Below are 112,997 nucleotides of genomic sequence, written 5' to 3'. Positions count from 1 at the left end.
GGCCGGCGACCGGGGTGCCGACGGCGAAGTCCTGCTGCCCGCTGTAACGGCCCAGTTGGGCCTGGAAGGCCGCGAGCAGCACCATGAACCGGGTGGCGCGGCGGGCCCGGGCCAGCCGGTCGGCCGCTGCCACCAGGTCGGCCGGGAGGGTGAACCGGGCCACGGCGGCGGTGCCGTCGAACTCGGCGGGACGCGGCCGGTCGGTCGGCAGGTCCAGCGGCGGCAGGCCCGCCAGCCGCGAGCGCCAGTGGTCGAGGCCGCGGGCGAGCCGGGGGCCCGCCGACCGCTCGCGCTGCCGGGCCGCGAGGTCGGCGTACTGGAGGGGAAGCTCCGGCAGCCCGGCGGGGGCGCCGGTGGTCCGGGCGCGGTAGGCCGCGGCCAGGTCGCGGGTGAGGACGTTCCAGGAGGAGAAGTCGAAGGCGATGTGGTGCACCACGATCACCAGCAGGTGGTCGCCGGGCCCGAGCCGCGCCAGGGTGGCCCGCAGCGGCGGCGCCGTCGACAGGTCGACCGGCCGGCGCACCGCGCGGTCGAGGACCGCGGCGATGCCGGCCGCGTCGGCGGCGGGCGCCTCGACCGTCTCCAGCGGGACCTCGACCCGCGGGACCACGTGGGCCACCGGTTCGCCGTCGGCGGCCGTGAACCGGGTGCGCAGCACCTCGTGCCGGTCGGTCACGTCGGTCAGTGCGGCGGCGAGGGCCTCGGTGTCGAGGCCGCCGCGCAGGCGCAGCGCCAGCGGAAGCAGATGGTCCGCCGTGCCGGGCCGCAGTTGGTCGAGGAACCACAGCCGTTGCTGCGAGAAGGATGTCGTCCGGCCGTCACCGCGGTCCACCGGCTCACCTCCAAGGAAGTCGGGGTAGGTCGTCGCGCGCCTCGGGTGGCCGGGGCACGTCCGGAGCTTGCCGTCCGGGTACGGCGGCGCAGTAGGGAAGGAGCGGCAGCGCCCCGCGCGGCATTTGCTGCGTCAATGTCTCTGGTCGGCCGCGGCCGGGTCAGATCAGCCCGGTGCGGACGCCGTACGCCACCGCGTGGGCCCGGTTGCGGACGTGCAGGCGCGTCATCAGGTCGTACATGACGTTCTTCACGGTGTGCTGGGAGCAGGAGAGTTCACGGGCGATGGCCGCGTTGCCGTGCCCCTCGGCGACCAGCGCGAGCACCGTCCGCTGGCGGGCCGTCAGCGGTGAGTCCCGGCCGGGGCGCGGGTGCCCGGCAGCGCTGCCCGCCCGGTCGAGGAGGCGGACCAGGACGTCGTAGGACATCCGGCCCTCGCCGTACCGGGCGGCGTGGACGGCGGTGAGCAGGCGCTCCGGGGTGGCCTCGGCGGACTGCAGCATGGCCACCGCCCCGGCCCGCACGGCCTGCCGCACGCCCGCAGCGGTGAAGGTGTCGGCGACCAGCAGCAGGGGGCCGCCGCCGGGTTCCGGCCAGCCGTCGAGCGCCGCACCGGGTGTCCGCCCGACGGCCACCCGCACGGCCCCGTCGCAGGGTCCGGCCGCCAGCTCGATGCCGGCCCGGCGCAGACCGGCGGCCACCGTGTCGCGGGCCGCCCCGCCCGCCGGACCGAGCCGCACGCGCAGCGTGCCCGTGCCCAGCCCGGGCTCCGGCGGCGCTTCGAGGACGAGGGCGGTCACAGCAGGCCCGCCCGCAGGGCGTAGGCCACGGCGTGGGCGCGGTTGCGCAGCCGGAACCGCTGGGTGATGTCGCGGACGACGGTGGTCACCGTCCGCGGGGAGTAGCACAGTTCCTTGGCGATCTCGTCGGTCTCCCGGCCGTCGGCCACCATCCGCAGCACCGCGCGTTCCCGCTCGTCCAGACCCCAGTCCGGTCCACGCCCCCGCACCGCGGGATACGCGTCGGCCTCGGTGCCCTGGTCGAGGAGCCCGTCGATCAGGTCGGGCGGCACGGTGCAGTCGCCGCCGGCCACGGTCCGCACGGTCCGCACGAGCCGCTCGGCGTCGACCTCGTGCCGGCGCAGGAGACCGCGGGCCCCGGCGTTGATGGCCTCGGCGGCCTCGGCGGGGGACATGTCGGAGGCGATCACGACGATTGCGGGCCGGTGCGGGCCGCCGCCGGTCGCGGCCACCAGGTCGAGTTCCTGGCGGTCCACCCGGTCGAAGATCACCACGGCCACGTCGGCCCCCTCCTCCGGCCGGACCAGTGCGATGTCCGGGTTGCCGGACAGGGCGCTGACGGCGCCGGCTTCGAGCAGCGGGTCCAGGGCCACGACGCACAGCGACAGGGGATTGCCCATGTGTACTCCTCGGTCAGCGTGGGGCGAACCTCTCGGCGAGGAGTCTCGGCAACCCGGGTGCCGCGCCGCATGGGGCGCGATTACCCGCATTCCCGTACCGCGCCCGGCCGCCCCCGGGGGCCGCCCCCCGGGCCGTACACCGGCGGCCGTACCGCCCACGGCCGGGTCCCGCCGGACGGCACCTCCCCGCAGGGGCCCGCCCGCCGCCGGCACGGCGCCGTCCCGGCCGCCCGCCGCTACCACCGGGCCGCCCGGCGGTGCGCATGGGGGGGGCGGGCGATGGCTTCGATTGGGTAGTCCGCCGCGGAATGTGGGGGCACCACTCCCTGTACGGGCGGGCGGCGCCGCTGGAAAGGTGACGGACGTGACCTCAACCGACACCGCCTGTCCCACCACGGAGGCCGCGCCCGCCTGGTGGGCGCCGGCCGCGACACTCCGCGAACGGCTGTCGGCCCCGCACCCGCCCGCGGCGCCGGCCCCGGCCGCCCGGCTGCGCCCCCGCTCGCCGGTCGAGCTGGCCTGCGAGTCCGTGCGCTCCGCCCGACTGGGCGCCGACGACCGGCTGGTGGCGGCGCTCGCCGCCGAGTCCCCGGCCCGGCTGGCCGGCCGGCTCGCCAAGCCGCGGTGGGCGCTGTTCGTCGAGGACGCGCTCGCCGCGGCACCCGAGACACCCCCGGAGGTCCTCGGTGCCGCGGTGACCGCGCCCGCCGACCCGGCGGACGGAGCCGCGGTGTTCGCGCCGGTCCTGCGCCCGCTGGTGACGGCGGCCGTCGCCGAGCTGGTCGAACAGGCCGGGGCGGGCGGCGCCGAGCCCGACGACGTGGCGGTGTTCGCCCGGGCCTACCGGCACTGGCTGACCCGGCGGCTGACCAAGGCGGCGGCCCGCACCCTGGTCGTCGAGCTGGCCGCCGCGCGGACCGCGGGCGACCTGTCCGGCGCCACCGCCGCGGCCCGGTTCGCCGACTTCGCCGCCCGTACGGGCACCCGGGCCGGCCTCACCCGCCTGTTCGCCGGATACCCCGTCCTCGCCCGGCTGCTGGCCCGGACCTGCCGGCACACCGCCCGGTCCGGCGCCGAGCTGCTGGCACGGCTCGCCGCCGACCGGCGGCGGCTGACCGGCGAACTGTTCGCCGGACGGGACCCGGGCCCGCTGACCGCCGTCGAGCTGGGACTCGGGGACCTGCACCAGCGGGGCAGGTCGGTGGCGGTGCTCCGGTTCGCCGGCGGCAGCGCGGTCTACAAGCCGCGGCCGGTCGACCAGCACGCCCTGCTGGACCGGATGGCCGGCTGGCTCGACGGCAAGGTACCGGGACTCGCACCGCGCACCCCGCGCTGGGTGGCCGGCGACGGCTACGGGTGGCTGGAGTACATCGACCACCGCACCTGCCGTTCGCTGGCCGAGATCGACCGCTTCCACCGCAGGCAGGGCGCGTTGATCGCCCTGGCCTACACCCTCGAAGGGGTGGACCTGCACTACGAGAACGTCCTCGCGCACGGCGACCAGCCCGTGCTCGTCGACGTCGAGACGCTGCTGCACCCCGTCCTGCCCGAGGGCGGGACCACCCTGCCCGACCCGGCCGCCGCGGCCCACGCCTCCTCGGTGCACCGCACCTGCCTGCTGCCCCAGTTCCTGATGGGCGAACTGGGCGCGGTCGACGTCTCCGCGCTGGGCGGCGCGCCCGGCGGCCAGTCCCCCGACACCCGGATGGTCTGGGAGGACGCAGGCACCGACGAGATGCGCCTGGTACGCCGCCCGGCGCCGTTCACCGGCGCACTCAACCGGCCGTACCGCGCCGGGACCGGACCCGGCAGCGCCGACCGGCAGGCCGCCGTACTGGCGGGATTCCGCACCGGGTACGACGCCGTCGTGCGGCACCGCAACGAACTGTCCGGCCCCGCCGGACCGCTGGCCGCCGCCGCGGACGCGGTCGGCCGTCTCGTGCTCCGCCCGACGATGCTGTACGCCACCCTGCTGGAGGAGGCGACCCATCCGCAGGTACTGCGCGACGGGCTCGACCGGGACGCCATGTTCGCGGTGCTGTGGGCCGACTCGGACGGCGACCCGGCCCGCCAGGCCCTGATCGAGTACGAGATCGCCGACCTGTGGGACGGCGACGTCCCCGTCTTCTTCCACCGGCCCGGCTCGCCGCAGGTCTTCGCCTCGGACGGCAGCCCGGTCGACGGCGTCCTGAATACCTCCGGCCTCGCCTCCGCACGGGCGAAGCTCGCCGCCATGAGCACCGTCGACCGCCGCGTCCAGGAGTGGATCATCTCGGCCACCCTGGCGTCCGCGGAGCCGGACGCCGCCGGACGCCACCACCGGGTGAGCCGCCGGGGCCGCCCCGCCCCGGCCGCCCTGCCGGAACCCTCCGCGCTGCTGGCCGCCGCCTCCGGGATCGCCGACGAGATCGCCGGCCGGGCCGTCCACGGGCACGGGCGGGTCAACTGGATCGGGCTGGAGGCGGTCGACGACCGCTGGACGGTACTGCCCATGGGCGCCGGACTGGCCCAGGGGTACAGCGGGGTGGCCCTCTTCCTGGCCCAGCTCGGCGCCCTCACCGGCTCCGCCCGGCACACCGAACTGGCCCGGGCGGCGCTCGCCCCCGTACCCGAACTCGTCACCGCGATGGCCGCCGACCCGGCGCTGAGCCGTGCCGTGGGCCCCGGCGGCTTCGAGGGCCTCGGCGGGGTCTGCTACGCCCTCGCACGGGTGGCCACCCTGGTCGACGACGACCTCGCAGGGTGCCTGCCGACGGCGCTGGACGCCCTGGCGCTGGCGGCCCACGGCGACGACACCCCGCCGGGCGTGTCGGCCGGCCTGGCCGGAGCGCTCGCCGCCCTGCACGCGGTGCACAGCGAGCGCGGGCTGCCGCAGGCCGCCGACCTCGCCGACCGCATCGCCGAACGGCTGCCGGCCCACGCGCCGGCCGGCCGGCCCGGCGACGGGGCGCCGGAGGACTTCGGCTTCGCCTACGGCGAGGCGGGCATCGGCTGGGCCCTCACCCGGCACGCCCGGTTCGCCGGCGGTCCACCGGGCACGTGGGCCGAGACGGCCGGCCGGGCCAGGCTGGCCACCGCACTCGCGGCGACGGACCGGCTCGACGCCGGCTGGTGCTCCGGCACGAGCGGCGTCGTACTGGCGGCGGCCGACGCCGGACTCTGCCCGCAGCCGGCGGACGGCCCGGCCGGGGACGTGAGCCGCCGGCTCACCGAACACCCGCCGGTGGCCGACCTCAGCCTCTGCCACGGCGAGATGGGCATCGCGGAAGCGGTGGCCGCCCTCGCCGCGCGCGGCCACCCCGGGGCGCGCAGCAGCCTGACCGGCCGGATCGGCCTGGCCCTCGGACTGCTCGACGCCTGGGGGCCCCGCTGCGGGACACCCGGGCGCGTACCGACACCCGGCCTGCTCACCGGACTGTCGGGCATCGGCTACGCCCTGCTGCGGCTGGGCTTCGCCGACACCGTGCCCTCGGTCCTGCTGCTCGACCCGGCCCCGGGCGGCGGGGGCTGAACGCCCCGGCACCCCCGTCCGGGCGGCCACCACGACGACCCTTGCGGAAAGACGAACCGTCGGCAAACAAAGCGATCCACGACCGGATCGATGTCCATGGAAGGAACCCCATGTCCAGTTTCCTGCAGAACGGTACCGTCCACGCCGAGGCCACGGGCGCCGCGTCCGCGACGGACACCGACCCGGCCGGCGAGATCCGGCTGGTCCGCTGGAACGGGGCGTGCGCCCGGACCCGGGCGCTGGCTGGAATGACCCTCGGCAGCGGCGTGGTGGTCGGCCTCGGCTCCGCCACCATCACCACCGTGTCGGTCCCCTCCTGACCCATCGTCACCCACGGCCCGTCCCCGCGACTGTGTGACCTTCGTGAGCGAGTGGCTACTATCCGGAGGTATGCGTCTGCGGGCAGCTCATCTCATTGGTCGTGAGGCCGAAGTCACCGAGCTCGGCGAAACGTTGCGGGATCTGAACCGGTCACGCGGAGGCACGGCGTTCCTGGTCGGAGAGGGGGGAATCGGCAAGTCCCGGCTGGTCGCCGAGCTGATCGGCTCGGCGCTGGACGCCGGCGTGCGGGTCCTGAAGGGCCGGAGCAGCACCATCGGACCGATGGTTCCGCTCCGGCCCCTCACCGAGGCCCTGATGCCGCTCTCCCGCGGCGGGGTGACACCGGACGAGGCGAGCCTCGGACCGTACCGGCCGGTGCTGGGCCGGCTCGTCCCGGGGTGGAGCACCGGCGCCCCCGACCAGGGCTCGACGGTGGTGCTCGCCGAGGCGGTCCTGCGGGTGCTCGCCCACGCCGGCCGCGAGAGCGGCTGCCTGCTGGTCCTGGAGGACCTGCACGACGCCGACACCGAGACCCTCGCCATCGTCGAGTACCTGGTGGACAACCTCGAACAGCAGCCGCTCATGCTGGTCGCGACCCTCCGGTCCGATCCCGGTGAGGCGCTGGACCTCGCCGAGTCCGCGGGGCGCCGCGGCAGCGCGACGGTGTTCCGGCTGGCACCGCTGGACGCCGACGAGGTAGGCCGGCTGATCGCCTCCTGCCTGGACACCGACCCCGGTCTAATGCCAGCCGAGGTCCTCGTCCAGATGTGGCAGGACAGCGCGGGCATCCCGTTCCTCGTCGAGGAACTCCTCCAGGGCGCGGTCGCCGGCGGCTCGCTCGTCCGCGAGGGCGCCGTCTGGCGGGTGGTCGGCGACCTCCGCCGCAACATGCCCAGGGCGCTCCTGGAGAGCGCCACCCACCGCATCGACCAACTCGGCCCGCAGGGACGGACCCTGCTGAGCGCCGCCGCCGTACTGGGCCGGCGCTTCCCCCTGTCGGTGCTCCAGTCGATGACCGGCGTCGACGACCGGAGCCTGCTCAGCCACCTGCACGCGAGCGTGGTCGCCCGGCTGGTCGCGGCCGACGAACCCGCCCCCGACTGGTACGCCTTCCAGCACCCGCTGACCGCCGAGGCACTGCTCGCGCAGCTCACCCCGACCGCCCGGGTCGCCCTGTCCGAGCAGGCCGCCGACGCGATCGAGACCCTCAACCCCGGCCTGCCGGGCGACTGGTGCCCCCTGGCGGCGACCCTGCGCGCCGAAGCCGGCGACCCCGTCCGGGCCGGCCGGCTGTTCACCGAGGCCGGGCGCCGTGCCCTCGCCGACGGCTCGGTCGGGTCCGCGGTCGCGTTGCTCGACCGCGCCGAGCGGCTGCTGGCGGAAGGCGGCGACTGCGCCGCCCGCGCGGAAGCCCTGGAGGCGCTGCTGCCCGCGCTCGCCGAGACCGGGGACCTGACCCGGGCGCTCAGCCTCGCCGGCAGCCTGCGCGAACTCGCCGGAGCCGGCCTGGGAGCGGCCAGGCTGGCGGCCCTGCACACCCGCCTCGCACACGTGGCGTACATGGCGGGCCGCTGGACCGACGGCAACAACCAGATCGACCGTGCCCGCGCCCTGCTGGCGACGGCGCCCGACGAGGCGCACGCCGCGCTGACCGACGTGGTCGAGGCGTACCTGTGCCTCGTCACGCCGGGCCAGGACCGCACCCAGCGGGCCGAACGGCTGGCCCGTGCGGCCCTCGACACCGCCGAGCGGCAGAGCCTGCCCCTGGTCGCCTGCCAGGCGTGGGAGCTCCTCGGCGTTGTCGCCCGCGAACGCGACCTCGGGGAGGCCAGTACCTACCTGGAACAGGCGATGAACACCGCCGAGCGGCACGGCCTGTGGCTCCAGCGGATGTACGCGCTCACCCGGCTCGGCGGCATCCGGTGGCTGGACGACGGCAGCACCGCCACCCTCGACGAGGCCCGCACGGAGGCCCAGCGGCTCGGTGCGGTCACCGTCGTCTACGGCATCGACGGCATCCTCACCCTCCACGACGTGCTGAGCGGCCGGTTCACCGAGGCCCGGACGCTGGGGGAGGAGACGCTGACCATGGCGACCCGCCTGAAGCTCACGTCGGTGGCCCGCTACCTGCTGATGGCCCGCGCGGTACTGGCCGCCCACCAGGGCGACCGCCCCGCCATGGAGGAGGCCCTGACCGACTTCGGACGCTGGGGCGGGAGCCGCTCGCCCGAGGAACCGCTGGCCCTCGGCCTGGCCCGGGTCTTCTGCGCCCTGCTGGAGGAGAACCGGGACCAGGCGGCCCGGACCATGGCCGACCTGGAGGCACTGGAGGCCGAGAACCCGACCACCTTCCACCTGAGCGGACGGCACGGGCTCGGTCTGCTGCTCGACCTCCTGGACGGCCGGGCCGACCGCGGTCACCTCGACCGGCTGGCCGGCAGCGCCGCGGGCCGGATGCGGTGGAACCACCACTTCGTCCTCCTCGCCGAGGCCGTCCTGCTCGGCCGGGAGGGGCGGCCCGAGGCGGCCGGACGCGCCGCACTCCTCGCCCAGGAGACGGGCGCGCCCTACCCCACCGCCCGCCACCTCGGACAACGGCTGATCGCGGAAGAGGCCCACGCGCTCAACTGGGGCGAACCGGAACGATGGCTGCGGGAGGCCGAGCACCACTTCCGCGGGACCTCCGCCACCGCGGTGGCCGGAGCCTGCCGGACCCTGCTGCGCGCGATCGGCGCGCCGGTACGCCAGCACCGCACCGGCAGCGACCGGATTCCACCAGAGCTGCGGCTGAAGGGCATGACGGTCCGCGAGTACGAGATCTTCCGCCTGCTGGCCGACCGCCCCAGCAACAAGGACATCGCCGCCCGGCTCTACATATCGCCGCGCACCGTCGAGAAGCACGTCGCCAGCCTCATCGCCAAGACCGGCCTGCCCAACCGCTCCCAGCTCTGCGCCCTCGCGGCGGAGCAGTGCTGACCACCGTGCCCGTGGCCGACCGGCCGACCCGGGCGATCAGCGAGCCGTTTTCAGCCCGCCCGCACCGCGGTACATATGCCATATTGCGCAGTAAACCGCTATGAAGGGCGCGTCATGAAGATCGCAGTCATCGGCGGTACCGGACTGATCGGTTCGCAGGTCGTCAGGAACCTGAACGCGGCCGGACACGAGGCCGTACCGCACTCGAAGTCCACCGGAGTCGACATCATCAGCGGCCAGGGGCTGGACGAGGCGGTGGCGGGAGCCGATGCCGTCGTCAACCTGACCAATTCCCCGACCTTCGACGAAGCCTCGCTCGCGTTCTTCCGGACCTCGATGGAGAACCTCCTGGGCGCGGCCCGGAAGGGCGGCGTCGGCCACTTCGTCATCCTCTCGATCGTCGGCGTGGACCAGGTGCCGGAGCTGGACTACTACCGTGCCAAGGCGCTCCAGGAGGAGATCCTCGCGGCCGGGCCGATCCCCTACTCGATCGTGCGGGCCACGCAGTTCATGGACTTCATGGACGCGGTCCTGTCCTGGACCGCCGACGCCGACACCGTCCGGCTGCCGGCCACGCCCATCCAGCCCATCGCTTCCCACGACGTGGCCGACGCGGTGGCGGAGGTCGCTGCCGGAGCTCCGCTCAACGGCATCCGCAACATCGCCGGACCCGAGGTCTTCCCCCTGGACGAGCTGGGCCGGATCACCCTGTCCCACAAGGGCGACAGCCGCACCGTCGTCACCGACCCCACCGCCGGCATGTTCGCCGTGGTCAAGGGGGACGTCCTCACCGACAGGAACGCCCGCCTCGCCCCCACCCGCTACGTCGACTGGCTCTCCTGACATCCCCGCCCCCTGCGGGCGGTACGTGCGCAGCTCGCGGACATGGGTCGCGTCGACGCGGGAATCCGGTGATCACCCGACGATGCGAGAGGAGACGTCCGTGCACAAGGGCAAGTGGATAACAGGCAGTGCACGCAAGGAGCTGGCCGAGGCCTTCGTCAAGGAGTACCGCGAGGGGCGGTCGATCCGTGCCATAGCCGAGGCACATGGCCGGTCCTACGGATTCGTGCATCGCGTGCTCAGCGAGGCCCATGTCCCCTTCAGGGCACGCGGAGGCGATCCCCGCAGCGGCAGCGGCACCGGCACCGGCACCGCCGGCCGAGGCTCCGGGACGTCCGCGGAGGACAGGGGACAGCGGCAGCCCGCCCTCGGTCAATAGCCGGACCCCGGCCAGGAGAAGAAGTTCAGCGGCACGCCGGACGCGGCCGTCGCCCCGGTGGCGGATACCGGCGATGGGGTCCCCCTGCGCCTCAGCCCGGAGCGACACGGTGGATCGCCAGCGCGTCCCAGCGGTGCATCCGCGCGTCCGAGGGCGCGCACACCAGACGCCCGACGGTGGAGGGGGGTCCGGACAGCGGGTCCTCGCCGCGCAGCGCGGCCTCGACGAACAGGCGCAGCCGTTGGGCACACCTGCGGTAGAACCGCAACTGGGTGCGGCGGCCGAACAGGCGCCATCCGAGGAAGGTGATCCGGTCCAGCGTCGGGGCGCCCTGCGAATGGGACGAGGCCACGAACAGCACCTCGCCGGTGTCCTGCCGCTTCACGACCTCGTAGGTGACCCGGCCGCGTTCCAGGTGACCCTCCAGGGTCTCGTACGCCCATCCCCAGACGCGTTCGGTGCTGTCACGGGTCTCGTCCACCACCTGGGTGACACGCACCCCGCAGTAGAAGTGCAGGCCGTGGAACCGGGCCTCCAGCAGCATGTCACGGCCGAGCAGCGGTGCGGCCGGGTCGTAGAGCGCGCGCACGATCTCCGGCGGCGAGAACTCGTAGTCGCGGACCAGGCGGCAGGCCTGTTCCCACGAGCCTCCCGGCTCCGGCGGGCCGGGCCGCTCCGCCGGCAGCGCGGTGCGGTGGACGTCGATGTTCCAGGACGGCCGACGCACCTCGTCGATCGAGTAGTTCACGGGCGCGCCCGCGAGGTCCCGCCACACCCGGGTGGCGTCGAGCCGTCCGAAGACCCAGTCAGCCAAGGCCACTCGGGCTTTCCAGCGAGTCGCCGATCAGCCACAGCGTAGGTGGCCACAGACCCACGAAGAGCGCGCGCCGTTCGGCGTTGCCCCGTTCCTCCTGGTCGACGGTCTTCGCGCGTACCCACAACGCCACGCACAGGCCGACGGAGCCCAGCGAGGCGAGGTGCAGATGGGCACTGCGCACACCCGCACGGTGCAGGAGCCGGACCACCATCGGGGCCTCCGGGATCGCTTGGTCGTGCCGCCGTTTCCTTTTGTGTACCCCTTCGCTCGGGTATACACCTTCTAATGATGTTTCCTGCGGTTCTGTCACTCTGAGGAGTACGGATGCGGCGACCACGCTGTCCTCGGACACTGGCCGTGCTCGCGCGGTGGCTTCTGGGCACAGGGCTGGTCACGTGGCGGTATCTGTGGGAGACGACGCCTCTGTACCGAGGCGGCGAGTGCCGGGGTGACGAGACGGACCTACCACCGCGGCTGCCGCCCGAAGCGGTCGACAGCCGGGTGCAACTGGCGCAGGACGGCACCGGTCCCCTGTTCCACCGCCTTTTCCGCGTGCGCATCACCGATGCCGACGTCGCTCCGGCACGGCTCGTCGAATGGATCTGCTGCGACTTCAAGCGCTTCGTACCCTCCGAGGTGGTCGACATCCACACCGGTGAGCTCCGGGAACAGGGCCTGGACGTCGACGACGAGCTGCTGGTGGAGATGCCAGGCCCCTGGAACGGACCCGTCAAGGTCGTCCACCGCGACGACGACCGGCTGCACCTGGTGACCCTGCGCGGCCACATGGAGGCCGGTCAGGTGCAGTTCCGTGCGCGGGAGGACGACGGCCTGCTGGTGTTCGAGATCGAACTCTGGGCGTGCCCCGCCACCCGCCTGGTGCACCTGCTGTACTCGCACCTGCGCCTGGCGAAGGAGATCCAGCTCAACATGTGGGTCCGGTTCTGCCTCTCCGCCGCCGAGATGTCGGGGGGCCGGCCGCTCGACGGGGTGCACATCTCCACCCGCTGGCTCGAATCGCCGGAAGGGACACCGGTACGCCCGCTGTCCTCGGCCGGGAAGAGCGCTCCGGCCGGGGCACCGGGCCACCGGGCTCCGCCGACGGGCGGGTTCGGTGAGCCGGGTGCGAGCCGTCAGCACGGCCGGGGCAGCGGCAGGTGACGTCCGGCCCGCTCAAGGACCGGACCGTCGTGGTCACCGGAGCCGCGCGCGGGCTGGGAGCGGCACTGGCCCACGAGCTGGCCCGGCGCGGGGCCCGCCTGGCACTTCTCGGCCACGAGGGGCCCGGACTGGAGGCCCTGGCGGCATCCCTGGCCACCGCGGCGCTGGCGGTCGAGGTGGACGTCACGGACCACTCGGCGCTGGACGACGCGGCAGACGAGGTCCGCGAACGCCTCGGCCGGCCGTCGGCGGTCGTGGCGAACGCGGGAATCGCCGAGGGAGGCCCTTTCGCGACGTCGGACCCCGTCACCTGGCGCCGTGTCATCGACGTGAACGTGACGGGCAGCGCCCATACGGCCCGGGCGTTCCTGCCCGATCTGAGGGCGACGGCGGGCTACTTCCTGCAAGTGGCCTCGCTCGCGGCTCTCGGAGCCACCCCGATGATGAGCGCCTACTGCGCCTCCAAGTCGGGTGTGGAAGCCTTCGCGCACGTCCTGCAGGCCGAGGTGGCGCACGAAGGGGTCGCCGTGGGCATCGCCTACCCGGCCTGGGCGGACACCGACATGATCCGCGAGGCCGAGGGCTACGCGGCCCTGCACGAACTGCGCGTGCGCATGCCCCCCGGCGTCCGGACCATCCATCCGCCGGAGGCGGTCGCCGCCCGGCTGGCGCGGGCCGTCGAGCGCCGCAGCACCACCGTCTACTTCCCGGCGTGGCTCCGGCTCGTCCAGCCCGTGCGCTGGGCCCTGCCTCCCGTGGTACTGCGGCTGGCCCGCCACGAGCTGCCCCGCTGGGACGCCGGGCGGCCGCTGCGCGCCACGGGCAGGCTGGGCGCCGGCGGAAGGGCCGATCGTGCCGCGTCCGCACCGGACGACGGCGGACCGGGCTGATCCCCGGCCCACGGCACGGGGTCGCGCGCACCGGGCGGGGGCGCGCGCACCGGCCGGGTCGCCCGCGTCGCGGAATCGGCCGGAAGCCCCCACGCTGGAAGGACGGAAGCAGACCACCGGCTCAGGTGCCAAGGAGAGTCGCGGCATGGCGAAGAGGCGCGAGGCGAAGAAGGAACTGAAGAAGGGCGACCACGTCACCTGGCGCAGTCACGGGAGCCAGGCCGAGGGCGAGGTGGAGAAGAAGATCACCGAACGGACCGAGGCCGCGGGCCGCACGGTGGACGCCTCCCCGGACGACCCGCAGTACCAGGTACGCAGCGATAAGTCCGGCAAATCCGCGGTGCACAAGCCGTCCGCGCTGAAGAAGAAGTAGCCGACGTGGACGACGACGAGCGCCACGAGGTCGACGCGGCGTTCCGTGAGCTGGTGAACATGAAGCCGGCGGAGCTGGACGAGTGGCTCGCCTCCGACGAGTCACGCAGTGCCGGGCAGCACCTGGACGGCGGCGAGTCCACCGGACACGCCTCCGGCCGCCGGATCGTGGAGATCCTGCGGGCGAAGAAGAGCGACCTCTCGGACGACGACTACCAGCACATGCGCAAGGTCGTCGGCTACATCCACCGTCATCTGGCCCAACGACCCCAGGGGGACGTACGGGACACCAGATGGCGGCACTCCCTGATGAACTGGGGTCACGATCCACTGGCGTGACGGAGTCTCGGCCGCCGCCCCCCGCCTGAGTCCCGCCGACTCGGCCGGCCCGCGCCACACCGGATGGTCGTCGACGGTTGCTCAGCGCCGCGGTTGAAGACCGTCCCCGCGGCACAGCTACTTGGTATGGCTGACATGGTTTCCGCTGTGACCGGAATCGGGGCGGCTCTGCTGGGCACCGCGGTAGGAGCTTTCCTCACCCACTTCCTGCAGCGGCGCAATGCCTCACTGGCACGCCTGCACGAGGAGCGCATCTCGGCCTACGTCGCCTTCGCGGAGGCGGTCATGGAGCTGCGCAGGGAACTCATGGACCGCTGGTTCGCCGACCACAACGGGGTCACCCACGACTCCGCTCCGGTGTACACGGCCCGCAGCACCATGTGGACCGCGTACTACCGGGTGCTCCTCCTGGCCGGGGACGAGGACATCAGACAAGCGGCGGTGGCGGCACGGGAGAAGGTCTCCTCCATCAAGAAGGCGGGGAGCCTGGCCCTCATGAAGGAGTGCTCCGACGGCACGCGCGCGGCCGTGAGCCGCTTCGTCGACTCGGCCCGCGCCGAAGTGTCCCGTTAGCACCTTCCCGCCACCCCGTCCACATCGTTTGCCCGCTCCTCAACTCGGCTGCCACGATGGGCGGGTGACGGACAGCCACCGGCCGGCACGCCGGGCATCCCAGGCATCCCCCCTCGACGCCTACGTGGCGACCTTGCGTACGCACGGCGTCCCGCTCCCGGGAGACTTGTCGTCGGCCATGCGCAAATGCGTGCGCCCCGTCAGGCTGGACGCCGTGTCCGCGGCTCCGTCCGCCGACGCGCTCGTGCGAGCCTGGAAAGCCACCAAGGAGCATCGCGGCAGGGAAACCCGTGAGGCCGTGTGGATTCCGTTGCTGCACATGTTCCGGGAGCACTTCTCCACGGGGCGGCCCGGTCTCGAAGGAGCCCTGCGGGACGAGAACCTGCATCTGACCGGCACCCTGCGCGAGGTCACCCTCCAGTTCGGCAGCCGGTGCTTCCACCTCGGACAGACGCTCTACATGAACGGCCACAGAGAGCCGGCCCGGTTCCTGCTGAACGAGGCCGTCGACGCCCTGGAGCGGGCCGACCGGAACGGGCAGCGTACGCCGCTCGAAAGGCGCTGCGCCTGCAACGGCCAGCTCGCCGTCGCACTCGTCCTGCTCGCCAGGGAACTCGACGAGACCGACCCCGGCGCCGTCGCCCTGCTGCGGCGGGCCGAGGGCCACTCGGCGTTCGCGGAACAGCGGGACAGGACCGAGGAACACTTCGCCTACCGGGCCGAGATCCATCTCCGGCTGTTCCGCGCCGAGCGCGCTCCGGCCCACCTGGAGAAGGCGTGGACCGTCCTGCAGGCACTCAGGCGTCCGCCGACCTCCCGCAGGCTGCTGGCCACGCGCGCGGACGTCCTGGCCGGACTCGGCATGGTCCGGTTGCGCAACACCGGGCCCGGCGAAGGAATCCGGCTGCTGCGCGACGCCGAATGGGCCTACTCCAAGGCGTTGGCGACTGCCGGGCCCGCCGACACCGAGGGAACCCACACCGGGTACCTCCTGGCCAGGCGCGGGCACGTGAGGCATCAGCTCTACCGGTTCGACGTCGACACCGACGGCCGCCGCAGCACGGAACGGCTCCAGGCCGCGCTCGCCGACCTGCTCGCCCCCGAATCCACCGGCCACATGAGCCGCCTCGTCGTCGCCGCCGCCCTGCTGGACCGGTCCCGGGTCCTGATGAGGCGCCGCGACGGCGCCGGAGCGGCTGCCGACCTCGCACGTGCCCGCGGGATGCTGGACACCCTGCCCGCGGCGGACCGCCTCACCGCGAAGATACGCGTCCGGGAACTCGACGAAGCCGTGGACCGTGCCGTGGAGGCCAAGGCCACCGACGAACTGCGCCGACTGGCCGATGAGCTCGTCCGGCTGCCGTCGGATGAGCCGATTCCAGGCGCGGCCCTCTCCCGCGCCTGCAGGAGCGTGGTCGCCGCCGAGGGTGCCGACCGGTCACGCCGGCTGCTGGAGAGCGCGCTCGACCGGATCGAGATCGACGTCGCTCACCCGGAGCTGTCGCCGCCCGGCCGTCGTCACGTGGCCGGGCACGCCGCCCTCATGGCCCGCCTGCTCGCCCGGGCCGACGACGACACGGCCCCCGCCACCCTCGAACGCGCTCTGGTCCTGTACCGGACCAGCTTCGAAGCGCTGAACGACCCCGCGAGCGCCGATGCCTACGCCGATGCCGGAGCCTGCGCGCTGGCGCTGGCGAAGATCCTGGCCGGCGGCGACGAGGCCGACGGCGAGGAGGCGGCAGGGCTGCTGCGCGAAGCGGTCGACTGGCTGGAGAGGGCCCTGGTCCAGGCCCGGCGTCCCGCTTCCGTCGTACGCCCGGACTTCGATCCCGTCATCATCCACAGCCGGCTGGGCGAGGCGGCGCTGCGCTCCTATTCCTTCACCCCCACGGAACACCTGCTCGAAACGGCGATCGAGAACCTGGAGAAGTCGCTGACGCTGGAGGAATCGCTGACGCCGACGGAACCGCTGACGCCGGAGGCCGTCGGCGCGGACGTGCCGAGCCTGCGGCCGGAACGGGACCGGACCGCGATCACCGGCCACCTGGGAGACGCCTACTACCGGCGCGGCACGAGGCACCGTGACGCCGAGGACCTGCAACGGGCCATCGCACTGAAGGAGGCCACATACGGCGACGGCAACCGCGCCCGGGAGAACCGCAGTGTCGCCGCCGCTGCCGCCGAACGCCTCCACCGCATCACCCTGGACGACAGCCAGCTCACCCGCAGCGCGGGATTCGCCCTGCAGGCGGCCACCTGTGACCCCGCGTGGCCCTGGCCCGTACTGCAACTCGCCGACCTCGCCCGGCAGTGCGACATCCTCGACCCGTCCACGCTGACCGGCCTGCCGCCCGCCGCCCTGTCCGCGCCGCTCCTCGCCGGCGACCGGCGCGCGCTCCTGGGGCACGCCGCCGAACTCGCCGCGCGCAACCGCGAGTTCGCCGCGTCCGTGCTCGGCGGGCAGCGCCGGCCCGGAGAACGGGGTGTCTTCGTCCTCAACGACGGCCACCGCCTGATCGAGCAGACCATCGTCCTCAAACGGCTCGATGCCGGCGCGGCGGCCCGTGAGTGGGAGTGGACGCAGCGGTTCCGCCAGTGGCTCACCGACAGGCACGCCCCCGAGGGCTGGCTCCTGCCCGAGCCCCTCGGACTGGTCCCGCTCGAAGCACCGCACGCCGAGGACGCCGTCTACGTCATGCGGCGCATGCGGGGCCGGCTTCTCGGAGCGACCGTGGCCGACCGGCTCGCCGGGCGGGGAGACGACCCGCTTCCCCACTTCGTCGAGGTCCTGCGGTACCTTGCCGCCTTCCAGGCCTGGCGCGCACTGGACGACCCCGGCACACCGCGCACCGCGACCCCTCGGCACGCCGAGGACTGGGCCGCCCAGGTGACCAAGGCGTGCGACAAGTTCGAGACGTCCCCCGGCATCCGGGAGGCGCTGCACGCCCTGGTGCGCCCCCTCGCGGCGCCGGGCAGTCCCGTGGTGGCGAAGAAGGACCCCCATCCCGGGAACTGGATCCTCACCGGACACGGCCGCCTCGTCCTCATCGACGTGGAATCCGCTACGACTCTTCCGCTGCTGCAGGAAGCCGTCACGGTCATCGACGACCTTCCGCTGGTGCCGCTGGACGAGGCGGGCTGGGCGCTGCGCCGGGAGCTGTACGACGGTTACCTGGCCGCCCTGACCGAGTTCGGTCTGCCCGCGCCCCGCGCGCAGGACGTCCCCGCGGGCGGCGTTGAAGCCCTCACCGTCTTCCACGCGGTGAAGGGCATCGGCCGTATCCGGCGGTGGAGCGACGACGTCTCGTCGTTCACGCTGTCCTTGCGCAGCGTGCAGTACGAGCACTACTGGAGCATCGTGGAACACCTCGCCGCCCACGCGCGCGCGGCGGACGCCCGCGCCTTCTGCCGGCTGTTCCTCTCGGAGTACCAGGACGACCGCAGGGAGATCGCGAGCGGCAGACCGTGACCGGCGGGTGCAGCCCGCTCGGCTCGTCCGCGTCATGCCGGATCAGTCGGAGGCCGTCACGATGCCGTAGGTCACGAGCCCGTACAGCAGGTGGGGCAGCACGTCCGATGTCCAGTCCTTCACGGACCAGCTCGTCGGATCGCTCACTCCCAGCCGCGCCATGGGCACATCGGTCGCCGCCATGGCCAGGGCGCCGGTGACGACGCCGCCGAGCCACCAGGGCATCCGGACGCCCGCCCGCCGTAGCAGGGAGACGGCGGCCCCGGTCCCACAGCCGACGGCGATGCCCGAGAGAGCGCCCAGGCCGGAGAGCCGGTTGGCGCGGGTGTCGCCGGACCCGGGGACCGGATGTCCCACGTCCTGGCTGATCTTGTCGACCACCTGGGCGGGTGCCTCGCTCGACGGTCTGCCCCGCACGGCCATGTCCGCGTACGTCACAGCGTTCAGGACGGTTGTCCCGGCGGCGCCTGCCGCGCCACCGCGCACGATGCTCTGGAACATGTCGGGCCGAGTTCCCCCCTCGGATGGTCCGAAGCGTCCGCTCCTACCGGCCCGTCCGCTGGAGCAGCGCCAGCTGGTCCTTGACCCAGGGGTCGAACACCGCGAGCCGCTGCTTGGACGACGGGTAGTAGGTCGCCAGCTGGTCCTCGATCCACGGGTCCGTGGGCTGCCGGGCGGCGGGGTCGCGGGCCGTGAGGTGCTGACTGCCGCCCGGAACGGCGACGACCGGGTGGTGCTCGGGCGCCTGGGCCGCGGCCGCCGTCGCGGGACCACTGCCGATCGCCATGGCGCCCGCGGCGAGGACCGTGGAAGCGCCGAAGATCGCGATCCGTCGGGTCATCTGCATGATCTTCTCCTTCTTGCCGACCAGACGGCGCGCCTACCCGGCTTCATGCCCCGCACACTCCGCGGACAATGCGGAAATCCGGGTCATGTCCCCGTCCTCGACCAGGCGTATCGCCTGTTCACTCTGCGTAGGACTCAGCGTCCGGGGACGGGGAGGTCGCCCTCGACGTACTGCGCGCGTCCGTCGGCGAAGGACCAGTCCTCGGGGCCGTTCTCGCAGTAGCTGACGAACAGGTCCTTGCCGTCGACCCCGGCCTCGGCGAGCCGCTCGGCGAGCGTGCGGTACACGAGCTGCTTGCTCTCGCTGCTGCGGCCCCGCTGGGTGAAGATCTGGACGATGACCGTGCCGGAGGTGCGGGAGAAGCCCAGTCCGTAGTCCAGGGCGATGAGCTCGTCGGGGTCGTGCTGGGTCACGATCTGGAAGCGGTCCCGCTCGGGGATCTCGAGGACGTCGACGAGCGACTGCTGGACGGCGTCGGTGATGGCCCGCACGTTCTCGGGGCTGCGGCCGCGGATCATGTCGATGCGTACGAGGGGCACGGCGGTCTCCGTCAGGTGGTGGTCGGGCAGGGCTTGCCGGGAGGGGCGGGGGACGCCCCCGTTCCTCGCGGTCGACCGTAGGCAGACGGCGGATCAAGCGGAAATGCCGGTCGGGCGGCGGCTATGCCTCACCTGCATGAGTGCAGGTCACGGCCGCTTCGAGTGCCGCGTCCAGGAAGCGGCGCAGCAGCGCGGACCCGGTGCCCGTCTCCGTGCGGTAGACGAGGCGGACCGGGCTGGGCGGTGCGCCGGTCAGCGGCCGGAAACGCAGCGCGGGGTGGTGGATGCGGCGTTCGGCGACATCGGGGACCACACCGAGGCCGCGTCCCGCGGCCACCGATTCCAGCCACTCGTCGAAGTTCGCGGTCTCCACGTACCGGTGCGGGCCGTCCCCGTCCGGCCAGCACCAGGGGCCGGTGGTGCCGCTCGCGGTGTTGACGACCAGGGTCCACTCCGGGGCGTCCTGCCAGCGCACGACGTCGGGCACCGCCTGCGGGGGAGTGCCGCGGGAGCCCTCCCGTCCACCGCCCGCCGGTTCCCGGGCGTGGACGGCGACGCGCCGCTCGTCGTAGAGGTGCACGGTACGGACGGCGCCCCCGACCGGTTTGCCGCCCCGCACCAGGGCCACGTCGACACCCTGCCGGTCGAGGGCGACCAGCGGGTCGTCGCAGCGCACCAGTTCCAGCCGCGCCCCGGTGTCACGCTCGAAGCGGGCGATGGACTGCTGGGCCCAGGGATCGGGCAGCAGCCAGCTGAAACCGAGCCTGAGGGCCGACTCGTGACGGGCCGCGGCAAGGGCCGCGTCGAACGCGGCCAGGGTCCGCTCCGCGTGTACGAGGAACTCGGCACCGGTGTCGGTGAGCGCGGCGCCCCGCGACGAGCGGTCCAGCAGCCGCACCCCCAGGGCCGCCTCCAGCTGGGCGACGGTACGACTCAGGGCCGGCTGCGTGATCAGCAGCTCCTGGGCGGCCTGGGTGAACGAGCGGCGCCGGGCCACCGCGGCGAACGCCCGCAGGTGCCGTAACTCGATGCCGGACGTACCGGCGGGGCCAGGCGCGGTCACCGCCGCCCCGCGCCATGCCTGGGGAACATGGATGCAGCGTAACCGGCCTCTCCGCCCGCCTGCACCCGTGACTTGGCGTCGGCCGCGATGCCCCGCGCCCGGAGGAGACCGAGGGGGCGAGTGCCGGTCACCGCCCCGCGGAAGGGTGCGCCCGGGTTCCAGCCGACGTGACGGGCCGGCGTCGGCTACCCGGCCGCGCCGGTACCGGCGTGGCGCCGCCTCGCGTCGGTGTCGGCGGGGCCGATGACCGGCGCCCGGGCGAGGTCCTCGACCGTGTGGTCGGCGAGCCGGCACAGGGCGGGCGTCCTGGCGGCCCGGCCCACGGCGATACAGCGGGCGCCCGCGCGCCGGCCCGCCTGGAGGCCCGCTGCGGAGTCCTCGAAGACCACCGCTTCGCCGGGTGCGACGCCCAGCCGCCGGCAGGCGAGGAGATAGCCCTCGGGGTGCGGTTTGCCGTGGGTGACGTCCTCCGCGGTCACCACCGTGGTGAAGTGGCCGGCGATGCCGCACCGCGTCAGGTGGTCGTCGGCGTAGGAACGGCCACCGGACGTGACGACGGCCAGCGCCACTCCGCTTCGGCGCAGGCGCTCCAGGAGCCGGTCGGCGCCGGGGACCAGCCGGACGGGAGGCAGGTCCGGCTCGCCGTTCAGCGCGGTGAGCTCCTCTCTCACCTGGTCCGCCGTGGCGTGCCTGCCGAACCGTACGAGGTGTTCCTCGATCACCTCCCTGCTGCGCCGCCCGCTGAAGCCGTCGAGCATGTCCTCCCCGCAGTCGATGCCGTGGCCGGCGAAGAGGCGTCGCCACAGTGCCCGGCTCCTGGGTTCGGAGTCGATCAGTGTGCCGTCGAGGTCGAAGAGGGCGGCTCTCGCCGTGCCGGCTGTGCCGGCGTCACCGTGGGCGGACATGGGGCTCCCTGGGCCTTCTTCGGCTCCGGGGAGGGTTCCCGGGGCCGGGTGCGAACTCGGTGTCGTGTCTGGTCCGGTACTGGCTGTGTACCTGGTCCTGTGTTCCCGCTTCCCGCGTGGAGAAGCGGGGCGGGTCAGGGGGCCGGGGCGGGCGCGCGGTGGAGGACCGTCTCCTCCAGCGCCTGCACCGCTTCCGTCGCCCCGCCGTGGCGGCGGAGGAGATCCCCGAGACGGGCCGCGCGCCGAGCGGCCTTCCCGTCGAGCAGGGCCTGCGCCGCCTGGACCAGGTCGTCCGCGGTGGGCTCGTCGAGGAGCGTGCGGGCCGCGCCGTGCGCTTCGAGCGTCCCGAGGTTGTAGATGGGCTCCGGGCTGCGGCCCGGCGTGCCGATGACCGGTACGCCGGCCAGCAGCGCGGCCATCAGCGCGTTCTGGCCGCCCCTGGTGATCAGCAGGTCGGTGTCGCTCAGCAGGCGGGTCATCCCGGGCGTCGGCGCGACGACGATGTTGTCCTGCCGGAACGGGACCGTCCGTCCGGCGACGCTCGGCTCGCGCGCGGCGACGACGACACTGAACTCCGGTCCGGGGAAGGCCTTGCCGACCACCGGCAGGAACTCGGCGAGCTTGACCGCGCCGAAGCTCAGGTAGACCAGGACCCGCGTGCTGCCGGCCGGGTAGGCGGGCGCGGGCGCCAGCTCCAGGGAGGGGAGCAGCACGGGCCCGACGAAACGGGTGCGCGGTACCGCGCCCAGCGCCGGTTCCAGGACCTCCGCGGTCGGCGCGATGTTGAGGGCGGCCCGGTGGTGCAGCAGTTCCTCCAGCGGCGCCGGGGGCACGCCGTGGCGTTCGCACAGGCTCGTGTAGGTCGCCTCGACCTCCTCCAGCCGGCCGGGAGAGCGCGGGGTCGCGGTGAACAGGGACAGGTTGGGGCTGGAGATGGTGCACGCGAAGGGTATGCCGGTCAGGTGCGCGGCGATGGGCACGGTGGGCTGCATCTCGGTGACCACGATGTCGGGGGCGAACGTGCGGTAGGCGTCCAGCTCCGCGGCGATCGCCCGCTCCGCGTAGTCCGGCTGGGCCATGCCCCGGATGAGGACGGCCTCGGTGAAGCCGTCTGCCTCCCCGGTGCCCACCAGCTCGGGGGGCCGTACGGGCGCCGGAGCCGGGAACCGCGGACCGAGCGCCAGTTCGTCCACCAGCGGGTAGCCGTCCGGGGCGAGGAAGGCCACCCGATGGCCGCGCATGACGGCGGCCTGGGCCATGGCGAGGCACCGGGTGATGGCTCCGATGCCGAGGGCGCCGCCGAGGGGTTCGAAGAGGATCTTCACGAGTGGCCTTTCTCCGAGGAGTCCGAAGGGGTGTCCGATGGGACGGTGTCGGGCGGGGCGCCGGCGGGGCCGGAGGGAGCGTTCCGGGCCGGAACGGGTGCCGGGCGGTCGCCCCGGGTACGGCGGCTGGTCAGCAGGAGACGGCCCACCGCCGCGGCGGCCACCTGACAGGCGGCGGTGCCCAGCACCAGCGGAGCGGCTCCCAGGCCGCTGAGCGCGCCGGCCGCGGCGGCCCCGGCCGCGGCGAACGTGCTCTTGAGCCCGGCGCCGAGAGTGAAGACCTGGGTGCGGGCGGCCGCGGGCGCGTACCGTTCGCGGCTGGCCAGCAGCGCGCTGAACAGCGGGCCGGTACAGAACCCGGCGGCGGCGAACAGCACCGTGGCCACCAGGACATGGCCCGACCAGGGCACGGCCGCGAGGGGGACGGCCGTACCCAGAAGGCCCCACAGGACCACCCGCTCCGGCCGTTCCGCACCCACGGGGCGGTAGGCGTAGCCCAGTGAGCCGGCCAGGGCGCCCATGGCGAACGCGGTCATCAGGCCGCCCGTCGCCCAGGGAGCGTCGTACCGGCGGGCGAGCAGCACGCTCACGACGGGCAGCGCCCCGACACCGAGCTGCCCCACGCTGCTCGCCCAGGTGACCGACCGGAGCGGGCGGTCACGGACGAGTACGGCCGCCCCGCTCAGCAGGTCGGCGGGCCGCGGCCGGCCCCCGCGCGCCCGCGTCCCGGACCTGGGGCGCAGCCGCAGCGAGAACAGCAGCAGGCCGCCCGCCGTCGCGCCGGCTCCCAGTACGGCCAGGGCGAGGCCGGCACCCGTCGCCGTACCCAGCGCGGCGGCGGCAGCGGGCCCGCAGATGCCGGCCAGGTTGTAGGAGACGGCATCCGCGCTGAACGCCCGGGTGAGCCGGTCCTTGGGCAGCAACTCCCCGAGCAGGCTGGTCAGTCCACCGGTGAGCAGGGGGGCGACGCATCCCGCGGCGGCGGCCAGCACGAGCACCACGAGGTCGCCGGTCCTGCCCACCAGGGCGGCGAGCGCGGCGAGCGCGATGCCGTACAGGGCGACCCCGCCGCCGTGGAAGAGGCGGCGCCGTCGCACCGAGTCGGCCAGGGCCCCGGCCACCGGCGCCGCCGCGACGTGCGGCACCATCAGCGCGGCCACCAGCGCGCCGCCCAGCGCCGGGCTGTCGGCACGCTGTGCGGCCAGCATGACGAGCGCGACCCGGGCTCCCTCGTCGGCCGTGCGGGCCAGGGCGGCGGCCGTGAGGTAGACGGGCAGTGCCGGGGGGCCGCCGGTGCGCGGTGCGCAGTCGGTGGCGCCGGTCATGGGCGCAGGACGTGCTGCCGGTGGCGGTACAGCACGGTGGGCTCGGTGTCCTCGGTGCGCAGCCAGGTCACGGTGCCGGCCACGATCGTGTGGTCGAGGAGGGGAACCGCCTCGCTGACCTCGCACACCGCGGTCAGGGCGGACCGGGTCAGTACGGGGGCTCCGTGGGCGAGGGACCAGGTGACGCCCTCGAAGCGTTCGTGCGGTGCGGCGGTGGCGAAGCGCTGGGCCAGGTGCCGGTCGGGCCACGCCAGCACGTTGACGGCGAAGGTCCCCGCCTCCGTGACCGCGGCGAGGGTACGGCTGCCGGTGGTCAGGGACACGAGCAGGCTCGGGGGATCCAGCGACAGCGACATGACGGCGTTCGCCGTGCAGCCGGCCGGAGCACCCGACCGCACGGCCGTGACGACCGAGACGCCCGTGGGCAGGAGCGAGATGGCGTCCCGGTAGTCGTCGGACGCGACGGGCCCGGTGCCGGCCGGCCCGGGACCGGGCGCCGGCCGCACGGTGGGGTGGACCGGTGCGGGCGGGGCCGGGTGAGTGGTGCGGATGGTCATCGGCGGCTCGCCTCCTGGTGGGGCCGTGCGGTGAGGCGGGAGGTGACCGCCCGTCGGTCGATCTTGCCGTTGGCGTTGAGCGGCAGCTCGTCCCAGAGCGTGACGCCGCGGGGGACCATGTAGGCGGGCAGTTCCGCGTGCAGGGCGCGCACGAGGTCGTCGGGGGACGCGGTGCCCGTGCACACCGCTTCGATCACGAGGTCGCCGCCCGGCCCCTCCACGGTGACCGCGACGGCGTCGTGGACCCCGGGCTGCCCGCGCAGCGCGGCTTCCACCTCGCCGAGTTCCACCCGGTAACCGCGCACCTTGACCTGCTGGTCCAGCCGGCCGAGGTGCACGAGGTTCCCCCCGGTCAGCGTCACCCGGTCGCCCGTGCGGTACCAGTGCTCCTCGCCGGGCCGCTCCGCGGCGGCCAGGGGGACGGCGCGGTCACCGGTGAAGGAGGCGAAGCGGCCGGTGTCGTCGGCGGGGTCCAGGTAACCGGGGAAGCGCTGAGGGCCCCGTACGAGCAGTTCGCCGGTCGTGGCCGGCCGGCCGGACTCGTCCACCACCAGGTGTTCGAGGGCGGGGTGGACGGTGCCGATCGGCACGGTGCCGTTGGCGGTGGCCGGCCGGGCCGCCGGGTCGCGCGGGTGGACGTAGGCCGCGCAGCTGATGGTCAGTTCGGTGGGCCCGTACAGGTTGGCCACGGTGCTGCCGGGGGCGGCGGTGGCCCACGCCTCGGCCTGCTGGAGGGTGAGCGGCTCCCCGCAGAACAGGCTCCAGCGCAGGTCGGGCAGGGCCCCGGGGCGCAGACTGCGCATGCGCTTGGCGTAGGAGACCAGGGACGGCACCGAGAACCAGTGGGTGAGCCGGCGGTCGGCCGCCCAGCGGACGGGCGCGAACAGGTCCTGCTGGGTGGGGACGACCAGGGTGGCGCCGCCGGCCCAGGCGGCGAACATGTCGAACACCGACAGGTCGAAGGTGAGGTCGAACGTCTGCGACAGCCGGCTGCCCGGTTGCGGGGCGTACTGCTCCAGTACGTGGGCGAGGTAGGCGCTCACGTTGCGGTGGGTGATGGGGACGCCCTTGGGGACCCCCGTCGAGCCGGACGTGAACAGGACGTAGGCGGTGTCCCACGGGTGCGGGTCGCCGCGGGGCGGTTCGGCCGGGCCCGCGGCGGGGCCCACCCGGTCCAGCGGGAAGGACGGGACGTCGCCGGCCCGCACCGAGGGGTCGTTGGTGAGCAGGACGTCGAGGCCCGCGGCCGCGGCGATACGGGTGTTGCGCTCACGCGGCGCGGCGGGCGCGAGCGGTACGACCGCCGTGCCGAGCCGCTGCAGCGCGAGGTAGGCGGCATAGCAGCGGACACTCCGGGTCGCCGCGAGCCCGGCGGTACGGGGTACGGAGCCCTGCGCGGCGACGAGGGAGCCGGCGATCCGCCCGGCGAGGTCCCGCAGTTCCCGGTAGGTCAGGCGGTCGCCGCCCACCTCCAGCGCGGGGTGGTCGCCGTAGCGGGCCGCACTCGCCTCGAACCAGTCGTACAGCGTTGCGTGCACGGTCATCCTTTCGGTACGTGGGGGGCGCCGGCCGACGGCGGGCCGGGGGAGAGCGGGGCGGGTGGCGTCGTGCCGGGGGCGACCGGGTCCAAGAACGCACAGCTGAGAGGCGTGTCCGACTGACCGCGGAAGCTGACCCACCGGTATTCGCGCCATCGGCCCCGGGTGCGGCCGGCTGGCACGTCGATGGTCCAGGGCCGGCCGGCCAGACCGCTGCCGGCGGCCTTCACGCAGGCTTCCTGCGCGCTCCACACCCAGGCCAGTTCGCGGGCCCGCTGTGCGGGCCGCAGCCGGTCCAGGGCGGGCGCGTGCCGGCCCAGGCAGCGGCGCACCATGCCGGGGGCCGCCGAACGGGGGGCGTGCTGCACGTCCACGCCCACCGGTCCGTGCAGGGCGAGCGCCGCGGCGACCGTCCCGGCGTCGTGGGAGACGCTGATGCCCGCCTCCGGGTGGCCGGCCAGCCAGGGCTTGCCGCGCGGGTCGGTGACGACGGGGGCGTCGGCGAGTTCCGGCCGCGCGAGGCGCAGCAGTTCCCGCAGGGCCGCCCGGCCGGCCAGCCGTTCCGCGGCCCGCGCCGGCGGCAGCCCGTCCGCCGCCGCGTGGTCCGCCGGTGCCGGTCGCAGGCCGGTCCAGCGCTGCCGGGGGCCGACGAGGACCCAGACGTCCGGGGCGGGGCTGAGTACCGTCACGGGACCGGCCGGAGGTCGTCGAGCAGCACGTCCGCCGCGTCGGCGACGTGTGCCAGCATCAGTTCGGTGGCCCCGCCGCCCAGGCCCAGGACGGCTGCCTCCGCCCGGACGTGGTGCGCGCCGCCGGCGGTCATCCCGTCCGCGCCCTGCAACTGGGCGCAGCGGCCGAGGACGTCGTCGGCGGTCTGGCCCACGGCCGCCTTCAGCAGCGCGGCGGCGCTCATGCCGGGTGTGCCGCCGGCTGTCCGGACGGTCGTCTCCACCAGGGCGCGCAGCTGTTCCGTCCGTACCAGGCAGGCGGCGAAGTCCTGCCGGATCGCGGCGTTGTCCCACAGCGTTCCCTCCCCGGCCGGACGGGCCGTCAGGTGCCGGCGGGTGGCGGTCAGGGTGCGCCGCAGCAGGGCCACCGCCCACTGGGCGCCGGCGAGCCGTTCGGTGGCCATGTGCCGGGCGAAGGAGGCCATCGCCCGGCCCGGCCGGCCGATCAGGTGGTCCACGTCGAGCCGGACGTCGTCGAGACGGACGTGCCCGAGGGCAGCGGAGGCCAGCAGCCCTCCGGTGTCGACGGGCTCGATCCGCACCCCGGCGGCCGCGGCCGGTACGAGGACCCACGTGAAGCTCGTGAAGTGCCGTCCGGGCCGGTGCCGGGCCAGCACCAGGAAGTGGTCGGCCGAACCCGCTCCGGAGACCCACCGTTTGCCCCCGTTCAGGTGCAGTGTCCGTTCGTCCCACCGCACCTCGGTGCCCAGCGCGGTGAGTTCGGAACCCGGGGCGGCGGAGTCGGTCGCGGCCAGCGCCAGGGTCACCCGCCCGTCCAGCACCCGCTCGCGCAGCCCGGCGCAGGCGTCGGTGGTGCCGGCGGTCAGCAGCGGCAGGGCGCTGGCCGCCTGGACGAGCACGGTCAGCGTGACACCGTTGTCCGCCCGCTCGTCCACGGCGTGCAGCAGCGCGCCGAGCCGGGCCGGGTCGGCGGTCGCGCCGCCCGTGTCCGCGTGCCGGTACAGGCCGCGCAGCACGCCGTGGTCGCCGAGGGCCCGCCACACCGCGCGGGCGTCACCGTCGGCGGGGACCTCGCCGAGGGCCCGGGCCAGGGCGGCACGGAATCCGTCGTCCCCGGGATCGCGGCGCGTGTGGTGCCGGCCGGGCGGGCGGAGGACGGCCTGCTCAGGCAAAGGTCACCTCCGGGTCCAGGAGGGCGAGTTTGCCGTCGGCCAGGTGCAGTCGGTCGTTGTGGTAGTTCAGGGACGCCGAGCGCAGGTCCCGCAGGGCCTGTTCGAGCCGCGTGGGGGAGTTCTTCAGGTAGCCGTGGCGCATACCGACCGCTTCGACCAGGTCGTCCACGGCCCGGCGGCACTCCTCCGAGGCGGTGATCTTCAGGGCGTTCAGCTGCAACTGCACCGCGGGCCGACTGAGGTCCTCGGCCTGCTCGACCGTCGTCCGCGTCTGGGTCAGCAGCGCGTGCACCTGGTCCAGCCGGCGGCGGGCCTGGGACAGCCTGCCGAGCAGCAGTTCCGACCGCAGGTCCGTCCGGGCCCGGCCGGCCGGTGAGCGCAGCAGGTGCAGCACCCGGGACAGGGCACCGGCGGCGGTGCCGAGCCAGGCCGCGGACCAGCCGAGGTGGGCCATCGGGGCGAAGGTCGAGGTCATGACCGTCCTGAAGTCACCCGCCTCGCCGATGACCCGGTCCTCGGGCACCCGGCCCGTCAGCCGCAGCGGCAGGCTGTGGCTGGCACGCATGCCCAGGGCCTGCCAGTCGCCCTGCACGGCGACGTCCAGCTCCTCGCGGTCGGCGTAGACGAGGCTGACCTGCGCCGGGGAAGCCGCGTCGGGGGCGAGCATGGTGATCAGGAAGCCGTCGGCGTGGGCACCGCCGGTGACGATCGGGGCGAAGCGGTCGACTTCGAGCACGCCGTCCGAGGCCGCCAGCGGGGACTGGGCGCTCAGCAGGTGGCCGCCGGTCGCCGCCTCGGTGGTCACCGACGCCAGGTAGCGCCGGCCGGCGGCGATCTCCGGCAGCAGCCGGTCGCGCAGGGCCGGGCGGGCGTACCGCACGATCGCGGCCACCTGCTGGCAGTGCATGGCGAAGATCATGGCGACGGACATGTCGGCGCGGCCGAGGTCCGTACTCACCTGCACCATGTCGGCGATGTCGCCGCCGAGCCCGCCGTGGGCGGCGGGCACCATCAGCCCGAGCAGCCCGGTGCGGCGCAGCTCGGCCAGTGCCTCCGAGGGGAAGGCGGACTCCGCGTCGGCCCGTGCCGCGTGTTCGGCGGCGACGGCCGCGACGCGTGCGGCGGGCTCGGCGAAGCGGTGCCGGCGCCGGGCGCGCGCGGACACGGTGTCCGTGCCGGTCTCGGCGTCGGGCCCGGCGCCGGGGCCCGTGAGCAGCGAGGTGGTCATGCGGCGCTCACCGAGACCTCGCCGGGGCCGTTGTCCTGGGCGGTGAGCGCCGCCTGCACTTCCTTCCAGAGGTTCCCGGCCGTCGCGAAGGTCGTGTCGTTCATCGCGTCGTCCGGCAGGGCCACCCCGAAGGCGTCCTCGATGGCGAACAGCACCTCGATGGCCTGCATGGAGTCGAGGCCCAGGGCCCGCAGGTCGGATTCGGGGCCGATCGGCTCGCCGTTGTGGAACCTGAGGTAGGGGGTGAGTACGTCGATGAAACGCTGGTCCATGCTGTGCTCCTCAGTCGGCGGTGCGGGTCAGGGTCAGGTGGCTGATGTGCGGCGCCTGCCGGGGCCGTTCGCTGTCGTGGACGACCTCCGCCGGCAGCGGATGCCCGAGGAAGGCGACGAGGCTGGCGTACAGGCCGTACGCCCCGGTGTTGGGGACGGCGACCCGGTCTCCGGGCCGGAGCGCGGGCAGGTCGGCGCTGCGGGACCACACGTCCAGCGGGGTGCACAGCGGCCCGGTGACCAGGGCGCTGAGCGAGCCGCCGCGGTCGGTCGCCGGGTCGGCGACGAGGTGCGGCTGCAACGGCGGCAGCCGGCGCAGTCCCGACATCCCGCCCAGGTGGTTGATCCCGGACTCCAGGACGACGACGTCCCGGCCGTGCGAGCGCTTGACGTCGAGCACCGAGGTGACGAGGGTTCCGGCGGTACCGACGAGATAGCGGCCGGACTCGAACACCACCTCCGTCGCACCGGTGCGCCGGCCCGGCACCTCCGCGTCGAGCAGGGCCGTCAGCCGCGGCCGCAGCGCCGACAGGTCCACGGTGTCGCCGGCCGAGGCGAACGGGGCGCCGAAACCGCCGCCCAGGTCCAGGACGTCGAGCCGCATGCCGTGCGGTGCCAGGGCCTCGGTGAGGCGGCGGGCCGTGCGCACCGACCGGGTGAACTGCCCCAGCAGGTCGTCGGCGTGCGTCAGGTTCGTCCCCATGTACAGGTGCAGTCCCACCACCTCGGTGTGGGCGCGCCGGCCGAAGCGTTCCGGCTCGGCGAGGATCCAGGTGGTGTCCGCGCCGAACTGGGACGGCACACCGGTCATCGCCAGTCCCTGCCCGGGAACGGGCTGGTCGTCGTTGACCCGCAGCAACGCCCGTGCCCACACCCCCCGTTCCCCCGCGAGACGGTCCAACTGGTCCAGCGCGTGCGGGGTGTCCGCCGAGAAGAGGAGGACTCCCCGGTCGAGGGCCTCGGCCAGTTCCGCGTCGCGTTTGCCGGGTCCGGTGTAGAGGATCTCCCCGGCCGGCCAGCCCGCATCGAGGGCGGCGCGCAGCTCACCGGTGGAGCAGACCTCGGCGCGGGCACCGCACCGGCGCAGCTCCGCCAGGAGCAGGGGGTGCGGGTTGGCCTTGAGCGAGTAGTACAGACCGCTCTCCGGTGGCAACGCGTCCCGCAGCAGGGCGTGGTTGCGGCGGACGGCCGCCAGGTCGTAGACGTAGGCCGGGGCGGGCGCCGCGGTCAGCACCTGTTCCGGCAGCACGGGGGCGGGGGCCTCAACCGGCATGGGCGTGCCCCTCCGTGCGGAGGGCCGCGGCCAACCCGTCGCGGTCGACCTTGCCGTTGCCGGTCAGGGGCAGCGCGTCCAGGGCGACGCACCGTGGGGGGATCTTGAAGTCCTCGATCTCCTCCCGCAGGGCGAGGAGGACGTCCTCGGGCCGTACGGCTCCGGTGACGAAGAGCGTGGCCGGCCGGTCCTCCGCGGGCGGCAGCACCGCCGCGCTCTCCACCCCGGCCGTCCGCCGCGCCGCCGCCTCCACCTCGCCGGCGCTGACCCGGAAGCCGTTCGCCTTGTACAGGTCGTCGCGGCGGCCGGTGAAGTACAGGTAGCCCTCGTCGTCGAGCCAGCCGTAGTCACCGGTGCGCAGCTGCGGGAACAGCCCGTCCACGCGGAAGAAACGCTGCGCGGTCGCCTCCGGCCGGCGCCAGTAGCCGCTCATCACGTGCGGGCCGCGTACGACGATCTCGCCGGTCTCGCCAGGAGGACAGCGCCGCCCTTCCTCGTCGATGACGAAGACCTCGGTCCCGGGCAGGGCCCTGCCGCTGGAGCCGGGCCGTGCCAGATCCCCGTCGGCGGGCATGATGGTGGCGCGTTTGCACTCCGTCAGCCCGAACATCAGGTGCACCCGCAGCCGCGGCAGGGCCGCCCTCAGGTCGGTCAGTGTCTGCTGGGGCATCGCCGCGCCGGTGTTGGTGAGCATCCGCAGCGTCTGCGGGGCGCGGCCCGGGCGGCGCCGCAGCAGCGCCGCCAGGCCCTCGGCCAGGGACGGTACGGCAGGCAGGACGGTGGCACCGCAGCCGGCCAGCCGGGTCAGCAGCGCCGGTCCGGCGTCGCCCGGCGTGGCCAGGTGCAGATGCGATCCGCCCAGGGCGCTCAGGAAGACCTGGTACAGCCCGTAGTCGAAGGACAGCGGGAGGGGGCTGTAGACGACGTCGTCATCGCCGTAGCGCAGCACCTGCTGAATGGCCTGGGCCGCGAACACCATCTGCTGGTGGGTGCTGACCACCGCCTTCGGCAGCGAGGTGGTGCCGGAGGTGTAGATCATGCAGACCGGGTCGACCGCGAGGGGCGCGGTGACCGGCTCCGGTTCCACGCCGTGCCGGGAGTCGAGCAGGGCGGAGACGTCGGGGCTGCTGACGGTGCGTACGCCCTTGCGTGCGGCGATGTCCAGGGACTGCGGCGCGTCGGAGAAGAAGAGGGCCGGTTCGCTGTCGTCCAGGATGTGCTCCAACTGCACCCCGCGCACCTGCTCGTGGATCAGGGAGAACACCGCGCCGATCCGTGCGGCGGCGAACACCAGCACGGGAAGCAGGGGGTTCAGCCGGGCGTCCAGCAGGAAGCGGTCACCGCGGTCCAGGCCCGCCGAGCGGAGCCACTGTGCCGCGTGCCTGCTCGCGCGGGCCAGCTCCGCGTAGCCGAGCGTGCGCTCCGCGACGGTGAACGCGGGATCGTCGGGCCGGCGTGCGGCCGCGTGGTCGAGGAGGTCGTGGAGCAGTGCGGGGGGCGGTGACTGGGGGCTCATCGTGTCCTCTCCGCTTGTGCGGTGGCCAGGGTGGGGGAGGCCGGGGTGAAGTCGGCCGGGGTTCCGGAGGTCCGGGTCCTCCCGGGGGCCGGGGTGGGGGCGGCCGGGGTCGCCGAGGCCGGGATCGGGCCGGCCGGCGTTGCCCGTTCGACGGCCCGGTGGAGGTCCTCGACGCGGTGCAGGTTCTCCGGGACCAGGTCGTCGGGACGGAACTCGATGCCGAATCGTTCCTCCAGCCGCTCGACCAGCTCCACGATCCGGAAGGAGTTGAACTCCGGAAGCTCGCCCAGCGACGCGCCGGCGAGCAGGGCCGCCGGATCCGCGCCCAGCGTCTCCGCGGCCACCGCGGCGATGACGGAGGCGACGCCGGCACGCGGGTCACCGGCCCCGTGCCCGGGCACCTCACGCCGGGTTCCCGCCGGCGCGTCGTCCGGCCGTGCCGCCGGTACGACATCGCTGTCAGGGCGGGCGAACACGCCCGGGTCGGCGAGCAGCAGCTCCCGCAGCCGCCCCAGCGGCCCGACGGGCTCCGCACGGCCCCGCTCGACCCGGCGGTAGGCCAGGTACACCTGCTCGGCCAGCGTCTTCCACGCCGTCACGTGGTCGCGCACCCGGTCCGTGACCCCGCCGGCCGCGTACCGCGCCAGGTAGGCCGCGTGCAGTTCCCGGCCCCGGCAGAGCAGCCAGGTCTCCAGGGTCAGCCGCCGCAGTGCCTCGGTCCGGTCGGGGTGCTGCTCGTAGGCCGTGACGTACTCGTCGGTCTCCTCCGCGCAGGCCAGGTCCAGCAGGGGCGGTGGGAGCGGGGAGGGGTCGGCCGGGGTGAGGCCGACGCTCAGCTTGACCATCCCCAGGTCCGCGAGGGCGGCCCGGTCGAACCGCCACTCCCCGGGACGCGCGCTGCCCCAAGGGGTGTCGTTGAGGTAGCCGTCCCGCACACGCACCGCCCCGCCCCCGCCCTCGCCGGGCAGCAACAGGAAACTGTGGTCCATGTGCTGCCGCCGGTGGTACGGCACCCAGGGCAGGAAGAAGGCGTCGGCCACCACGTAACGGCCTTCACCGGGCGGGACGGCGTCGAACGGACGATCGTGGTCGACGCTGCGGACGGCGAGGCCGAGATACCGCCGGGCGTCGTCGAGCTGCTGCACGACGGTGCGTTCGACGGTGGGCAGCCCCGATGCGTCGGCGGACGGCACCGCGGCAGTCGCGACCGCGGGGGCCGGGGCAGCGGGGGCCGGGCGGAATCGGAGGACCGCGCCCAGACGCAGTGCGGTACCGGGGCCGTGCCAGTGGTCGGCCCGTTCGGCCAGGTTCACTTGCAGGCAGTCGAAGAGGTGAGCGGGGAACGCGTACCCGGCGGAGGCGGTCATCCGCACTCTCCCGTACGCGCACTGTCGGGCTGCCGTGTCATAGGTACTCCTCGGACTGGTGGGTCATCCGTGCCTCCCGGCGACGGCGGACAACCGGCTCTCACCGGACGGCCGGCTCGCACGGGACGGTTCGCTGAGGAAGTCGTTCAAGTGATGTGTCATCAGGCGGTGGTGTCCCGGCTGGAACACGTCGAAGTGGCCGCACGGCAGCTCGCGCGTGGCCAGGCGTGGCGCCCTGCGCGCCCAGGCGGCCACCTGCGCCTCCCGCTCGCCGCCGGCACAGGGCATCAGGAGCACCGGGCCGTCGTAGTGGGGGGAGGCGTGGTGCTCGGCGGAGGCCTTCAGATGTGCGGTCGCGGTGCGTTCCAGCCGTTCCCTGGCCCCGGGTTCCGGCGACGAGGACTGGGAGAGGATGCGGCCCAGCAATTGTCCCGGGCTCGTGTGACAGGCCGACCAGGGCTCGGCGAAGCTGTCCACCATGACCACGGCGGGGCGGTGTCCGGTGGCGGCCAGTGCTACGGCCAGCTCCCAGGCCAGCACGCCGCCGAGTGACCATCCCAGCAGCAGGTCGGGCGGCCCGGGAAGGGTGCGCACCAGGGGCAGGTACCGCTGGAGCATGGCCTCGACGCTGTCGTCGGGCGTCTCGTCCGGCTGGAGACCGGCCGCCCGGATCCCGTGCACGGGTCCGCGACGGCTCAGGTGGGAGATCACGGCCATGTACTGGCCCAGCCCACCACCCGACGGGTGCAGGAGCAGGGTTCTGAGGGGGCCGGGGCGGCGGCCGAAAGCGGACATGAGAGAGGTGGATGCGCGCAGGGGGCGGCACGTTGTTTCCGTCACCATTCACTCCTGACGGCTCGCCGGTTGCGGAGGGCTGACGAATCGGGGGACTTTCCATTCGTGAGAGAAAAATGGATGAGCCGTCACGGGCCTCGTCCCCGATTTTCAATGACCGGGCGCGGCAGGCGAGCCCGTTGATGTCATTTCAACGGCCACCTTGTCTTCCTGTCAATCAACCTCATGCACAGACCAACGGTCCCGATTTCCCCTCCTCGGGCAAGCCAAGCTCGACTCTCGAAGAGTGGCTTGATCTCGGCAACAAGCCGCCGAGCCCTCTCGCGACGGCACGCCATCCGGCCGGCATCGCCCCTTGAGGGAAACGACCCGCGCAGCTCAACCGCACCGCTTCCCCCGCTCCACCATTCAGGCCAAGTGACGTGCGTCACATGCCATCAGGGAGCAGAATTGGCCACCCCGCTCGAGGCCGGTGCCCGACAATCAAAGGATCCGGTAAAGAAAGCCTATCCCGATGGTCAATTAAATAACCAACCTTCTTTAAGTTGTGATTCCCCCGGGCGGCTCGGCGTGGCGGCATTCATGGCGTATTCCTGGGCGCGGCGTCGGAGATATGCCGGGGCCAGTCGGGCGCGGGGTCCTCAGCGAGCAGTGGCCGGAGCGCGCCGAGCACCGCGCCGATGCAGACGTCACGCAGTTGGGTGCGGGTGCAGGTCTCGTGGGTGAGCCAGTCGACGCAGAGGACCTGGACGAAGACCAGCCAGCTCTTCAGGACGGCCGACACGGTCTCGCGGGCGTTCTCGTCGGCGAGCGGGAGTACGGCCAGCAGCCTGGCGCGGAGCGCGTCCAGCTCGTTCGTCATGATCGTCTGGATCACCGGGTCGCCCGCGAGGACCCGGTTGGCGGCGAGTACGGCGTTGCGGTTCGCGACGAAGTAGTCGAGGTGGACCTCCAGCCCCTGAACGAGCTGTTCCACCAGGGAGTCGGCGGGGTCGAACCGGGTCTCGGCGAGGAGCTGGTCCGCCGCCTGCTGGTACACGGCCGCGAAGAGGGCCTGCTTGCTGGGGAAGTGGCGGTAGAGCAGCGCCCGGGAGACACCGGCCGCTTCGGCGACGTCCTCCATCAGTACATCGGAGTAAGGGTGGGTGGCGAAGAGCCGTGCGCCGACGGAGAGGAGCTGGGCGCGGCGGTCGGCGGGGGCAAGTCGCTGGCGAGGAGGCACGGCTAAAGTCTAGTTGACATGCGTCTACTAGAGCCTCCAAGGTAGTAGACACATGTCGAATAAGGTCCGCACGACGACTTTGGGGGGACCATGGCCAGGGCTCTGCGCGTACTCACGCAGCTGATGGGCTGGGCCTGCGTGGCGATCGGCCTGTTCCATGTGGCGCTCGGCAACGCGGCGATTCCCGGAGCCGGTTCCGCCGGCACCACGATCGACAGCTGGGGCCGGTTCATGGGAGCCGGCTTCGTCGGCTACGGGCTGGCCTGGCTGTGGGCCGCGCAGCAACGTCCGATCCCGGCCCGGGCGGTGCGGTGGCTGGCCGCCGTATTCCTCCTGGGCGGCGTGGGCCGGCTGCTCTCGCTCGCCGTACACGGTTGGCCCCATTCGTTCCAGGTCGCGCTGGCAGTGATCGAGCTCGCCCTTCCGCCGGTCTGCTTCTGGCTGGCCGACGCGGAGGAGCGGGCCGTGCGCAGCGACGTGGGGGCCGCCCAAACGGCAGCCGTTGGAGAATGAGCTGACGCACCATCTGTCATCGTGGTGGGGAATCGGGCGGTGGTCGGCCGGCGGACGGCGTCGTCTGGGACGGGGGCGGAGTATGCCGAAGGAGTACGCGGACATCTGCAACCCCGACGGGAGCGACAGCGCCCGTACGGCGCGAGCGCCACGCTCGCCGCAGGCACCGGCGCGCGCCGTACTTCCCGCGGTGCCCCGGCAATCGGCCGTCCGGGGCAGGTTCCTCACCATCGGCGCCTGGCCGACCGGCGCCGTCGGCGCCGCCATGGCACTCCTGGCCGTGAACCACTGGCAGGAGACGAGACTGCCGGAAGGAGCCTCCCTCACCGACACACACCGGGGGTGGTGGTACCTGGTGGCGGCCCTGGCCGGCGCGGTCGCCGCGGGAGCGGTGCTGGTCGTCGTCCACCGGGCCCTCGTGCTGCGCCGACCCCCGACCGGGAAGGCTTTCGTCCCCGTGCGGCTGTTCCTGGCGATCGCCGCTTTCAACGCGGTCAACCGGAGCTGGGGAGACGGCCTTTCGGTGCCCTGGTGGGATGTCGACCTCCTGATCCCCCTGACCTCCGCGTCCGGGTACACACTGCTCTCCGGCGCCCGGCAACTCGCCGTGCACGGGCGACGGCACCTCTCCGAGGTCATCCGGTCAGCCGAGGACCTGCAAAGCGGTTCCTACTCCCTCTACTTGAGGTCCTTCGAGGACGACCTCCCGCGTACCACGCTGGAGCAGACCGAGCACCGGGCTCCCGGACCGGGCGCCGTGCTGCCGGACTTCCACCTGTCCGGCCTCACGGAGGAAGAGCAACTCGCCGAGGCGCTCAAGCCCGTGGCCCCGATGGTGGCCGTGGGCCGCCCTGGAGAGAGGCTCCCCCTGGTGGGAGCCCGGCGGTTGTACCTGCCGATCGACGACTGGCAGGACACGGTGCGCGACCTGATGCTGCGGGCCCGACTGGTGGTCATCGCGGTCGGTCCCGGGGCCGGACTGCAGTGGGAGTTCTCGGAGGCGGTGCGGCTGCTGCCCGCACGACGGCTCCTGCTGCTCGTCCCGGGCCGGGAGACCTACGAGCAGTTCCGCGCCGCGGCCGGCACCGCCCTGTCCGAGCCGGTCGGGAGCCTCGCCGGCGATGGCGTCCGCGCCCCGTGGCCACCCCCGGCGCTGCCGCCCTATCCGGAAGCAGAACCGGCCGACAGCCTCTCGCTGAAGGGCGCGGTCCATTTCGACGACGGCGGGCGCCCGCACTTCCTCTTCTTCGGGAGCGACAAGATCCAGGGAACCAGGCACCGAGACCGGGTACTGGGCCCGGTACGCGGGAAACTCGGCCCGGTGCTCGAACGACTCCCGCTGTGGGAGGCCTGGGACCGGACGGAGGAGTCGTCCCCCGGTCGACGGGGTCACGGAGTCTGAGCGGCACACGTTTGGCGGAATCGATCCGGCCGCGAAGGGCGCTCGGTCATCATGAACGCATGGCCGGCATCGACGACAAACTCTGGAACGAGGGCGTCAGCCCGTCGGACTTCGGCGACGGCACAGCCGAGTACCAGGCGGCGATACTGGAGCAGTACAAGCTGTGCGTCGAGATGGCCGACCGGGTCAGTTCCCGGCGCAACCTCACCAACACCTTCTTCCTCACGCTGAACACCGCCGTCGTCGGCGCCCTCGCCGCCGGGTCCGGCGCGGGGTGGCCGCGCTCCTCCGCGTGGGTCCTGGTGGCCGGGTTGCTGATCGTCCTCGCCCAGTGCCTGGCCTGGTACGTGATGGTGCGCTCGTACCGGCAGCTCAACGCGGCCAAGTACGCGGTGATCGGTGCCTTCGAAGCGAAGCTGCCCGCCTACGCCTACTCGCGGGCGGAGTGGGTCGCGCTCGGCGAGGGCCGCGACTGGCGCAGGTACATGCCGCTGACGCACGTGGAGCAGTGGGTGCCGGTCGTCTTCGCGCTGTCGTACCTCGTGGCGTTCGGGGCCGTGGTGACGAGGTGACAGGGTGACGTCGTGATGGGGTGAGCGTGCCGTCCGGTGGCACGGACGGTGCCCGGGCCCGCGGTGGATAGGATCCCCCCTGACTAGATGAAGGGGACGGTCCATGACAACCATCGCGGTGACCGGACACATGGATCTGGCCGCGGAGGGCGTCCCCGCGATCCGTGCCGCCCTGGACGCACTGCTCCGGCGGTACGCCCGCGACGGCTCACTCGTCGGCGTGTCGTGCATCGCCGAGGGCTCCGACTCGGTGTTCGCCCAGTCCGTGCTGGCCAACGGCGGACGGCTGATCGCGATCATCCCCTCCCGCGACTACCGCCGCACCGTGGTCGACCCCCGCCACGCGCCCCTCTTCGACCACCTCGTCGAAGCCGCCGACGAGGTCGTGGTGATGCCGCACGAGACGGCGGACCGCGCCGCCTACGACGCCGCCAACGCAGCTCTCCTGGAACACGCCGACCGACTCGTGGCCGTCTGGAACGGGGAGCCGCCCAGCGGAAAGGGCGGAGGCACGGCGGACGTGGTCCTGCGGGCACGGGCACAGGGAATACCCGTGGACGTGGTGTGGCCCGAAGCAGCCCGCCGGACCGGCTGACCGGCCGACCGCGGGGCCCCGAGCCAGCGGTCGTCAGGCAGACATGGGCGAACGGCCGCCCCGCCTCCCGCCGTTGGGGAGCATCGCGGGGAGGACAGGACGCGACGACGCGTCACCGCCGCCGGCCCGAGGGTAGGCCTCACGGCTGGAGCCCCGCAGTGGTAGCCCGGGACCCTGAAGTGTTCATCCCCGTGCTCGACCCCGCCGGCTGTCCCGCGCCCGTTTCCACATGCCGCGTCCAGTCCTACAATCGGCGTTCCACGGCACGGGTCACCCCGCGCTGGGTAGGCTCGTGCGGGACCTCGCCGGGCCGGATCCGGTGCAGTCGCCGCGTCCCGTCGGGGGAGGGGATGACCCCATGTCCGGAACGAAGCCACGCGGTCCTCAAAGGGAAACCGGAACATGGGCTGTCGGTCTGCGGCTGTGGCGCAACATCGGCTGCTTCGGGCTCTTCAATGTCGCGCTGCTGCTGTTCCTCGGTGTGCTGGTCGCCGACGGCGGCCCCGTGGTCCTGCCGTTACTGGTGCTGACCCTCTTCACCGTCGGCGTGTTCCGGATGGTGTGGCTGGTGCGCTTCACCCTGCGCATCCGCATCAAGGAGATCGGTGACGTCGCACCGGACCTGGTCGCCTCCGGGGCGCGGTACTGCCTGATCCTGCGCCCCTTCGGGTCCGCCGGACACATCATCGTCCGCAGCGGAAGGGGACGGCGTTCGCTGGCCCTGGGCGGGATGAAGGTCACCTCGACCATGGAACAGGTGGTCTCCAGAGCCTGGTCCGACACGTTCGCCTCCGAGGCGTACGCGGTGGTCGACCCCGGTCTCGCCCTGGCCCCCGGCGGCCTCGTCTACATGCGGGCCGAGCACACCGCGTGGAAGGAGCCGGTCGCCCGCCTCGTCGAGGCCGCACACTCGATCGTCCTGATCCTCCCGCCGTACCAGGAGATCCGTACGTCCACGTGGTGGGAGGTCCGCAAGATCGTGGAACTGCAGCGACTGGAGCGGCTCACGGTGGTCCTGCCCCCGTACGACGTGAAGGGAAGCGGGCACGCAGAGGCGAAAAGAGAGCTGTGCAAGCTCCTTGCCGTGGTGGAGGACCCCCTGTGCCTCGTCCACCTGGCCGAGGGCAGCGATCCCGTCATCAACACCGCACGTGTCGACTACTACGCGCGGGAACTGCTGCCGGAGAAGACCCTGGGCGTGCACTTCTTCAGGAACCAGGGCGGTGTCTTCCAGCACCGGGACGACGCGCCCCTGATGTTCGGGTTCAGCACGGGGGTCGACACCAAGTCCCTGATCCTGCGCAGGAAGAGCAAGGTCAGCGAATCCACCTATCGGCCCCTGCTGCTCGCGGCCTACCGGTCGGACGCGGAAGAAACACCCCTGAAGAGGTATGGGGCGACGAAACGCCGTACGACCGCGGATTGACGGCGAGCGGCTCGTCAGTGGTGCAGCGCCTGCTCGCGAAGGGCCTGGACGAACATCGCGACGAGTGGCTGGTCGCCGCGCCGGCGGATCGTGGCAACGCCTATGTGCCGGCTCGGAGTCGGCGGCTCGACCGGGACGGTGTGCACCCCCGGTACCGCCGGGACGAGCGTGATGGAAGGGATGAGCGAGATGCCCACACCCGCGGCGACGAGTGAGCGCGCGAAAAAGTAGTCGGTGGTGGTGCCGCGCACTTCCGGTTCGAAGCCCATGCGCTCGGCGTAGCGGCGCAGGTACGCCTCGGTCTTGAGGCATCCGAGTACCCAGGGCTCGGCTGCCAGTTCGGCGAGGTCGAGCGACTCCCGGCCGGCGAGCCGATGCCCCTCCGGCAGGACGACGTGCAAAGGATCCTCCTGGAGGGAGACCCACTGCAGGCCGGAGCTCGGGCCAGGTCCCAAGGGCAGCGGGCCGTCGAAGTGGTAGGCGAGAGCGAGGTCGACGGCGCCCTGGCGGACCAGGGGCAGAGTGTGCTCGGGTTCGCCCTCCCTGACGTGGAGCAGGGTGCCGGGACGGGCCGCCATGAACCGCGGGATCGCGCCGGGCAGCAGGTGCCGCCCACCGCTGCTGAAGGTGGCGACGGTGAGCTGTGCACGGCCCGTACTGAGCTGCTCGACCTGCTGTTTCGCCTGTGCCAGCTCCGCCGCGACGGACTCGGCGGCTCCGACCATGATCTGGCCGGCCGGAGTGAGGGCGACCCCGCGCGTGCTGCGCGCCACGACCTGGGCCCCCAGGCTGCGTTCCAGCACCGCTATGTGCTGGGAGACGGCGGAGGGGGTGAGGTGGAGAGCCGTAGCCGCCTTGCTGAAGCTGCCGTGGTCCGCCACCGCCCGCAGGACGCGAAGCCGCTGCACATCGATCAACAGTTTTCCTTAACGCGCTTCCAGTAAGCCGCCACTTCTGCTGAAGACAGTAGGCCTCCAGGGTGGAGGCATGCAAAGGATCTGCGTCATCGGCGGAAGCCGGTACTTCGGAAAGCTCCTCGTCGAACGCCTGCACGCCGCCGGCCACCAGGTCACCGTCCTCAACCGCGGCTCCACCCGGCCGCCCGCCGGTGTCGAGCACCTGGTCGCCGACCGCGACGACGAGGCATCTCTCGTCGCCGCGCTCGGCTCCCGCACCTTCGACACGGTGGTCGACCAGATCTGCTACACACCCGTGCAGGCCGCGATCGCCGCACGCGCCTTCGCCGGCCGCACCAGGCGCTACGTCATGACCTCCACGATCGAGGTCTACGACCCGGCGACCGCCGCGCTCCCGGCCGTGCCGGCCAGCACCCCGGTACCGGAGGAGAACGTGGACCCGGCCTCCTGGTCGGTGGCGACGGACCTGCCGTGGCACGACGAGGCATACCTGGAGGCGCACTACGCCGAGGGCAAACGCCAGGCCGAGGCCGTCTTCACCCAGGCCGGTGGCTTCACGTTCGCCTCGGTACGCAGCGCGCACGTGCTCGGCGGCGGCACGCGGGAGTTCACCGGCCGACTGGCGCACTACACCGAGCGCATCCGCAGGGGAGAACAGATCGCCGTGCACGCGGAGGCCCTGCCCACGGTGTTCATCCACTGGGCGGAACTGGCCGGTCTACTCCTGTGGGCATCCACCGGGACCGAATTCGGCGGCCCGGTCAACGCCTGCTCCGACGGCCTGCTCGACGTACGCGACCTCGCCACGATCGTCGCCGCACAAGCCGGCCGTACGCCCGCCTACCGAGTGGTCAGCGCGGGTGAGCCGGCATCGCCGTTCTCCTTCGACCGCCACTACGCCATGAACAACACCCGTGCGAAAGAACTGGGTTTCACGTTCTCCCGCGTCGAGGACTGGCTGCCCGGCGCCGTCGCCGAAGCCCTCACCGCATCCACCACCCCGGCTCAGTAAGGAACACGACCCCCATGCAGCACCGCACCGTCGGAGACACGACCGTCAGCGCCATCGGTCTGGGCGCCATGCCACTGTCCATCGAGCACCGGCCGGACGAGGGGCGCGCCATCGCCACCCTCCACGCCGCCCTCGACGCCGGCGTCACGCTCATCGACACCGCCGACAGCTACCACTGGCACGCCGGCGAGGCAGGCCACAACGAGCTGCTGATCGCCCGCGCGCTGGCCCGGTACGGCGGCGACACCTCCGGTGTGCTGATCGCCACCAAGGGCGGCCGCGGCAGGCCCGGCGACGGCAGCTGGACCGTCACCGGCACACCGGAACACCTCAAGCGCGCCGCCGAAGCCTCCGCCAAGCGGCTGGGCGTCGACGCGATCGGCCTGTACCAACTGCACAAGCCGGACCCCACCGTGCCCTGGTCGGAGTCCGTCGGCGCCCTGCGCGAACTCCTCGACGCCGGCACGATCCGCGCCGCCGGCATCTCCAACGTCACCGTCACCCAGATCCACGAGGCGCACTCGATCCTGGGCGACGGACTCGTCTCCGTACAGAACCAGTACTCACCCGCCGTCCGGGACAGCGAACCCCAGCTGCACCTGAGTACCGAACTCGGCCTGGCCTTCCTGCCCTGGAGCCCCCTGGGTGGCCTCTCGCGCAGTTCCCTCGACGGCCCCTCCGGCCCGGCCTCGGCGGGCACCGCCTACCACCGCATCGCAGCCGAGCGCGGGGTCAGCCCACAACAGGTCGCCTTGGCCTGGCTGCTCACCCGCTCCCCAGCGGTCATCCCCGTGCCGGGAGCAAGCCGTCCCGCCTCCATCACCGACTCGGCCCGAGCCGCGCGACTGGAACTGAGCGAGGCGGAGCTGACACAGCTCGACCAGCAACTGCCGCGCTGAATCAGGTCGGAACCTCGTTCCGGGGTTCCACGGACCGCCGTGCGGCGGCCGGTCGCAGCGAGGTGAGGCGTGCCAGCTCCTCCTCCGTGAGCCGCAACGCCCCGGCGGCCACATTCTGTTCGAGGTGGTCCGGGTCGCCGGTCCCCGGAATCGCCAGCACGTGCGGTCCTTGCTGCAAGGTCCAGGCCAGCCGCACCTGGGCGGGGGACACGCCGTGCGCGCGGGCGACGGCGCACACCTCCGCGCTGTCGCCGGGAGCCGGACCGGCCTCGCGGCCGGGACCTGCGATGGCGAAGAACGGGACGTGAGCGAGGCCGAGTTCACCGCAGAGCCGGAGGAGCGCCCGGTCCTCGCTCGCCGCGCCGATCCCGTACGAGTTCTGCACGCAGACGACCGGTGCGATGGCGAGGGCCTCGGTCAGCTGCCCGGACGTCACGTTGGAGATGCCGAGGTGGCGGATCAGCCCGGCGTCGCGCAGCTCGGCCAAGGCACCGAAGTGCTCGCTGATCGATCCGTCCTGTCGGCTCGGTGGCACGCGCAGGTTCACCACGTCCAGGTGCTCGCGGCCGAGTTGGCGGAGGTTTTCCTCGACCTGTCCGCGCAACTGGTCCGGAGCGGCCCACCACCACGCGCCCGAAGGATCCCGGCCCGGCCACACCTTGGTGGCGATGACCAGGTCCTCCGGGTAGGGCGCCAGCGCCCGGTTGATCAGCTCGTTGGCGGAGCACGTCGCCGAGAAGTAGTACGAGGCGGTGTCGATGTGGTTCACGCCGAGTTCGACCGCCCGCCGGAGCACGCCGACCGACTGCTCGCGGTCACGCGGCACGCCACGGCCGAAGGGCGCGGTACCCGTCAGGCGCATCGCGCCGAACCCGACGCGGTTGACCATCAGATCACCCAGTTGCCACGTTCCGGCTGCTGCTGCTGTGGTCTGCTGTGAGCTCATGGCAGGGCTCTCCTCCTGAGGGCTGGGGGACAAGGCACCGGGGGGGCCTCGGGGCCTCGGACATGAAAAAAGCCTCCCCAGGGCGGATCGGAATCCGCGCCGAGGAGGCTCGCTTGCTGCCCACAGTCTAGCAAGGCGCGTGACCGGGCCGGACCTCACAGCTGGATCGGGAGGTGACGGGGGCCCCGGAGCATGGCGTTCTGCCGGTACGGGGGCGGGTCCTCGACCAGGCGTGCCGTACCGAGGTACGGGAGCAGCGCACCGAGTGCGGCCTGTGCCTCCAGGCGGGCGAGGGGGCCGCCGTAGCAGAGATGGATGCCACTGCCGAAGCCGAGGTGCTGGTTGTCGGGGCGGGTGGGGTCGAACCGGTCGGGATCGTGGAACCGCTTGGGGTCGCGGTTGCCGGACGCCAGCGCCAGGATGACGGACGCTCCTCGGGGGACGGGGGTGCCGGCGATGTCCATGTCGGTGTGGGGGATGCGTTCGCGCATGTGGACCGGGGGTTCGTAGCGGAGCAGTTCCTCCACCGCTCTGGGCAGCACATCGGGTTCGCGGCGCAGGTGGTCCAGATGTTCGGGCTGGCGCAGGAGCGTGAGCACCCCGTTGGTGATCAGGTTGACCGTGGTCTCGTGACCCGCGATGAGCAGGAGCACGGCCGTCTCCGCGAGTTCCTGGTCGGTGAGCCGCAGGCCAGGATCCGGCTCGTTGACGAACGCGGAGAGCATGTCGTCGCTCGGGTTGCCGCGGCGCTCTTCGGCGAGGCTCAGCAGGTATCCGCCCATCTCCGCCTGGGCTTGGCGCCCGGCCGTGTCCGTCTCGGTGATGTCCGCGTCGGGCCGGACGTCGGCGGCGGCGACGAGGGCGTCGGACCAGGCCCGGAACCGCGGTTCGTCCTCGCGCGGCACACCGAGCAGCCGGCAGATGACGGTGACGGGCAGCGGGTAGGCGAAGTCGTCGACGAGATCGATCCGCTCGCCCGCCTGGAAGGCGGCCAGCAGCTCCTTGGTGATCTGGTCGATCTCGTCACGCATGCCGTCGACGCGGTGTGGGCTGTGGGGCGGGCCGAAGGGCCGCATGGCCAGGGTGCGCTGCCGGTGGTGTTCGGGATCGTCGAGCCGCAGGAACGGCAGCTGCCGCGCTTCGGCACCGCCGGTACGGGGATCGACACTCATCCGCGGGTCGTGGAGCAGGGCGGCGATCTCGTGGTAGGTGCCGATCAGGTAGCTGCCGTCAGTCTGCTGGACCACGGGGCCGGCCTCGCGGAGCTCCGCGTACAGCGGGTACGGGTTGGGACGGCTGGCGTAGTCGGTGATCCGTGCCAGCAAGGTCTCGGAGGCCATGGTGGCTCCTCGCAGTCGGGCGGTACGTGGTCTACACCACGGTCAGCCGGCGGTCGGGAAGGTAACCGGTGAGGGCGACGGTCGGGCCGTGGGACAGCACCGACGGGTCCGGTACGTCGGACGGGATCGCGACGTCGGCCGCGATCGCCCGGTCGGCCGCACCGGGCGGCGGTGGGAACGGGGCAGCCGTCTCGATCAGGTGCCGGTAGTACTCCAGCGACTTGGCCATGTCGACGGTGACCGCGGCGGTGACCCGGCCCTTGTAGCCGTACACCATCGCGAGCCGGCGCGCCTCCAGCGAGCCCTGGGCGATGACCACGTGGTCGGAGTAGGTGGGCACACCCACCGACTTGATGTTGAGGCCGAACTGGGTCGACCAGAACACGGGGACGGCCAGGTGCGGGCGCCGCAGCGGCCCGGGATGGACCATGTTGTGGGCCGCCACCTCGGCCTGCTCGACGGCGTTGCCCCAGTGTTCCAGAGAGAGCAGCTGGTAGCCGAAGAGCGGGTGGGGGAAGCGGGAGACGTCGCCGGCGACGAAGACGTCGTCGGTGACGATTCCGTACATGTTGAACGCGCGGCATCCGGCGTCGCAGGCGATCCCGCGCGGGCCCGCCGCCAGCCCGGAGTCGGCCAGCCACTCGACGTTGCGGACGGCGCCCAGTGCCACGACGCACACGTCCGCCTCGACGCGGCCACCGTCGGACAGCTGCGCACCGGTGAAGGCGCCGTTGCCGTTCAGGGCGGTGACCGTCACTCCGGTGCGCAGATCCACGCCGTGGTTGCGCTGCATGACCGCCGCGAGCTTCGACAGGGTTCCGCCCAGAGCGCCCACGAGAGGCGCGGGGCCGCGTTCCGCGACCGTGACCTGCAGCCCCAGCTCCCGGCAGGCGGAAGCGATCTCCGAGCCGGTGAAGCCGCCGCCGATCACCAGCACCCGCTCCGGCCCGGCGGCCAGCCGCTCGGCCAGCCCTGCGCCGTCCTCGCGGGTCCGCAGGGTGAACACCCCGTCCAGAGCGGCCTCGTCGGCGTTGGGCCACGGACGCGCCCGGGTGCCGGTGGCGATCAGCAGCCGGTCGTACGGAAGCGAGTCCCCGTCGGCCAGCAGCACTCGTTTCTCCAGCAGATCGACGCCGGTGGCGCGTACGCCCAGCCGCCACTCGGCGTCCGGATCGCGGCGCATCGGCAGCTCGGTGGTGTCCGCCGTCGCCTGGCCGAGCAACACCTGCTTGGACAACGGTGGCCGGTCGTAGGGTGCGCAGGGTTCGTCCCCGACCACGGTCAGTGAACCGTGGAAGCCCTCCTCGCGCAGCGTCTCCGCCGCCCGCAGCCCCGCCAGCGACGCGCCGACGATGACGATCCGGCCGTCCTTCAGGTCAGCGGACACCGATGCTCACCTCTTCCCCGAGCAGGATCGCCTGCACCGGACACGCCGCCGCGGCCTGGCGCACGCGTTCCACCTGGTCGTCCGGCACGGCCGTGGTGTACAGCAGTCCCTCCTCGCCGTGCAGCTCGAACATGTCCGGTGCGAGGAACACGCACTGTGCGTAGCCCTGGCAGCGCGTGAGGTCGACAACGGTCCGCATCATCACCACTTCCTCCGCCGTCACAGCCCCCTCACTCCAGCATGGGCAAAGACCCGGTCGCTCGCACGGTGACCGCCCGGGGGACGCCCCCGGTGACTGGCCGGCCCGGGGCGCGGTCGTGGTCGCACGCGGCGCCGATGAGAGCACGGTGGGTGAACACCTGGGGCGCGTTGCCCAGTTGTTCGCCCGTGTGGCCGATCTCCTCCGCGTACAGGCCGACATGGGCGGTCCAGGTGCGAGCTTCGGCAGAGACCGCTGCGGAAGCCGTGTGGCGCCGCTCCCCGCACTCGCTCGGACGACCCGCTCTGCCAGGTGGCCCGAACGGCCCTGTCGGGTACCCGGTGCCCCGGTGGAAGGTGGGCCGTACCGCGGCCGCCACGCACGGCACGGTGAACGCTGCCCCGGCAGGGAAGGAATCTCGATGGCCCTCGACACGCAGCAGGCGTCCGCTCGGCTGGACGAGGAAGAGCTGAGGTCACTGGACGCCCACTGGCGCGCCGCGAACTATCTGGCCGTCGGCCAGATCTACCTCACGGCCAACCCCTTGCTGACCGAACCCCTGCGGCCCGAGCACGTCAAGCCGCGGCTGCTCGGGCACTGGGGCACCTCCCCGGGCCTCAACCTGGTGCACACCCACCTCAACCGCGTCATCAAGGCCCGCGGCCTGGACGCGCTGTGCATCTGGGGCCCCGGCCACGGCGGACCCGCGGTCCTCGCCAACTCCTGGCTGGAGGGCTCGTACACCGAGACGTACCCGGACGTCACTCGGGACGCGGCCGGCATGGCCCGGCTCTTCAAGCAGTTCTCCTACCCCGGCGGGGTGCCCAGCCACGTCGCCCCCGAGACGCCGGGCTCGATCCACGAGGGCGGCGAACTCGGCTACTCCCTCTCCCACGCCTACGGCGCCGCCTTCGACAACCCCGGCCTGGTCGTCGCCTGTGTGATCGGTGACGGCGAGGCGGAGACGGGACCGCTGGCCGCGTCCTGGCACTCGAACAAGTTCCTGGACCCGGTCCGCGACGGCGCCGTCCTGCCGATCCTGCACCTGAACGGCTACAAGATCGCCAACCCCACCGTGCTGGCCCGGCTCCCCGAGACGGAACTGGACGAGCTGCTGCGCGGCTACGGCCACGACCCGATCCACGTGACCGGTGACGACCCCTCGGCCGTCCACCGCGCGATGGCCGGCGCGATGGACAGCGCGCTGGACCGCATCGCGGCGATCCAGCGCGCGGCCCGCGAGGACGACGTCACGGACCGGCCCCGCTGGCCGGTGATCGTACTGCGCACACCGAAGGGCTGGACCGGTCCCGCGGAGGTCGACGGCCTGCCGGTGGAGGGCACCTGGCGGGCCCACCAGGTGCCTCTGGCCGCGGTCCGGGACAACCCCGAGCACCTGCGGCAGTTGGAGCAGTGGCTGCGCTCCTACCGGCCCGGGGAACTCTTCGACGAGCACGGCGCCCCGCGCCCGGACGTGCTCGCGTGCATCCCGCGGGGCAGCCACCGGCTCGGCGCCACGCCGCACGCCAACGGCGGTCTCCTGCTGCGCCAACTGCCGCTGCCGCCACTGGACAAGCACGCCGTCGAGGTCGACAAGCCCGGCGCCACCCTGCACGAACCGACCCGCGTCCTCGGCGACATGCTCCGGGACGTCATGGCCGCCACCGCCACCCGGCGCGACTTCCGGCTCGTCGGCCCCGACGAGACGGCCTCCAACCGGCTGCAGGCCGTCTACGCGGCCAGCGGCAAGGCATGGCAGGCCGAGACCCTGCCGGTGGACGAACACCTCGACCCGCACGGCCGGGTCATGGAGATCCTCTCCGAGCACACCTGCCAGGGCTGGCTGGAGGGCTACCTGCTCACCGGCCGGCACGGGCTGTTCTCCTGCTACGAGGCGTTCGTCCACATCGTCGACTCCATGGTCAACCAGCACATCAAATGGCTGCGCACCACCCGCCGGCTGTCCTGGCGCGCCCCCATCGCCTCCCTCAACTACCTGCTGACCTCGCACGTGTGGCGCCAGGACCACAACGGCTTCTCCCACCAGGACCCCGGCTTCGTCGACCACATCCTCAACAAGAGTCCCGAAGCCGTGCGGGTGTACTTCCCGCCGGACGCCAACACCCTCCTGTCCGTCGCCGACCACGTCCTGCGCAGCCGGGACTACGTCAACGTCGTCGTGGCCGGCAAGCAGCCCTGCTTCGACTGGCTGTCGATGGAGGAAGCGAAGGTCCACTGCGCGCGCGGCGCCGGCATCTGGGAGTGGGCCGGCACCGAGGACGGCACCCGGGAACCGGACGTGGTGCTCGCCTGCGCGGGCGACGTACCCACCCAGGAGGTCCTCGCCGCCGCCCAGTTGCTCCGCCGCCACCTGCCCGACCTGGCCGTGCGCGTGATCAACGTCGTCGACATCGCCCGGTTGCTGCCGGGCGACGAGCACCCGCACGGTATGAGCGACTTCGAGTACGACGGTCTGTTCACCGCGGACAAGCCGGTGATCTTCGCCTACCACGGCTACCCGTGGCTCATCCACCGCCTGGCCTACCGCCGCACCGGACACCCGAACCTGCACGTACGCGGGTACAAGGAGATCGGCACCACGACCACCCCGTTCGACATGGTGGTCCGCAACGACCTCGACCGCTACCGCCTCGTCATGGACGTCATCGACCGCGTCCCCGGTCTCGCGGTCCGCGCGGCGGCCGTACGCCAGCGGATGGAGGACGTCCGGCAGCGCCACCACGGGTGGATCCGCGAGCACGGCGTGGACCTGCCCGAGGTCGCCGACTGGACCTGGGACGGCTGAGCCGCCTCCGCCCACCCCGCCTGCGACACGTTCCGTCGGTCACCTGCGCCCTGGAAGCCCCCGGCGCGGTCGCCGGTGCCCTCGGGGACTTCCCCCGGACCCTCCGACACCGGCCGCATCGCGGCCCGGGCATGCGGGAGGACGGCTGTCACGTCGGGCGTCGGCTCCGGCAGGCGTCGCTCGGACGGTCAGACGGTCTTTCCTGCCGTATTCGGTGTCGGCCCGGCGGGGATGGAGAAGCCGAGGACGAGACCGTCGTCGGCGGCCTGCGCCGAAGTGAGCGCGACTCCGTGGGGGAGTGCGCCGACGGGCACGGTACGGGGTGTGAGCTCCTCCCGGAGTGCGGAGGCGCCCGGCAGCCCGGCGAGGTCGGTGACGGCCACGCTGCGGCCGAGGATGCTCACGGTGGTGGGCGTGATGGTGAGGGCGTGCGGGGTCGTGGACAGGGTCGCCCGCACGGTGACCGGCAGACCCAGGCGGCCGGCGCTCCCGGTGAGGATGAGGTCGCCGGCCCGGCCGCCGGCCCTCAGGCCATTGCCGGACGTGCCCAGGCGCCGGGTCACCTGGTCGTATCCCACGACGGCGGTTGCGGTGCCGCCGGCGCTGTCGCCGTCGGTCGTCACGTCGTCCAGCCGGACGGTCACATCCATGGAGGCGTGCTGGCGGTGCACACCTTCCGCGCTCACCTCGACGTCCCCGACCTCCCCTCCCAGGGTGCGCAGGCCCGCGAACGGGGTGGTGAGGTCGGCGTGCACCGGGCCGTCCGGCCGCAGCCCGCGCGTGGCCCGGGCGACGATCCGCTCCTCGGCGCGGTGCTCGGCCAGGAGGTCGGTCGCGCTGGTGAGCAGGGCCGTGACCGCGGCGGTGACGGCGAGGACGAGGAGGGTCTTTCGGCGGAGGGTCATTCCGCGAAGGGTCTTTCGGCGGGGGTTCGGTCCCACGGGTCACGGCTCCGGATCGGTCGGCGTTCGGGCGTCGGGGCGTTCGGTCGGTCAGGCGTGCAGGTGCGGGAGGACCCGGCCGAGCCGGCGGGGCAGCCACCAGTTCGCCCGCCCCAGGAGGAACATGGCGGACGGCACCAGGATCAGGCGGACCACCGTGGCGTCGACGACCACGCTGATCGCCAGCCCCAGCGCGAGCATCTTCACGACCACGGTCGGCGAGGCGGTGAAGGAGAGGAACACGGCGGTCATGATGAACGCGGCAGCGGAGATCACGCGCGCCGTCGCGGACAGCCCCTCTCCCACGGCGAGGCGGTTGTCGCCGGTGCGGTGCCAGGCCTCGGCGATCCGGGACAGCAAAAAGATCTCGTAGTCCATGGACAGCCCGAAGACGATCGCGAACATCATCATCGGTACGTACGACTCGATGGGCACCGGCTCCGAGAGCCCCAGCAGCGAGTCCCCCCACCCCCACTGGAAGACCGCGACGAGCACGCCGTAGGACGCGGCCGTGGTGCACAGGTTGAGCACGACGGCCTTCAGCGGGATCACCAGGCTGCGGAAGACCGTCATGAGCAGCAGGAAGGCGAGGACCAGGACGATCCCGATGACGACGGGCAGCCGTGCGCCGATCGTGTCGCGGAAGTCGGCCTGGCCGGCCACGGTACCGGTGAGGTAGGCGTGGGCGCCCGTGCCGTGCAGGGCCTTCGGCAGCGTCTCGCCGCGAAGGGCGGCGAGCAGGTCGCCGGTGGCGGCGTCCTGCGGGCCGGTGGCCGGAGTGACCGTGGTGACGAGGATCCGCCCGTCGGCGCTCGCCTGCACGGGGGTGAAGGCGGCCACGCCGTGGGTGGTTCTCAGGGCCGTGGTCACCTCACCCGTGATCCGGTCGACGGACGACTTCGCGCCGCGCACGTCGACGACGGTGACGATCGGGCCGTTCGCCCCCGCTCCGAAGCCCTGCCCGTCGGCGTGCGCGATCCAGTCGTAGGCGGTACGGGTGCTGCTGCCGGGCCGGTCGGCACCGGCGTCGACGTGGCCGAGACGCATCGACAACAGGGGCAGCGAGCACACACCGAGGACGGCGACGCCGACGGCGAGGAACGTCCAGGGGCGCCGGGCGACGAGGTCCGCGTACCGGTTGCGGCCGTCACCGGCCGCCGTGCCCTCGGCGACCGGGCGGCGCAGACGGAACCGGTCGATGCGCCTGCCCACCAGTCCCAGGGCCGCCGGTACGAGGGTGAGCGCGGCAGCGGCGGTGACGACGACGGCGAGGGTGGCCGCGAGGCCGATCTTGCCGATGAAGGTCAGTCCGCAGGCGTAGAGGCTGAGCATGGCCACGGCCACGGTCAGAGCGGCGACCAGGACAGCGCGTCCGCTGGTGTGCGCGGTGCGGGCCGCGGCGTCGGCCGGGTCGCGTCCGTCGATGAGGTCCTGGCGGAAGCGTGTCGTCAGGAAGAGGGCGTAGTCGATGCCGACGCCCAGGCCGATCATGCCGGCCAGGGTGGTGGCCGAGGTCGCGAAGGAGAGGGTGGCGGCGACGATGCCCACGATGCCGAGGCCGACCCCGACACCGATCAGCGCGGTGACCAGCGGCAGCAGCGCGGCGAGGACGCTGCCGAAGGCCAGCAGCAGGATGACGAGGGCGGCCACGACGCCTACGCCCTCGCTCAGCTTGTCGTCGGCCGGTGCCCGCACCACCTGGTCCAGATCGCCGCCGTAGGCGACGCCGAGCCCCGCGGCCCGGGCGGGGCCGGTCGCCTCGTCAAGTCGCCCGGTGTAGTCGTGGCCGAGGTTCTTCAGCTGCTCGTCGAAGGAGACCGCGGTGTACGCGGTGCGTCCGTCGGCACTGGTGACGGGCGCGGAGACGGCGGTGACGTGCGGCAGCCCGCGCAGCTCGGACAGGCTCCGATCGAGGGCCGGCCGCTGGTCGGCCACGCTGCCGGAGCCGCTGTGGAACACGACCTTGCCGCCCGGCCTGCCCGCTTCGGGCATCGAGGTGGCAAGAAGATCGGCGCCGGTGTGGGAGGCGGTGCCGGGCAGGCTGACCTGGTCGCTGAAGGTCGGCGCGGCGAAATGCCGTCCCGCGAGAGCGCAGCCGAGAACCAGCAGCCAGGCGGCGATCACCATGACCGGATGCCGGGCGCAGCACCCGCCGAGGCGACCGAGTCCGCTAGGCGCTGCGTCGAGGCCGGTCGCCGGACCGGCGGCGGTGTGCGTTCCGATGGGCGCGGCGAGGTGTTGGGGAGGGCGGGCCACCTGGTCTCCTAGGAAAAGTGTCACGAGTGACACGAACTCTAGGAGCAAGTGTCATGAATGACAATTGTCATGAGTGACATTTGCTGCTGCGACGAAAGTGGGAAGGCGCATCCCGGAGCACGGCGAGCGTGACGCGGGCACGGGCGCGGCCCTGGGTGGCGGCACGTGTGCCGATTGACAGTCGCGACAGCATGACGGGAGGCTTCTGACCATGCCCAACGAGATCGCCCCCGCCGGACTGCGCGAACGCAAGAAGGAGGAGACGCGGCACCGCCTGCTGGAAGGGGCCGCGCGCCTGTTCAAAGAACGTGGTTTCGAGGCCACCACCGTCGCGGACATCGCCGCATACGCGAACGTCTCGGCGCGCACCTTCTTCCGCTACTTCGAGAGCAAGGAGGCGCTGCTGCTCCCGGACGGCGTCGAGATCTTCGCCTATGTCGAGGACGCCCTGGCCCGGCGCCCGGCGGACGAGGAGCCCCTGGACGCGGTGTGCAACGCCCTGCTGGAGGCGGCCGAACCGTTCGCCGCCTCCACGCTGACCGCCCTCAGCCATCCGATCCAGGGCATCGAGAACGTCGTCACGACCCGGCTCGTCCAGGCCTTCTCCGACTTCGAGGAGCGGCTCACCGTCCTGGTCCAGCACAGGCTGCCGCCGGACACCCCGGACGCCGACCTCACGGCCGCGGTGATCGCGTGCGCCGCCCTGTCCGCGGTCCGCGCCGTACTGCGTACCCGCAGGGCACGGCGGGCCTCCGGCCTCACGGACACGGGCCCGGCCCCCCTGCTGCGCGCGTTCGGGATACTGCGCGGCATCGGTTCACCCGGACAGCGCTGACAGGAGGAGGGAGCAGGGGGAGAGCCGACAGCTCCCGAGGCGCTGGCCGGCTGGCAGATGCACACCCCTCCCGAAATTCCTGCGGTCAGGCAGAGGTGATTCGCGGGATCAGGGAACCCGGCGGGGGTGAGCAAGACTGCACTGCTGGTCATCGACATGATCAATACGTACGACCACAAGGACGCCGACCTGCTGCTTCCCTCGGCCCGGACGGTCGTGCCGGTCGTGGCCGACCTCCTGGGACGCGCGCGAGACCTCTCGATACCGGTGATCTATGCGAACGACAACTTCGGCGAGTGGCGATCGCACCACGGCGAGCTGCTGGAGCAGGCCCTGAGCGGACCGCACGGCAGCCTGGTGAAGCCCTTGCAGCCGAACAGCGATTCCCTCTTCGTGATGAAGGCCCGCCACTCCGTCTTCTTCGAGACCCCCCTGGAGTACCTCCTCCGGCAACAGGGCATCGACCAGCTGGTACTCACCGGTCAGGTGACCGAGCAGTGCGTGCTCTACTCGGCCCTCGACGCCCACATCCGTCACTTCGAGGTGACCGTTCCCGAGAATGCCGTGGCGCACATCCACGAAGACCTCGCTCAGGCCGCCCTGAAGATGATGGAGCGGAACATGGGGGCGTACGTGTGCACGAGCGACGACCTGTGGAGTTGAAACCGATACGTCCGGGGGTCGGCCAAGTGACGTCGGCGCCGGCCGGGCACACGCTCCCGCAGCCGTCTCACCTCACCGCGGTGCCGCCCGGCACCAGGCGTGCGTGCTGTCCCCGGGGGCAGTGCAGGAGTCGCTCCTCGAGCCCCAGCCTGCGCGCCTCGGTCAGGAAGTCGTGCAGCGGGGACCGGAACACGGTGTAGTCGTCATAGTGGACCGGCAGGATGCGCCGGTAGTCGAGGCGCCGGGCGAGTTCGGCTCCCTGCGCGCCGTCCATGGTCACCACGAATCCCCCGGGCAGCCGAGTGCCTCCGAGGTGGAGCACGGCCAGGTCGGCGGCGGGGAAACGCCGGGCGATCTCTTCCAGGCCGTCGAACAGCAGGGTGTCGCCGGAGACGTACAGCCGCAGACGCGGTGGCCCGTCGACGGGGCCGAATTCCAGCATGCTTCCCATGACGGGAGGCAGCATGCCGCGCAGCACGGGCCGCAGCGCGTGCCGGCCGGGCAGCGAGGTGACGCGGACCTGCGCCGCGCCGCGCGTGAGCGTGCAACTCTCCCACGTACGCAGTCCGCCCGCCCTGTGGAACCCCTGCCAGGTACGCAGATGGCGCGCCGCGTGCCGGGTCGTGACGATCGGTACCGAGCGGTCCAGGTGACGCCTGGCCCGGCGGTCCCAGTGATCACCGTGCAGGTGCGAGAGGACGACGCCGTCCAGGCGGGGCAGGTCCGCCGCGTCGAGGGCCGGCTCGGTGAGCCGGCGGCTGACCAGTCCGTAGCCCAGATGTGCTCGCTCGTCCCGGTGGAGGAAGTTGGGGTCCGTCAGCAGGGTCAGTTCGCCGAACCGCAGCAGGACCGTCGCGTTGCCGATGAAGTGGAGGTCGAGCGCGTCGTCAAAGGTAGTCATCACGGTCCTTGCCCGACGGCTGGCACCGTCTGAGGTCGTCGCGATCCGTTCCGGAATGCCGGGTTCCCCTCACCGGGGTCTCCCTAAGCCGTGTGCGCGATACCCGATCCCCGTTTTGATCCCGTTTCCCATGTCGCGGCCCCCCGGGAGACCGTCCCTGAGCACACCGGATCCCCGCTCGCGGGGAACACCCCCTCAGCTTGTCCTCCAATCTCGCGCCGCGTCGGACGGTCGCGCGGTGGGGAAAATTCGGGTGCGTGTCGGGGGCAGAGTGGTCAGACTCGCGGCATGACAGCGAGGATCAGCCGTCTCAACCCCGATCAGTTGCATGAGACGCCGGGCTACCACCACATCACCGTGGTGGAGACCGGCCGAACGGCTTATCTGGCGGGGCAGTGTCCCCTCGACCGTGGCGGCTCTCTCGTCGGCGCGGGCTCCCTCGCCGTGCAGGTCGATCAGGTCGTCGTGAATGCACTCGCGGCCCTCGCGGCGGTGGATGCCCAGCCGGAGCACGTGGTGCGTTCGGTGATCTACGTGCGGAGCGATGACAGGGAGGATCTGGGTCTCGTCTGGCACCGGCTTACCGCTTCCGCTCTCGGTCCGGCCTTCACGTCCGCCAGCACGCTTTTGGGGGTTGCGCAGCTGGGCTTCGCAGGGCAGCTGGTCGAGGTGGACCTCATCGTCGCGCTGCCCGGCTGAGCGGTCCCCACGCCTCGAACCGCATGCACCCGGCTCCGGCTCGCCCGCCCGCCGGCCCGCCACCTGCGGCACCCCTGGGAGAAGCCGGCCGTACCGAGCCGACTCACGCGTGCCCGGGTCCGCCGGACTTCGGAACCTCCGCCGCCACATGCCCTGTCCCGCCGAGCTCAGCGGGCGTCATCGGGAGGTTCGTCGTGGGGTTCGTCGTGCCGCGGATCGGGCGGCGGCTCGTAGTGCACCCGGATCTTCTGGAAGCCTTTGAACGCTTCGGTCGCCGCGTACGATCGGTAGGCCCGGCGGTCCGCCGGGCTGAGGTGCACCCGGTCCGTGAACGGCGTCAGCAGGCTCCGCGGCCACAGCCGCATGACCCGTACGGCCCCCACCTCGGCGGCTGTGACGAAGATCAGCGCCCCGGCGTAGAGCCAGGCGAACAGTCCGAGGACGATGCCGAACATGCCGTAGGTGGCCGTGGCACCGCGCAGGACGTGGCTCACGTAGTAGGAGCCCACCCACTGCAGTGCCTGCCAGGCGAGGCCGGCGCCCAGCGCCACCCCGAGGAGCCGGCGCAGTGGCAGCGCCCGGTGCGTCAGCAGCCGGTAGCTCGCCAGCAGCAGTGCGGTGCTGAGACACACGGACCCCGCGGTGGCGGCCAGCCACGACGCGCCTCTCAGCCGTGCGCCGAGGACGTAGGCGGTCGAGCCCTCCACCGACAGCAGGGTGAAGGCACACAACCCGAGTGCCAGGACGAGCAGGAAGACCAGGCCCTTCAGGCGGGACCGCAACGGGTCGGGCCGGGCGTGCCTCGGGACGGCCCAGATCTTGTTGAGTGCGTACTGCGCGGCCTGGGCGACGCCCAGCGAACCGTAGAGGCTGCCGACGATGCCGGCGGCCAGTGCCGCACCGTTGCCGTGGAAGGAGCGGATGTTCTCCCCGATCTGGTCGCCGATGACCGGGAACTCGCCGAGGGCGGAGTCCAGCACATGCTGCCGCAGGGCCGGATCGTCACTGAGGAAGGTGCTCAGGACGACGACGAGGATCAGCAGCAGGGGGAACAGCGAGAGGAAACCGTAGTAGGTGAGGAGGGCGGCGAGGTACAGCGCCTGGTCGTCGTAGAACTTGTACAGGACGGCGAGCGGCAGGCCCACCCAGCGGTGCCGTCTCTGATACGCGTCCAGGCGCGCGAGCACGTGCATGACTCATCCCCGGTGAACGGCCGTGGCGGATGCGAGCGTCCTCCGGGTGAGCGGGGACTGCCTGTCCGGCCCCATGGTCACTGCCGCCTCGTCCTGCTTCCGTTCCCTCTTCGGCATCGCATTTCGCCGCCCCTGTGGTCGGGAGGCCTGTCCGAGCACGCACTGGGCCGTACGGCGAGCAAGCGCCGGATCACCGGTGCCGCCGGCGGTGGCACCACCTGCCATCAGAAGTCTCCACCCACCCCCTTCCGAAACGGATGGATTGGTTCCGCGAGGGTGCCGGACGCGTGAGCGTGGCACCGGTGGGTACTCGCGAGCGCTGCGACCGAAGCGAGGAGGGATCAGCGAGGAGGGATCATGAGCACGCTGACGAAGTCCGCCGTGCAGCTGCCGCCGATGTCGCTGCGCGTCGGCAAGGCCACCGCCAAGACCGCGAAGGCCGCCCCCGCCTGGTCACTGAGGCTCGCACGCTCCCTGGGCGCCGAGAACGCCGTCGACCTGCTCGTCCACCAGCACCGGCAGATCAAGCTGGGCTTCCTCAAGGCCGCGCTGCCCGGTCCGTGGCGTAGCCGCAACTTCCACCGGCTGATGCGGCTGCTCGCCGTACACGAAGCTGCCGAGGAAGCGCATGTCCATCCGGTCGCGCGGCGGGCGCTGCGGCACGGTCGTGAGGTGGCCGCCCGACGCCGTCACGAGGAGAAGGCGGCCAAGGAGCTGCTGATCTCGCTCTGGCGCACCGGTCCGGACGGCCCTGGCTATCTGCGCCGGCTGAACGAGGCCCGGCGAGTGATCACCCGGCACGCCGCACGCGAGGAGCGCGAGGAATTCATGGCGCTCCGGCAGGCGGTCAGCGCGCCCCGGCTGCGGATGCTCGGCGCCGAGGTCAGGCTGACCCAGGCGTACGCGCCGACCCGGCCGCACCGCTGGGTCAACAACGAGGCCACGAACAAGCTGGCCGCCCCGGTCCTCGGCCCTCTCGACCGGGCACTCGACGCCGTTCGGCACCGCGGGGGTACGTGATCCGGGGGATGAGGGGCCGGGGCGGGGCGATGTGGGCCACGACATGTCGGGCCTGAGACGGTCCGCTGACCTGCTCCACCGGGGGAGGACCTTCCGGCGGTGGAGCGCCTCCGCCGAGCCGTGTGCGGGAAGGAGTGGGCCCCCGGGACGATGACGACTGGCCCGTGGCTGGTACGGCTCACCAGCCGGTGCGCCCAGTCCGGAGGGCTGAGGGCGTCGTGCTCGCCCACCGCGACGGTGACCGGGCACCGCACCGAGGGGAGCAGTTGCTCGGGTGCGTCCGACTGTGCCGAGCGGACGCACTCGTGGAGCGCCGTGCGCGCGAAGGCGCGGACCAGTGGACCCGCTCCTCGCAGGCCGGGCGGGAACGTGGGCGCGAGCAGCACGAGCGCCCCCACCCGGTCGGGCCTGCGAACGGCCGCGTGCAACGCCACCTGGGCGCCGGTGGAGTGCCCGGCCGGCACCACGGGGACCGGCGCGACGTCCGCCGGTCACCGCGACACCGTGTCGGCGAGCGGTCCCAGCGTCGCGTCGCACGCCTGACCCAGCGGATCCCCGAAGCCGGGGAGGTCCAGCACACGCACCGGCCCCGACCGGGCGCAGCGGCCGGCTGCCGGCAGCAGGTACCCGGGCACCCCGAGGTCCGGGACGAGCACGATCGGATGCCGTCGCCCTCGGAGGCGAAGCGTCCCGAAGCTGCGCACATCCACCGGCCCGGCCCGGTCGTGGCGGACGCCCGCGACAGGCCGACGAGGTGCGGACCGGGGCAGGCGCACAGCAGGTCCTTCCTGATCGACGGCCCGCTCGGCCCACCGGACGCGTGCCCCGGAACGAGTGGGCCTCGTGCATCTCCTCCTATGCTCGGCGGGCCGCCCCCGGGAGGCGCGGTCCCTCCTCCTGCCGTACCCACGCCTCCCGGCGAGGCACCCGAGGCCCGGCAGGGGTGGGCCGACGGGGGTCTGCGCGTGCGGTGGTGCATCCAGGGCCGGTCCGCCGGGAAGCCGAGGTGCAGGACCGGGAGGTGGCTGTGCTGGGTGGTGAGGGCTTGGGCCTGGACGAGATCCTGCGGGCGGCGGAGGATGCCGCGCCGGTGGAGTCGGTGGACGTGGTGGCCCGGAATCTGGAGAAGCGGTTCTCTGCGAGCGAGGTGTCGTTCTGGCTGGTGGACATGATCGGGCAGGAAGCCGTCCGGCTGCCCAGAGCCGGTACGGCCGCGCAGACGCGGGGCGAGAGACATAGCCGCGGGCTGGCGGGCAGCGTGTACGACCAGGTGCTGCGTTCCCAGCGCCTCCACCAGGAGCCGGACGAAGAGGACGGCTACCGGCTGGTGGCTCCGGTGACGAACCGCGGCGACTGCATCGGCGTCCTGGACCTCGTCGTACCCGAAGTGGACGATGCGGTACGGGACTCGGTGGTGCAGGCCGCGCACGCGCTGGCGTACATCGTGGTCACCGACCGTCGCTTCACCGACTTCTACCACTGGGGCCGGCGCACCACCACGATGAGTCTGGCCGCGGAGATCCAGCACCAGTTGCTGCCCTCGGCCGCCTGCTGTGAGGCCGCGCAGTTCACCCTGGTCGGCGGTCTGGTCCCGGCCGACGACATCGGTGGCGACACCTACGACTACGCCCTCGACCAGGACGCCCTCCACCTGTCGATCACCGATGCGATGGGGCACGACACGGCCTCCGCGCTGCTGGCCACGCTGACCGTGAACGCCCTGCGCGGCGCCCGCCGTGCCGGGGGCGGCATCCTCGACCAGGCCTACGCCGCCCACCAGGCGATCGCCCGACACGGTCGCGGCATGACCACCGGCCAGCTACTGCGCGTCCACCTGGAGACCGGTACCTGCGAGCTGGTCAACGCCGGCCACCCTTGGCCGCTGCGCCTGCGCGGCGACAGCGTGGAGGAGCTGGCCATCCGGGTGAACATGCCGTTCGGAGTGCCCGCCCCGGTCACCTATCAGGTCCAGCGGCTTCTCCTGGAACCCGGCGACCGCCTGGTCCTGATCACCGACGGCATGCGGGAACGCGCCGCCTCCACGGTCGACCTTCCCGCCCTCATCCACGCCACCCGCGACGAACACCCCCGTGAAGTGGTCCGGGCGCTGACCTCGGCGGTCCACGAGGCATGCCGGGGATCCCTCCCCGACGACGCCACCACGATGGTCCTCGACTGGCACGGCAGCCGTACGGGACAGCGCCACACCAACGGCGGCTCCAACGACACCTGATCCGCGCCGGCCGGTGAGCGTACCTCGTGCACATGACGGAACGCGGCGGGCGGGTAGGGCCCTGGTGGCCTGGTATCGGCGGCCCTTGTAGCTGACCGAGTGCGGCGGGGTTGGTCTTGTTCGGCACGTCCGGACGCGGAGCTTGGCGACGTCGAAGCGCATGAAACTGCGGTGCCTGGTGAGCCTGTTCGTTCTGCCCGTCATGTCGGTCGGCCGGGTGTGAGAAGGTGCGGTACGGCTCGGCAGAGGGGGAAGAATGGGGCTGACCTACGGCTACGACATCTACGTGCGCCCCCGGAACATCGCCAGGGCGCTGACCGAACTGGCCGGGTTGGCGCCACCGGACCGTGACGTGCCGCCGCTTGAGGTGACACTGCCCCGGGGTGAGCGGCTCCTCCTCCCGTTCACGTCGGGCTTTGAAAGCGAGCCGGTCGACTGCTCCGGGAGCAGCACGCTCGACCTCGACACGTCCCTCGTGTTCGGTGTCGACGACGCGGTGCGCGAGTACATGGAGAAACACAGGCATGGAACCGAGACGAACGGGCGAGTCCGGCTCGGTTACGTCTACCTGACGGTCCGGTTCGAGTCCTTGCTGCACCCGCGTTACGCATCGATGGAGTTCTGGGCGGCGACCTCGGCGATGAGCCGCCTGTTCGCGCGGTCGGCCGGCGTCAGGGAGCTGTTCACCGGCCTGACCGCCGCCGCCGGGGGAGTGTGCTGCCTGTTCGACACCGGTGACGGCGGTCCCGAGGAAGTGTGCTGGCTCAACGGTGAGACGACCCAGGAGATGGTCCGCGGACCCCGCTTTCCGGACCTGCGCACTCTGGTGGCGACGTGGCCCGACCCCGACGAGTGAGCACTGCACGGCCACGACCGCTGCGGCCCGACCGAGTTCATGAGCCCCTGAGGCCAGGACCTGACGAGGACTGCCGCCGATTGTCCGGTTGGAACCGTGGGACAGCGCCTTCGACGGGGTAGCCGCTGCTGTGATTGACACAGGGCGATGACGGCTTCGGCTTCGGCTTCGCTGTCGGCTTCGGGGAAAAGGAGAAAGGCACATGGCTACCGGCGCGGATGCGGCGAGGATCACCGCGAACGTCCAAGGCAGGGCCATCACGTTGAACGGCCCGCTGACGAAGGACGAGATCCGGAGCAGGATCTGGTGGTGGCAGAGTGCCGAATCCGGCACGTCCAAGGAACGGGAAGACGTCCAGCACGAGCACGATGACTCCCACAGGGACGTGATCACAACCCTGGGCGGGTACTACGAGGTGTCCCCCGATCCCCATGCACCCGAGGCGGAGGAGTTGGTGGACCTGGTGTACGACGAGCTCAACCCCGACGAGTGACAGTAGGCACGCCGGTGGCAAGCCGGTGGCCGGTCGTCGGCCGGCGGTGCGCCGACACAGGTCAGCGCACAGCCGGGGGTGGCGCGGGCAAGGGGCTGATCGGGGGACCTTCACGCCCCCTTCCCGCACCACCCCATGGTCCGGGCGTCGCTCGAACCGGGCGGCTCGCTACCTTCCGTACCCGGCTGCGGCGATGTCGGCCTGCACGGCGTTCTCCGTGGTGTCCGAGGGGTAGCCGGACGTCATGACGCCTTCGTAGAAGGTGCCGGCGGCGCCGTGGCTGTTGTCGCCGCCGATCCCGAGGATGATGGCCCCTTCCTTCCGCATCGGGTTGTAGCCCGCCACGTTGGGACGCGTACCGTTGTAGAAGGTCGACAGGCCGCCCGACTGGGCGTTGCCGCCACGGATGGCCCAGCGGTTGGGGCCGCCCTTGACGACGGCGGTCAGGTAACGGTGGCTGACGGAGGGGTCGTTCGCGTTGTAGCGCTGGTTGACGCCGGAGAAGAGGCCGTTCTCCAGGTCCGCCATGATCCAGGGGCCGTTGCCGGACCCGTACCCCCAGACCTTGTTGTTGCCGAAGTAGATGGCCTCCATGGTGCCGTTGCCGTTGTCCCGGCTGTTGGTCTCGGCGTTGCCGTAGTCGAAGCAGCAACCGCCGTTGTAGTGCGTTCCGTCGAGGACGGCGTACATGCCCTCCGGCTGGTCCCCCTTCGCCACACCGTTGGTGGTGTTGTTGCGGTAACCGGTGCCCGGGGCCACGTAGACGCCGTACGCCTTGTGACCGCCGACCGTGATCGGTGCCGCGGTCGCGTCGGCCAGTTTGTCGTACCCGCCCGCGGCCGGTCCGGAGAACCCTCCGGGGGGCGCCTGGGTGAGGCGGTTGTTCCGGCCGGACTGGTCGTAGACGACGGTGATGAGACAGGTGGTGCCGGCGCAGAAGGAGTCCTGGGCAGAGGCGTTGGCGACCCCTCCCGGACTCAGGACGCCGATGTCCCGGGTGGCGTTGTCCGAGGCACGGCGTACCTGGTAGAGCGGGCCGTTGTAGGAGGTGTACAGGGCACGGGTCGTGCTGTGCGCGGCCACGCACGGCGTGCCGCCCGCGGCGTAGAGGTCGCACGGCGCCGAGCCGGCTGCGGCTCCTGCGGCTCCGGCCGGCGCGGTGCCGGTGAGCACGCCGACGCCGAGCGCGGCGGTCGCGCCCGTTGCCAGCAGCGCGCGCTGCACGGGGCGCAACCCTGAGCGGATGGGCATGAGTGAGCTCCTTCGCTGGTGGGGGGTGCTGTCTCACCCGGTGCGGGACGAGCCTCAGAACTGTGAGAAGAACTTCCAGATCTCACCGGGCACCCAGGTCCTGGAGCCGCTGTCACCACCGGCCCCGTCCTGGGGTGCCGCGATGTGACCCTCGTCGAACGCGGCCCACTCCACGGGGTGTCCGGCCGAGCATCCGGAGTAGCTGGTGACGCGGTGGGTCCGGCTGCCCTGCGCGGGCTCGGGCGGGTTCTGGGCGGTGCAGCCGTTGTTGCGGACGAACCGGTCGCGCAGGGACCGTCCGCCGGAGACGGGCAGGACGTTGTCGCGGATGCCGTGGACACCGAGGTAGGCGACGGGCTGGGTGCCGCCGGCGCAGCCGCTGAGCTGTCCGCCGGACTGGACGGCGACGGCACGGAAGACCGTGGCCCGGGAACACGCGAGCGCGTAGGTCATGGCGGCGCCGTAGCTGAAGCCGACGGAGAAGAGCCGGGTGGTGTCGACGCACAGCGCGCCCTCCACCTGGCTGATCAGGGCATCGGTGAACGCCAGGTCCTCACCACCGGAGTTGGCCCAGCCGTTGTCGAGGCCCTGGGGCGCGACGAAGACGGCGCTGTTGTTCGCCAGCCGCTGGAGACCGTAGTAGGCCCAGGTGCCGTTCTCGACGGTGCGACCGGTGGCCACGTCGGTGGCGGTGCCGCCCAGCCAGTGGAAGCCGAAGACCAGCCGGTAGGCGTGGTTCCTGTCGTAGTTGTCCGGCACCTTCAGGATGTAGCTGCGGCTCTTGCCGTTGATCTGCAGGGTGTGGGTGCCGCTCGTGAGCGCGGGAGCCTTGCCGCAGCCGGCGGTCGCCGTGGCGGAGTGGGCGGCCGTGAGCGAGGTGTGCCGCCCGCCGGTGTCGCCGCGCAGCGCCGTGCCACCGGAGGCCATGACCAGGGCGAGCAGCGCCGCGACCATGGCGGCCCATAACGTCGGTTTGGGCATTGTTCACTCCTTCGTCCGTGCAACAGGGGTGTGGAAAGGGGTGGTTCGTCGGTTCTCGCTCACCGGTAACCGGCGGCTGCGATGTCGGCCTGTACGGCGTCGTCCGTGGCGTCGGAGGGATAGCCGGCGACGATGGCTCCCTCGTAGAACGTCCCGACGCTGAGGTTGGTGTTGCCGTTGCAGCAGTCCCCGCCGCTGCCGAGGACGATGGCGCCCTGCTTCCTCATGGGGCTGTACCCGCGGGGGAGGGAGCCCGCGTACAGCGTGGTCAGGCCGCCCGACTGGGCGTTGCCTCCCTTGATCGCGAACCGTGAACCACCGTTGTTCTTCAGTGTGGCCGTGACGAACTTGCCGGTGAACGCGCGCTGGTTGGGGTTCCAGGAGGTGCTGCCGCCGGGAAAGAGGCCGTACTCCAGGTCCGCCTGGACCCAGGGCCCGGAGCCGGAACAGCCGCCGAACCAGCAGGACGTGCTGAAGTTGATCGCGTCCATCGCGCCTGGACCGTCCGCCTTGCGGGTGGTCTCGCTGTTGCCGTAGTCGAAGCAGCAGCCACCGTTGACATGTGTGCCGCTGGTGACCATGTACATCCCCTCGGGAGCGCTGCCGGTGGGCACTCCCGTCAGATGGCCGTCACGCCAGTAACTGTTCCGGGCGTTGATGTAGAGGGAGTACGCCTTGTCGCCCCCGACCGTCAGCGACTCGCCGGTGGCCTTCGCCGCGGTGTCGGATCCGCCGACACCGCCCGGGCCCTGGTAGCCGAGGGCGTTGCCGTGGCCCGACTGGTCGTACACCCAGGTGATGACACAGGTCGTGCCCGCGCAGAAGGAGTCCTGGGCGGCGGCGTTCGCCACACCGCCGGCGGCCACGACCCCGATCTCCCGGGTCGCGTTGTCCGAGGCGCGCCTGACCTGGTAGAGCGGGCCGTTGTACGAGGCGTACAGGGCGCGCACAGTGCTGTGCGCCGCGACGCAGGGCGTCCCGCCGGCAGCGTAGAGGTCACAGGGGCGCCCGCCGGCCGCCGACGCCCGGACCGGTGAGATCAGCGCGGCCAGCAGCACGACCAGCAGCGCGGCCACGGATACGGCTGGCTTCGCCGCTGCGCGCCGTGCACCGCCTGTGTCACTCGGTGGGGGGACGGGGGAGAGGAGCCGGAACGAGCGGTGGGGGGCTGGTGGCATACCGAAGTCCAAGGGTTGGTGAACGGCTTTGCCTCCGCGCCAGGAGACGCTGGTCGTGCTCGCCGGCGGGAAGCAATGGGCCGTACCGGTACGGACGGTGCTGTGCAGTGGGGGAGCCGTCGCGCGTGTGTTGCCGTAGGGATCCGGATGGGTGGGGTGGCCGGGCCGGGGTTGCGGCTCACTCCTGTGTTCGAGAAATCGAACATAGCTCGATTTCTCGGACTCTCAGGATGATAGGCATCCCATCGCAGCCGTCAACGCCTGACGCTCGATTCCGTACAGGCACGGTGGGCGACAGGAGCCACGAAGGAACTCGTCAGGGAGTCCTGATCGTCGTCGACCGCGACGTCCACACCGACGGGCCCCGCCTGCGCCCCGTGCGCGTCGCTGGACGGCTCCGCGCACGGCCGCACGGTGCACCCACGGAGCCGGTGCTCACCCGGGGGCGATCATTCGTGTGAGCGGCCTGAGCGCGGCGCTGACACTCGGCAGTCAGTCGCCTGGAGGCACTGGCCGGCATCCTCGGCGGCCCGCACGATGCGCAGGCCCGGTGCTGCTGCTCATGAAGTCTGCGAGGAACAGGTGGCGTCGATGACATGGTCCACGACGTCGTAGAGGCTGGAACGTTGGCGATAGGCGGCGCGCTGCCGCTCGGCCCCGCTTCCCTGGGCACGCAGGCGATCCCAGTGGGCGCGTACGAGGTCGAGATCACCGTTGCGGCGCAGGGCGGGGGCAAGGATGCGCAACATGTGCTCGATCTGCGCGGTTTGGGGGACCAGTCGGCGGGTGAACGGGTCGAGGGCGTGTCCGGTCAGGCCGTCACGTGCTGCCCGCCAGCAGGCCGCGCGCAGTATCTCGGGAGCAGGGCGGGGCGCCGGTTCGCCGGCACGGATGGCATCGAGGGCGGTGGCGACCAGCGCACGGACGACGGCGGCGAGCAGGACGGTGTCCTCGGGGGTGAGAGCCGCGTCGGCGACGCGTACCTCGATGGTGGGCAGGTGGTGGGAGGGGCGGATGTCCCAGTAGAGGCCGCCGTGGTCCATGACGGCTCGCGTGAGGATGAGTTCTTCGACCAGGTCCTGGAAATGGGCGGGGGACTCGAAGAAGGGCGGCGGGCCGGCCACCGGCCAACGCCCCCAGGTGGTGGTGCGCCAGCTGGCATAGCCGGTGTCGCGGCCATCCCAGTACGGTGAGTTCGCGGCCAGCGCGGTCAGCGTCGGCAACCAGGGCCGCAGGTGGTTGCTCACTTGCACCGCTTCATGCGCATCGGCCACACCGACGTGCACGTGACACGCACACGCACTCTGCTCGTCGTCCAGCGCCCGGAAGAGGGACAGGCTCTCCGCGTACCGCGGGCCCGGGGTGAGGGGCACGGGGGCGACCAGGCCGATGATCGGGGATCCGCTGGATGCGATGCGCAGGCCGCGGCCGGCGGCCGCGCGTGCCAGGGCTGCCCGCGTGGCGCGGAGTTCCTCGGCTGCCTCGCCCAAGCAGGTGTGCGGGTCGGTACGGCCTTCGACCTGGTAGCGGGTCAGTTCGGTGCCGACGCGGTGGCCGAGCTCACCGGCGGCAGCGGCGGCCACTTGCGGACCCTGCGGGCTGACGGCCCTGCTGACGGGGTCGACGAGGAGGAACTCCTCCTCCACCCCCACCGTCAGCGGAGCGGACACGCCCCCACGGGTGCCGGCACGGATGGCCGGGACGTCGTCCGGCGGTGATTGCTGCTGCGGCTGACCGGTCATGGTGTGTGCACTGTGACAGAGGACGCCGCAATACGGGTGGTGAAACGACGTACTTGTCCGGTTTCCGACCGAGCCGGGACGGGAACCGGACCGGCGGCGGAGCTGACCGCGGGTGGCACACCTTCCCTGCGCGGGGCGCAAGCGGGGAGAGGGAATCCTGGTAGACGGCGAAGCGGGAGTCCAGCGGTCGGCCCCCGATGTGCGGGCCTCGCTCGGACGGCCGAGGGAGGGCCGGGATCGGCGCCGATGCCGACCCGCGGACTACGTCCCCAGCACGACCGGCCCGCGGGAACAGGGCAGGCGCGTACGACTGGCGCGAGTGCCGACCTGCACAACGCCCGCATAGGATCGGCCGCATGGCACTGCGTCCGGTGATGGTGAACATGAAGGCCCTCGACTCCTCGGCGGTCGGCCGGTTCTGGGCGGAGGCGCTCGGCTGGAGCGCTTACAGCCCCGGCGTGACCACCTACGTCGGCCCTGCCGGCGGCCTCGTCTGGCCGGACCCGGTCGCCGTCTGCGTCGACATCGTTCCCGTCCCGGATCCCAAGACAACCACGAAGAACCGCGTGCACCTCGACCTCGCCACCACCTCCACGACCCACCAGGCCGAGCTGGTCGCGCGACTGAAGACTCTCGGTGCGACGCCCGTCGACGTGGGCCAGGGCGACGCGCCGTGGACGGTCCTCGCCGATCCGGAGGGCAACGAGTTCTGCGTGCTGGAGCCCCGGGAGACCTACCGTGACACCGGGCCGATCGCCCGGGTGGTGGTCGACTGCACGGATCCACGGGCCATGGCCCGGTTCTGGGGTGAGGCGATGGACTGGACCCTGCACGAGGTGACCGACGACCGCGCGGTGCTGCGCTCCGCCAAGGACGTCGGCTCATACCTGGAGTTCCTCCGCACGCCCGGAGCGAAGACCGTGCCGGATCGCGTCCATCTGGACCTGCTGCCGTACCCCGGTGACGACGAAGCAGCGGAGGTGGCCCGGCTGCGCGCCCTCGGCGCCACCGACCTCGACGTCGGCCAGGGCGACGTCTCGTGGACGTGCCTGTCCGACCCGGAGGGCCACGAGTTCTGCGTCCTGGCTCCGTCCTGACGCGCAGCCCTGACGGCACCTTGTGCAGGCGGGGTCGACCGGGGTCCGCGAACGACTGCGGTCGCGCCGGCCGGAGTGGCAGGAGATCGCCGGCTTCGAGAATGGAGGGGGAGCGAGCAGCGCCCCCCGCCACGGCGGCACCGATCTCCGAGTCGCCCCAAGCTGCGCAGCGGCGCTGTCCACCTTCTCGACCCGGCCCCTCCCGGCCGCGTCTCCCAGCCGGGTCCGGCCGGCGCCGGCCGCCGCCCGGCTCGCCCGTTCACCCGAACGACCCCTCACGCGAGGTCGCACGGCGGAGGGCGGACGTAGCGTGGTCTCGTGGACGACGAACGCGCGGCTGCCCCCGGTCCGCCGCCGAGCCGCCGGCAGCCCGGAGGAGGGACGCCGACGGTCGGAGTGGAGGAGGAGCTCTTCCTCGTGCGCCCTGACACGGGCGCCGTGGTGGGCGCCGGTCCGCTGGTAGCCGCCCGGGCCGCCCTGGAACTCGGGGACCTGGTCGCGGGTGAGTTCACCGACCTGCAGATCGAGGTGCGCACCCCGCCGTGCACGCACACGGACGAGCTGCACACCCAGCTCGTACGGCTACGCGCGGCGGTCGCGGCCGGCGCGGCCGAGGAGGGCCTGCGGATCTGCCCGTCCGGGACTCCGGTGATCGGCGGCACCAGGCCACCGGTGGGGGACCACCCCCGCTACCGGGCCGGTGTGGAGCTGTACCGCTCGCTGATGGACGACTTCGCGCTCTGCGCCCTGCACGTCCACGTGTTCCTCCCGGACCGCGACGTGGCAGCCCAGGTCGGCAACCACCTCCGCCCCTGGCTGCCGCTCCTGATAGAGATGACCGCGAACTCCCCCTACTACGACGGACGCGACACCGGGTACGCGAGTTGGCGTTCCGTGCTCCGCCTGCGCATCCCGAGCCTGGGACCACCACCGTATGCCGAGTCCTTCGAGGACTACCGGCGTATCGCCGCGGCGATGGCCGAAGCAGGCGCGATGTCCTTCGCCGACCTGCCGTTCTGGGACATCCGCCCGCATCCACGGCTGCCGACCTTGGAGGTGCGGTGCATGGATGTGCCCCCCGATCCAGCCGACTCCGCGGCGGTGGCGGCCGTCGTGCGAGCCCTGGTCGTGACGTCCGCCCGGCTGGTGGAGCGAGGCGACCCCGGCCCTCGGTCCATCAGCGAGCTGCTGCGCGGTGTCTACTGGTACAGCACCCGCGACGGCTGGTCGGGGCGCGGTCTCGACGTGTTGTCCGGGAAGATGCTGTCCGCGTCCGAACGCGCGAACCGGCTACTGCACCACATCCAGGAAGCTCTGGACGAACTCGGCGACACCGCCCGGGTCATCGCCTTCTTCGACCGACTCGCCACCCGCGGCTCAGGCGCCCACCGTCAGCGCGCCGCGTACCGTGCCGGCGGCCTCCAGCACGTAGTGCACGACCTGATCACCTCTCCCTCCGGCCCAGAGGCTTGCCGCACCGACCGGAAAGGGGAACAGGGAGGGGAACAGAAAGGGGGACAACCCAACCTCCACTCCCCAGGTCGGTTCGGTCCCGCCTCACGCCACGACCGCGCACCCCGCACGACATGAGCGCAGCCAGCGCGCCGTGAACGCGCCCTACACCGGAGAGTCCATCCGCCACCGCAGCGGCAGAGGCCCCTGGATGCTCGCCCGTCGACAGCCCTGCGGCGGCCCTGGCTCAGGGCCGGTCACGACGGCGGTACGGAGGCAGCCGACGGGACGAGGCGGAACCGGTACACAGCACACCGACCCGACCGGGCTACGACGTCTGGAGGACCCAGTGGACCGCACCCCCCACCCGCTCACCGCAACGGACGCGACCAGCCCCGCATCCCCGCACCCCGCCCCGGGCTGCGAGTCCGCCGGCAGCCGCCTCGGCGTCGCCGAGGTCACCGGCACCGGGAAACTGCGCCGTGACGGCTACGCCCGCTTGGGGGCCACGGACCTCGGCATCGACGCGGACGAGCTGGCGGGAGACCTTGCGGAACTCGCCCGCGCCTTCGAACACCTGCCCAGGGATCCGCATGCGCCGGAGTCCAACCGGTTTCGTCGTTACTCGCACGCCGTCTACCTCTCGTGGACCGACGAGTTGTCCTTCATCCCCGGCACGCCCGACGACGAGTACGGCACCGTCTCGGAGTTCTGGCAGGACGAGCACAACCCCGAGTTCCCCGACGCCCGCCGGAAGCTGCCGGACCTCACACCGGACCTGCGGGACAACCGGCTGGTACGGGCGATCATCCGCGCTGATCTGGCCGAGGCACTCTGGCTGGAGCAGCTGCGGACGGCACCCGTCTACCTCGCTGTCCACATGATCAGACTGGCAGTCCGAGACCGGACGCAGGTGGCCGTATCGTCACCCAACTGCCTGCACCAGGACGGTGGTTCGCCAGCGCTGTGCACGTTCGCCCATCTTGTCGACCGGCGCAACATCACCGGCGGGGAGAACGTCATCGCCGTCCCCGGCTGTGCCGGCCGGCAACCAGACGACCTGGCCCCGGAGGAGATCCACGCCCGCTTCGTCCTGAGCGAACCGCTGGACGGATACGGCGTGCACGATCACAGTGTCAGCCACTACGTCGCCCCGGTCCACCTCGCGGACCATGCCGACAGCGGCCACCGCGACATCTTCATCGTGGGCATCGCCCCCTTCACTCCGGGCCTGTGAGGGAGGCGACGGCCGCACCGAGTCCGTACACGCCTGCAACCGCCTTTCCCCGGGGCTCCTTACCGCTCTCGGGAATACGGATCCGCGCTTGATCTTTGAACGCGGTGGCACGGTCCGCGCCGGCCCCCTCGCGCGCGGCCGGCCGAGCCTTGTCCGGACGGGAAAGTGCGGTGATCGCGAATGCAGGCGGTGCGGTTTCACGAGTACGGCGGGATAGATGTGCTGCGGGTGGAGGAAGTGGAGCGGCCGGTGCCCGGTCCTGGGCAGGTGCTGGTCGAGGTCCGCGCGGCCGGGATCCAGCCCGGGGAGGCGCACATCCGAACGGGCGCGCTGCACGAACGCTGGCCGGCGGTGTTCCCCTCCGGGCAGGGCAGTGATCTGGCCGGCGTAGTGGTGGAGACCGGCCCGCACGTCCGGGGCTTCTCGGTGGGCGATGAGGTACTGGGCTTCACTCACCGGCGGGCCAGCCATGCGCAGTTCGTCGTGGTCGACGACGTGAATCTGGTCGTTCGTCCGGCGGGGCTGGCCTGGGAGGTGGCCGGGGCGCTGTACGTGGCCGGCACGACCGCCTACGCCACCGTGTTCGCGGTGGACCCGGGCCCGGAGGACACGGTCGTCGTGTCCGGTGCGGCGGGCGGCGTCGGGTCGATCGCGGTGCAGCTCGCGCGGCGGTGCGGCGCCACGGTGATCGGGTTGGCGGGCAAGCGGAACCACGCTTGGCTGAAGGATCACGGTGTTCTCCCGGTCGAGTACGGACCGGGTGTGGCCGAGCGGATCCGTCAGGCGTCCGGCGGCAAGGTCGACGCGTTCATCGACACTTTCGGCGACGGCTATGTGGCCCTGGCAGTGGAGCTGGGCGTGCGACCCGAGCGGATCAACACGATCCGCGACTGGCGGGCCGCGGCCGAGGTCGGCGCGCGGACCTACGGAGAAGGCGCGGCGGCGTGCGCGGTCGTACTCGGTGAGCTGGCCCGACTTGCCGCCCGCGGGCAGCTGGAGGTGCCGATCGCCCGGACCTACCCGCTGGAACAGGTGCAGGACGCCTTCCGCGAGCTGGAACAGCAGCACACCCACGGCAAGATCGTGCTCCGGCCCTAGCGGCGACTGCCCGAGGCAACGCATCTCCGCACATCACCTCTCCGCATATCACCGCAGCGTCCCATCGGGCCCGTTGGCGGCTCATCAGGTGGCCGTCAACGGGGAACGGCAACCAGCGGCCGACAGGTGTACCTGCTCGGCGAGCGATCTCGGCCGACAGCGATGCCAGTTCGTTCGGCCGGGAGCACCTCGGCTCCCCGACGTGGACGTCTGCACACACGCGGGACGCCGAAGCGGTCGCCCCGGCGACAGCGGTCGGCAGCCACGCGGACGAACCGGAGTGGTGGAGCGACAGCACCGGCGCCCGACCGGCGTCCCGTCAGCAACAGCCCCGCGGAACCCCGCCGGCTGCGCTGCGAGAGCGGTGGTGTGCCGCCCCGGCTACAGCTCGAACTGGAGGTGTTCGAGGTCGGTGAATTCCACCTCCAGGCCGTGGGCGCGGCGGCCGTTGTCGCGGAAGTAGACCTCGCCGAGGGCTTCGGCGGCGATCTCGCGGAGCCGGTCCTCGGTGGCACCGGCCTCTTGGGCCTGGAAGAGACGGGCCGCGTGGTGGGGTGGCAGGGCGAGGGTGAGGTGGCGCAGGCGGGCGTCGTCGGTGCTGCCCGGGGCCGCGGTGAAACCGAACCGGGCCCGGGTGTCGATCATGATGCCGGTGGTGGTGGCCGCGGCCTGCCTGGCCCTGGCCCTGACCTGCGGCTGCCAGCGGGCGCGGACCTCGCGTTCGAGTCGCTCGGCGAGTTCCGGTCGGGGCTTTTTGATCTGGTTCTTGAGATACCGCTCGACCGTGCGCTGGCTGATGCCGAGCAGCTCGGCCACGCGCCGGGTGCTGCGCTGGTGCTGCCTGACCAGGTAGCGCATCTGCGCCCCGGCGGACTTCGGGGCAGGGCGCGTGAACGCGCCCTGGACCGCCTTGTCGAGCCCTTCGCCGATCGTGGTCATCGCCGTGACTCTCCTATTCTCCGGTGTCCTTGGCGGTGACCTCGCCGGTCTTGATGTAGCGGGCGAGGTTGGCCACCTGGCCGTCGCCGGCGAGCCGTTCGAGGACGTTGGCGCCCCACAGCACACTCTGGGTGCCCTCGTGCTTGACCATGCCCGGACTCACGCCGAGCCGGAAACTGCCGGCCACGGTCTTGCCGTCGGGCCCGTAGGGCAGGACGTCCAGCGGGCCGGGCCCGTCGGCGGCGTACACGGCACAGTCGGAGAGAACCGCGACCGGGTAGCGGCCGGTGGCCGCGGCGAGGGCGACCATCTTGCGGTGCATGTTGGTGCGGGCCCGGGAGATCACGGTGGCGCGGATGTCGGGGCGCCACGTCGGGCGGGCGAGGGCGGGCCAGGGCTGTCCCGGCTTCCAGCCGCCGCCGCGCGCCTTCTCCTGCAGCTTGCCGATGCCGCCCTTGACGGTCATCTTGACGGCGCCGAGGACGATCGCCAACTCCGGATCCCGGCCGCGGTAGCCGTCCATCGCCTTGAGGAACTCGGCCGGGGACAGCTTCTCCGCAACACCCAGATCCGCCATGGTGGCGACGTAGGCGTCACGCAGCCGCTTGTACCAGCCGTCCAGGAAACGGCCGGCCTCCGGGCGTACCCACGCTTCCAGGGGGGCGACGTCGTAGCCGAGCTCCACGGCGTACGCCACGGTCGGGGTGGCGTACCAGGCCGGACCGTCGGGGCGCTTGCCGGTCGGCGTGAACGGGCTGGGCAGCAGCTCACCGTCGAGGTCGCGCCACTGCTTGCCGACCTTCACCCGGGACATGTCGACGTGGGAGAGGTCGACCAGCCAGGAGCCGGGCAGCGCCGCATCGAAGGAGGGGCGGGTGACGTGCTCCGGCGGACCGGACAGGCCGACGACGGCGCCGTTCGCGGCCGCACCGAAGGCGAGGTTCACATCGATGCCGACCAGGTAGCGCCGCATGCACTCCTCATCGGTCAGATCCCGCGCCCAGTCGTAGGCCTCCTCGAAAAGTTTCTCGCTGGGGCCGCGCACGTGGAACCGCGGCAGGTGAGCCAGGACGGGGTGTCCGTCGGTCGCCTCGCACGGTGCCGGGTCGATGGGCTCGGTGCCCAGCGAGCCCGGCCGGTGCTCGCGGTGCCGCCTGCCCTCCTCGTCCGGCTCGCTCGCGCGCGTCGGCGGGTTCAGCGCGGTCATCAGCTGCAGGCCGGTCACGGCCGTAGAGCCGACCGGTGTCGTCACCCGTGTCGCGTAGACGCCCAGCACCCGGGCCAGCGAGGCGGGCTCCAGGTGGGCCGCGTGGCCCCAGGCGCGGTCGTCGAGGGCGCGCCAGGAGGGAATGCACAGCTGCACGCAACGCCTACGGCTGCCCTGCGCGGGGCGGTAGATCCGCGCCCACGGCCCGAAACCACGCTTGGTGAGCTGCCAGTCGGCACGCTTCAGCTGCTTGACGACCTTGTGCTCGTCCGGAAGCCGCCCGGCGAGCCGCTCGGCCTCGGTCAACTCCACAGGGAGGCCGTACCGCTCGCACGCCGCCTCGGTGAGCACCAGCAGCGGGTCGGCGTCCTTCCCCGAACCGTGCAGTTTCTCCGCCCCGAGCTGCGCCTCCTTGAGGGTCCACTCCACCAGCGCGGGCAGGGACTTTGCGGGCACGTCCACGATCAGGCCGCCGATGCCGTAGCCGGTGACATTCCGGTCGGCGTCGGCGTCGAGGACGAGCAGTGGACCGTGCGCGTACGGGCCGGACGCGGGCGTGTTCGCCGGCGCGGTCCTTTCCGTGCCCGGGCGGCGCGAGGCCGTCCCGGGTCGGGTGGCAGGTGACGGACGTGAGCCGACAGACGGACGTGCGCTCGCGGCCTGGACGGGCGCGGAGACGGCGGGTGTGGCCGGGACGGCGTCCTCGGGCACCCTAGCCGCATCCTCGGGTACCGAGCCGGTGGCCGCAGACGGCGCCTCAGGGGCGGTGCCCGGGGGCGTCTGCGGCGCAGCGGTGTCCAGCTCCGGTGCGCCGGCGCTTTCGGTGGCGGGGTAGAGCTGCGCGAGCTGCTTGAGCAGCCGTGCGTACGCCTCTCGCACCGGCGCACGGGGCTCGGTCTTGCCCGACTCCCAGTCGCTGACGGTCGCCCGCCGCACCTGGAGGGCACTGGCCACCTCGTCGAGGGTCAGCGCGTGTGCCTGGCGCAGGCGCTTGCGCTCCGCCGGCGGCGGCAGCGGGGACCGGGACGCGACAAGGGCGTCCACCGCGTCAAACAGCTCGGACAAGAGACACCTCCACGACCGCCACTCTACGCCCCGGTCCGAACGAATGGCGTACACAACCCGACCGGATCGGCGTACAAAAGGCGTTCTTGCCACAGATTGTTGCACGGTCGGAGGGCCCAGCCGCTCCGTTGCCCGCGAGCGGGCGGTCCCCGGCAAGCCCGGGTGCGTCAGAAGAGCGTGTCCTGGTCCGGCTCCGTCGGCAGCAGCGGGCCGACGTCCTCCCCCCTCCACCTCGCCGCGAGGTGCTTGCGCCAGCCCGACGGTGGAGGCCATGGCACTCCCCACTCCGCGAGCTGCTTCTTCGTCCAGCCGCCTTCGGGAGTCCGTGCGGCGGTTACTTCGTCGGGCGAGGGTATGTAGTCGGCCATGGGGCGATGCTGCCCGGCGGAAGCGTGGATCGAACGCCAGGTCACCCGTCGCTGTCCTTCAGGTACGGGCTCCACGACGTGCGGGCGGACGCGACCAGGACCAGACGTTCGCGCGGTGGTTCCGGTCCGACCGGACGCCAGACCAGGTCCGGATCACCGTGCGAACTGCTCAGCGTCCGCAGCGCGACCAGGTCGTCCCCTGCGATGAGCAGGTGACGGAACAGCGTGTGACTGCTGTTGTCGTCCGGGACCGTCTCCGGAGCCCAGCCCCGCTCACGCAGGTGTGCGAGAACGGTGGCCGCGTAACCGGGCGCCCGTTCCGACGGAAACCACAACAACCGCTGTCCGGTCAGGTCGGACCAGGTCAGCCGTGGCTTACGGGCGAGCGGGTGGCGGCCGTGCAGCACGAGGCCCAAGGGCTCGTCGTTGACGGTGCGCAGCTCCAGACCGGTGGTGTCCACCGGGGCACGCAGAATGCCGAAGGCCAGCCCGCCGGCCCGGAGCAGATCGCCCTGGGCTTCGGAGTCGACCTGTCGGTAGGAGAGCTTGAGCCGGCCACCCCCAGCGAGGATCCGTTCCACACGGGCCAGGACCGGCTGCGCCACCCCCCGGCGCACGCCCACCGTGACCACCGGAACCGCGGCGCGAGCCGCGGCGACGGACGAACTCAGCTCACCCAGCGCGCGGTTGACGCCGTCCAGCAGCACCTGTCCTCCTTCGGTCAGCTCCATGCCCTGGGGCAGGCGCCGGAACAGCGGTGTGCCGATGCGTCGTTCCAACAGCCGGATCTGCTGACTCAGACTGGGCTGGGCGATCCGCAGACGTCTGGCCGCCTCGGTGACGGTGCCGGCCTCGGCGACGGCGACGAAGTACCGAAGATGACGCAGCTCCACGCCAGGGATGTCTTCCACGCCCGGTTCACCGTCTCTCGTCTGCGGTCATAGGTGCCAGCCTATGGCGACGGCAAGGAACCGGTCTTGGCGCTCCCGGCCCCGCCCGCCCTTGACTGAAGGCATGTTCGTCATCGTGTTCAGGTATTGCGCGCCGCTGGAGACCATCGACGCGCTCAAGGAAGCCCACTACTCCAACCCGCAGGGCGTGTTCGCCACCGGGATGGCGCGCCTCGCGGGCCCGCTGGAACCACGCACCGGTGGATTGGTCGTGGCGGAGGGTGAACGGTCGGCGATCGAGGCCGCCGTCGCCACCGATCCGTTCGTCACGAGCGGTGCGGCGACCGCCGAGATCCTCCGGTTCCGGCCGACCTGGCCGCCGGGCCCCGAACAGCCGTGAGCAGGGAGCGGGGCGACGGGAGGCGGGGAAGCGACGGGAGGGCGGCAACCATGCCCTCGGTGAGCATCGGCGACCCGTTGTCAGTGCCGTGCGCTTCGCTGTCTGTCATGGAGCTCACGCAAGCGACCTTCGAAGGAGTGGTGTGTCATGCCCTTCCCCGAACTTCCCCGGCCCGCGCCCGGCGAGGTGCTGCTCGTCTGTGCGTGCTACGAAGAGGGCAGGGCACTGTGGGGCGGACTGCCGGACGAGATCGGGGCCCGCAGGCAGGGTGATGTGCTCGTCCTCGAAGGCGGCGGCGTGCGGCTCCGCCCGGTGGCAGCCCGCGCGTGGGATCACCTGCACGGCGGCGACGTACCGGCGCTCGCCCCGGATCACGGCGCCGGGACGCAGGTCGTCGTCCTCGTGGACGTCAACGTGGTCTACGGCGGGGACGGGCCTTTGCTGGTGGACCTGGCGGCGAACCCCGGGCGGGGTGTCCGGGTGCCGCCGGCCCGGCTCGGCGAGATTCTGGACGCGTTGCTGGGCGGCACGCTCGCGTTCGACGACCTGGTGCGGGACATGGACGAGTACGGGATGTACCAGGGGGACGGTGGCCGGCCCGCCTTCCCCACACCGGCGGTACTGCCGCGCCGGTCCTTCCCGGTGCTGCCCGCCTGCGCCGCGGCCCTGCTGGTCCGCACGTGCTTCGACGACGAGGAGGGCTGGCGTGCCCTGCTCGAGGAACTGGGCGGGACGGACGAGGACGGCTGGGTCGGGACAGGGCCGGATCCCGACGAGATCGACGTGGAGGACTGTCCGCTGACGGCGCTGGTCGTCGACGACCGTGCCTTCGAGGGCCTTGGGCCGGGCCACGTACCGGCGTTGGTCCCGCCGGAGGAGCACACCCCCCTGGTCGTACTCGCCGACGCGAGGACCTGCACCGAGCCCGGCCGCCCGCTGACCGTCGTCGCCCTGTACGACACGCCGGGACAGTCCACCGTCCTTCCGTGCCGCGAGGTCGGATCGATGGCGTGCAACCTGGAGATCAGCAACATGGACTTCCACGAGTTCGTCGCGGTCGAGGCCGTGGAACCGTGAGGGGAGAGACGACCGGCGGAGTCGCCGAGCCACCCCACGGCAACAGGCACCCCGCCGCCCAGAAATGCGGGAGTCACTCCGGGACTTCCGCGTTCACTCCGAAGTGCGCGTCAGCGCTGTCCGTGCCCAGGCTCGCGAGCAGGCGCAGCCCGTCCTCGGCGGGGCTGCCGGGAGCCGCGGACAGCACCAGCAGTTCCATACCCGATTCATCCGGTAGGGCGAAGTTCTCCTGGTGCAGTTCCAGCAGTCCGACGAGCGGGTGCCGGTACGCTTTGCGCCCATGGGTGCGGGCGCGCACGTCCGCGCGGGCCCACAGGCGGCGGAAGCGCTCGCTGCCCATCGCCAGTTCGCCGATGAGCGAGGCCAGGCCCGGATCCTCGGGGTATTTACCGGCGGCCAGGCGCAGGTGGCCGACCACGTCGACGGTGCATGTCTCCCAGTCGGCGTACAGACCGCGCTCGGCCTCCTCCAGGAAGACGTGCCGGGCGGTGTTCAAGCCCGGTAGCGGCCGGCCGAAGAGAAGCTCGGTGAGGCGGTTCCCGGCGAGCACGTCCAGGCGGTGGTTCGTGATCAGCGCGGGGGCGTCGGAGACCAGGGCGAGGACCCGCAGCAACTCCGGCCGGATGCGCCCGCCCGGCGCCTTCGCCCGGCGGCGGTGCTGCCGGGCGAGCCGGTCAAGGTGCCCGCGTTCGGTCTCGTCGAGGCCGAGGACACGGGCGAGCGCGTCCAGGACCTGTTCGGAGGGCTGGGTCGCGCGGCCCTGCTCCAGCCGCACGTAGTAGTCGACGCTGACGCCGGACAGGTGCGCGACCTCTTCCCGGCGCAGCCCTTCTACCCGGCGGCGGCTGTCGGTGGGGATCCCGACGGCTGCCGGGTCGACCCGGGAACGCCGAGTCCGCAGGAAGCCCGCAAGATCGTCCATGCCCACAGTATGGCCCCGGTGGCGCCCGCGAAGGTGGCCCTGCCGATACCAGGAAGTCCCGTCCGGTGGAAGAGGCGTCCCTGAACGCAGGGTGCCGCAGCGTCCAGGATCGAAGGCATCCGATCCGAAGGAGTCCCCATGAAGACGCTGATCGTCTACGCCCACCCGGAACCGAAGTCGCTCAACGGATCGCTGAAGGACCTGGCTGTGTCCATGTTGGAGAGCGCCGGGCACGAGGTACGGGTGAGCGATCTGTACGCGATGAACTGGAAGGCGGTCGTGAACGCCGAGGACTACGGCCCCAACGCCTCAAGGCCGCTGAAAGTCGCCCTGGACTCGGGTCGGGCCTTCGACGCCGGGACGCTCACCCCGGACGTCTGCGCCGAGCAGGAGAAGCTGCTGTGGGCCGACACGATTGTCTTCCAGTTCCCGCTGTGGTGGTACTCGATGCCCGCGATCCTCAAGGGCTGGGTGGACCGCGTGTTCACCTACCACTTCGCATACGGCGTCGGGGAGCACAGCGACACCAAGTACGGCGAGCGCTTCGGCGAAGGCACGCTCGCGGGCAGAAGGGCTCTGCTGTCGGTGACCGCCGGCGGCCCGGAGTCGCACTACGCCGCTCGTGGGATCAACGGCCCCATCGACGACCTGCTGTTCCCGATCCACCACGGCATCCTCTACTACCCGGGCATCGAGGTGCTGCCCCCGTTCGTGCTGTACGGCACCGACCGGATGACCGAACAGGACTACGCGGACGCCGCCAAGGCCTGGGAGCAGCGCCTGCTCACCCTGGAGTCGACCGAGCCGATCCCGTTCCGGCGGCAGAACTTCGGCGACTACGAGATCCCCTCGCTGCACCTGAAGGAGGGACTGGAGCCCGCGGGCCGCACGGGATTCGGGCTGCACCTGCGCGGCTGACCACCGGCGAAGAACACGACGAGCGGGGCGTGAACCCGCGGAGCGGGCGGTGAGGGGCACGAAGACCACCACGATGAAGACTCCGTACGGCGACAGACCGAAGGCCGTGGGGAACCCACCCTCTAGGCTGGCGCGGTGACTGATGAGCAGGAGCGGGTGCAGCCGTCGGGAGTGTGGGCCACGGCGGTGGGAGTGGCCAGGGTGCGGGCGCTGGAGAGCGAGCGGGCGGACGCGCTGTTCCGCGACCCGCTGGCACGGGCCTTCGCCATCGCCGGCGGCCTGTGGCCCTCCTCGCCGGCGCCCGGTGACGAGGCCGCGCGACGGCGCCGGCAGGCCGTGTCCTTCTCCATCGTCATCAGGACGAAGTTCCTCGACGACCTGTTGCGGCAGGCCTCCGCGTCCGGGGTCCGGCAAGTCGTGCTGCTCGGCGCCGGCATGGACAGCCGGGCCTTCCGGATGGACTGGCCCGAGGGCACCCGGCTGTTCGAGGTCGACACCGCCGCGCCACTGGACTTCAAGGAATCGGTGCTGCGCCAGGAGGGAGCCGCCGCACGTTGCGAGCGCACCACCGTCGCGGTGGATCTGCGGGAGGACTGGCCCGGCGCGCTGGCCGCCGCGGGGCACGACCCGGCCGTGCCGACCGCGTGGATCGCCGAGGGGCTGCTGATCTACCTGCCCGCGGACGCGGTGGAGCTGCTGACGGCCCGGATCGGCGCGCAGTCGGCGACAGGCAGCCGGATGGGGCTGACCCTGGGCTCGCGCGGCGTGATCGAGCGCTTCGGCGCGGACGCCGCGCCGGGATCGGCGGCGTCCATGTGGGTTTCCGAGATGCCCGACGACCCGGTGGGCTGGCTGGCCGGGCACGGCTGGGAGGCGGACAGCCGCACCCTCCGCGAGTGCGCTGCCGCCTACGGCCGCCCGCTCAACACACCGCCGCGGCGCGAGGAGCGGCCCGGCGGGCTGATCTCGGCGGTCCGCCGGTAGAACCACTTCGGAAGACGGAACCTTGAGCCCCAGCCTTCGAACATTCACGAGCCGCGGCAGCACTGACTGTCGCTCAGTGACGGTACGCGGCTGCCGCGATCCCGATGAAGGATCGGATCAACGGACTGGTGTCACCCTCGTTCCATACCGCCACCACTCGGCTCGGCGGCATGTCGATCAGTGGCACCACGGCCAGCTCCGCGGGCAGGTCGTGTCCGAGCGGGGCCAGGCCGACCGTGCCGTTCCACAGCACGGCCTGCAGGCATTCCTGGACGGTGTGCACCACTGGGCCCTCGCGCGGCCTGCCGCCGTTCCAGTAGGACTGCCAGAGGGGGTCGGTGCCCTGCGGGAACTGGAACCAGCGGCGGTCGCTCAGCTCGGCCAGCCGCAGGCTGTCGCGGCGGGCCAGCGGATCGTCGGCGCGCAGCACCACGCCGACCGGATCGGCCCGCAGCGCACGCACCGTCAGCGCGGTCTCGTCGAACGGCGACCGCGTCAGCGCGACGTCGACCAGCCCGGCGCGCAGCCCGCAGGTGGGGTCGGTCAGATCGGTGTCGCGGATACGGATCTCGATGCCGGGGTGGCTCCGGCGGTAGGCGGCGGCCAGCCTGGCGACTCCCGGGTCGGTGCCGTCGCCCAGGATGCCGATGGTGATGGCCGCGACGCCGGCCGCCGCGCTCACGCGCGCCCGGACGCGGGCGGCGTGGTCGAGTAGGGCCCGCGCCTCTTCGAGCAGCACCGCGCCCACCGGGGTGAGCGTGACTCCTGTGGGCGAGCGGGTGAAGAGCGGGGCCCCGACATCGGCCTCCAGCTGCTTGATCGCCCGGCTCAGTGGTGGCTGACTCATGTGCAGCCGGGTCGCGGCCCGGCCGAAGTGGAGTTCCTCGGCGACCGCCACGAAGTAGCGCAAGATCCGTAGCTCCACGCTGCAACGATACCCACGAGGTATCGGCGCCGCGGAAGGGGTCTTGGACACCGGCGGGTACCCGGCGGTGCACTCGTGAGCATGACCGAAGAAGCGAAGACCAGCGAGCCGCAGACCGACCCCGCTGTGGTGGTGGTGGGTCCCGGCGACGGCGAGACGATCGTTCTGGGCACCACGCACATGCGCATCCTGGAGGACGGCAGCCACACCGGGCACCGCCTGGCGATTGCGGAGTCCGTGCTCGCCCCGCACACCCAGGGCCCGCCGCAGCACCGCCATGCCCGGCACGACGAGGGCTTCTACGTCCTCTCCGGCACCGTGCGGTTCACCGTCGGGGACGAGGACCACGACGTCACCACGGGCACGCTCGTGATGGTTCCGCCCGGCACCCCGCACACCTTCGCCAACCTGACCGACCAACCCGCCGTCGTGCTCAGCACCTTCACCCCCGACCTCTACGTGCAGTACTTCCGAGACCTCCAGGAGGTCCTCGTCAGCGGCCGTCCGCTGACGCCACAGGCCAACGTCGACACGATGAGCCGCTACGCGACCGAGCCCGCCACCGACCTCGCCTGAAGCCGACGGCACGCCACGGCCCGGCCACCCTTGCTTGAACCGGCAGGGGAGTGACGCTGCCGCTTTTCGGTGCCCGGCTCCCTCTGGGCGACGGACTGGGCCTTGAGGGCTGTTCCGGCAAGCGACGCAATCGACGGACCGCCGTGAACCGGTGGCCCACGAACGGGAATCATGAACCTCGCCTATTGGATCGTCGCGGGCCTGCTCGCGCTCTTCTACTTCTACGCGGGCACGCTGAAGGTGTTCCGCAGCCGCGATCAACTCCGACCGATGATGGCCTGGGTCGACCGCATACCCTTGCCTGCCCTCAGGGCGCTGGGAGCGGTCGAGATACTCGGCGCGACCGGCCTGATCCTGCCTCCGCTCACCGGCATCGCCCCCTCGCTGGCGCCGGCCGCGGCCACCGGCTTCGTACTGCTGCAGAGCGGCGCGATCGCCGTCCACCTGGTCGGCGAGGACCGCCGGATCGCACTCAACGCCGGGCTCCTCGTCACCGCTGCGGTGACCATCCGCCTGGCCACCACGCTGTGATCGAGCGAAGGCCCCTCGACCGGTGGATGCGAACTGATTCACCTGATCAGCCGCTTATGGGCCGTCCGGAACGAGCCGGGCTCCTCTGGGAGGTCCCGCCAGGGCGAGTTGGTGCGGTACTTCCACGCGATGGCCTGGAGCGTGCCCGCGGTGATCGGCCCAGCGCCGTCCCCGGACCGGATCGGCCGGCATGAGTGGCTCGATCCGGGGATTTTCCCCATTTTTCAGGCGCAGGCGGTGGTGCTCGGGGATCCTGTCGAGGTACCTCTGAAAACCACTGCAAGGAGACCGCCAGTGCGCCGCCCGACCCGGAACGCCTTCGCCGCCCTCATCGCCGCAGCCGGCCTCACCCTCCCCCTCCTCACCCCCACACCCGCCTCGGCTGCTACCGCCACCAGCCGCTTCGCGAACTACCGCTACGGTGACTGCCTGCGTGAGACCTCCGAAACCGGCCTCAAGGGCGACCGCTGCACCACCGGACGCGGCAGCCTCCTGTGGCAGTGGAACGGCCGCCTCAACACCAGCACCACTCTCAAGAACAACTTCTGGGGCCGCTGCCTCGACAGCAATGACCGGGGCGACGTCTACCCCCTGCGCTGTAACGGCGGCTCATACCAGAAGTGGCGCACCGTCCAGCCCGCCGCGCGCAGCGCCATCATGCTCCAAAGCGTCGGAACGGGCCGTTGCCTCTACCAGCAGGACAACGGCTACTACCGCACTGCCCGCTGCGACCGAGGCGCCCAGAACCAGCGCTTCACCGTCGGCTGAACGGAGCTCTCGACCGCTTCAAGATGCCGCCGGGCGAGCAGCTCTTCTTCTACGCGAGGGCGGAAGGCGGTCCGTTGGCCGCGGTGGTGATGACCTTGAACGGGGTGTTCTTCCCGTCGCAGATCAGATGGTGTTTACTGCCCGTCTTCGCGCGGTCGACCGGTGACGGGCCGGTCGCCTCGCGCCCTCTTGTCGCGCGGATGTGGGAGGCATCCACGCAGGCCCGGGTTCAGTCCAGGGCGTCGGCCGCGTACAACTCGGCGAGCAGGATGCCGTGTCCACGGCCGACCAACGGCTCGCCCCACGGCCGCGCGTGTCCCCGCAGCGGGCCGTGTGTCAGAGCACGGCGAGCCGGTCCACCAGTAGTTCCACCCTCTGCCCGGTGTACTCCGGCGGCAGCCGTCCCGCCCGGGTCAGGGTCGCGATCCCGTGCAGGGACGCCCAGAACACCTCGGTGAACAGCCCCGGATCGACGCCCTCCCCGGCGACCTCGCCGAGGCACTCCAGCAAGGCGGCGAAGGCGTCCTTGAGGGGTTGCGGGGTGTCCTCCCGTGCGTACGCCAGGCCGCCGTCGAGCTGGAACAGGGCGTCGTAGACCGCCGGGTTGCCTGCGGCGAAGTCGAGGTAGCCGCGGGCGAGGGCGGTGACCCGGGCACGCCGACCGTCCGCGGTGGCGGTGGCGGCTCGCAGCGCGACGGCCAGTTCGGCGGCGCCCTGTAGGGCGACGGCGCCGATGATCTCGCGTTTGCCGCGGAAGTGGCTGTAGAGGACGGGCTGGCTGTATTCGATGCGCTCGGCGAGCCGGCGGGTGGTGACCGCGTCCCAGCCCTGCTGCTCCGCGAGTTCGCGGGCCGCCGCCACGATGAGGCGCTCACGGCCCGCCCGCTCGCGCTCCTTGCGTTCCTTGACCGACATGACTCGATCCTAGCACTGCTAGACAATCGAGCGGCAGCAGCGCTAGCGTTGCTTCATCAGCTAGCAGCGCTAGATCTGGACTCGGAGGGGCCGTCATGCTCAGCGCATTTCAGGTGTTCACCATCGTGGTCGTCGGCGTGATGGTGGGGGTGGAGTTCTCCGTCGCCTTCGTCATGAACCCGATACTCAACGCACTCCCCGGCGACGCCGGCCAGCTCGGACACGCCCACGGGGGACGGATGCTCGGCGCCGTCATGCCGGTCTGGTACATCGGCTCGGTCGCCCTCGTCGCGATCTGGGCCGTCGCCGGATGGCACCGCCAAGGCACCGGGCTCGTCCTCGCAGCCGCCGCGCTGCTGGTCCTCAGCGTGATCATGTCGCTACTGCTGCTCGTCCCGATCAACAACCGAGGCAAGACGTGGACCCCCGAGAACCGGCCCGCGGACTGGAAGGAGCAGCTGAACCGCTGGAAGCGCTGGCACTACGTCCGCGTCGCCGTCATCATCGGCGCCTTCACCCTGCTGGCCGCCGCCCTCACCTGACAGCAAAACCGTCCCGGCACGCGCCTGTTCGCCCCCGTGGCGCAGGTTCCACGAAGCTCACCAAGCCGACGAAGACTCGCGAGGAGAAGAACGATGTCGCTGAAGAAGATCAACACCGTCCTGGCCACCGCCTTAGTCCTCTTCATCCTCTGGTTCGGGACGGAGTTCATCCTGAGCCCGGAGACGACGGCGCCGGGCTTCGGCCTGCCGAGCTGGCCCTCCGGCGACGGCGACGGCTTCCTGATCGTCAAGGGAATCCGTGACGTCGTCCTGGCCCTGGTCCTCGGCATCCTGCTGGTGACGGGCCACCGCCGGGCGCTGGGCTGGGTGCTGCTGGTGGAGGCCCTCGCCGCGTACGGCGACATGGCCACGGTGCTGGCCCACCACGGCTCCGTGGCCACCGCGCTCGGCGTCCACTGCCTGACCGCGACGTTGATGGTGGCCAACGGGCTGCTGATCATGCGGGAGACCCGCAAGGTGGCGGCCGCTCCGGCCACCCCCGCCCCGCAGCCCGCCTGACGCCACCTTGGCGCTCACTGGCACGCGTTCGACGCCACCCTGGCGCGCACCGGCACGCGTTCGGCGCGCGGATCCGGTGCCCGTTGCGGTCAGCCCTGCTCGCGCAGGCCCCAAGGAGAGCCGTATTCGGTGAGCAGGTCCAGGAAGGGGCGGGGCGGGAAGGCCTCGGGGCCGAGGACACCCCTGCCCGTCCATACGCCGGTGGCGATCAGTTCGAGGGCGACGACGGGGTTGACGGCGGTCTGCCAGACCACTGCCTGGGAGCCGTACTCGCGCATGGACCACTGGTTGTCGACCACGTGGTAGAGGTACACCTCGCGCGGAGCGCCGTCCTTCGTGCCCTTCACCCAGGTGCCCGCACAGGTCTTCCCCGTCATCCGCTCGCCGAGGCCGGCCGGGTCGGGCAGGCACGCGGCGACGACATCGCGCGGGGACACCTTGACAGGCCCGTCCTCGCCAGGGACGGACACCTTGGCGGTGGAGTCGAGACCCAACTCGTGCAGGGTCTTCAGCTTGGCGATGAAGTCGTCGCCCAGACCGTACTTGAAGGTCACCCGCCGGGCGTCCACCCAGCGAGGGATCAGCAGCACCTCCTCGTGTTCCACGTTCACGCACTCGACCGGGCCGATGCCCTCCGGGAAGTCGAAGACTTCGGGCTCGCTGAACGGCGCGGTGGTGAACCAGCCGCGGTCCTTCTCGTAGACCACCGGGGGATTCAGACACTCCTCGATGGTGGTCCAGATACTGAAGGAGGGGGCGAAGCCGTACCCCTCCACGGTCAGGTCGGCTCCGTCACGCACACCTATCTCCTCGATCTCGTCGAAGAGTTCGTCCGCGGCGTACCGGGCGAAGACGTCGGACAGGCCGGGTTCCACTCCCATCCCGACCAGGGCCAGACGACCGGCGTCCGCCCACCGTTCGGCCAGCTCGAACTGGCCGTCGCCGAGCTTGACTCCGCACTCCTCGTACGGGCGCTCGGCGTGCGGGGCGGACAGGGACATCGCCATGTCCAGGTAGTGCGCGCCCGCCGCGAGTGCCGCGCGGAACAGGTGCATCACGAACCGGGGGTCGGTCGCGTTGAGCAGAACGTCGCAGCGCTCCTCGACGAGCAGCCGGCGTACGCCCTCCTCGTCGGAGGCGTCCAACTGCCGGGCGCTGAACCGGTCACCGTGCTCCTCCAGTGCGGCGACGGCCCCCTCGGCCCGGTGCGGGTCGTAGTCGGCCACGATCATGTGGGTCAGGAAGCCGCGACGGGCCGCGATCCGGGTGACGGCCGTGCCGACACCGCCCGCGCCGACCAGGAGTACACGCATGTCAGACACCTTTCCTGTGGAGGGCGCAAGCCCTGGGATGCCCTGATGCAACGGGATGGCGCGATGTAAGGTCAACCGTGTTGGCATAAGGGCCGCTGTCGCGGGCGGCGGCGGAGAAGGCGTGGACCGCATGGCGAAGCAGGTGGTGCCGGAGTCGGCGCGGCGCAGGCGCCGGCCGACCCGCCAGGGCACGGTGCTGTCGGAGAAGCTGATCGTGGAGACCGCGCTTCGGGTGCTGCGCGAGCACGGCGCCGCCGGCCTCACCGCCCGTCGCCTGGGCACCGCCCTCGGCGCCGACCCCAGCACCCTCTACCGGTACTTCTCGGGCATGGACGACCTGATCCGCGCCATCGGCGAGGAGCTGATGGGACGGGCTCGGGACAACTGGTCCGCCACCGGTGACTGGCGGGCCGACCTGCGCTCTCTCGGGCTGGCCATCCACGCCTCCTACCTCGCCCACCCGCAGGCCGCTGCGCTGACCGCGAGCCGGGTCACCGGCCGGCCGCGGGAGATCGCGGTCGACGAGACGATCCTCGGCATCCTCCGCTCGGCCGGCTTCCCGGACACCGCCGCCGTCCGCCTCTACCACGCCTTCATCGACCTGAGCCTGGCCTTCGCCGCCCTCGACGCCGGAGCACTCGTCCTGACGGAAGCGGCCCGGACGAGGGACGAGGAGATGTGGACCTCCACGTACGCCCGGCTGCCCGCCGAGTCCTACCCGAACATCTCCGCGACCGCCCCTCTCCTGGCCGCGCGCATGCCCCACAGCGCCTACCCAGTGGTCCTGGACACCCTGCTGGAGAACGCCACCGCCCAGCTGGCCGCCGGCGCGGGCTGCGGGCAATAGGCGGGACGGAGGACGGCCCGCGCTCGGGCGGCGGGCGTCCGCCCCGCTAGCGTCATGGCATGGGTGACGGAGTGAACGACGCCGCAACCCTGACCGGTGCCGACCTGGGCATCGCCATGGGCAGCGGCATGGGCAGCGGCACCGACGTGGCCATCGGGCCCGCCGACGTGACGCCGGTACACGAGGACGTCGAGACGCTGGCGGACGCCGTCCGGCTCGCCCGGCGCACGCTGGGCACGATCCGCGTCAACCTCGTCTGGGCCTTCGGCTACGACGTCGTGACCGTGCCCCTCGCCATGGTCGGCGTGCTCAGCCCGATGCGCGCCGCGGCGGCGATGCCGGTGAGTTCACTGCTGGTCGTGGGCAACAGCCTGCGGCTGCGCGCCCGGCAACCGGGTGCCGGCGCCGGACGGAACACGGCACCGGCACCCTCGTCTCCGGAACACCGGGAACGGTTCGCCTGAGCCGGATCGCCGACTGCCAGGACCTTGCGGAGCCTTAGCTCCGACTCCTCGCGCGTCCGCTCACCGGCCTCACTGAGCCACGCGGTCGGCCTTGGGCTCTCACCAGCGACGTAGGAGGCCTCATAGGCCGTGACTTCGACGATCCGGCTGGCCTGCCTCACGGCGACGCGATCGGCGATGCGCTCTACGGCCGCCCGGGTGGTGCGTGATCGTCAGCAGGCACGACAAGGCCCTGGCCACCTGCTACGACGAACGCACCGGTGACTGAGAGCCTTGGTCACTATGTCCTGCCCGCGGCGTAGTCGGCGAGCGAGGACTTGAGCAGGCCGAAGGCGCTGTCCGCCTCCGCGATGACGGTGGCGGAGATGCGGGCGTTGTCCTGGCCGGTGAGGGTGAGTTCCTGGATGCGCTGGAACAAGGTGCGGTGCACAGCGCCGAGCAAGGCGGCGGCGGTGCGGGGGGTGACGTCGCCGCGGGGTGTGCCGGTGGCGTCCGCCAAGGCGTCTGCCAGGGCGTGCTCTCGCAGGTCTTGCAGGTCGCGCAGGCGGGCCGAGAGGGTGGGGCTGTCGGCGATCATGCGGGCGAAGTCGGGGCCGGAGAAGCCGGCGACCGGATCGGCTCGGGCGGCTGCGTCGGCGAAGGCGCGGTGCAGGGCCGACAGGGCGGACTCGCTGGCCTGACGGCCGGTCACCGTCTCGGCCAAGGAGGCGACGAAGGCGTCTTGGTGGTCCAGGGCCAGGTCCTCCTTGCGCGGGAAGTAGTTGGTCACTGTCTTCTTCGCGACCCGCGCGGCAGCGGCGATCTCGGCGATGGTGGTCTGCTCGAAACCCTGGGCGAGGAACAGCCGGGTGGCGACGTCGGAGATGAGCTGCCGGGTCTCTTGCTTCTTAACTTCCCGGAGCCCCACAGGGGGCGCGGACGAGGGGGCGTCAGCCGTCATGGGATCAATCTTACCCTCGTCGCATTTTTATGTTGACACCCCGGGTAGGTGCGATCTAAATTTACGTCCAATGTAAGTTTGCACCAGGGCGAGGAAGCGGTGTGGCGATGCCCCGGACCCGCCCGCCCCGGAAGTACGGAACCCTTTGAGGAGAAGCACTTTGCAGATCACCGCGTCCACCGTCTCGCTCACCGTCGACGACGTCGCCGCGTCTCAGCAGTTCTTCACCACTCACCTCGGCTACGTCGAGCAGGCCGCCGCCGAGGGATTCGCCTCCCTGACGCGCGACGACGCGGCGGTGGACGTAGTCCTGCTCGCCCGCGGCACCGAGGTTCTGCCGGCCGAGCAGCGTGACCTGCACGCCTCCGGTCTGATCCTCGCCTTCACCACCACCGGCATCGAGCACGAGGAGAAGAGGCTGCGCGCCGAGGGCGTCGAGATCACCATGCCGCTGCGTGAGGAACCCTGGGGCGAACGCCTCTTCCAGGTCGCCGACCCCAACGGCGTGATCATCCAGTTCGTGGAGTGGGCCGCCCCCTCCGGCTCCGAGCACGCCTGACAACCCACCACATCAGGCCACACGCCGGACCCGGCCTCGACAGCACCAGGCCCGGACCGGGCGATCTCGGCCGCCTCGGTGGCCTCGGTGGCCAACCTGCCTGTCCCACCGGGCAGATCACCGAGCCCATCGCGTACGCCCACCGCCGCGCAGATCGGCGCGGCGGTGGCACGGCGTAGCGCCCGCCCCTCGACTCGCGCAATCCCGCGTCCGCGCTCGCGCGGGAACAGCTGCTGAAGGACGTCGAGTCCCTTCGCCCCACTCCCTCCCGCCGCTCGCCCGCCTTGATGGAGCCGTGGACGAGACCGTCCAGCTCCACCACGTGCGGCCAGCTGTGCCCGCTGTCATGGAGGTAGGACACCTGCACGCCCCGCAGGTCCACGGCGCCGGACGGTGGCCGGGCGAGGGTGAAGTCGAGCGTCGAGGCCACAGCGTTGTCCAGGGTGAGCGCCACCCCGCGCCGGCCTGGGCACTCCAGTAGTGAGCCCCGCATGTGCAGTCCGCCCGGCAGCTGTGCCCGCATGAGACGGACTTCGCCGTGCGCGACGAATCCGCGAACCGTGCGCCCGGGGCCCCACTCCCCACCCTCGGCGACACAGCCGGCATGAGCCAGGAGCGCTTCCGCTCCCGGCTACGGTGAAGGGCACAGTGGCTGAGACGATGTCTTGGTGAACCACTTCTCGTACTTCAGCCTCGATCCGGGTCATGACCGGCAGCATGCGCCGGAGTCCAGGCCGGCCGAGCCCGGCCAGTGGCCGAAGCTGGAGGCCGCACTCGCTGAGGTCAATCGGGACCTGATGGCGACCCTGCCGGGTCAAGGCCCGCTGATACTGATGGCTACCCCGGCCTGGCAGCCCTTGCCCCCGAGCGGGACCGACCGGGACCAGATCTATGTGGCGATGCCCGACGGCCGTTGGCACGGCAATCCAGTGAATGTGTGTGACCTGGATGAGGGCGACCCGCCGGAGCCGGACGATACGACCACGGTCCTGACCGTCGTCGCGGAAGCGGCGCAGACGACGATCACCGAGCTGCTCTGGCAGGTCTGGCCCGTCTGCCGGGAGCACAAGATCGGAATGCACCCTCGTCCCGCAGGGACCGCTGAGGACTGGTACGAGGGCGAAACGGACGCTGCTGGCCCACCTGTGTGGTGGTGCCGGGGCAGCCGGGACGGTGATTGTCACGACGTCTCCCAGGTGGGTGACCTGGCCGCCACCCTGCCGGGAAAGCAGCGTCGCGCCCTGCGTCGCAGCGAACGGAAACGGAACAGTCGTCGCTAGCAGCAGAGCCGGACCATTGCGTGCGCCGTCGCACCGAACAGATCGTCGACTCCGAGTGCCGGAGCCGACTGCCTCGCCGCCGCGAGCCGCGCCATGGTGTCGACGTCGTCCAGGACCTCGCCCGGGGCGCATGCCTTCGCAGCGAGGACGCGGTCCGGTACCTCGCCGCAGCCGTGTGTCCATACCAGGGGCCGGTCCACTGGCAGCGCCCCGTCGTGCTTCACCCGGCAGCGCGCCCTGTGGACCCGCACGCCCGCACCGCTGCGACCGCTGGAGGCGCCCCGCGGCCGGGCCACCGCCGGGGATACGTTCTGGCCTTTGCGGTGGGACCTGACCCCGGTGCGCCAGATCAGCCGCGAGTTGGTCTGCGTGCCGACTGCCTCCGTAGGCGCATGAGCGAGGAGCGTATTTCTACTCCAGCATCTTTTTCCTGGTGCAGTGACTTTGATCGGGGAACGCCTGCCGTCTCGGGCACGGCTTGCCGTGGAGTACGGGGTCGGACGCAACGTCATATAAAGGGCCATGGACCGCTTTACACCGACGGGCTCCTCGAAGGCCGTGCCGGCTCGGGCACCTACGTCCGCACCGCGGGAGCGCCTCCGGCTGGTCCGCTCGCAGCAGCGCGAACGCCGGGAGGGCTCTACCCCCTGGCAGGACAGGAGGGAGCGGGGCAGGGCCGACGCCTGGGATGCACACAGTCAGGTACGCGTCCCCGCCCCCGAGCGAATTGCCGAGCGGCTTGCCCTCAGTCCCGGGGACCTCTGCGTCCGTACGCATCACGAGTTCCTCGCCGACGGGCAACCTGTCCAGCTTTCGCTTCCTGGGGTGGCATTCCTCTCGGTGGCATTTTGGGCGGAGCCTCGGGCTCTGTGTTCGCAGCGGCAGGCACTTTGTGGGTTGGTGCAGCGGGTATGACGCTGAGTGTCCTTCCCAACTTCCTGTCACCGCTTCGGACGATGCGTACGGTGCCCGCGGAGAAGGCCCCCGAGTTCGCGCGCTGAGGTGTCGCTGATAGCTGACGGACAAGCGCGTACGACATGTAGGGCCAAGGGATCTTCACCTGGAAATGAAGCGGGTGCGGTCGAGGGAGACGGGTTCACGGACGATGTTCCGCACGGTCTCCTCCGGCTCACCTGACCTGCTTCGTACGGCGGCGGTCCATGAGGCGGCCACCACACCGATGCCCTGCTGAGGCGGTCCGCCCTCCCGTGACCGCGGTGTGATCCCCACGCCCGCTGCCGCAGGCCCGGTGTCGCTCAGGAGGACGAGGATCGGCGGCGGTGCCAGGCGGCGACGGCCCCCAGGACCACGCCGACCGCGATGACGATCAGCCCGCGCATCCAGACGCCGGCCTCGATCTGCGTGGCGAGTGCCACGCAGGAGGCCGCCCCGAGGACGGGGACGGCGGTGTACGCCCGGAAGTGCGGGCGGTCCGTGCGGTCGCGGCGCTGGACGAGCACCGCGGTGTTGACGATGAAGAACACCACGAGGAGCAGCAGCACGAGGGTGGAGGCGAGACTCGCCACGTCACCGGTGAGCGCCAGCAGGAAGGACAGCACGGTCGTGGCAGCGATCGAGGCCCATGGCGTACGGCGGCCCGGGAGCACCCGGGTCAGGAAGCGGGGGAGGAGGCCGTCCCGCGCCATCCCGTAGGCCAGGCGGGAACTCATGATGCCGGTGAGCAGCGCGCCGTTGGCCACGGCGACGAGGGCGATGGCGCCGAACACCTTCGGCGGTACCCCGCCCGCCTCCTTCACCACTTCCAGCAGCGGCCCGCTGGAGCGGGCCAGCGTCGCGGTGGGGACGGCGGCCGAGGCGACGACACCGACCAGCACGTATACGGCTCCCGCCGTCAGCAGGGCGCCGAAGAGGGCGCGTGGGTAGGAGCGACGCGGGTCGCGGGTCTCCTCGGCGACGTTGACGGAGGTCTCGAAGCCGACGAAGGAGTAGTACGCGAGTACCGTTGCGCCCAGCACGCCGGCGGTGGCTCCCTTGTGGGCGGTGCCGAGGTGGACGAGCCTGCCGGCGTCGCCGTCGCCGCGCAGGAACAGCCAGATCCCGAGCCCGACGACGAGCAGGAGACCGCCGACCTCGACGACCGTCGCCGCCACGTTGGCGCGGGTGGACTCGCTGATGCCACGGGCGTTCAGCAGGGCCAGGGTGCACAGGAAGACGGCCGCCACCAGCACGACCGGAAGGCTGACGAAGACGGCCAGGTAGTCGCCGGCGAAGCCCCGGGCCAGGGCGGCGACGGAGACGATGCCCGCGGCGAGCATGCAGAACCCGGCGAGGAAGCCGGTGAACGGTCCGTAGGCGAGGGTCGCGTAGTGGGAGGCGCCGCCCGCCCTCGGGTATTTCGTGGCGAGTTCGGCGTACGAAGCGGCCGTCAGGAGCGACAGCAGCAGTGCCAGGAGCAGGGGCAGCCACACGGCGCCGCCCGACTCCGAGGCGATCTGGCCGACCAGCACGTAGACGCCGGCGCCCAGCACGTCGCCGAGGATGAAGAAGTACAGCAGGGGGGTCGTCAGCGCCTTCCTGAGCGCGGGCGCCCCGCCCTGCGGCGAGCCGTCCTTCGCAGGCGTGGAAGGAGTGGAAGGAGGTGTCACCACGCACGCCTACCCCCTGAGGTCCGCCGCAGACGGGAACGGGGGCGTGAGGTGCGCGGACGGACGAGATGCACGACATCGTCACCCACAACCTGTCCGTCATGGTCGCCCTGGCCGGTTCCGCTCCCTACGCCCGGTCGGCCGACACGTCATCAGCCGCACTGCGCCAGATCTCCGGGACCGGCCGACGGGCGCTGACCGACCTGCGCCGCTCCCTTGACCTGCTGAGGACCGACGAGCCGGACGCGCAGCGACACCCGCTGCCCGGCATGGCCGAGTTGGCGGCCTTCGACGAGCAGATGCGCCATGCCGGCCTGCCGACGCGCCTGAAGACCAGGGGCGACCCGGCCCCCGCTCCCGTCGCCGCCCAACTGACCGTCTACCGCCTGGTGATACGCCGGGCCATGGGCGACGGCACCGCCTTCCACGCACCCGACGACCTCGATCGTGTCCTCCGTGGAGCATCACGCAACCTGACCGCGTCAGGACTGGGTGATGCTCACTGCGTCGATGACCCAGTACCAGTTGTTCCCGCCGGTGTAACGGAAGCTCACGCGGGCCGAGGTTGCGCCGGAGGGGACCTGGAGGGCGACGGTCTCGGTGCGTGAGGGGGTGTCGGTGGTGTAGGTGCGGACGGAGACGGGGGTGGCGCCGTCGTAGGAGACGAGGACCTCGCCCTTCTGCGGGGATTGCTGCCGGTAGTAAGTGGTGTACGTGAGCGTGGCGGTACGGCCCCCCGGTGACAGGACAGGCGGGGCTGACGAGGGTGGAGTCGAAGGTGCCCGTGAGGGCCTTGTCGTTCCATTCGTCGCCGTCGGCCACCGCGAACACGTTGCGGGCGCGGACGTTGCACTCGCGGTTCTCGTCGCGTTGGGCCTGTGTCCAGAACTCGTCGGTGGTGAAGGACCAGCCGCGCCACTCGGTGATGGCGAGCGCGCGGGCGATGGCGACGCGCTGCTGCTGGCCGCCGGACAGTTCGCGCGGATGGCGGCGGGCGTGGGCGGCCATGCCGGTCATCTCCAGGGCCTCGGCGACCCGGGTGCGGATCTCGGCCTTGGGGACCTTGCGGGCCTTGAGGCCGAAGGCGACGTTCTCCTCGACGCGCATGTGCGGGAAGAGGGCGTAGCTCTGCACGACCATGCCGATGCCCCGGCGGTGCGGGGGCAGGTCGGTGACGTCGAGGTCGCCGAGGAAGACCCGCCCGGCGGCGGGCCGCACGAACCCGGCGACCGCCCGCAACGCGGTGGTCTTTCCGGATCCGGACGGCCCGAGCAGAGCCATGACCTCGCCCGCGGCGACGGTGAGGTCGAAGGCGTCCAGGACCACGTTGCCGTCGTAGGCGACGGTGACGCCGTCGAAGCGGATGCCCATCAGCCCGCTCCTCGCAGCAGCTCGGGCAGGGAGGCGACCGAGTCCAGGACGTGCGTGGCGCCGGCCTCACGGAAGGCGTCGTCACCGTGCGCCCCGGTGCGGACCCCCGCGACCAGGCCGGCGCCGGCGCGCAGGCCGCTGAGCACGTCGTAGGAGGTGTCGCCGACGACGGCCACCTGGGCCACGCTCTGTGCGGCCTTCGTGCGCAGGAACGCCTCCAGCACCATGTCCGGGTACGGCCGTCCGCGCCCGCCTGCGTCGGCGGGGCACAGGGTGAGCGGCACCAGGTCGCGCCAGCCGAGGGCGTCCAGGATGGCGTCCTGGGTGACGCGGGCGAAGCCGGTGGTCAAGGTGACGGTCCGGCCGTCGGCTGCGAGCGCCTCGATGGCCTCGCGGGCGCCGGGGACGGGGGCGATCAGTCCGCCGTCGACGAGTTCGCCGTACGCCTTCTCGAAGGCGGCGTTGGCGCGCCGGGCGCTGTCCTCGTCGCCGAACAGGTGCCGGAAGACGGAGATCTTGGACTCGCCCATGGTGGCGCGGACGTAGGCGAGCTTTTCGGCGTGGTCGGGGGTGCCGGGCTCGACGCCGAGTTCGCGGGCGGCGGTGTCGAAGGCGCGCTCGACCAGGCCGCCGTCGGCGACGGTGGTGCCGGCCATGTCGAGGACGACGAGGCGGATGTCGGGGGAGGGGGGTGTCATGGTGTTCACCAACCCAGTTCGTTCGCGGTGGTCTCGGCTATCGCGGGCGAGCAGGTCATGCCGCGCCCGCCGGGCCCGGTGACGAGCCAGACGTTCTCGCGCACCCGCTGCCGGTGCACCACGCGGGTGGTGTCGGTGCACTGCGCGTACACCCCCGCCCAGCGGCGGCGGATCGCCGGCAGCGGACGGCCGAGGAGGGACTCGACGACACCGGTCAGGTGCTCGTAGGGCTCTTCGAGGGTGTCGAAGGCGAAGGGGTGCTCGTACTCGTGGGTGTCGCCGATGGTCAGGCCGCCGTCGGCGCGCTGGACCATCAGCAGTTGCATTCGGTGGTCCGCGGCCGTGGCGGGCTGCGGCTGCCGGGCGTTCAGTTCGTCCAGGGCGGGCGAGGCGTACGCCGGGTAGTAGCGGAAGCTGTCGGCGTCGGCGACCGAGGTGGTCAGGGCCTCACCGAGCGGGGCCGTCTGCATCATCTGCAGGCGCACCCTGCGCACCGGCAGGTCGGGGCCGGCGAGTTCGCGGACCAGACCGCCGAGCCAGGCGCCGGTGCACAGGATCACGGCGTCGCCGGCGTGGGTGTCGCCGCGGTCGTCCCGGACGGTGTGCTCGCCGACGACCTCGCGGACCTCGCGGCCGGGCAGGAAGGTGTAACGCGGGGATTTCAGCAGCTCGGCACGCAGAGCCAGCTGGGCGGTGCGTGGCTCGACGGCCGCATCCCGCTCGCAGTACAGGGCGGCGTCGAACTGCCCGCGCAGCGCCGGGTTCACGGCCCGGGCCTCGTCGGGAGCGAGCAGCTTGTAACCGCGGGCGGCGGCGTCCGGGCGGGCGACCGCGGCCTCGGCTACGGCCAGCTCCAGGTCACCACGGACGGGGGTCAGCGAGCCGTTGGGGCGGAAGCCCAGCGCGGGGACGCGGGCGCCGATCTCCTCCCACAGCTCCCGGGCGCGCAGGGCGGTGTCCAATTCCTCACCGCCCGCGCGGCCGCTCACCCAGATCTGCCCGAAATTGCGCAGTGAGGCGCCCCGGGCTTCGGCCTCCCGCTCGATCTGTACGACCTCGTGGCCGCGTTCCACTGCCTGCCAGGCGTGCATGGTGCCCACCACGCCGGCTCCTACGACTGTCACTCTCACGGCCGTCACGCTCCTCGCCTTGGGGGAACCCGAGGAATCCCGTCTTCAACGAGAGCGTGAACCGCCCATCACGATTGGGCTAGACCCGTTATCAGTCCGTGACCGTAGTGCCGCCCCGAAATTGCCCCAAAAGAGACAGCTTCAGCCGCTCAGTCGCTCAGCCGTCAGCCGTTCAGCCGGGCCGTGAAGGAGAACCGGTCGCCGCGGTACAGCGTCCGCACCCGCTCCAGCGGGCCGCCCTCGACGTCCCGGGAGACGCGGTGGATGAGCAGCATCGGCAGGGCCGGCGGAGTGCCGATGAGGAGAGCCTCACGCGGGGTGGCGAGCACGGTCTCGATGCGCTCGTCGGCGGAGCCGAATCCGATGCCCTGCCGGGCCAGGTAGGCGTAGAACGACGAGTCCGGCTCGAACTCGCTGTCCAGACGCGGCACGCGGGCCACCGCCACGTACGTGCTCTCCAGGCCGACCCGTTCGTCGTCGGCCAGCAGCACACGCTCCAGGTGCCAGACGGGCTCGCCGCGCGTCAGGCCGGTCTCGGTGGCCAGCGCCGCGGGGCAGGGGAACCGGTCGAGGCCGACCAGGGTCCGGCCGGGGGTACGGCCCTGGCGGCGCACCCCCTCGGTGTAGCTAGCCAGGGACAGCGGCTGCTCCAGCTTGGGGCCGGCGACCACCGTGCCCCGGCCCTGCCGGCGCAGCTTGCCCTCCAGCACCAGTTCGCGCAGCGCCTGCCGGACGGTCTCGCGGGCGACCTCGTACCGCTCGGAGAGGTCCCGTTCGGTCGGGATCGGAGCGCCCTCGCCCAACTCCTCCACGAGACGGTCGATCTGTGCCTTCACGGCGTAGTACTTGGGCACACGGCCGTGCTCCGGGATGCCGGAGCGGACGGGGGCGCCGGGGGCCTGGTCGTTCGGGTAGTCCACGTCTGGGATGGTCCCAGACGTGGACGTGAACGGTGTCTGCGGGCTCGGCAGGACGACGGCGGCGACCAGTGCCGCATCAAGCGACGTTCGCCCGGTGACCGCCTGGGGTGGCAGCTCGTGTGCGGTCTCGTTCGGTCGGCACCCTCACCGCCTTCCATGAGCCACAGGCGGCCACACGAACTGATCACCGACGTGATAAACCAGTTCGTCTGTCCCTGCACCGCCCTGTCCGCAGCCAGCCACTCGCAGAAAGCGAACTTCACCGTGTTCCAGGAAACCCCCATTTTCAGCCGCCTTGTCGCCGAACGCGGCGACGTTCCTGCCCAGGTACGCGGTGAAGCCGACCGTATACACCGCGACCTGGCCCGGGTCATGGCCTGGGTGCCGACAACCCACCTGCCCGCCGGCACGACGCCGCAGAGGACGACGTGGTGACTGTGCGGGAGGCTCCAGGATTCAGCCCGTCCGGACCGCGTCGCCGCCGTGATTGAGAAGGCGGCGGTGCCGGCCTGCAAGTCGGCGCAGCCCCCGAGAAGCCATAGCCGTCGGCAAGGACTCGCAGCCGTGCAGGCGCATCCAGCCCGATCAGGGCGGCGGCACGACCGTCGCCGAAGGACATGACCGGCGCCCTTGGCCAACGTGGAAGAAGCCCGGGCGAGGTGGCCAGGCGTCACTTCGGGCAGCCGGCCGACCGTTGTCGCGTTTGGTCCGAACGGAGTAGGCCAGGGTGGGCGGCCGGCCCCTCCTGCCCCACCCGGGCCGCACCGGTGCCGTGTCGGACACACCGGTCCCGTAACTGCTCGAAGGCCGGCCGACCTTACAGCGTCGCGGTCGCCCATTCCATTGCGACCGCCCCCTGCACGCCAGCCTCCCCGCAGGGTATGCGGGAAATGGCGTCTGCGATGCGGCGAAAAGCGGAAAGCCTGCTTTTCCTGACATCTCAGGCGAACCATTGGCCAGGCTCACGCAACATCAGGAGGTCAGTATGGGAATCGGCCGCAGGATCGAGAACGTCGAAGACGGCACTCGCGGTCATCCGTGGGGCAACCTGATCGCAGCGTTTTTCGCCGTTTACCTGCTGATAGGCGTCGTAATGACCGTGGCCGGTGCGTCGCTCGGACAAGCATGGCTGGCTCCGCTGCCTGCACTGCTCGTGGTGGGAGCCGGCATCGGCGTCATCCGAGCCCGCCGCCGGTGATGCGCTCCGCTTCAGCGCGGAAACTCCGGACATGGACGTCGGGGAGGGGCAACTGGCGGCTCGCGCGCCCGACGGTCGGTTCGTCCGCCCGCCGGCTTGTCACCGGCTCCGCATCAGCGACCGGATCGAGTTCGACAAGCTGCGGCGGCTCCGCCGGTTCGGCTGCCCCGGGAAATAGCAGCGGCTCGGCCGTAGTTGCAGCGTGCATGACGACGAATGTGCCCCGGCCCGAGGTGTTGCGATACACCGCCTTCTCCAGCGTCCCCGACGGCGGAAACCCCGCCGGCGTTGTTCTGGACGCCACAGCGCTGGACGACAGCGAGATGCTGGCCATCGCCGCCGACCTCGGATACTCGGAGTCCGCGTTTCTGACCGCGCCACCGGAGGGTCTCGGCGGCCAGGAGGGGCGGGCGTACAGCATCCGCTACTTCAGCCCCAAGGCGGAGGTGTCCTTCTGCGGGCACGCCACCATCGCGACCGCCATCGCGCTCGCCGAGCGGGCGGGCCCGGGGAAGCTGGTGTTCGCGACGCGCGCCGGCACCGTGCCGGTGGAGGTGGCCGAGGAGGGCGGGACGGCCCGGGCCACCCTCACCAGTGTCGAGCCGCACATCGAGGAGATCGCCGACGCCGACCTCACGGAGGCGCTCGCCGCGCTCGGCTGGCCGGCCGCCGATCTCGACCCGGCTTTCCCGCCCCGGGTGGCGTTCGCCGGTGCCCGCCATCTCGTTCTCGCGGCTGCGACGCGCGAGCGCCTCGCCGATCTCGCGTACGACTTCGCACGCCTCGAAGCCCTGATGCACCGCCTGGACCTGACCACGCTCCAGTTGGTGTGGCGGGAGTCGGCCACCGTCTTCCACGTTCGGAACCCGTTCCCCGTCGGCGGCGTCGTCGAGGACCCGGCGACGGGGGCCGCGGCCGCCGCGTTCGGGGCGTACGCCCGTGAGTTCGGTCTGGTCCCCGGGGATGCCGTCCTCACCCTGCACCAGGGCGAGGACCTGGGCAGTCCCGGCGAACTCACGGTCACCCTGCGTAAGGATGACCCACGGGTCCGTGTCAGCGGCACAGGAACGCGCATCGACGGAGAGCCGGCGTAGCCTCCACGGCCTCAGCGCGCTGATCAGCAATCTGCAGGCGACCTACGGGGCCGGCGGCGCTCTCCGCCTCGCCGACGGCCCCGATGGCCCCGACGGCCCCGATGGCCCCGACCGCCCCGACTGGGACGCACATCCGCGGAGGGCTCGCGAGGTCAGTACTCGGGGTACGGCCAACCAGTCGACCGGCCGGCCCTCTGGTGGGGTACGCGGCGAGCCCTCCCGAGATGTCGGCCGTCAGAATGACCTGGCGGCATCTCACCCGTCGACGGACGGCGGCGAGCACCACCGTGCTCACCCCAGTACAGGACGCCGCCGGCGGCCAGCGCGAAGCCGATTCCCGCGCCCACCAGAGCTCCGAAAGCACCCCCCGAGGCGAAGCCAAGCACGGCTCCGGTCAGCAACCCCAGCAGCGAGAAACGAATGCAGTACCTGCGAATCCTCTCGTCCACAAAATCACCGCCTTTCACAGAGCCCTCTGCCCCGCCCTGCAGCGACTAACCGGCGACTCGTCACATAGGGTGAATGACGGTCTTCGTGAGCGTACGGGGAACGGCTGGCCGGTACCCAGGTAGCTCCGCTGCGGAAAAGCCTGGTCACGGGGGGAGCCTTCGCAGTCCCGGGTGCGACTGGGCACCTCAGGCGGCGCCTCAGCCTCGCATGTGCACCCCCCTGATGGCGGCACCTTCAGCCAAGTCGGGAGGATTCTCAACGGAGCTGTCAGAAATTGCCGTTGGCCAGGATCTCGCCATCAGCGTCGTACACGGTCACCAGGCCGCTGCCCGTTCCCGGCATCCACGTCTGGTATGCGGAGACAACAAGCTTGCCGTCCGGGTTGTGACCGCCGAACATGCCGCCCGTCCAGTCGGTGTAGACGTCGACCATGCCATTGCCGCCGAATGCTCCGTGCACACGGGTGACGTGAGCGACGGCGGCCTTGTCGGCTGGGCTGCCGTTGGCCTTTGCCCACCGCTTGAAGATGTCCGCCTCCGACGACCAAGTGGGCGACGGCTTGGGTGCATCCGCCTTCGTCCTCACCTTCTGCGCCTTCTGCGCCTTGGTGTCGGTGCTTTCGTGGACCGAACAGAAGGTGTCCTTCACGGCAGAGACGATTCGCTCGGTCTGCGCGTCGGACAGGTGGGGGACGTTACCGCCCTCGAACCGGTACTTGGCGTTGGCCTTCACCGTGTGGGAGTCCTTGCCGCCCTTGATGTCCGAGCAGACGTTGGTCGACCGGCGCACGGCGCGGTCCTCGTTCGCGACCAGGCCGGCGTCGATGCTTTTCAGAGCGACCAGCAACTCCGCCCGCTGGTGAGCGTTCGGGGAGGGAACCGAGGGCGACTGGACGGACGCTGATGCGGTGGCGGTCGGCCTGACAGGCTTCGGTTTGTCCGCCTTCGAGTCATCGCTACCGCCGCAGCTGCCAGCGGCACCGATGACGAACAGGGCGACGACGCCGCCCGCGATCCACTTGCCCTTACCCATGATGTGCCTGTCTCCATACTGAAGTTGTGCTGCGCCAGGTACGCGATCCAGTACGGCGGCGCTCTACGCATCCGGTCTTCTCTTGGGTATGCCAAAGAATCCGGCCGTCATGGCGCGGAACCAGGCAGACAGAGATCAGATGCGGTCACATATTAAACATTTTTTTACGCCTTCTTCACTCCGCCCACACGCCCTCTCGCCACTCGGCGACGTGAAACGTGCAACTCCTTTGCTGCGCAGAAGACTTACCGACAGGCGAGGTCGTCGGTCGGAAGCGCGTGACCGCCGGCGGGGCCCTATCGGCCCCACCGCCCGGACCGTCCGGAGGCGCCGTCGGCGTACCGGAGGGCGACGGACCCGGAGGACTCTTCCGCCCCTGCCGTTGCCGATCTGGTGTAGCCGGCCGCATCCGGGATTCCCGCCATGTGCAGTAGAAGATGTTGTCGGGGATGCTGTCGAGGTACGCACGTGCCGCAGCCCGGTACAGCAGGCCGACACGCCGTTCAGTACCGTGCCCTCGGCGGCCGGCGAGGTGGGCTGGCTCAGTGAGAGGGCCCGTCCGGCGGCGATCAGGCCGTACCGCATCTTGCGGTCGGCGATCCGGTAGCGCAGCGTGGGCGTGAAGCCGGCCCGGCGGCAGACGGCGGCCATGCCCTCCGCGGTGTCGACGTGCAGGTAGAAGGTCAGACTCGCCTTGCAGCCCGCGGGGATCGTCACCGACTGGGACAGCGTGTCGGTGTGCGCGGAGCCCCAACCGTTGAGCCAGGCCGTGCAGGAGCCGCCGTGGGCCGCCTGACGGCTGTCATTGGTGATGACACCGCTGTTGGACCAGCCCGTGTTGCCCGACTCGAAGCCCGGGTTGGCGAACTCGCCGGCCTGGCAGGCGAGACCTGGCTGACGGTCGAACGCCAACGCGGCCACCGGCTACACCCATAAGACCTTCGGCCTGTCCTCGCCGGCGGGCCAGACGGTCACCCCGAAGTTCACCGGCGTCGAGGACGCCTACCTGGCCACCGACTTCGTCGTGGACGACACCGCCCTCACGACCAGCTGAGCGCGATCACGTACCAGCTGCACGGTCCCGCTCCCGGTTCCCCGGGTGCCGGACCGTGCCACGTCGGTTCAGCCCCTGCGCGGCCGCGCCCCCGGAATGGCTGCCGAGGCGCCTCCGGGCCCGGGCTGCCGGAGCAGCGGTGGCGCTGGGCCGACCGAATGGGGGGTATGGTCCGGGCGTCTTCAGGCTCCACGTCGACGAAACCGCGCGCGCCGGCCTCGTCCGGCAGGGCCGCCGGGGCCTCCGGGACCGCGCACCCCGGGAGGCGGACGGGGTCAGGGCAGGATCGAGTCCACGTAGCCGCCGTCGACCCGCAGCGCGCCCCCCGTGGTGGCGGAGGCCTGGGGCGAGCTGAGGTAGACGACCATGTTGGCGATCTCCTCGGGCTCGATGAGCCGCTGGATCAGGGACTGCGGCCGGTACTTGACCATGAACTCGCGCTGCGCCTCGTCCCAGCTCAGCTCGTCTCCGACGAGTTGCCGGACGAACTCCTCGACGCCGCCGGTGTGCGTGGGCCCGGCGATCACGGAGTTGACGGTGACGCCGCTGCCGGCGGCCTCCTTGGCGAAGCCGCGGCTGACCGCCAGCAGGGACGTCTTTGTCATGCCGTAGTGGATCATCTCGGCCGGGATCACCACGGCGGAGTCGCTCGCGATGTTCAGGATGCGGCCCCAGCCCCGCTCCCGCATGCCGGGCAGGCAGGCACGGATCAGCCGGACCGCGGACAGCACGTTGACCTCGAAATAGCGGACCCACTCGGCGTCCTCGATCTCCAGCGGCGCGGCGGTGCCGAAGATCCCGAGGTTGTTGACGAGGATGTCGACCGCGGGGACGGCGTCGAGAACGGCCCGGGCGCCGTCCGCCGTCGCCAGATCTCCGGCGGCGCCCACGACCTCGGTCGCGCCGGCCTCGGCGCGGACCTCCTGCACGGCCTTCTCGACCGTCTCGCTGCGACGGCCGTTGACGACCACCCGCGCGCCGGCGCGGGCGAGGCCGACGGCGATGGCCTGGCCGATGCCCTGGGTGGAGCCGGTGACCAACGCGGTCCGGCCGGTCAGGTCGATCTGCACGGGAATCCTCCTCGAACGGGTACGGGACGGGGTGGTACGGCGCTCAGTCGAGCGTGCCGGGGTCCGGGCCGGTACGCAGGGCCCGGACCAGGGTGGCCCGGGCCGCGCAGGTCCTCGTCGGTCGGCTCGAAGCCGTAGACGTCCCGATTCTGGCAAATGCGCTCGGGCGTCACCGACCTCAGGATCACGATGTCACCGATCAGGTGCCGGTGCGGGACGACCTGCGCGGACTCACGCCGTACTTCTCGGCAAGTTCCCACCACCGGCTGGTCACCGAGGACCGCCCCCCGGGCGAGCGGGCTCCACGCCACCGTGGCGATGGGGTGCCGCTCGCGTAAGACGCGCGGTCGCTCCTGCTGGAGGCCGGACAGCCGGCCCACCGACGGCCGCGGCCACGGTCACGAACCGGCCCACCTGCGGGTCGGCCGGGCATCCAGGGGGCTGACCCGCCATCCCGTCGCTGGGAGCGTCATCGCCGCGACAGGGCCGGCCCCCGGTGCAGGCGCCGGTCGGCGCGCAGACGAGTGCCCACGCGTCCGGCGGGGGTCTTACGGGACCATGTCCGCCACAGAGGGCCTCCCGCGAGGAGGTGTGTCGCCCGAGCGGGGTGAGGGAGCGGCGTCGGGAGCCAGGGACCTGCCCCGGACAGGTCCCTGCTCCTAGGACGAGGCTCGGGGTGGGCGGGGAGGGGCGGGACGGCCCAGCGGGAGGAGGTACTGCACCGGCTCGTCCAGGCCGTCGAGGCCCAGGAGTTCATGGGCCAGGTCGTCGTGGAGGCCGCCCAGCGGGAGGGTGGACAGGCCGAACGCCGCCGCGGTGAGCAGCAGTGTCTGTGTGAGGTGGCCGGCCTCCAGCAGACCCAGCCGCAGTGCCCGCAGACCGTAGCGGCGGCGCAGCAGTCCGAGGTCGAGGTGGACCGTGAGCACCGCCGGGACCTCGTCGATGCCCACCGCGTCCGGGTCGTCCGCCGGCCGGGAGAAGTACGAGGACAGCGCCTTGAGGTCGGCGACCGCCGGCGCCGGACCGATGGGGAGCAGGGCGTGGCGCTCCGGTACGCAGTGGTACGTGCCCGCGGCCAGCCCCGCGACGTCCAGCGCCAGCAGACGCACGCGCACACTGTAGAGGGCACCGGCGCTCGGGTACGGGCGGTGCCGCAGGGTGCGTACGGTGCCGTCGGAGAGCGGCCGGTGCGTCGTGTGGCTCTCGGCGTACGCGGACCACAGCACCCCGCCCAGGGTCCGGGCGTCCAGCGGCCCGTACAGCGGCCCGCGCACGGAGCTGCGCCGGCGGAGTGTCTCGGCGAAGGACAGGTCCGGCAGCGGAGCGGCGGGCAGCGGGAGTTCGGCCGCCGGCCGGGCCGCCGGGGCCGCCGGCGGGGGCAGGTCGCGCAGCGCGGTGTCCTCGGGCCGTCCGATCCGGAACTTGCTGCGCTCCAGGTACTGGTAGTCGGCCGCGCGGTGCCCGGTGGGGAAGAACCCCGGGTCGTCCTCGGTCTCCAGCAGGGTGCGGGCCGCGAGGTGGCACACGGCGCGTTCCTCGTCGGGGGTGACGCCGAGCCGGTTGAACAGCATGTGCAGCTGGGAGGCCCACACCCAGGGCAGGCGGTGGGCGGCCTGCTCGGCGGGCAGTGTGTCCCGCAACCGGGCGTCCGCGGCGCGGACCCGGCGTACCCACTCCGTCAGCCACGGGGCGGCGCTGTTCGTGTCGAGGGCGGTGCGCAGGGCCCCGGCCCGGCGCACCAGTCCCGGCCGCTGGAGGGCGAACACCCCGTTCACCCGGGAGTGGACGGCGGCCCCGGGCAGCGGCTCCACCTCGGTGATCCAGCGCCAGGAGGCGGCGTGCCGGCGCAGCCAGCCCGCGGCCTGGAGTTCGTCCAGGCCGAGCGCCTGGGCGGTGGCGTGGGCGAGGTCGAGGGCGAGCGGGAGCCGGGCGGCACGGTCCGGGGCCGCGCGCAGGGCTTCGACGACCACTCGGGTGGAATGGGTGAACACCTCCTCGGCGAGGGGAAGCGCGGCAGGGCCGCCGTAGCGCTCGGTCTCGGGGACGTAGGGGACCTCGCGCACCTCGCCGTGCCGCAGTGGCCAGGGGCCGGTGAACTCCGCCGGCCGGGCCGCCGCCAACCCGGTCAGCGCGGCGGCCAGTCCGGCCACCGCATCTGCCGGCAGCGGTCCCCGGAAGCGGATGCGCAGATGAGGGCCGCCCTCGCCGTAGCGGATGAAGAACCAGGCGGTGCGCGGGTCGGCGGTCAGCCCGGCCATCAGCCCGTCCATCAGCGGGGCGAGGTCGTCGGTGACGAACGCGTCGGTCTCCGCGCCACCGGTGTGCAGGGCGAGGTGGAGGCTGTGCCAGGGGAGTGCGGGGTCCTCGGACGCGGCCCCGGAGGGGACCGGGCGGGGGTGGGCGGTCGTCATCGCGTCCTCACGGGAAGGGATGGGGGTGGAGGGGCAGTTCGTCATGGTGCGGCGACCGGGTGGTACGGCCCAGCCGGCGGGGTACCTCCAGCAGCCGGTCCAGTCCCGCGGTGCGGCGGTTGACGTGCCCGAAGGTCATCGGCAGCGTGCCGGGGACGATCACCTTGGCGCAGCGCAGGCCCAGCCTTTCGCGTACGCCCGGCTCGTCCTGTGTGACCGCGATGACCTCCAGTCCCCCGGCGGCCAGTCGTTCGACGGTGCGGTCCAGCAGCCGGGTCAGGTCGGTCACCGGCTCGGGCGCCCCCGGCCACCTTTCGTGCCAGGCCGTCTCCGCGGTGTCGGTGAACAGGAAGTCCAGTCGGGGCTGTGCCTCGGGCAGCGTGTTGAGGCCGACGTGGTCGTCGAGGTCAAGCACCAGCTCGGGGCGGTCCAGCATCGGCCGCAGCCGCTCCGGGTCCCGGGGACCTCTCGGGCCCGAACGACGGGCGGCCTCCTGAACGTTGGTGACCACCTCGGCCACCGCCGAGCGGATCGCCACCCGGGGATCGTGGTGAGCACCGGCGGCCAGGAACGCACGGGGCGCGTCGGGATGCGCGCCCTCGTAACGGCAGAGCGAGATCACCGCGGGTATGCCCAGGTCGTTGGTGGCGTCCAGCAGCGTCAGCCGGTAGCGCAGCAGCGCGGCGCGGTCGGCCAGATGGGCGACCTCCGGGTCGTCCGTGGGTACGGCGACCCGGGGCAGCGGAGTGCGCGCGTACCAGGCCATCAGGAAGGCGTCGCGTTCGGCGACCTCGAACAGCCCGTACAGCGCGGCCTCCTGGGGGCTGTTGCCCAGTCCGCAGCCGTTCGAGGACTCGTACACCACCCGCGGCCGGTCCGGGCCCGGTACGTCCCAGTACGCCACGTGCTCGGGCACCGCCACCGCGCGGCGCTCGGTGAGCGACCAGCCGTACACCCAGTCGAGCGCGAGATCCGGGGAGTACGGCACGGTCCGCCGGGCGGGGTGGCCGTCGAACTCGGGGTCCGGCAGGCCGAGCCGGACGGGGTCGAGTACGGCGTGCCCGCCCGCCGCGACGAGGCCGGCGTACGAGGCGCGTAGCACCGTACGGCGGCCGGTGGGCCGCATTCCGGCGAACCGCTCCACGCTCTCGAACAGGGCGACCCGTTCACTGGACTCGAAGTCGCCCGACCGGCCGTAACCGCCGTCATCGAGCGGGCGGCCGTCCGTCACCCAGGCGGTGGTCAGCGCGAACGCGGAATCCTCGGTCCGGAAGAGCCGGCGCACCGGTCCGAACCGCTCGTCGTGCAATGCCTCCCGCAACCGGTCGGGTGTCGTCCGGGCGTTGGCGCCGCGCAGCACCGACGGATCGGGCAACGGCCGGGGATCGGCCGGCAACCGGGCGGCGGCGGGGGAGTCGTCCGGCAGCGGCCGGCACACGGGGCAGCCGCCGACCGGCCGGACCCGGTGGCTGGACCAGGTGTACCGGTCGCCGTGGAGGACGTGGACGACGGCCCCGTCCTCGACCGGGCCCGGGGCGCCGGGCCCGGATCCCGGCGGGCCGGCTGCGCTTCGGCCGCGCAGGGCGGCGGCGGGCGGCTGCGGTCCGAGCGGGTCGGCCGTCAGCAGGTCCGCCGCGAGTCGCAGCGCCGCTTCGGCCAGCGGCGGGGTCCCGGTGCCGCCGAGCGCCAGCCGCGGGCTGTGCCACGGCACCCGGCCGCCCGCGGTGGCCAGCCGCTGGGACTCCGCGCAGCCGGCGCAGGCCCGCGCCCCGGGATGGAGCACGGGTCCGATCACGGTCAGCGCCCCGTCCTCGCGCACCGGCACGAACCGCACCGGGTGGGCCAGGGCGTGCCGGCTGAGCCGCTCGGCCAGGGCGAGGTCCCACGCGGTCAGCCGTACGACGGCGGCTCCCCGGACGGTCACCAGTGCCGCCTCCGGATCCAGGAGCGGGACGGGCAGGGCGTACGAATCCGCGGTGTTCATCGTGTACCTCCAGGCCCGGCCAGGACCGTGAACCCGGATGCGCGCAGAGCCTGGGTGAGAGCGGGCCGGCCGGTGCCCCGCCAAGGGGTGGGACGCAGGCCGGTCAGACGGCGCAGAGCGACGTGCAGGGCCGGTTCCCGGGCGGCGATCCCGGCCAGCCAGGCGTCGGTCCAGCCCTCGTCCGCCCAGCCGGCCGGCTCGGCACCGGCCGCGGCGAGCGGGGCCACCGCACCGTTGAGCGCGGTGTGCCGTGCCGGGCCCGGCACGTGCTCCGCCGCCATCGCGCGGGTGACCGCGTCGAGGGCGGCGAGGGCCACGGCGTCGGCCGCGGTGGCCTCGACGGCCCGGCTCACGGTGCCGGGGCCGGCACCGGTGCCGCCGGAGGCCGGGCGGACCCGGATGACGGCCACGTGGACCCCTCCGGAACCGAGTCGCCGGACCGACAGCTCGGCCGTACGGCCCATGCGTTCGGTCAGCACGGTCCACCAGTGGCGGGCCTGGGAGTGCGTGCGCCAGGCGTCGTCACCGACGCCGCCCGCGCGGGCGTCCGCGGCGGCGGGATCCCGCTCCGCGGCCAGGACGGTTCCCCGCTCGATGCCGTCGATGCCGTCGAGGGCGGCGCGGCGCAGGGCCCGGCCGAGGGCGTGGTCGGGGCCGGCCCCGACGACCGGTGCCGACGAGCCGTCGCCCAGGGCGAGTTCGGCGGCCCGGCAGGCCGCTTCCAGCCGGGCGAGGTCCGCCCGTACCGCTCCGGCGACCAGAGGTCCCGCCGGGGTCCGGCAGGACACGAGCGACGCGGGGAGTTGCGGCAGGTTCGCGGGCAGCGGTGCGTCGAGCACTCCCAGACGCGGGTCTCCCAGGTCAGTGACCCGGCGCAGGGCCTCCCCGAGGTCCGGCGCGGGCGGGGCGTCCGGCCGGCGGCGGCCGGCGCGCGGGGCCGCGGCCCACGGGTGGTACGTCGCTGCCGGCGGATCGGCCCGGGCGATCAGTACCGCCGGGTGTCGGCTCGCTTCCATGTGGGAGGCGTCCTCTGGTGCGGCCGGGTCGGGAAGGCCGGCGACGACCGCGAGCAGCCGTCCGGCCGCGGCACCGGCGAGCAACGCGGCGTGCGTGCGGGACGGTCCGCCGGCGGCAGCCGTCCGCTGCGGCGCCCTGGCACCGGCGGGAGTCCCGGACGGTGTGGGGGCAGGCGCCGCCGACCGCGACCGCGTGGCCGCGGGACCGCTCGGCGTCCTCGGTGGCCTGCCGGTGGTGGTGTCGTCGTCGGTGCCGAGGCGGCCGGCGATGGCGGCGGCGTCGGAGCGGGCGAGGTGTGGGGGTCCGGGCTCGGTGACGAAGCCGCCGTCGGCGGTGCAGGACACGGCCACTGCCACGGCTCCGGACGGCGCGTCGGCCGTGATCACGGCCTGGTCCGGGGGCAATCGGACGTCGGTGGCGACCCGAGGCGCCGCGCCCGAGCGGGACAGCGCCGCTACGAGACCGACGGCGAGCGGACCCCGGGGATCCGCTGTGGCGACGACCGGTCGCGCGGTCCGGATCGCTTCGACGGCCTGCGCCGGGTGGGCGGCCGACGAACCGGGCCAGGGCCGGAGTTCGGCACCGTCGGGGTGCTCGACCAGAAGGTCGTGCTCACGCAGTCGGGCCGTGAGCGTGTTCAGCGCGGCCTCCACCCGGGGGTCGGCCTGGTCGTTCGCGGCGCCCTCGCTCCGGAGGCCGACTCCCGCTGCGCCGCCGGCCCGGAGCCGGCTGACGGCCCCGGCCCCGGTGTCCGCCCGCGCGCCGCCGTCAACGGGCACCGCGCGCTCCACGGCAGCATGCGGGTCCCCAGTGTGCGGATCCGCAGTGTGCGGGTCCGCGCCGAGCCGGTCCGACAGCAGACGCCACAGGACCGGCAGCGCGCGGCTGCCCTCCAGGGTGACCCCGACGCCACGGCCGCGCAGGTGCAGGCCCGCGAGCAGCGGGGTGACGGCCACGCCGGGACGCAGCCGGAGCCGCCGTACCGACGTCGGCACGGACGGGAGCGGGGCCTCCGGTGCCGGATGAACGGGCTCCGCGCCCGCAACGCGGTTCTCCGGCGGCCCCGATGCGGCGGAAGCGGTGGTCATGAGGAACCCTCCACCGGCGAGAGGCCCTTCACCGGCGAGGAGCCCTTAACCGACGAGGAACCCTCCACCGACGCGATCACCTCGTCGACGCGGGCCTGCCAGGTGTGCCCGGTGAGCTTCGGCACCGTGCGTACGAGCAGGTGCGCGGCGAGGTAACGCTCCACGGGCCGTACGTCACAGATCGCGAACAGCCGGTAGAGCGCGTTCGTACAGGCCCGGTAGATCTGGTAGTCGGGCCGGCTCCACATCGTCCCCTGCGGGTCCGAGCGGCGCAGCCGGCGGTGGAACTCGCTGAAGCGGGTGCGTCCGTCCTGATCCCAGCGCTCGGCCACCGTCCGGTCGCCGAGCGCCGCCGCGCGGTTCCGGTACTCCAAGGGGTCCCCGGTGAAGTCCGCGCCCGAGGCGAACCGCTTCTCCGCGATGCGCCACGCCTCGGCGGACCAGTCGGCCCAGGCACGTTCCCAGCCCGCCGCCCCGCCGCCCGTGATCCGCTCGACCAGCGCGGTGACGGCCGGTTCTGTGGCCTGCCACCGGCGTTCGAAAGCCGCTCGCAGCCGTCCTCCCTCGTCCTCGTACACCAGGAAGTCCTCCAGGTGCGAGACGAACGAGTAGTGACCGCCGATCAGCCCCTCCGGGTGAGCCGCGGCGTGCGCGGCCAGCGCCGCGACCACGAGCTGCACCCGGGCGGCGGGCGCGGCGCCGTGCCCGCCCAGGAACGCGCACCCGGTCTCCAGCGCCGGCAGGCCCAGCGCCAGCAGGTCGTCACGGAGCCGGGCCCCGTCGGTCCCGATCAGGGCGCGCAGGGACGACTCGTCGACCGGCTCGACGCGGACCGTGCCGTCCGGGACGAGCGGACCGTACGGCGGGGCGATCAGCTCCGCGCGGCCGGCGACCGCGGCCCGGGTGAGCAGTTCCTCCTCGGTGACGCGGGCGCCCGAGGGGTGGCCGGCGGTCCAGCTGCTCAGGGTGGCCGCGGTGCGGTCGGCGGCCGCGGCCACCGCGCCGGATGGTCCGCGCAGCCGGATCCGCACGTGCGGGCCGTACAGCCAGTGCCGCTCGACATGCGCGGCCAGTCCCTCGGCGGCGGCCCGGCGGGCCAGCGGCAGTACCACCTCGCGCAGCATCGGGGCTTTGTCTTCGCGGTAGTCGTACAGCACCACGTCGAGGGCCAGGGCGGTACCGGGCGTGGCCGGGGACTCGGGTGCGGCGGCGCGGGCGGGGCCGGCCGGGGCGTTCATCGGGTGCCTCCTCGACGGGCTGCGGGCGGGGCGGTGGGCCGAAGTGCGGCAGGGGCGGCCGTACGGTGGCGTGCCGGGCGGTACGTTTCGACGACGGACTCGACGGCACGGGCGGGCCGGTCCCGGCCGCCGAAGACGGGCAGGGCCTCCTCCAGGACGACGCCCCGGGGATGACGTGTCAGCCAATTGCCCAGGCAGCGCAGGTGCAGGGCGTTGCCCAGGTCGAGCGCCTGCGGTTTGGGCGCCCGCAGCCGCGCGACGAAGTCGTCGACGGCGCGCCCGGCCGGGGGCTGCGGAACCGGGTGCACGAACACCTGCTCCGGCAGGTCCAGCAGGGCCCGCCAGCGGGCCACCGCAGCGGCCGGCACCTCCCGCTCCTCCGCGGCGAGGTCGGCGCGCAGCGCGTCGAGCGCGGCCGGCCCGAAGTGCCAACGGCGCCGGGCCAGCACCAGGTGGCGGTGGCGCAGCCGTGGTGTACGGACCACCTGTCCGCCCGGCGCGGCCATGACGTGCCGGGGCAGCAGCGGGCGGAAGTCCACCACTCCCGCCGGATGGTCGCAGAGGTACGGCGCGAGCCGCTGCGGCAGCATGACCGGGGCGAGGAAACCCAGGTAGAGCACGTCCAGCAGGTCACCGGTCGCCCGTACCCGGAACCGCAGCCGGTCGGTGGCCGTGTCGTGGACGAGATCCACGTCGGCCTCGGAGAGGGACGTCCGGCCGCGGTCGGGCCCGACCTCCTCGGTGAGCAGCAACGGGTGGAGGTTGGCGTTGAACCCGCCCACCGGCCGGATCTGGGCCGCCCGAGCGTCCCCGAGGCCCCGCCGCACGCGCTCGCCGACCGCGGCCGCCGCGCTCGCCGGCAGGGCGTCGAGGAAACGGCTGGTGAACCGGCCCCAGCCGCCGTAGACGTGGTTGACGCACAACAGGTCTGCTTCTTGAGCCAGTTGGGCGACGTCGGCCCGTTGGACGAAGAGGGAGTAGCTGACGGGCCGGGCGGCCGTCCAGTCGGGCAGGCGGGCGGCGAGGGCACGAACGGGACCGGCCGGCAGGAGGATCTCGGCGGCCGTCTCCCCGGCCGGTCCTGCCGCATCCCGTGCCAGCTGGGTGAACTCCTCACGCAGCCGGGTGAGTTCGGCCAGTCCGGCCGGCAGTCCGGGATCGTCGGACGGCCGGGCCATGTGGCTGCCGGATTCGTCCCAGGCGGCGGCGGTGTCGGCGCCGAAGTCCCATGGGTCGCGGCAGACGCCGCCTTCCCCGTAGCGGGCGACGAAGCGGTCCCGGGCGACCCGGCTCATCACATGCCCCAGGTCGAACAGCTCGGCCACCGAGGCGAGTTCGGTGAGCGCGGCGTGATCGGCGGAGGTGAACGGATCGTACCCGGCAGGACGGTCCTCGTACGGCGCTCCCGTCGTGTCCGCACCCGTATCCGGCGTATCCGGTGCGGTCGTCGGGCGGCGCGGGGACAGGGGAACGGGGAAGACGACATCCTCCGTGAGGACCGTCAGCGGGGCCGCGTCGGCCGCGACGGGCCGCCCGGTGTCGGCGAGCAGCTCGTGCCAGCGGCCGGTCAGGGAGGCGAGCAGGGCGGGGCGTTCGGTGGCGGGGGTGGTCGAGAACCGGGCCGTGTCGTGGGCGAGTCGGGAGATCCGGTCGGCCAGCAAGGCGTCCGCGGGCCATTGGCTCAGCCAGTCGGCGAGTGCCAGGAGGGGAGCGGGGCGCTGCGGGTCGACCGGCTCGGCGGCCACGAGGAGTCCCGAATCGGCGAGCCGGTCCACGAAGCGCGTGACGGCGGAGTCGTCGGCCGTGCGCCCCAGGCCGGCCGCGAGCCGGGCAGTCAGCGTGCCGAGGGTGAGCGGGCCGTCGGCGAGGGCGGCGGCCAGCGTGTCCAGCGCGGGGCGGGCGGCCACCTCCGCCGTGTCCTCCCTGCTGACCAGGTACCGGCCACCGGCGAACAGCGCTTCCGCGCGGGCGAAGCGGGCCCGCCCGTCGGCCACCCGAGCTGTGCTCGTCAT

The 112,997-nt window shown here is 72.3% G+C and carries 103 protein-coding genes and 6 pseudogenes (2 of these 109 running past the window's edge); 47 read left to right on the top strand and 62 right to left on the bottom strand.

What is annotated here, in order from left to right; all coding sequences use genetic code 11:
- From IG05_RS0117765 to IG05_RS0117755, 3 genes are all read right to left on the bottom strand, one after another.
- Positions 1-832 carry the 5' portion of a non-ribosomal peptide synthetase gene (locus IG05_RS0117765; RefSeq protein ID WP_030343643.1) on the bottom strand. The gene continues 2,366 nt to the left of window position 1, outside the view, so the window shows 832 of its 3,198 coding nt (coding positions 1-832); it begins with the start codon at positions 830-832; the stop codon falls past the left edge of the window.
- 160 nt (positions 833-992) lie between these two features.
- Positions 993-1,631: a helix-turn-helix transcriptional regulator gene (locus IG05_RS0117760; RefSeq protein ID WP_234335897.1), complete on the bottom strand. Its 639-nt coding sequence runs from the start codon at positions 1,629-1,631 to the stop codon at positions 993-995.
- The gene (locus IG05_RS0117755) at positions 1,628-2,251 is read right to left on the bottom strand and encodes a response regulator transcription factor (RefSeq protein WP_030343639.1); all 624 of its coding nucleotides are present in this window, start codon (positions 2,249-2,251) and stop codon (positions 1,628-1,630) included. Before IG05_RS0117755 ends, IG05_RS0117760 begins: the two co-directional genes overlap by 4 nt.
- A 364-nt stretch (positions 2,252-2,615) precedes the next feature.
- Here IG05_RS0117755 and IG05_RS0117750 point away from each other — a divergent pair, with 364 nt between their 5' ends.
- The 5 genes from IG05_RS0117750 to IG05_RS49355 all read left to right on the top strand — a co-directional run bounded on the left by IG05_RS0117750 (position 2,616) and on the right by IG05_RS49355 (position 10,281).
- Positions 2,616-5,762 carry a type 2 lanthipeptide synthetase LanM family protein gene (locus IG05_RS0117750; protein WP_158838952.1) on the top strand — a complete coding sequence of 1,049 codons (3,147 nt, stop codon included), beginning with the start codon at positions 2,616-2,618 and terminating at the stop codon, positions 5,760-5,762.
- Between the two features lie 110 nt (positions 5,763-5,872).
- Positions 5,873-6,082: a hypothetical protein gene (locus IG05_RS0117745; protein WP_030343636.1), complete on the top strand. Its 210-nt coding sequence runs from the start codon at positions 5,873-5,875 to the stop codon at positions 6,080-6,082.
- Positions 6,083-6,152: 70 nt separating this feature from the next.
- A complete protein-coding gene (locus tag IG05_RS0117740) occupies positions 6,153-9,059 on the top strand; it encodes a helix-turn-helix transcriptional regulator (RefSeq protein ID WP_030343634.1) in 2,907 nt (968 codons plus the stop codon).
- Between the two features lie 114 nt (positions 9,060-9,173).
- Entirely contained in the window at positions 9,174-9,902 is a 729-nt protein-coding gene (locus IG05_RS0117735; protein ID WP_030343632.1) for an SDR family oxidoreductase, read from the top strand.
- 100 nt (positions 9,903-10,002) lie between these two features.
- A complete protein-coding gene (locus IG05_RS49355; RefSeq protein WP_267883317.1) occupies positions 10,003-10,281 on the top strand; it encodes a helix-turn-helix domain-containing protein in 279 nt (92 codons plus the stop codon).
- A 91-nt stretch (positions 10,282-10,372) separates the two neighbouring features.
- Here IG05_RS49355 and IG05_RS0117725 read toward each other — a convergent pair whose 3' ends face one another.
- Both IG05_RS0117725 and IG05_RS0117720 read right to left on the bottom strand, forming a co-directional pair.
- Positions 10,373-11,101, bottom strand: a complete 729-nt coding sequence (locus tag IG05_RS0117725) for a DUF1990 family protein (RefSeq protein ID WP_037813964.1) — start codon at positions 11,099-11,101, stop codon at positions 10,373-10,375.
- A complete protein-coding gene (locus IG05_RS0117720; protein WP_234335893.1) occupies positions 11,088-11,279 on the bottom strand; it encodes a hypothetical protein in 192 nt (63 codons plus the stop codon). The genes IG05_RS0117725 and IG05_RS0117720 overlap by 14 nt, the downstream gene beginning before the upstream one ends.
- A gap of 371 nt (positions 11,280-11,650) precedes the next feature.
- Here IG05_RS0117720 and IG05_RS0117715 point away from each other — a divergent pair, with 371 nt between their 5' ends.
- The 6 genes from IG05_RS0117715 to IG05_RS0117690 all read left to right on the top strand — a co-directional run bounded on the left by IG05_RS0117715 (position 11,651) and on the right by IG05_RS0117690 (position 17,902).
- Positions 11,651-12,259, top strand: coding sequence for a DUF1990 domain-containing protein (locus IG05_RS0117715; RefSeq protein WP_234335890.1), 609 nt, complete (start codon positions 11,651-11,653; stop codon positions 12,257-12,259).
- Positions 12,256-13,149 carry an SDR family oxidoreductase gene (locus IG05_RS0117710; protein ID WP_030343624.1) on the top strand — a complete coding sequence of 298 codons (894 nt, stop codon included), beginning with the start codon at positions 12,256-12,258 and terminating at the stop codon, positions 13,147-13,149. Before IG05_RS0117715 ends, IG05_RS0117710 begins: the two co-directional genes overlap by 4 nt.
- A 145-nt stretch (positions 13,150-13,294) precedes the next feature.
- Positions 13,295-13,522 (top strand): DUF2945 domain-containing protein, encoded by a 228-nt coding sequence (locus IG05_RS0117705; protein ID WP_030343622.1) that lies wholly within the window; start codon positions 13,295-13,297, stop codon positions 13,520-13,522.
- Between the two features lie 5 nt (positions 13,523-13,527).
- A complete protein-coding gene (locus IG05_RS0117700; RefSeq protein WP_030343620.1) occupies positions 13,528-13,860 on the top strand; it encodes a DUF3140 domain-containing protein in 333 nt (110 codons plus the stop codon).
- A gap of 147 nt (positions 13,861-14,007) precedes the next feature.
- On the top strand, positions 14,008-14,433 hold the full coding sequence (locus IG05_RS43755; RefSeq protein ID WP_030343619.1) for a hypothetical protein: 426 nt from the start codon (positions 14,008-14,010) through the stop codon (positions 14,431-14,433).
- A gap of 298 nt (positions 14,434-14,731) precedes the next feature.
- Positions 14,732-17,902, top strand: a complete 3,171-nt coding sequence (locus IG05_RS0117690) for a hypothetical protein (protein ID WP_158838950.1) — start codon at positions 14,732-14,734, stop codon at positions 17,900-17,902.
- Positions 17,903-17,944: 42 nt separating this feature from the next.
- Here IG05_RS0117690 and IG05_RS0117685 read toward each other — a convergent pair whose 3' ends face one another.
- From IG05_RS0117685 to IG05_RS0117600, 18 genes are all read right to left on the bottom strand, one after another.
- Entirely contained in the window at positions 17,945-18,403 is a 459-nt protein-coding gene (locus IG05_RS0117685) for a hypothetical protein (protein ID WP_030343615.1), read from the bottom strand.
- Between the two features lie 43 nt (positions 18,404-18,446).
- Positions 18,447-18,749, bottom strand: a complete 303-nt coding sequence (locus IG05_RS0117680) for a hypothetical protein (RefSeq protein WP_051790006.1) — start codon at positions 18,747-18,749, stop codon at positions 18,447-18,449.
- A 134-nt stretch (positions 18,750-18,883) separates the two neighbouring features.
- Positions 18,884-19,288 (bottom strand): tautomerase family protein, encoded by a 405-nt coding sequence (locus IG05_RS0117675; protein ID WP_030343612.1) that lies wholly within the window; start codon positions 19,286-19,288, stop codon positions 18,884-18,886.
- A 121-nt stretch (positions 19,289-19,409) separates the two neighbouring features.
- On the bottom strand, positions 19,410-20,351 hold the full coding sequence (locus tag IG05_RS0117670) for a LysR family transcriptional regulator (protein WP_030343610.1): 942 nt from the start codon (positions 20,349-20,351) through the stop codon (positions 19,410-19,412).
- 185 nt (positions 20,352-20,536) lie between these two features.
- Entirely contained in the window at positions 20,537-21,256 is a 720-nt protein-coding gene (locus IG05_RS0117665) for an HAD family hydrolase (protein WP_051790004.1), read from the bottom strand.
- Positions 21,257-21,390: 134 nt separating this feature from the next.
- Positions 21,391-22,581 (bottom strand): glycosyltransferase, encoded by a 1,191-nt coding sequence (locus IG05_RS0117660; protein ID WP_030343607.1) that lies wholly within the window; start codon positions 22,579-22,581, stop codon positions 21,391-21,393.
- Positions 22,578-23,906 (bottom strand): MFS transporter, encoded by a 1,329-nt coding sequence (locus tag IG05_RS0117655; protein WP_030343606.1) that lies wholly within the window; start codon positions 23,904-23,906, stop codon positions 22,578-22,580. Before IG05_RS0117655 ends, IG05_RS0117660 begins: the two co-directional genes overlap by 4 nt.
- Entirely contained in the window at positions 23,903-24,463 is a 561-nt protein-coding gene (locus tag IG05_RS42360; RefSeq protein WP_078894296.1) for a flavin reductase family protein, read from the bottom strand. Before IG05_RS42360 ends, IG05_RS0117655 begins: the two co-directional genes overlap by 4 nt.
- Positions 24,460-26,007, bottom strand: a complete 1,548-nt coding sequence (locus tag IG05_RS0117645) for an AMP-binding protein (RefSeq protein ID WP_030343602.1) — start codon at positions 26,005-26,007, stop codon at positions 24,460-24,462. The genes IG05_RS42360 and IG05_RS0117645 overlap by 4 nt, the downstream gene beginning before the upstream one ends.
- The gene (locus IG05_RS0117640) at positions 26,004-26,690 is read right to left on the bottom strand and encodes a 4'-phosphopantetheinyl transferase family protein (RefSeq protein ID WP_199808331.1); all 687 of its coding nucleotides are present in this window, start codon (positions 26,688-26,690) and stop codon (positions 26,004-26,006) included. Before IG05_RS0117640 ends, IG05_RS0117645 begins: the two co-directional genes overlap by 4 nt.
- Positions 26,687-27,862, bottom strand: a complete 1,176-nt coding sequence (locus tag IG05_RS0117635) for an acyl-CoA dehydrogenase family protein (RefSeq protein ID WP_199808330.1) — start codon at positions 27,860-27,862, stop codon at positions 26,687-26,689. The genes IG05_RS0117640 and IG05_RS0117635 overlap by 4 nt, the downstream gene beginning before the upstream one ends.
- The gene (locus IG05_RS0117630; RefSeq protein ID WP_078894294.1) at positions 27,855-29,090 is read right to left on the bottom strand and encodes an acyl-CoA dehydrogenase family protein; all 1,236 of its coding nucleotides are present in this window, start codon (positions 29,088-29,090) and stop codon (positions 27,855-27,857) included. The genes IG05_RS0117635 and IG05_RS0117630 overlap by 8 nt, the downstream gene beginning before the upstream one ends.
- Positions 29,087-29,362, bottom strand: coding sequence for an acyl carrier protein (locus tag IG05_RS0117625; RefSeq protein WP_030343595.1), 276 nt, complete (start codon positions 29,360-29,362; stop codon positions 29,087-29,089). The genes IG05_RS0117630 and IG05_RS0117625 overlap by 4 nt, the downstream gene beginning before the upstream one ends.
- A gap of 10 nt (positions 29,363-29,372) precedes the next feature.
- A complete protein-coding gene (locus IG05_RS0117620; protein ID WP_051790001.1) occupies positions 29,373-30,635 on the bottom strand; it encodes a decarboxylase in 1,263 nt (420 codons plus the stop codon).
- Positions 30,625-32,151 (bottom strand): class I adenylate-forming enzyme family protein, encoded by a 1,527-nt coding sequence (locus IG05_RS0117615; protein ID WP_030343593.1) that lies wholly within the window; start codon positions 32,149-32,151, stop codon positions 30,625-30,627. Before IG05_RS0117615 ends, IG05_RS0117620 begins: the two co-directional genes overlap by 11 nt.
- Positions 32,148-33,518: an acyl carrier protein gene (locus tag IG05_RS0117610; RefSeq protein ID WP_051789999.1), complete on the bottom strand. Its 1,371-nt coding sequence runs from the start codon at positions 33,516-33,518 to the stop codon at positions 32,148-32,150. Before IG05_RS0117610 ends, IG05_RS0117615 begins: the two co-directional genes overlap by 4 nt.
- 63 nt (positions 33,519-33,581) lie before the next feature.
- Positions 33,582-34,313, bottom strand: coding sequence for an alpha/beta fold hydrolase (locus IG05_RS0117605; RefSeq protein WP_051789997.1), 732 nt, complete (start codon positions 34,311-34,313; stop codon positions 33,582-33,584).
- A 580-nt stretch (positions 34,314-34,893) separates the two neighbouring features.
- Positions 34,894-35,535: a TetR/AcrR family transcriptional regulator gene (locus tag IG05_RS0117600; RefSeq protein ID WP_030343588.1), complete on the bottom strand. Its 642-nt coding sequence runs from the start codon at positions 35,533-35,535 to the stop codon at positions 34,894-34,896.
- Between the two features lie 90 nt (positions 35,536-35,625).
- Between IG05_RS0117600 and IG05_RS0117595 the strand changes: the two genes are divergently transcribed.
- The 5 genes from IG05_RS0117595 (at position 35,626) to IG05_RS0117575 (ending at position 40,043) form a co-directional block, all read left to right on the top strand.
- Positions 35,626-36,048, top strand: coding sequence for a DUF4345 domain-containing protein (locus IG05_RS0117595; protein ID WP_030343586.1), 423 nt, complete (start codon positions 35,626-35,628; stop codon positions 36,046-36,048).
- A gap of 82 nt (positions 36,049-36,130) precedes the next feature.
- Positions 36,131-37,450: a hypothetical protein gene (locus tag IG05_RS43750; protein WP_051789995.1), complete on the top strand. Its 1,320-nt coding sequence runs from the start codon at positions 36,131-36,133 to the stop codon at positions 37,448-37,450.
- A gap of 59 nt (positions 37,451-37,509) precedes the next feature.
- Positions 37,510-38,022: a RipA family octameric membrane protein gene (locus IG05_RS0117585; protein WP_030343582.1), complete on the top strand. Its 513-nt coding sequence runs from the start codon at positions 37,510-37,512 to the stop codon at positions 38,020-38,022.
- Between the two features lie 103 nt (positions 38,023-38,125).
- A complete protein-coding gene (locus IG05_RS0117580; RefSeq protein ID WP_030343580.1) occupies positions 38,126-38,617 on the top strand; it encodes a hypothetical protein in 492 nt (163 codons plus the stop codon).
- A gap of 358 nt (positions 38,618-38,975) precedes the next feature.
- Positions 38,976-40,043, top strand: coding sequence for a hypothetical protein (locus IG05_RS0117575; RefSeq protein ID WP_030343578.1), 1,068 nt, complete (start codon positions 38,976-38,978; stop codon positions 40,041-40,043).
- 14 nt (positions 40,044-40,057) lie between these two features.
- Here the strand turns inward: IG05_RS0117575 and IG05_RS0117570 are convergent, their stop codons facing one another.
- Positions 40,058-40,960, bottom strand: a complete 903-nt coding sequence (locus tag IG05_RS0117570; RefSeq protein ID WP_030343576.1) for a LysR family transcriptional regulator — start codon at positions 40,958-40,960, stop codon at positions 40,058-40,060.
- Between the two features lie 70 nt (positions 40,961-41,030).
- Between IG05_RS0117570 and IG05_RS0117565 the strand changes: the two genes are divergently transcribed.
- Both IG05_RS0117565 and IG05_RS0117560 read left to right on the top strand, forming a co-directional pair.
- On the top strand, positions 41,031-41,972 hold the full coding sequence (locus IG05_RS0117565) for an NAD-dependent epimerase/dehydratase family protein (protein WP_030343574.1): 942 nt from the start codon (positions 41,031-41,033) through the stop codon (positions 41,970-41,972).
- Between the two features lie 14 nt (positions 41,973-41,986).
- The gene (locus IG05_RS0117560; RefSeq protein WP_030343572.1) at positions 41,987-42,871 is read left to right on the top strand and encodes an aldo/keto reductase; all 885 of its coding nucleotides are present in this window, start codon (positions 41,987-41,989) and stop codon (positions 42,869-42,871) included.
- 1 nt (position 42,872) lies between these two features.
- On the opposite strand, the gene IG05_RS0117555 is transcribed toward IG05_RS0117560, so the two are convergent.
- The 4 genes from IG05_RS0117555 to IG05_RS0117540 all read right to left on the bottom strand — a co-directional run bounded on the left by IG05_RS0117555 (position 42,873) and on the right by IG05_RS0117540 (position 46,743).
- Complete coding sequence (locus IG05_RS0117555) at positions 42,873-43,817, bottom strand: aldo/keto reductase (RefSeq protein WP_051789992.1); 945 nt, start codon at positions 43,815-43,817, stop codon at positions 42,873-42,875.
- A gap of 155 nt (positions 43,818-43,972) precedes the next feature.
- Entirely contained in the window at positions 43,973-45,157 is a 1,185-nt protein-coding gene (locus tag IG05_RS0117550; protein WP_030343568.1) for a cytochrome P450, read from the bottom strand.
- A gap of 31 nt (positions 45,158-45,188) precedes the next feature.
- Positions 45,189-46,544, bottom strand: coding sequence for an NAD(P)/FAD-dependent oxidoreductase (locus IG05_RS0117545; protein WP_030343566.1), 1,356 nt, complete (start codon positions 46,542-46,544; stop codon positions 45,189-45,191).
- The gene (locus IG05_RS0117540; RefSeq protein WP_030343565.1) at positions 46,534-46,743 is read right to left on the bottom strand and encodes a ferredoxin; all 210 of its coding nucleotides are present in this window, start codon (positions 46,741-46,743) and stop codon (positions 46,534-46,536) included. The genes IG05_RS0117545 and IG05_RS0117540 overlap by 11 nt, the downstream gene beginning before the upstream one ends.
- Positions 46,744-47,164: 421 nt before the next feature.
- Between IG05_RS0117540 and IG05_RS0117535 the strand changes: the two genes are divergently transcribed.
- Positions 47,165-49,549 (top strand): phosphoketolase, encoded by a 2,385-nt coding sequence (locus IG05_RS0117535; protein WP_030343563.1) that lies wholly within the window; start codon positions 47,165-47,167, stop codon positions 49,547-49,549.
- Positions 49,550-49,737: 188 nt separating this feature from the next.
- Here IG05_RS0117535 and IG05_RS0117530 read toward each other — a convergent pair whose 3' ends face one another.
- Complete coding sequence (locus tag IG05_RS0117530; protein ID WP_030343562.1) at positions 49,738-50,454, bottom strand: LmeA family phospholipid-binding protein; 717 nt, start codon at positions 50,452-50,454, stop codon at positions 49,738-49,740.
- 87 nt (positions 50,455-50,541) lie between these two features.
- Positions 50,542-52,617: an MMPL family transporter gene (locus IG05_RS0117525; protein WP_078894288.1), complete on the bottom strand. Its 2,076-nt coding sequence runs from the start codon at positions 52,615-52,617 to the stop codon at positions 50,542-50,544.
- 340 nt (positions 52,618-52,957) lie between these two features.
- On the opposite strand from IG05_RS0117525, the gene IG05_RS43745 reads away from it, so the two are divergent.
- Together IG05_RS43745 and IG05_RS0117515 are read left to right on the top strand one after the other, a co-directional pair.
- Positions 52,958-53,581: a TetR/AcrR family transcriptional regulator gene (locus tag IG05_RS43745; protein WP_051789989.1), complete on the top strand. Its 624-nt coding sequence runs from the start codon at positions 52,958-52,960 to the stop codon at positions 53,579-53,581.
- Between the two features lie 126 nt (positions 53,582-53,707).
- Complete coding sequence (locus IG05_RS0117515; protein ID WP_030343557.1) at positions 53,708-54,244, top strand: isochorismatase family cysteine hydrolase; 537 nt, start codon at positions 53,708-53,710, stop codon at positions 54,242-54,244.
- 67 nt (positions 54,245-54,311) lie between these two features.
- On the opposite strand, the gene IG05_RS0117510 is transcribed toward IG05_RS0117515, so the two are convergent.
- Positions 54,312-55,145, bottom strand: a complete 834-nt coding sequence (locus tag IG05_RS0117510) for an MBL fold metallo-hydrolase (RefSeq protein WP_030343556.1) — start codon at positions 55,143-55,145, stop codon at positions 54,312-54,314.
- A gap of 288 nt (positions 55,146-55,433) precedes the next feature.
- Between IG05_RS0117510 and IG05_RS0117505 the strand changes: the two genes are divergently transcribed.
- Complete coding sequence (locus IG05_RS0117505; protein WP_030343554.1) at positions 55,434-55,844, top strand: RidA family protein; 411 nt, start codon at positions 55,434-55,436, stop codon at positions 55,842-55,844.
- Between the two features lie 167 nt (positions 55,845-56,011).
- Here IG05_RS0117505 and IG05_RS0117500 read toward each other — a convergent pair whose 3' ends face one another.
- Entirely contained in the window at positions 56,012-57,037 is a 1,026-nt protein-coding gene (locus IG05_RS0117500; protein ID WP_030343551.1) for a YihY/virulence factor BrkB family protein, read from the bottom strand.
- A gap of 357 nt (positions 57,038-57,394) precedes the next feature.
- On the opposite strand from IG05_RS0117500, the gene IG05_RS0117495 reads away from it, so the two are divergent.
- On the top strand, positions 57,395-58,057 hold the full coding sequence (locus IG05_RS0117495; protein ID WP_234335889.1) for a hemerythrin domain-containing protein: 663 nt from the start codon (positions 57,395-57,397) through the stop codon (positions 58,055-58,057).
- A 491-nt stretch (positions 58,058-58,548) separates the two neighbouring features.
- Here the strand turns inward: IG05_RS0117495 and IG05_RS47865 are convergent, their stop codons facing one another.
- Positions 58,549-58,713 (bottom strand): hypothetical protein, encoded by a 165-nt coding sequence (locus tag IG05_RS47865; protein ID WP_158838948.1) that lies wholly within the window; start codon positions 58,711-58,713, stop codon positions 58,549-58,551.
- Positions 58,714-59,087: 374 nt separating this feature from the next.
- Between IG05_RS47865 and IG05_RS0117485 the strand changes: the two genes are divergently transcribed.
- The 3 genes from IG05_RS0117485 (at position 59,088) to IG05_RS0117475 (ending at position 61,639) form a co-directional block, all read left to right on the top strand.
- Positions 59,088-60,290, top strand: a complete 1,203-nt coding sequence (locus tag IG05_RS0117485; protein ID WP_030343547.1) for a PP2C family protein-serine/threonine phosphatase — start codon at positions 59,088-59,090, stop codon at positions 60,288-60,290.
- 256 nt (positions 60,291-60,546) lie between these two features.
- Positions 60,547-61,146, top strand: a complete 600-nt coding sequence (locus IG05_RS0117480; RefSeq protein ID WP_030343546.1) for a hypothetical protein — start codon at positions 60,547-60,549, stop codon at positions 61,144-61,146.
- Positions 61,147-61,348: 202 nt separating this feature from the next.
- Positions 61,349-61,639, top strand: coding sequence for a hypothetical protein (locus IG05_RS0117475; RefSeq protein ID WP_030343544.1), 291 nt, complete (start codon positions 61,349-61,351; stop codon positions 61,637-61,639).
- Positions 61,640-61,816: 177 nt separating this feature from the next.
- On the opposite strand, the pseudogene IG05_RS0117470 reads toward IG05_RS0117475, so the two are convergent.
- From IG05_RS0117470 to IG05_RS0117455, 4 genes and pseudogenes are all read right to left on the bottom strand, one after another.
- Positions 61,817-62,890: pseudogene (locus IG05_RS0117470) on the bottom strand (arabinofuranosidase catalytic domain-containing protein); the annotation flags it as partial.
- Positions 62,891-62,944: 54 nt separating this feature from the next.
- Entirely contained in the window at positions 62,945-63,871 is a 927-nt protein-coding gene (locus IG05_RS0117465) for an alpha/beta hydrolase family esterase (protein ID WP_234335888.1), read from the bottom strand.
- Between the two features lie 59 nt (positions 63,872-63,930).
- Positions 63,931-64,884: pseudogene (locus IG05_RS0117460) on the bottom strand (arabinofuranosidase catalytic domain-containing protein); the annotation flags it as partial.
- Positions 64,885-65,609: 725 nt separating this feature from the next.
- Positions 65,610-66,791: a carboxylate-amine ligase gene (locus IG05_RS0117455; RefSeq protein WP_078894281.1), complete on the bottom strand. Its 1,182-nt coding sequence runs from the start codon at positions 66,789-66,791 to the stop codon at positions 65,610-65,612.
- Positions 66,792-67,147: 356 nt separating this feature from the next.
- Here IG05_RS0117455 and IG05_RS0117450 point away from each other — a divergent pair, with 356 nt between their 5' ends.
- The 4 genes from IG05_RS0117450 (at position 67,148) to IG05_RS0117435 (ending at position 71,675) form a co-directional block, all read left to right on the top strand.
- The gene (locus tag IG05_RS0117450; RefSeq protein ID WP_030343535.1) at positions 67,148-67,888 is read left to right on the top strand and encodes a VOC family protein; all 741 of its coding nucleotides are present in this window, start codon (positions 67,148-67,150) and stop codon (positions 67,886-67,888) included.
- A 318-nt stretch (positions 67,889-68,206) separates the two neighbouring features.
- Entirely contained in the window at positions 68,207-69,478 is a 1,272-nt protein-coding gene (locus IG05_RS0117445) for a carboxylate-amine ligase (protein ID WP_078894279.1), read from the top strand.
- A gap of 211 nt (positions 69,479-69,689) precedes the next feature.
- Positions 69,690-70,577, top strand: coding sequence for a 2OG-Fe dioxygenase family protein (locus tag IG05_RS0117440; protein ID WP_051789984.1), 888 nt, complete (start codon positions 69,690-69,692; stop codon positions 70,575-70,577).
- Positions 70,578-70,757: 180 nt separating this feature from the next.
- The gene (locus tag IG05_RS0117435) at positions 70,758-71,675 is read left to right on the top strand and encodes an NADP-dependent oxidoreductase (RefSeq protein WP_030343529.1); all 918 of its coding nucleotides are present in this window, start codon (positions 70,758-70,760) and stop codon (positions 71,673-71,675) included.
- A 381-nt stretch (positions 71,676-72,056) separates the two neighbouring features.
- On the opposite strand, the gene tpg is transcribed toward IG05_RS0117435, so the two are convergent.
- From tpg to IG05_RS0117415, 4 genes are all read right to left on the bottom strand, one after another.
- Positions 72,057-72,614: a telomere-protecting terminal protein Tpg gene (tpg, locus tag IG05_RS0117430; RefSeq protein ID WP_030343527.1), complete on the bottom strand. Its 558-nt coding sequence runs from the start codon at positions 72,612-72,614 to the stop codon at positions 72,057-72,059.
- Between the two features lie 13 nt (positions 72,615-72,627).
- Positions 72,628-74,886, bottom strand: a complete 2,259-nt coding sequence (tap, locus tag IG05_RS0117425) for a telomere-associated protein Tap (RefSeq protein WP_030343526.1) — start codon at positions 74,884-74,886, stop codon at positions 72,628-72,630.
- A 167-nt stretch (positions 74,887-75,053) separates the two neighbouring features.
- Positions 75,054-75,254, bottom strand: coding sequence for a hypothetical protein (locus IG05_RS42350; RefSeq protein ID WP_078894308.1), 201 nt, complete (start codon positions 75,252-75,254; stop codon positions 75,054-75,056).
- Positions 75,255-75,295: 41 nt separating this feature from the next.
- The gene (locus IG05_RS0117415) at positions 75,296-76,165 is read right to left on the bottom strand and encodes a LysR family transcriptional regulator (protein ID WP_051789981.1); all 870 of its coding nucleotides are present in this window, start codon (positions 76,163-76,165) and stop codon (positions 75,296-75,298) included.
- Positions 76,166-76,268: 103 nt separating this feature from the next.
- Between IG05_RS0117415 and IG05_RS0117410 the strand changes: the two genes are divergently transcribed.
- Together IG05_RS0117410 and IG05_RS0117405 are read left to right on the top strand one after the other, a co-directional pair.
- Positions 76,269-76,544, top strand: coding sequence for a YciI family protein (locus tag IG05_RS0117410; RefSeq protein WP_030343522.1), 276 nt, complete (start codon positions 76,269-76,271; stop codon positions 76,542-76,544).
- Between the two features lie 147 nt (positions 76,545-76,691).
- A complete protein-coding gene (locus IG05_RS0117405; protein WP_030343520.1) occupies positions 76,692-77,621 on the top strand; it encodes a DUF6924 domain-containing protein in 930 nt (309 codons plus the stop codon).
- A 73-nt stretch (positions 77,622-77,694) separates the two neighbouring features.
- Here IG05_RS0117405 and IG05_RS0117400 read toward each other — a convergent pair whose 3' ends face one another.
- Positions 77,695-78,543 carry a helix-turn-helix transcriptional regulator gene (locus tag IG05_RS0117400; RefSeq protein WP_030343519.1) on the bottom strand — a complete coding sequence of 283 codons (849 nt, stop codon included), beginning with the start codon at positions 78,541-78,543 and terminating at the stop codon, positions 77,695-77,697.
- A 138-nt stretch (positions 78,544-78,681) separates the two neighbouring features.
- Here IG05_RS0117400 and IG05_RS0117395 point away from each other — a divergent pair, with 138 nt between their 5' ends.
- Positions 78,682-79,461, top strand: coding sequence for an NAD(P)H-dependent oxidoreductase (locus IG05_RS0117395; protein ID WP_030343517.1), 780 nt, complete (start codon positions 78,682-78,684; stop codon positions 79,459-79,461).
- Between the two features lie 135 nt (positions 79,462-79,596).
- On the top strand, positions 79,597-80,445 hold the full coding sequence (locus IG05_RS0117390; RefSeq protein ID WP_030343515.1) for a class I SAM-dependent methyltransferase: 849 nt from the start codon (positions 79,597-79,599) through the stop codon (positions 80,443-80,445).
- A 73-nt stretch (positions 80,446-80,518) separates the two neighbouring features.
- Here the strand turns inward: IG05_RS0117390 and IG05_RS0117385 are convergent, their stop codons facing one another.
- Positions 80,519-81,370 (bottom strand): LysR family transcriptional regulator, encoded by an 852-nt coding sequence (locus IG05_RS0117385; protein ID WP_234335887.1) that lies wholly within the window; start codon positions 81,368-81,370, stop codon positions 80,519-80,521.
- Positions 81,371-81,451: 81 nt separating this feature from the next.
- Between IG05_RS0117385 and IG05_RS0117380 the strand changes: the two genes are divergently transcribed.
- Entirely contained in the window at positions 81,452-81,946 is a 495-nt protein-coding gene (locus IG05_RS0117380) for a cupin domain-containing protein (protein ID WP_030343511.1), read from the top strand.
- A gap of 171 nt (positions 81,947-82,117) precedes the next feature.
- Positions 82,118-82,477 carry a DoxX family protein gene (locus tag IG05_RS0117375; RefSeq protein WP_030343510.1) on the top strand — a complete coding sequence of 120 codons (360 nt, stop codon included), beginning with the start codon at positions 82,118-82,120 and terminating at the stop codon, positions 82,475-82,477.
- Positions 82,478-82,518: 41 nt separating this feature from the next.
- On the opposite strand, the pseudogene IG05_RS48430 reads toward IG05_RS0117375, so the two are convergent.
- Positions 82,519-82,669, bottom strand: a pseudogene (locus IG05_RS48430) (transposase); the annotation flags it as partial.
- A gap of 102 nt (positions 82,670-82,771) precedes the next feature.
- On the opposite strand from IG05_RS48430, the gene IG05_RS0117365 reads away from it, so the two are divergent.
- The gene (locus IG05_RS0117365) at positions 82,772-83,245 is read left to right on the top strand and encodes an RICIN domain-containing protein (protein ID WP_030343508.1); all 474 of its coding nucleotides are present in this window, start codon (positions 82,772-82,774) and stop codon (positions 83,243-83,245) included.
- Between the two features lie 49 nt (positions 83,246-83,294).
- On the opposite strand, the gene IG05_RS50620 is transcribed toward IG05_RS0117365, so the two are convergent.
- Positions 83,295-83,462: a hypothetical protein gene (locus IG05_RS50620; protein ID WP_158838946.1), complete on the bottom strand. Its 168-nt coding sequence runs from the start codon at positions 83,460-83,462 to the stop codon at positions 83,295-83,297.
- Positions 83,463-83,581: 119 nt separating this feature from the next.
- A complete protein-coding gene (locus IG05_RS0117360) occupies positions 83,582-84,160 on the bottom strand; it encodes a TetR/AcrR family transcriptional regulator (protein ID WP_030343507.1) in 579 nt (192 codons plus the stop codon).
- Between the two features lie 95 nt (positions 84,161-84,255).
- Here IG05_RS0117360 and IG05_RS0117355 point away from each other — a divergent pair, with 95 nt between their 5' ends.
- Both IG05_RS0117355 and IG05_RS0117350 read left to right on the top strand, forming a co-directional pair.
- Positions 84,256-84,702 carry a DUF1772 domain-containing protein gene (locus IG05_RS0117355; RefSeq protein WP_030343505.1) on the top strand — a complete coding sequence of 149 codons (447 nt, stop codon included), beginning with the start codon at positions 84,256-84,258 and terminating at the stop codon, positions 84,700-84,702.
- A gap of 93 nt (positions 84,703-84,795) precedes the next feature.
- Positions 84,796-85,221, top strand: coding sequence for a DUF4267 domain-containing protein (locus tag IG05_RS0117350; RefSeq protein ID WP_030343503.1), 426 nt, complete (start codon positions 84,796-84,798; stop codon positions 85,219-85,221).
- An 89-nt stretch (positions 85,222-85,310) separates the two neighbouring features.
- Here the strand turns inward: IG05_RS0117350 and IG05_RS0117345 are convergent, their stop codons facing one another.
- Positions 85,311-86,534: a saccharopine dehydrogenase family protein gene (locus IG05_RS0117345; protein WP_030343502.1), complete on the bottom strand. Its 1,224-nt coding sequence runs from the start codon at positions 86,532-86,534 to the stop codon at positions 85,311-85,313.
- Positions 86,535-86,664: 130 nt separating this feature from the next.
- Between IG05_RS0117345 and IG05_RS0117340 the strand changes: the two genes are divergently transcribed.
- Together IG05_RS0117340 and IG05_RS0117335 are read left to right on the top strand one after the other, a co-directional pair.
- The gene (locus IG05_RS0117340) at positions 86,665-87,381 is read left to right on the top strand and encodes a TetR/AcrR family transcriptional regulator (RefSeq protein WP_030343500.1); all 717 of its coding nucleotides are present in this window, start codon (positions 86,665-86,667) and stop codon (positions 87,379-87,381) included.
- Between the two features lie 59 nt (positions 87,382-87,440).
- A pseudogene (locus IG05_RS0117335) lies at positions 87,441-87,845 on the top strand (heavy metal translocating P-type ATPase); the annotation flags it as partial.
- 280 nt (positions 87,846-88,125) lie between these two features.
- On the opposite strand, the gene IG05_RS0117330 reads toward IG05_RS0117335, so the two are convergent.
- Positions 88,126-88,785 carry a TetR/AcrR family transcriptional regulator gene (locus tag IG05_RS0117330; protein WP_030343498.1) on the bottom strand — a complete coding sequence of 220 codons (660 nt, stop codon included), beginning with the start codon at positions 88,783-88,785 and terminating at the stop codon, positions 88,126-88,128.
- Between the two features lie 160 nt (positions 88,786-88,945).
- Between IG05_RS0117330 and IG05_RS0117325 the strand changes: the two genes are divergently transcribed.
- Together IG05_RS0117325 and IG05_RS0117315 are read left to right on the top strand one after the other, a co-directional pair.
- A complete protein-coding gene (locus IG05_RS0117325) occupies positions 88,946-89,344 on the top strand; it encodes a VOC family protein (protein ID WP_030343497.1) in 399 nt (132 codons plus the stop codon).
- 668 nt (positions 89,345-90,012) lie between these two features.
- Positions 90,013-90,624, top strand: a complete 612-nt coding sequence (locus IG05_RS0117315; protein WP_030343496.1) for a hypothetical protein — start codon at positions 90,013-90,015, stop codon at positions 90,622-90,624.
- A gap of 1,256 nt (positions 90,625-91,880) precedes the next feature.
- On the opposite strand, the gene IG05_RS0117305 is transcribed toward IG05_RS0117315, so the two are convergent.
- Positions 91,881-93,140 (bottom strand): APC family permease, encoded by a 1,260-nt coding sequence (locus IG05_RS0117305; RefSeq protein WP_234335910.1) that lies wholly within the window; start codon positions 93,138-93,140, stop codon positions 91,881-91,883.
- Between the two features lie 158 nt (positions 93,141-93,298).
- Between IG05_RS0117305 and IG05_RS50280 the strand changes: the two genes are divergently transcribed.
- Entirely contained in the window at positions 93,299-93,838 is a 540-nt protein-coding gene (locus IG05_RS50280; protein ID WP_030343493.1) for a histidine kinase, read from the top strand.
- Between the two features lie 316 nt (positions 93,839-94,154).
- On the opposite strand, the pseudogene IG05_RS45375 reads toward IG05_RS50280, so the two are convergent.
- From IG05_RS45375 to IG05_RS0117280, 4 genes and pseudogenes are all read right to left on the bottom strand, one after another.
- A pseudogene (locus IG05_RS45375) lies at positions 94,155-94,601 on the bottom strand (ABC transporter ATP-binding protein); the annotation flags it as partial.
- Complete coding sequence (locus IG05_RS0117290) at positions 94,601-95,299, bottom strand: phosphonatase-like hydrolase (protein ID WP_030343491.1); 699 nt, start codon at positions 95,297-95,299, stop codon at positions 94,601-94,603. The pseudogene IG05_RS45375 and the gene IG05_RS0117290, both read right to left, overlap by 1 nt.
- Positions 95,300-95,304: 5 nt before the next feature.
- Complete coding sequence (locus tag IG05_RS0117285) at positions 95,305-96,429, bottom strand: TIGR03364 family FAD-dependent oxidoreductase (RefSeq protein WP_030343490.1); 1,125 nt, start codon at positions 96,427-96,429, stop codon at positions 95,305-95,307.
- A 164-nt stretch (positions 96,430-96,593) separates the two neighbouring features.
- Positions 96,594-97,349 carry a GntR family transcriptional regulator gene (locus IG05_RS0117280; protein ID WP_030343489.1) on the bottom strand — a complete coding sequence of 252 codons (756 nt, stop codon included), beginning with the start codon at positions 97,347-97,349 and terminating at the stop codon, positions 96,594-96,596.
- Between the two features lie 156 nt (positions 97,350-97,505).
- Between IG05_RS0117280 and IG05_RS42335 the strand changes: the two genes are divergently transcribed.
- Together IG05_RS42335 and IG05_RS0117270 are read left to right on the top strand one after the other, a co-directional pair.
- Positions 97,506-97,784, top strand: coding sequence for a hypothetical protein (locus tag IG05_RS42335; protein WP_158838944.1), 279 nt, complete (start codon positions 97,506-97,508; stop codon positions 97,782-97,784).
- A gap of 550 nt (positions 97,785-98,334) precedes the next feature.
- The gene (locus tag IG05_RS0117270) at positions 98,335-98,547 is read left to right on the top strand and encodes a hypothetical protein (RefSeq protein WP_030343488.1); all 213 of its coding nucleotides are present in this window, start codon (positions 98,335-98,337) and stop codon (positions 98,545-98,547) included.
- Here the strand turns inward: IG05_RS0117270 and IG05_RS47855 are convergent.
- Complete coding sequence (locus IG05_RS47855) at positions 98,525-98,755, bottom strand: hypothetical protein (RefSeq protein ID WP_158838941.1); 231 nt, start codon at positions 98,753-98,755, stop codon at positions 98,525-98,527. The two genes, IG05_RS0117270 and IG05_RS47855, sit on opposite strands and share 23 nt — an antisense overlap.
- Here IG05_RS47855 and IG05_RS0117260 point away from each other — a divergent pair.
- Positions 98,754-99,641: a PhzF family phenazine biosynthesis protein gene (locus IG05_RS0117260; protein WP_030343487.1), complete on the top strand. Its 888-nt coding sequence runs from the start codon at positions 98,754-98,756 to the stop codon at positions 99,639-99,641. The genes IG05_RS47855 and IG05_RS0117260 overlap by 2 nt on opposite strands.
- Before the next feature lie 717 nt (positions 99,642-100,358).
- Here IG05_RS0117260 and IG05_RS43735 read toward each other — a convergent pair.
- The 8 genes and pseudogenes from IG05_RS43735 to IG05_RS0117220 form a co-directional block, all read right to left on the bottom strand.
- Entirely contained in the window at positions 100,359-101,123 is a 765-nt protein-coding gene (locus tag IG05_RS43735) for a hypothetical protein (protein WP_051789977.1), read from the bottom strand.
- Between the two features lie 654 nt (positions 101,124-101,777).
- A pseudogene (locus tag IG05_RS45370) lies at positions 101,778-101,987 on the bottom strand (hypothetical protein); the annotation flags it as partial.
- Positions 101,988-102,452: 465 nt separating this feature from the next.
- Complete coding sequence (locus IG05_RS0117245; protein WP_030343485.1) at positions 102,453-103,247, bottom strand: SDR family NAD(P)-dependent oxidoreductase; 795 nt, start codon at positions 103,245-103,247, stop codon at positions 102,453-102,455.
- A 659-nt stretch (positions 103,248-103,906) separates the two neighbouring features.
- Entirely contained in the window at positions 103,907-105,658 is a 1,752-nt protein-coding gene (locus tag IG05_RS45365; protein WP_078894273.1) for a thiopeptide-type bacteriocin biosynthesis protein, read from the bottom strand.
- 7 nt (positions 105,659-105,665) lie between these two features.
- On the bottom strand, positions 105,666-107,642 hold the full coding sequence (locus tag IG05_RS0117235; protein ID WP_030343482.1) for a TOMM precursor leader peptide-binding protein: 1,977 nt from the start codon (positions 107,640-107,642) through the stop codon (positions 105,666-105,668).
- Complete coding sequence (locus tag IG05_RS0117230) at positions 107,639-109,747, bottom strand: hypothetical protein (protein WP_158838939.1); 2,109 nt, start codon at positions 109,745-109,747, stop codon at positions 107,639-107,641. Before IG05_RS0117230 ends, IG05_RS0117235 begins: the two co-directional genes overlap by 4 nt.
- Complete coding sequence (locus IG05_RS0117225; RefSeq protein ID WP_030343478.1) at positions 109,744-110,985, bottom strand: lantibiotic dehydratase C-terminal domain-containing protein; 1,242 nt, start codon at positions 110,983-110,985, stop codon at positions 109,744-109,746. Before IG05_RS0117225 ends, IG05_RS0117230 begins: the two co-directional genes overlap by 4 nt.
- Positions 110,982-112,997, bottom strand: the 3' portion of a protein-coding gene (locus IG05_RS0117220) for a lantibiotic dehydratase (protein WP_158838937.1). 894 nt of this gene lie beyond the right edge of the window; only the last 2,016 of its 2,910 coding nucleotides appear in the window; the start codon falls outside the window, past its right edge; it ends in the stop codon at positions 110,982-110,984. Before IG05_RS0117220 ends, IG05_RS0117225 begins: the two co-directional genes overlap by 4 nt.

Source organism: Streptomyces sp. NRRL S-1022 (genome assembly GCF_000720135.1).
Classification (GTDB): Bacteria; Actinomycetota; Actinomycetes; order Streptomycetales; family Streptomycetaceae; genus Streptomyces.
The sequence above is the reverse complement of the archived record's forward strand: the minus strand, read 5'-3'. Positions and strand labels throughout refer to the sequence as shown.

Coding starts and splice junctions, on each gene's coding strand:
- IG05_RS0117340 (WP_030343500.1), top strand. CDS start 86,665: ATGGCGAAGCAGGTGGTGCCGGAGTCGGCGCGGCGCAGGCGCCGGCCG.
- IG05_RS0117260 (WP_030343487.1), top strand. CDS start 98,754: ATGACGACGAATGTGCCCCGGCCCGAGGTGTTGCGATACACCGCCTTC.
- IG05_RS0117465 (WP_234335888.1), bottom strand. CDS start 63,871: ATGCCCAAACCGACGTTATGGGCCGCCATGGTCGCGGCGCTGCTCGCC.
- IG05_RS50280 (WP_030343493.1), top strand. CDS start 93,299: ATGCACGACATCGTCACCCACAACCTGTCCGTCATGGTCGCCCTGGCC.
- IG05_RS42335 (WP_158838944.1), top strand. CDS start 97,506: ATGAGCCACAGGCGGCCACACGAACTGATCACCGACGTGATAAACCAG.
- IG05_RS0117525 (WP_078894288.1), bottom strand. CDS start 52,617: ATGGTGATCGCCGCCTGGCTGCTGGTTCTCGGCTGCGCTCTCGCGGGA.
- IG05_RS0117735 (WP_030343632.1), top strand. CDS start 9,174: ATGAAGATCGCAGTCATCGGCGGTACCGGACTGATCGGTTCGCAGGTC.
- IG05_RS0117550 (WP_030343568.1), bottom strand. CDS start 45,157: ATGGCCTCCGAGACCTTGCTGGCACGGATCACCGACTACGCCAGCCGT.
- IG05_RS0117435 (WP_030343529.1), top strand. CDS start 70,758: ATGCAGGCGGTGCGGTTTCACGAGTACGGCGGGATAGATGTGCTGCGG.
- IG05_RS0117580 (WP_030343580.1), top strand. CDS start 38,126: ATGACAACCATCGCGGTGACCGGACACATGGATCTGGCCGCGGAGGGC.
- IG05_RS0117500 (WP_030343551.1), bottom strand. CDS start 57,037: ATGCACGTGCTCGCGCGCCTGGACGCGTATCAGAGACGGCACCGCTGG.
- IG05_RS0117395 (WP_030343517.1), top strand. CDS start 78,682: ATGAAGACGCTGATCGTCTACGCCCACCCGGAACCGAAGTCGCTCAAC.
- IG05_RS0117680 (WP_051790006.1), bottom strand. CDS start 18,749: ATGCAGATGACCCGACGGATCGCGATCTTCGGCGCTTCCACGGTCCTC.
- IG05_RS0117665 (WP_051790004.1), bottom strand. CDS start 21,256: ATGTCCGCCCACGGTGACGCCGGCACAGCCGGCACGGCGAGAGCCGCC.
- IG05_RS0117510 (WP_030343556.1), bottom strand. CDS start 55,145: ATGACTACCTTTGACGACGCGCTCGACCTCCACTTCATCGGCAACGCG.
- IG05_RS0117630 (WP_078894294.1), bottom strand. CDS start 29,090: ATGACCACCTCGCTGCTCACGGGCCCCGGCGCCGGGCCCGACGCCGAG.
- IG05_RS0117535 (WP_030343563.1), top strand. CDS start 47,165: ATGGCCCTCGACACGCAGCAGGCGTCCGCTCGGCTGGACGAGGAAGAG.
- IG05_RS43745 (WP_051789989.1), top strand. CDS start 52,958: ATGCCCAACGAGATCGCCCCCGCCGGACTGCGCGAACGCAAGAAGGAG.
- IG05_RS0117230 (WP_158838939.1), bottom strand. CDS start 109,747: ATGACCACCGCTTCCGCCGCATCGGGGCCGCCGGAGAACCGCGTTGCG.
- IG05_RS0117555 (WP_051789992.1), bottom strand. CDS start 43,817: ATGAGCTCACAGCAGACCACAGCAGCAGCAGCCGGAACGTGGCAACTG.
- IG05_RS0117495 (WP_234335889.1), top strand. CDS start 57,395: ATGAGCACGCTGACGAAGTCCGCCGTGCAGCTGCCGCCGATGTCGCTG.
- IG05_RS0117505 (WP_030343554.1), top strand. CDS start 55,434: ATGACAGCGAGGATCAGCCGTCTCAACCCCGATCAGTTGCATGAGACG.
- IG05_RS0117740 (WP_030343634.1), top strand. CDS start 6,153: ATGCGTCTGCGGGCAGCTCATCTCATTGGTCGTGAGGCCGAAGTCACC.
- IG05_RS0117530 (WP_030343562.1), bottom strand. CDS start 50,454: ATGACCCTCCGCCGAAAGACCCTCCTCGTCCTCGCCGTCACCGCCGCG.
- IG05_RS0117645 (WP_030343602.1), bottom strand. CDS start 26,007: ATGACCGTGCACGCAACGCTGTACGACTGGTTCGAGGCGAGTGCGGCC.
- IG05_RS0117755 (WP_030343639.1), bottom strand. CDS start 2,251: ATGGGCAATCCCCTGTCGCTGTGCGTCGTGGCCCTGGACCCGCTGCTC.
- IG05_RS0117380 (WP_030343511.1), top strand. CDS start 81,452: ATGACCGAAGAAGCGAAGACCAGCGAGCCGCAGACCGACCCCGCTGTG.
- IG05_RS42350 (WP_078894308.1), bottom strand. CDS start 75,254: ATGGCCGACTACATACCCTCGCCCGACGAAGTAACCGCCGCACGGACT.
- IG05_RS0117610 (WP_051789999.1), bottom strand. CDS start 33,518: ATGACCGCCTCCGCCGGGTACGCGTTCCCCGCTCACCTCTTCGACTGC.
- IG05_RS0117355 (WP_030343505.1), top strand. CDS start 84,256: ATGCTCAGCGCATTTCAGGTGTTCACCATCGTGGTCGTCGGCGTGATG.
- IG05_RS0117225 (WP_030343478.1), bottom strand. CDS start 110,985: ATGAACGCCCCGGCCGGCCCCGCCCGCGCCGCCGCACCCGAGTCCCCG.
- IG05_RS0117585 (WP_030343582.1), top strand. CDS start 37,510: ATGGCCGGCATCGACGACAAACTCTGGAACGAGGGCGTCAGCCCGTCG.
- IG05_RS0117235 (WP_030343482.1), bottom strand. CDS start 107,642: ATGAACACCGCGGATTCGTACGCCCTGCCCGTCCCGCTCCTGGATCCG.
- IG05_RS0117480 (WP_030343546.1), top strand. CDS start 60,547: ATGGGGCTGACCTACGGCTACGACATCTACGTGCGCCCCCGGAACATC.
- IG05_RS0117450 (WP_030343535.1), top strand. CDS start 67,148: ATGGCACTGCGTCCGGTGATGGTGAACATGAAGGCCCTCGACTCCTCG.
- IG05_RS0117330 (WP_030343498.1), bottom strand. CDS start 88,785: ATGACGGCTGACGCCCCCTCGTCCGCGCCCCCTGTGGGGCTCCGGGAA.
- IG05_RS0117290 (WP_030343491.1), bottom strand. CDS start 95,299: ATGACACCCCCCTCCCCCGACATCCGCCTCGTCGTCCTCGACATGGCC.
- IG05_RS0117745 (WP_030343636.1), top strand. CDS start 5,873: ATGTCCAGTTTCCTGCAGAACGGTACCGTCCACGCCGAGGCCACGGGC.
- IG05_RS0117270 (WP_030343488.1), top strand. CDS start 98,335: ATGGGAATCGGCCGCAGGATCGAGAACGTCGAAGACGGCACTCGCGGT.
- IG05_RS0117620 (WP_051790001.1), bottom strand. CDS start 30,635: ATGCCGGTTGAGGCCCCCGCCCCCGTGCTGCCGGAACAGGTGCTGACC.
- IG05_RS0117360 (WP_030343507.1), bottom strand. CDS start 84,160: ATGTCGGTCAAGGAACGCAAGGAGCGCGAGCGGGCGGGCCGTGAGCGC.
- IG05_RS43750 (WP_051789995.1), top strand. CDS start 36,131: ATGCCGAAGGAGTACGCGGACATCTGCAACCCCGACGGGAGCGACAGC.
- IG05_RS0117560 (WP_030343572.1), top strand. CDS start 41,987: ATGCAGCACCGCACCGTCGGAGACACGACCGTCAGCGCCATCGGTCTG.
- IG05_RS0117455 (WP_078894281.1), bottom strand. CDS start 66,791: ATGACCGGTCAGCCGCAGCAGCAATCACCGCCGGACGACGTCCCGGCC.
- IG05_RS0117540 (WP_030343565.1), bottom strand. CDS start 46,743: ATGCGGACCGTTGTCGACCTCACGCGCTGCCAGGGCTACGCACAGTGC.
- IG05_RS0117605 (WP_051789997.1), bottom strand. CDS start 34,313: ATGTCCGCTTTCGGCCGCCGCCCCGGCCCCCTCAGAACCCTGCTCCTG.
- IG05_RS0117595 (WP_030343586.1), top strand. CDS start 35,626: ATGGCCAGGGCTCTGCGCGTACTCACGCAGCTGATGGGCTGGGCCTGC.
- IG05_RS0117405 (WP_030343520.1), top strand. CDS start 76,692: ATGCCCTTCCCCGAACTTCCCCGGCCCGCGCCCGGCGAGGTGCTGCTC.
- IG05_RS0117350 (WP_030343503.1), top strand. CDS start 84,796: ATGTCGCTGAAGAAGATCAACACCGTCCTGGCCACCGCCTTAGTCCTC.
- IG05_RS45365 (WP_078894273.1), bottom strand. CDS start 105,658: ATGACGACCGCCCACCCCCGCCCGGTCCCCTCCGGGGCCGCGTCCGAG.
- IG05_RS0117685 (WP_030343615.1), bottom strand. CDS start 18,403: ATGTTCCAGAGCATCGTGCGCGGTGGCGCGGCAGGCGCCGCCGGGACA.
- IG05_RS0117705 (WP_030343622.1), top strand. CDS start 13,295: ATGGCGAAGAGGCGCGAGGCGAAGAAGGAACTGAAGAAGGGCGACCAC.
- IG05_RS42360 (WP_078894296.1), bottom strand. CDS start 24,463: ATGACCATCCGCACCACTCACCCGGCCCCGCCCGCACCGGTCCACCCC.
- IG05_RS0117615 (WP_030343593.1), bottom strand. CDS start 32,151: ATGAGCCCCCAGTCACCGCCCCCCGCACTGCTCCACGACCTCCTCGAC.
- IG05_RS0117575 (WP_030343578.1), top strand. CDS start 38,976: ATGTCCGGAACGAAGCCACGCGGTCCTCAAAGGGAAACCGGAACATGG.
- IG05_RS0117565 (WP_030343574.1), top strand. CDS start 41,031: ATGCAAAGGATCTGCGTCATCGGCGGAAGCCGGTACTTCGGAAAGCTC.
- IG05_RS0117625 (WP_030343595.1), bottom strand. CDS start 29,362: ATGGACCAGCGTTTCATCGACGTACTCACCCCCTACCTCAGGTTCCAC.
- IG05_RS0117375 (WP_030343510.1), top strand. CDS start 82,118: ATGAACCTCGCCTATTGGATCGTCGCGGGCCTGCTCGCGCTCTTCTAC.
- IG05_RS0117400 (WP_030343519.1), bottom strand. CDS start 78,543: ATGGACGATCTTGCGGGCTTCCTGCGGACTCGGCGTTCCCGGGTCGAC.
- IG05_RS0117475 (WP_030343544.1), top strand. CDS start 61,349: ATGGCTACCGGCGCGGATGCGGCGAGGATCACCGCGAACGTCCAAGGC.
- tpg (WP_030343527.1), bottom strand. CDS start 72,614: ATGACCACGATCGGCGAAGGGCTCGACAAGGCGGTCCAGGGCGCGTTC.
- IG05_RS43735 (WP_051789977.1), bottom strand. CDS start 101,123: ATGGGTAAGGGCAAGTGGATCGCGGGCGGCGTCGTCGCCCTGTTCGTC.
- IG05_RS0117345 (WP_030343502.1), bottom strand. CDS start 86,534: ATGCGTGTACTCCTGGTCGGCGCGGGCGGTGTCGGCACGGCCGTCACC.
- IG05_RS47855 (WP_158838941.1), bottom strand. CDS start 98,755: ATGCACGCTGCAACTACGGCCGAGCCGCTGCTATTTCCCGGGGCAGCC.
- IG05_RS0117655 (WP_030343606.1), bottom strand. CDS start 23,906: ATGACCGGCGCCACCGACTGCGCACCGCGCACCGGCGGCCCCCCGGCA.
- IG05_RS0117410 (WP_030343522.1), top strand. CDS start 76,269: ATGTTCGTCATCGTGTTCAGGTATTGCGCGCCGCTGGAGACCATCGAC.